The 115,343-nt window shown below is 38.0% G+C and carries 100 protein-coding genes (1 of these 100 running past the window's edge); 59 read left to right on the top strand and 41 right to left on the bottom strand.

Annotation, left to right across the window (positions count from 1 at the left end):
• Together HCG49_RS00500 and HCG49_RS00495 are read right to left on the bottom strand one after the other, a co-directional pair.
• Positions 1–93, bottom strand: the 5' end (the start) of a protein-coding gene (locus HCG49_RS00500; RefSeq protein WP_168467612.1) for a DNA topoisomerase IV. Its footprint begins 288 nt before the window's first position; 93 of the gene's 381 nt are visible here — the first part of the coding sequence; it begins with the start codon at positions 91–93; its stop codon lies off the left edge, out of view.
• 66 nt (positions 94–159) lie between these two features.
• Complete coding sequence (locus HCG49_RS00495) at positions 160–552, bottom strand: helix-turn-helix domain-containing protein (RefSeq protein WP_168467611.1); 393 nt, start codon at positions 550–552, stop codon at positions 160–162.
• Positions 553–849: 297 nt separating this feature from the next.
• On the opposite strand from HCG49_RS00495, the gene HCG49_RS00490 reads away from it, so the two are divergent.
• The 3 genes from HCG49_RS00490 (at position 850) to HCG49_RS00480 (ending at position 3,136) form a co-directional block, all read left to right on the top strand.
• A complete protein-coding gene (locus HCG49_RS00490; protein WP_168467610.1) occupies positions 850–1,953 on the top strand; it encodes a M14 metallopeptidase family protein in 1,104 nt (367 codons plus the stop codon).
• Between the two features lie 111 nt (positions 1,954–2,064).
• Positions 2,065–2,544: an Lrp/AsnC family transcriptional regulator gene (locus tag HCG49_RS00485; RefSeq protein ID WP_072763445.1), complete on the top strand. Its 480-nt coding sequence runs from the start codon at positions 2,065–2,067 to the stop codon at positions 2,542–2,544.
• Between the two features lie 70 nt (positions 2,545–2,614).
• Complete coding sequence (locus HCG49_RS00480) at positions 2,615–3,136, top strand: DinB family protein (RefSeq protein ID WP_168467609.1); 522 nt, start codon at positions 2,615–2,617, stop codon at positions 3,134–3,136.
• Between the two features lie 389 nt (positions 3,137–3,525).
• On the opposite strand, the gene aroB is transcribed toward HCG49_RS00480, so the two are convergent.
• A complete protein-coding gene (gene aroB, locus HCG49_RS00475) occupies positions 3,526–4,587 on the bottom strand; it encodes a 3-dehydroquinate synthase (protein ID WP_168467608.1) in 1,062 nt (353 codons plus the stop codon).
• A 95-nt stretch (positions 4,588–4,682) separates the two neighbouring features.
• On the opposite strand from aroB, the gene HCG49_RS00470 reads away from it, so the two are divergent.
• On the top strand, positions 4,683–5,849 hold the full coding sequence (locus HCG49_RS00470) for a proline dehydrogenase family protein (RefSeq protein ID WP_168467607.1): 1,167 nt from the start codon (positions 4,683–4,685) through the stop codon (positions 5,847–5,849).
• A 120-nt stretch (positions 5,850–5,969) separates the two neighbouring features.
• On the opposite strand, the gene HCG49_RS00465 is transcribed toward HCG49_RS00470, so the two are convergent.
• From HCG49_RS00465 to HCG49_RS00420, 10 genes are all read right to left on the bottom strand, one after another.
• Positions 5,970–6,353 (bottom strand): DUF4258 domain-containing protein, encoded by a 384-nt coding sequence (locus tag HCG49_RS00465; RefSeq protein WP_168467606.1) that lies wholly within the window; start codon positions 6,351–6,353, stop codon positions 5,970–5,972.
• Positions 6,354–6,356: 3 nt separating this feature from the next.
• Positions 6,357–7,556 carry an alanine dehydrogenase gene (locus tag HCG49_RS00460; protein ID WP_168467605.1) on the bottom strand — a complete coding sequence of 400 codons (1,200 nt, stop codon included), beginning with the start codon at positions 7,554–7,556 and terminating at the stop codon, positions 6,357–6,359.
• Between the two features lie 73 nt (positions 7,557–7,629).
• The gene (locus tag HCG49_RS00455; protein ID WP_168467604.1) at positions 7,630–8,157 is read right to left on the bottom strand and encodes a hypothetical protein; all 528 of its coding nucleotides are present in this window, start codon (positions 8,155–8,157) and stop codon (positions 7,630–7,632) included.
• Positions 8,158–8,255: 98 nt separating this feature from the next.
• Positions 8,256–8,483 carry a hypothetical protein gene (locus HCG49_RS00450; protein ID WP_168467603.1) on the bottom strand — a complete coding sequence of 76 codons (228 nt, stop codon included), beginning with the start codon at positions 8,481–8,483 and terminating at the stop codon, positions 8,256–8,258.
• Positions 8,484–8,541: 58 nt separating this feature from the next.
• Positions 8,542–8,769: a hypothetical protein gene (locus HCG49_RS00445; RefSeq protein WP_168467602.1), complete on the bottom strand. Its 228-nt coding sequence runs from the start codon at positions 8,767–8,769 to the stop codon at positions 8,542–8,544.
• 58 nt (positions 8,770–8,827) lie between these two features.
• On the bottom strand, positions 8,828–9,055 hold the full coding sequence (locus HCG49_RS00440) for a hypothetical protein (RefSeq protein WP_168467601.1): 228 nt from the start codon (positions 9,053–9,055) through the stop codon (positions 8,828–8,830).
• Between the two features lie 58 nt (positions 9,056–9,113).
• Positions 9,114–9,341: a hypothetical protein gene (locus HCG49_RS00435; RefSeq protein ID WP_168467600.1), complete on the bottom strand. Its 228-nt coding sequence runs from the start codon at positions 9,339–9,341 to the stop codon at positions 9,114–9,116.
• Positions 9,342–9,395: 54 nt separating this feature from the next.
• Positions 9,396–9,590 carry a hypothetical protein gene (locus HCG49_RS00430; RefSeq protein ID WP_168467599.1) on the bottom strand — a complete coding sequence of 65 codons (195 nt, stop codon included), beginning with the start codon at positions 9,588–9,590 and terminating at the stop codon, positions 9,396–9,398.
• A gap of 224 nt (positions 9,591–9,814) precedes the next feature.
• A complete protein-coding gene (gene tsaE / locus HCG49_RS00425; RefSeq protein ID WP_168467598.1) occupies positions 9,815–10,225 on the bottom strand; it encodes a tRNA (adenosine(37)-N6)-threonylcarbamoyltransferase complex ATPase subunit type 1 TsaE in 411 nt (136 codons plus the stop codon).
• A gap of 11 nt (positions 10,226–10,236) precedes the next feature.
• Positions 10,237–11,781, bottom strand: a complete 1,545-nt coding sequence (locus HCG49_RS00420; RefSeq protein WP_168467597.1) for a bifunctional response regulator/alkaline phosphatase family protein — start codon at positions 11,779–11,781, stop codon at positions 10,237–10,239.
• A 36-nt stretch (positions 11,782–11,817) separates the two neighbouring features.
• Here HCG49_RS00420 and HCG49_RS00415 point away from each other — a divergent pair, with 36 nt between their 5' ends.
• The 18 genes from HCG49_RS00415 (at position 11,818) to hisIE (ending at position 30,549) form a co-directional block, all read left to right on the top strand.
• The gene (locus HCG49_RS00415) at positions 11,818–13,047 is read left to right on the top strand and encodes an HD domain-containing protein (protein WP_168467596.1); all 1,230 of its coding nucleotides are present in this window, start codon (positions 11,818–11,820) and stop codon (positions 13,045–13,047) included.
• 23 nt (positions 13,048–13,070) lie between these two features.
• The gene (lpxD, locus tag HCG49_RS00410) at positions 13,071–14,096 is read left to right on the top strand and encodes a UDP-3-O-(3-hydroxymyristoyl)glucosamine N-acyltransferase (protein WP_168467595.1); all 1,026 of its coding nucleotides are present in this window, start codon (positions 13,071–13,073) and stop codon (positions 14,094–14,096) included.
• Positions 14,086–15,492, top strand: coding sequence for a bifunctional UDP-3-O-[3-hydroxymyristoyl] N-acetylglucosamine deacetylase/3-hydroxyacyl-ACP dehydratase (locus HCG49_RS00405; protein ID WP_168467594.1), 1,407 nt, complete (start codon positions 14,086–14,088; stop codon positions 15,490–15,492). The genes lpxD and HCG49_RS00405 overlap by 11 nt, the downstream gene beginning before the upstream one ends.
• Before the next feature lies 1 nt (position 15,493).
• Positions 15,494–16,279 carry an acyl-ACP--UDP-N-acetylglucosamine O-acyltransferase gene (lpxA, locus tag HCG49_RS00400; protein ID WP_168467593.1) on the top strand — a complete coding sequence of 262 codons (786 nt, stop codon included), beginning with the start codon at positions 15,494–15,496 and terminating at the stop codon, positions 16,277–16,279.
• Positions 16,280–16,285: 6 nt separating this feature from the next.
• Positions 16,286–16,852, top strand: coding sequence for an elongation factor P (gene efp / locus HCG49_RS00395; RefSeq protein WP_168467592.1), 567 nt, complete (start codon positions 16,286–16,288; stop codon positions 16,850–16,852).
• A gap of 96 nt (positions 16,853–16,948) precedes the next feature.
• Positions 16,949–17,881 (top strand): UDP-3-O-(3-hydroxymyristoyl)glucosamine N-acyltransferase, encoded by a 933-nt coding sequence (locus HCG49_RS00390; protein ID WP_168467591.1) that lies wholly within the window; start codon positions 16,949–16,951, stop codon positions 17,879–17,881.
• Positions 17,882–17,950: 69 nt separating this feature from the next.
• On the top strand, positions 17,951–18,823 hold the full coding sequence (gene sucD, locus HCG49_RS00385) for a succinate--CoA ligase subunit alpha (protein ID WP_168467590.1): 873 nt from the start codon (positions 17,951–17,953) through the stop codon (positions 18,821–18,823).
• 185 nt (positions 18,824–19,008) lie between these two features.
• Positions 19,009–19,758 carry a 3-oxoacyl-[acyl-carrier-protein] reductase gene (gene fabG / locus HCG49_RS00380; protein ID WP_168467589.1) on the top strand — a complete coding sequence of 250 codons (750 nt, stop codon included), beginning with the start codon at positions 19,009–19,011 and terminating at the stop codon, positions 19,756–19,758.
• A gap of 76 nt (positions 19,759–19,834) precedes the next feature.
• Positions 19,835–21,868, top strand: a complete 2,034-nt coding sequence (locus HCG49_RS00375) for a VWA domain-containing protein (protein WP_168467588.1) — start codon at positions 19,835–19,837, stop codon at positions 21,866–21,868.
• A 27-nt stretch (positions 21,869–21,895) separates the two neighbouring features.
• On the top strand, positions 21,896–22,711 hold the full coding sequence (locus tag HCG49_RS00370) for a prohibitin family protein (RefSeq protein ID WP_168467587.1): 816 nt from the start codon (positions 21,896–21,898) through the stop codon (positions 22,709–22,711).
• A gap of 241 nt (positions 22,712–22,952) precedes the next feature.
• Complete coding sequence (gene hisG / locus HCG49_RS00365) at positions 22,953–23,810, top strand: ATP phosphoribosyltransferase (RefSeq protein ID WP_168467586.1); 858 nt, start codon at positions 22,953–22,955, stop codon at positions 23,808–23,810.
• A gap of 116 nt (positions 23,811–23,926) precedes the next feature.
• On the top strand, positions 23,927–25,210 hold the full coding sequence (hisD, locus tag HCG49_RS00360) for a histidinol dehydrogenase (protein WP_168467585.1): 1,284 nt from the start codon (positions 23,927–23,929) through the stop codon (positions 25,208–25,210).
• Between the two features lie 56 nt (positions 25,211–25,266).
• Complete coding sequence (hisC, locus tag HCG49_RS00355; RefSeq protein ID WP_168467802.1) at positions 25,267–26,316, top strand: histidinol-phosphate transaminase; 1,050 nt, start codon at positions 25,267–25,269, stop codon at positions 26,314–26,316.
• 50 nt (positions 26,317–26,366) lie between these two features.
• Positions 26,367–27,500, top strand: coding sequence for a bifunctional histidinol-phosphatase/imidazoleglycerol-phosphate dehydratase HisB (gene hisB / locus HCG49_RS00350; protein WP_168467584.1), 1,134 nt, complete (start codon positions 26,367–26,369; stop codon positions 27,498–27,500).
• Positions 27,501–27,574: 74 nt separating this feature from the next.
• Positions 27,575–28,159, top strand: a complete 585-nt coding sequence (hisH, locus tag HCG49_RS00345) for an imidazole glycerol phosphate synthase subunit HisH (RefSeq protein WP_168467583.1) — start codon at positions 27,575–27,577, stop codon at positions 28,157–28,159.
• A 131-nt stretch (positions 28,160–28,290) separates the two neighbouring features.
• Positions 28,291–29,028 carry a 1-(5-phosphoribosyl)-5-[(5-phosphoribosylamino)methylideneamino]imidazole-4-carboxamide isomerase gene (gene hisA, locus HCG49_RS00340; RefSeq protein WP_168467582.1) on the top strand — a complete coding sequence of 246 codons (738 nt, stop codon included), beginning with the start codon at positions 28,291–28,293 and terminating at the stop codon, positions 29,026–29,028.
• Positions 29,029–29,089: 61 nt separating this feature from the next.
• Positions 29,090–29,845, top strand: coding sequence for an imidazole glycerol phosphate synthase subunit HisF (hisF, locus tag HCG49_RS00335; protein ID WP_168467581.1), 756 nt, complete (start codon positions 29,090–29,092; stop codon positions 29,843–29,845).
• Between the two features lie 62 nt (positions 29,846–29,907).
• Entirely contained in the window at positions 29,908–30,549 is a 642-nt protein-coding gene (gene hisIE, locus HCG49_RS00330; protein ID WP_262888030.1) for a bifunctional phosphoribosyl-AMP cyclohydrolase/phosphoribosyl-ATP diphosphatase HisIE, read from the top strand.
• Between the two features lie 11 nt (positions 30,550–30,560).
• On the opposite strand, the gene HCG49_RS00325 is transcribed toward hisIE, so the two are convergent.
• Positions 30,561–30,947, bottom strand: a complete 387-nt coding sequence (locus tag HCG49_RS00325) for a hypothetical protein (RefSeq protein WP_168467580.1) — start codon at positions 30,945–30,947, stop codon at positions 30,561–30,563.
• Positions 30,948–31,075: 128 nt separating this feature from the next.
• On the bottom strand, positions 31,076–31,891 hold the full coding sequence (locus HCG49_RS00320; RefSeq protein ID WP_168467579.1) for a DUF1853 family protein: 816 nt from the start codon (positions 31,889–31,891) through the stop codon (positions 31,076–31,078).
• Between the two features lie 78 nt (positions 31,892–31,969).
• Here HCG49_RS00320 and HCG49_RS00315 point away from each other — a divergent pair, with 78 nt between their 5' ends.
• Both HCG49_RS00315 and HCG49_RS00310 read left to right on the top strand, forming a co-directional pair.
• Entirely contained in the window at positions 31,970–33,112 is a 1,143-nt protein-coding gene (locus tag HCG49_RS00315; protein ID WP_168467578.1) for a vWA domain-containing protein, read from the top strand.
• A gap of 49 nt (positions 33,113–33,161) precedes the next feature.
• Positions 33,162–34,631: a magnesium chelatase gene (locus HCG49_RS00310; protein WP_168467577.1), complete on the top strand. Its 1,470-nt coding sequence runs from the start codon at positions 33,162–33,164 to the stop codon at positions 34,629–34,631.
• Positions 34,632–34,665: 34 nt separating this feature from the next.
• Here the strand turns inward: HCG49_RS00310 and HCG49_RS00305 are convergent, their stop codons facing one another.
• The gene (locus tag HCG49_RS00305) at positions 34,666–34,938 is read right to left on the bottom strand and encodes a hypothetical protein (protein ID WP_168467576.1); all 273 of its coding nucleotides are present in this window, start codon (positions 34,936–34,938) and stop codon (positions 34,666–34,668) included.
• A gap of 2,017 nt (positions 34,939–36,955) precedes the next feature.
• Between HCG49_RS00305 and HCG49_RS00300 the strand changes: the two genes are divergently transcribed.
• The 4 genes from HCG49_RS00300 to HCG49_RS00285 all read left to right on the top strand — a co-directional run bounded on the left by HCG49_RS00300 (position 36,956) and on the right by HCG49_RS00285 (position 39,933).
• Entirely contained in the window at positions 36,956–37,642 is a 687-nt protein-coding gene (locus HCG49_RS00300) for a tRNA pseudouridine(38-40) synthase TruA (protein WP_317167441.1), read from the top strand.
• 146 nt (positions 37,643–37,788) lie between these two features.
• Entirely contained in the window at positions 37,789–38,895 is a 1,107-nt protein-coding gene (corA, locus tag HCG49_RS00295; protein ID WP_168467574.1) for a magnesium/cobalt transporter CorA, read from the top strand.
• Between the two features lie 214 nt (positions 38,896–39,109).
• Positions 39,110–39,613 (top strand): Dps family protein, encoded by a 504-nt coding sequence (locus tag HCG49_RS00290; protein ID WP_168467573.1) that lies wholly within the window; start codon positions 39,110–39,112, stop codon positions 39,611–39,613.
• Between the two features lie 134 nt (positions 39,614–39,747).
• Positions 39,748–39,933, top strand: coding sequence for a hypothetical protein (locus HCG49_RS00285; protein ID WP_168467572.1), 186 nt, complete (start codon positions 39,748–39,750; stop codon positions 39,931–39,933).
• Positions 39,934–40,039: 106 nt separating this feature from the next.
• Here the strand turns inward: HCG49_RS00285 and cysM are convergent, their stop codons facing one another.
• Positions 40,040–40,924, bottom strand: a complete 885-nt coding sequence (gene cysM / locus HCG49_RS00280; RefSeq protein ID WP_168467571.1) for a cysteine synthase CysM — start codon at positions 40,922–40,924, stop codon at positions 40,040–40,042.
• A complete protein-coding gene (gene epsC, locus HCG49_RS00275) occupies positions 40,914–41,708 on the bottom strand; it encodes a serine O-acetyltransferase EpsC (RefSeq protein WP_168467570.1) in 795 nt (264 codons plus the stop codon). Before epsC ends, cysM begins: the two co-directional genes overlap by 11 nt.
• A 98-nt stretch (positions 41,709–41,806) precedes the next feature.
• On the opposite strand from epsC, the gene HCG49_RS00270 reads away from it, so the two are divergent.
• Entirely contained in the window at positions 41,807–42,487 is a 681-nt protein-coding gene (locus HCG49_RS00270; RefSeq protein WP_168467569.1) for a DUF2461 domain-containing protein, read from the top strand.
• Here the strand turns inward: HCG49_RS00270 and HCG49_RS00265 are convergent.
• Positions 42,479–42,886, bottom strand: a complete 408-nt coding sequence (locus tag HCG49_RS00265; protein ID WP_168467568.1) for a glyoxalase — start codon at positions 42,884–42,886, stop codon at positions 42,479–42,481. The two genes, HCG49_RS00270 and HCG49_RS00265, sit on opposite strands and share 9 nt — an antisense overlap.
• Before the next feature lie 288 nt (positions 42,887–43,174).
• On the opposite strand from HCG49_RS00265, the gene HCG49_RS00260 reads away from it, so the two are divergent.
• Positions 43,175–43,570 (top strand): acyl-CoA thioesterase, encoded by a 396-nt coding sequence (locus tag HCG49_RS00260; RefSeq protein ID WP_168467567.1) that lies wholly within the window; start codon positions 43,175–43,177, stop codon positions 43,568–43,570.
• 6 nt (positions 43,571–43,576) lie between these two features.
• Here the strand turns inward: HCG49_RS00260 and HCG49_RS00255 are convergent, their stop codons facing one another.
• On the bottom strand, positions 43,577–44,797 hold the full coding sequence (locus HCG49_RS00255) for a dipeptidase (RefSeq protein ID WP_168467566.1): 1,221 nt from the start codon (positions 44,795–44,797) through the stop codon (positions 43,577–43,579).
• Positions 44,798–45,228: 431 nt separating this feature from the next.
• On the opposite strand from HCG49_RS00255, the gene HCG49_RS00250 reads away from it, so the two are divergent.
• Both HCG49_RS00250 and HCG49_RS00245 read left to right on the top strand, forming a co-directional pair.
• A complete protein-coding gene (locus HCG49_RS00250) occupies positions 45,229–45,720 on the top strand; it encodes a hypothetical protein (RefSeq protein ID WP_168467565.1) in 492 nt (163 codons plus the stop codon).
• 250 nt (positions 45,721–45,970) lie between these two features.
• A complete protein-coding gene (locus HCG49_RS00245; protein WP_168467522.1) occupies positions 45,971–46,138 on the top strand; it encodes a hypothetical protein in 168 nt (55 codons plus the stop codon).
• A gap of 48 nt (positions 46,139–46,186) precedes the next feature.
• Here the strand turns inward: HCG49_RS00245 and HCG49_RS00240 are convergent, their stop codons facing one another.
• The gene (locus HCG49_RS00240; protein WP_168467564.1) at positions 46,187–47,050 is read right to left on the bottom strand and encodes an RNA polymerase sigma factor RpoD/SigA; all 864 of its coding nucleotides are present in this window, start codon (positions 47,048–47,050) and stop codon (positions 46,187–46,189) included.
• 210 nt (positions 47,051–47,260) lie between these two features.
• Between HCG49_RS00240 and HCG49_RS00235 the strand changes: the two genes are divergently transcribed.
• The 11 genes from HCG49_RS00235 to HCG49_RS00185 all read left to right on the top strand — a co-directional run bounded on the left by HCG49_RS00235 (position 47,261) and on the right by HCG49_RS00185 (position 65,964).
• On the top strand, positions 47,261–47,770 hold the full coding sequence (locus HCG49_RS00235; RefSeq protein WP_168467563.1) for a DUF6155 family protein: 510 nt from the start codon (positions 47,261–47,263) through the stop codon (positions 47,768–47,770).
• A gap of 2 nt (positions 47,771–47,772) precedes the next feature.
• On the top strand, positions 47,773–48,702 hold the full coding sequence (locus tag HCG49_RS00230; RefSeq protein WP_168467562.1) for a 2-hydroxyacid dehydrogenase: 930 nt from the start codon (positions 47,773–47,775) through the stop codon (positions 48,700–48,702).
• 96 nt (positions 48,703–48,798) lie between these two features.
• A complete protein-coding gene (locus HCG49_RS00225; RefSeq protein ID WP_168467561.1) occupies positions 48,799–50,313 on the top strand; it encodes a DEAD/DEAH box helicase in 1,515 nt (504 codons plus the stop codon).
• A 13-nt stretch (positions 50,314–50,326) separates the two neighbouring features.
• Positions 50,327–51,568 carry a glycosyltransferase gene (locus tag HCG49_RS00220; protein WP_168467560.1) on the top strand — a complete coding sequence of 414 codons (1,242 nt, stop codon included), beginning with the start codon at positions 50,327–50,329 and terminating at the stop codon, positions 51,566–51,568.
• A 66-nt stretch (positions 51,569–51,634) separates the two neighbouring features.
• Positions 51,635–52,480: a 1,4-dihydroxy-2-naphthoyl-CoA synthase gene (locus tag HCG49_RS00215; RefSeq protein ID WP_072764152.1), complete on the top strand. Its 846-nt coding sequence runs from the start codon at positions 51,635–51,637 to the stop codon at positions 52,478–52,480.
• 486 nt (positions 52,481–52,966) lie between these two features.
• A complete protein-coding gene (locus tag HCG49_RS00210) occupies positions 52,967–53,578 on the top strand; it encodes a DEAD/DEAH box helicase (RefSeq protein WP_072764151.1) in 612 nt (203 codons plus the stop codon).
• Between the two features lie 449 nt (positions 53,579–54,027).
• Complete coding sequence (locus HCG49_RS00205) at positions 54,028–57,747, top strand: two-component regulator propeller domain-containing protein (protein ID WP_168467559.1); 3,720 nt, start codon at positions 54,028–54,030, stop codon at positions 57,745–57,747.
• 175 nt (positions 57,748–57,922) lie between these two features.
• On the top strand, positions 57,923–60,988 hold the full coding sequence (locus HCG49_RS00200) for a SusC/RagA family TonB-linked outer membrane protein (protein ID WP_168467558.1): 3,066 nt from the start codon (positions 57,923–57,925) through the stop codon (positions 60,986–60,988).
• A gap of 21 nt (positions 60,989–61,009) precedes the next feature.
• On the top strand, positions 61,010–62,596 hold the full coding sequence (locus HCG49_RS00195) for a RagB/SusD family nutrient uptake outer membrane protein (protein ID WP_168467557.1): 1,587 nt from the start codon (positions 61,010–61,012) through the stop codon (positions 62,594–62,596).
• A gap of 68 nt (positions 62,597–62,664) precedes the next feature.
• Entirely contained in the window at positions 62,665–64,467 is a 1,803-nt protein-coding gene (locus HCG49_RS00190; RefSeq protein ID WP_205764316.1) for an alkaline phosphatase, read from the top strand.
• A gap of 6 nt (positions 64,468–64,473) precedes the next feature.
• Complete coding sequence (locus HCG49_RS00185) at positions 64,474–65,964, top strand: calcineurin-like phosphoesterase C-terminal domain-containing protein (RefSeq protein ID WP_168467556.1); 1,491 nt, start codon at positions 64,474–64,476, stop codon at positions 65,962–65,964.
• A gap of 96 nt (positions 65,965–66,060) precedes the next feature.
• Here the strand turns inward: HCG49_RS00185 and HCG49_RS00180 are convergent, their stop codons facing one another.
• Together HCG49_RS00180 and HCG49_RS00175 are read right to left on the bottom strand one after the other, a co-directional pair.
• The gene (locus HCG49_RS00180; RefSeq protein ID WP_168467555.1) at positions 66,061–66,888 is read right to left on the bottom strand and encodes a flagellar motor protein MotB; all 828 of its coding nucleotides are present in this window, start codon (positions 66,886–66,888) and stop codon (positions 66,061–66,063) included.
• Between the two features lie 156 nt (positions 66,889–67,044).
• Positions 67,045–68,142 carry a vWA domain-containing protein gene (locus HCG49_RS00175; RefSeq protein ID WP_168467554.1) on the bottom strand — a complete coding sequence of 366 codons (1,098 nt, stop codon included), beginning with the start codon at positions 68,140–68,142 and terminating at the stop codon, positions 67,045–67,047.
• A 305-nt stretch (positions 68,143–68,447) separates the two neighbouring features.
• Between HCG49_RS00175 and HCG49_RS00170 the strand changes: the two genes are divergently transcribed.
• From HCG49_RS00170 to HCG49_RS18495, 11 genes are all read left to right on the top strand, one after another.
• Positions 68,448–68,909, top strand: coding sequence for a (2Fe-2S)-binding protein (locus tag HCG49_RS00170; RefSeq protein WP_317167440.1), 462 nt, complete (start codon positions 68,448–68,450; stop codon positions 68,907–68,909).
• A 92-nt stretch (positions 68,910–69,001) separates the two neighbouring features.
• Positions 69,002–71,236 carry a xanthine dehydrogenase family protein molybdopterin-binding subunit gene (locus HCG49_RS00165; RefSeq protein ID WP_168467553.1) on the top strand — a complete coding sequence of 745 codons (2,235 nt, stop codon included), beginning with the start codon at positions 69,002–69,004 and terminating at the stop codon, positions 71,234–71,236.
• Between the two features lies 1 nt (position 71,237).
• Positions 71,238–71,492: a MoaD/ThiS family protein gene (locus tag HCG49_RS00160; protein ID WP_168467552.1), complete on the top strand. Its 255-nt coding sequence runs from the start codon at positions 71,238–71,240 to the stop codon at positions 71,490–71,492.
• Between the two features lie 11 nt (positions 71,493–71,503).
• The gene (gene moaA, locus HCG49_RS00155) at positions 71,504–72,487 is read left to right on the top strand and encodes a GTP 3',8-cyclase MoaA (RefSeq protein WP_168467551.1); all 984 of its coding nucleotides are present in this window, start codon (positions 71,504–71,506) and stop codon (positions 72,485–72,487) included.
• 117 nt (positions 72,488–72,604) lie between these two features.
• Complete coding sequence (locus HCG49_RS00150; protein WP_168467550.1) at positions 72,605–73,201, top strand: NTP transferase domain-containing protein; 597 nt, start codon at positions 72,605–72,607, stop codon at positions 73,199–73,201.
• 132 nt (positions 73,202–73,333) lie between these two features.
• Entirely contained in the window at positions 73,334–74,404 is a 1,071-nt protein-coding gene (locus tag HCG49_RS00145; protein ID WP_168467549.1) for a HesA/MoeB/ThiF family protein, read from the top strand.
• A gap of 66 nt (positions 74,405–74,470) precedes the next feature.
• The gene (locus HCG49_RS00140) at positions 74,471–75,670 is read left to right on the top strand and encodes a molybdopterin molybdotransferase MoeA (RefSeq protein WP_168467548.1); all 1,200 of its coding nucleotides are present in this window, start codon (positions 74,471–74,473) and stop codon (positions 75,668–75,670) included.
• Between the two features lie 2 nt (positions 75,671–75,672).
• Positions 75,673–76,683, top strand: coding sequence for an XdhC family protein (locus tag HCG49_RS00135; protein ID WP_168467547.1), 1,011 nt, complete (start codon positions 75,673–75,675; stop codon positions 76,681–76,683).
• A gap of 6 nt (positions 76,684–76,689) precedes the next feature.
• On the top strand, positions 76,690–77,301 hold the full coding sequence (locus HCG49_RS00130; protein ID WP_168467546.1) for an NTP transferase domain-containing protein: 612 nt from the start codon (positions 76,690–76,692) through the stop codon (positions 77,299–77,301).
• A 464-nt stretch (positions 77,302–77,765) separates the two neighbouring features.
• Entirely contained in the window at positions 77,766–79,997 is a 2,232-nt protein-coding gene (locus HCG49_RS00125; RefSeq protein ID WP_168467545.1) for a TonB-dependent receptor, read from the top strand.
• 1,645 nt (positions 79,998–81,642) lie between these two features.
• Positions 81,643–81,795, top strand: coding sequence for a hypothetical protein (locus HCG49_RS18495; protein ID WP_240938598.1), 153 nt, complete (start codon positions 81,643–81,645; stop codon positions 81,793–81,795).
• Positions 81,796–84,009: 2,214 nt separating this feature from the next.
• Here the strand turns inward: HCG49_RS18495 and recQ are convergent.
• Positions 84,010–86,133 (bottom strand): DNA helicase RecQ, encoded by a 2,124-nt coding sequence (gene recQ / locus HCG49_RS00115; protein WP_168467544.1) that lies wholly within the window; start codon positions 86,131–86,133, stop codon positions 84,010–84,012.
• Positions 86,134–86,362: 229 nt separating this feature from the next.
• Here recQ and HCG49_RS00110 point away from each other — a divergent pair, with 229 nt between their 5' ends.
• From HCG49_RS00110 to HCG49_RS00100, 3 genes are all read left to right on the top strand, one after another.
• Complete coding sequence (locus HCG49_RS00110) at positions 86,363–87,442, top strand: metallophosphoesterase (protein WP_205764315.1); 1,080 nt, start codon at positions 86,363–86,365, stop codon at positions 87,440–87,442.
• Positions 87,443–87,646: 204 nt separating this feature from the next.
• Complete coding sequence (locus tag HCG49_RS00105; RefSeq protein ID WP_168467543.1) at positions 87,647–88,426, top strand: hypothetical protein; 780 nt, start codon at positions 87,647–87,649, stop codon at positions 88,424–88,426.
• A 648-nt stretch (positions 88,427–89,074) separates the two neighbouring features.
• The gene (locus tag HCG49_RS00100) at positions 89,075–89,413 is read left to right on the top strand and encodes a hypothetical protein (protein ID WP_168467542.1); all 339 of its coding nucleotides are present in this window, start codon (positions 89,075–89,077) and stop codon (positions 89,411–89,413) included.
• Positions 89,414–89,703: 290 nt separating this feature from the next.
• On the opposite strand, the gene HCG49_RS00095 is transcribed toward HCG49_RS00100, so the two are convergent.
• The 4 genes from HCG49_RS00095 to rpsU all read right to left on the bottom strand — a co-directional run bounded on the left by HCG49_RS00095 (position 89,704) and on the right by rpsU (position 95,143).
• Entirely contained in the window at positions 89,704–90,303 is a 600-nt protein-coding gene (locus HCG49_RS00095; protein ID WP_168467541.1) for a DUF6642 family protein, read from the bottom strand.
• A 531-nt stretch (positions 90,304–90,834) separates the two neighbouring features.
• Positions 90,835–92,619, bottom strand: a complete 1,785-nt coding sequence (locus HCG49_RS00090) for an aminopeptidase P family protein (RefSeq protein WP_168467540.1) — start codon at positions 92,617–92,619, stop codon at positions 90,835–90,837.
• A 399-nt stretch (positions 92,620–93,018) separates the two neighbouring features.
• Positions 93,019–94,128, bottom strand: a complete 1,110-nt coding sequence (locus HCG49_RS00085; RefSeq protein ID WP_168467539.1) for an alkene reductase — start codon at positions 94,126–94,128, stop codon at positions 93,019–93,021.
• An 814-nt stretch (positions 94,129–94,942) separates the two neighbouring features.
• On the bottom strand, positions 94,943–95,143 hold the full coding sequence (gene rpsU / locus HCG49_RS00080) for a 30S ribosomal protein S21 (protein WP_168467538.1): 201 nt from the start codon (positions 95,141–95,143) through the stop codon (positions 94,943–94,945).
• A gap of 1,073 nt (positions 95,144–96,216) precedes the next feature.
• Between rpsU and HCG49_RS00075 the strand changes: the two genes are divergently transcribed.
• Together HCG49_RS00075 and HCG49_RS00070 are read left to right on the top strand one after the other, a co-directional pair.
• Complete coding sequence (locus HCG49_RS00075; RefSeq protein WP_168467537.1) at positions 96,217–96,537, top strand: hypothetical protein; 321 nt, start codon at positions 96,217–96,219, stop codon at positions 96,535–96,537.
• A 937-nt stretch (positions 96,538–97,474) separates the two neighbouring features.
• Positions 97,475–99,313, top strand: a complete 1,839-nt coding sequence (locus HCG49_RS00070) for an SLC13 family permease (protein ID WP_168467536.1) — start codon at positions 97,475–97,477, stop codon at positions 99,311–99,313.
• Between the two features lie 380 nt (positions 99,314–99,693).
• On the opposite strand, the gene HCG49_RS00065 is transcribed toward HCG49_RS00070, so the two are convergent.
• The 13 genes from HCG49_RS00065 to HCG49_RS00005 form a co-directional block, all read right to left on the bottom strand.
• A complete protein-coding gene (locus HCG49_RS00065; RefSeq protein WP_168467535.1) occupies positions 99,694–100,707 on the bottom strand; it encodes a zinc-binding alcohol dehydrogenase family protein in 1,014 nt (337 codons plus the stop codon).
• A gap of 330 nt (positions 100,708–101,037) precedes the next feature.
• Positions 101,038–102,252 carry a glycosyltransferase family 4 protein gene (locus HCG49_RS00060; RefSeq protein ID WP_168467534.1) on the bottom strand — a complete coding sequence of 405 codons (1,215 nt, stop codon included), beginning with the start codon at positions 102,250–102,252 and terminating at the stop codon, positions 101,038–101,040.
• Positions 102,253–102,271: 19 nt separating this feature from the next.
• The gene (locus HCG49_RS00055) at positions 102,272–103,009 is read right to left on the bottom strand and encodes a galactosyltransferase-related protein (RefSeq protein ID WP_168467533.1); all 738 of its coding nucleotides are present in this window, start codon (positions 103,007–103,009) and stop codon (positions 102,272–102,274) included.
• Between the two features lie 2 nt (positions 103,010–103,011).
• Positions 103,012–103,962 carry a hypothetical protein gene (locus HCG49_RS00050; protein WP_205764314.1) on the bottom strand — a complete coding sequence of 317 codons (951 nt, stop codon included), beginning with the start codon at positions 103,960–103,962 and terminating at the stop codon, positions 103,012–103,014.
• 168 nt (positions 103,963–104,130) lie between these two features.
• The gene (locus HCG49_RS00045) at positions 104,131–104,811 is read right to left on the bottom strand and encodes a cytidylyltransferase domain-containing protein (protein ID WP_168467531.1); all 681 of its coding nucleotides are present in this window, start codon (positions 104,809–104,811) and stop codon (positions 104,131–104,133) included.
• Between the two features lie 69 nt (positions 104,812–104,880).
• On the bottom strand, positions 104,881–106,299 hold the full coding sequence (locus HCG49_RS00040; protein ID WP_168467530.1) for a hypothetical protein: 1,419 nt from the start codon (positions 106,297–106,299) through the stop codon (positions 104,881–104,883).
• 280 nt (positions 106,300–106,579) lie between these two features.
• Positions 106,580–107,881: an HlyD family secretion protein gene (locus HCG49_RS00035; RefSeq protein WP_168467529.1), complete on the bottom strand. Its 1,302-nt coding sequence runs from the start codon at positions 107,879–107,881 to the stop codon at positions 106,580–106,582.
• 1 nt (position 107,882) lies between these two features.
• Positions 107,883–110,078 (bottom strand): peptidase domain-containing ABC transporter, encoded by a 2,196-nt coding sequence (locus tag HCG49_RS00030; RefSeq protein ID WP_168467528.1) that lies wholly within the window; start codon positions 110,076–110,078, stop codon positions 107,883–107,885.
• Between the two features lie 6 nt (positions 110,079–110,084).
• On the bottom strand, positions 110,085–111,638 hold the full coding sequence (locus HCG49_RS00025; RefSeq protein WP_205764313.1) for a TlpA family protein disulfide reductase: 1,554 nt from the start codon (positions 111,636–111,638) through the stop codon (positions 110,085–110,087).
• A gap of 50 nt (positions 111,639–111,688) precedes the next feature.
• Positions 111,689–111,886: a hypothetical protein gene (locus tag HCG49_RS00020; RefSeq protein ID WP_168467526.1), complete on the bottom strand. Its 198-nt coding sequence runs from the start codon at positions 111,884–111,886 to the stop codon at positions 111,689–111,691.
• Between the two features lie 116 nt (positions 111,887–112,002).
• Positions 112,003–113,586, bottom strand: coding sequence for a vitamin K epoxide reductase family protein (locus HCG49_RS00015; RefSeq protein ID WP_168467525.1), 1,584 nt, complete (start codon positions 113,584–113,586; stop codon positions 112,003–112,005).
• A 261-nt stretch (positions 113,587–113,847) separates the two neighbouring features.
• Complete coding sequence (locus HCG49_RS00010) at positions 113,848–114,927, bottom strand: TlpA disulfide reductase family protein (protein WP_168467524.1); 1,080 nt, start codon at positions 114,925–114,927, stop codon at positions 113,848–113,850.
• 78 nt (positions 114,928–115,005) lie between these two features.
• Positions 115,006–115,197: a TIGR04149 family rSAM-modified RiPP gene (locus tag HCG49_RS00005; protein ID WP_168467523.1), complete on the bottom strand. Its 192-nt coding sequence runs from the start codon at positions 115,195–115,197 to the stop codon at positions 115,006–115,008.
• Positions 115,198–115,343: the final 146 nt, after the last annotated feature.

Genomic DNA, 115,343 nt, shown 5'->3' with positions numbered 1-115,343 from the left:
GTTTTGAAATTTTTTACAATTTCGCTCTGGTTGGTAGCAAGAGCTAGCGCCAAAAAGTAGCACAACTAAACCTAAAAACATCTTATTTATCATGCCTGCAAAATAAAGAATTTAAGGATGATTATCTAGTCGGAATGTGGGAAAAAAGAAAATATTTATTTAACCATTTTCATTGTATGCTTTAAAGCTTCCGTCTGTATAAAAGATGATAATCTTTTCAATTGTCTTGTGTTTTTCTGAAGGATCAACATTTTGCTGAATTGGTTTTTTAGGCTGAATTTCTGGAGCGGCAACGGTTTTCTTTTCAGTGTCATTTGTTTTCGATCGGCTAGGAAAGGAGCCTTTTCCGTTTAAGAGCCAATACAGGTCTACGTCGGGAAAAGCCGAAATTACCTTCAATACAAACTCTAGGCTAGGCTTGTTTCTGCCCGATAAGAGATGGGAGATACTAGAGCGCTGCACGCCAATTTTATCCGCGAAAACAGAGGCTGAAAGATCGTAAAACCCCAGCACCTTATTTAGTCTTTCAATGAATTCCGAAGTGTTTACCATTGTAATTGAATATAGTCAAAAATAGGTAATTTACAATTATAAAACCAATTTAAATTATCCCAAATCACAATTAATGATTAATTATAAACTTTATATAAATACATATAATGCACTGAAATAGAACTAATTAAGTTGTATGTTTAATCGAGTCTATTTTTGCTTATACAAATGTAACATTTTACAAAAATCAACATGTCCGCATGACGGCTATAAGTTTACAAAAGTAAATCATAGGTGTTACAGATGTAATTAAATTTGATCTTACCTTTGTGGCTAGCTAATAAATTTACGGTTGTAATGAGTCAGAAGAAGTATAGTGCTATAAAGGAGGAATCAATAAAAGGAAGGTATGTTGTGGGTAGTGATATCGATGGGTATTTAGGAAAACTGCCAGGAGATTTTAAGGTAGAAACCATAGGTAGGTCTGTTCAGGATCGAGAAATTAAAATGGTAACTTTAGGTGATGGTGGGACTAAAATCTTAATGTGGTCTCAAATGCACGGAAATGAATCTACCACTACGAAAGCTGTTTTAGATCTTCTGAATTTTTTGAAGACCGACGAACAAAAAGCATTGTCAATTCTTAAAAACTGTACGATTAAAATAATCCCTATTTTAAATCCGGATGGGGCTGCAGCTTATACTAGGGTAAATGCAAATCAAGTTGATTTGAACAGAGATGCGCAGCAAAGAACTCAGCCCGAAAGTGTCGTACTGAGAAATGTGTACGAAGGGTTTAATCCCGATTTTTGTTTTAACCTTCATGATCAGCGTACTATTTTTAACGTAGGAGAAACACCGATGCCTGCAACGGTTTCTTTTTTGGCCCCGGCTCAAGATGAAGAACGAAGTATTTCTCAGACAAGAGGAATGAGTATGAAATTAATTGTGGCTATGAATCAGGAGTTGCAGAAAATTATTCCTGGTCAGGTGGGTAGATATGATGATGGGTTTAATAGCAATTGTATAGGGGATACTTTCCAAATGTTGAATACCCCTACAATTTTATTTGAAGCAGGGCATTATAAAAATGATTATCAAAGAGAGGAAACTAGACGGTTTATTTACATAGCACTAGAAAAGGCCTTGGATGTTATTGCTAAAAATGAAGTAAACAATTATAATATTAAGGAGTATGCTCAAATCCCCAACAATAATAAATTGTATTATGACGTATTGATTAATAACATTCATCTTTTTAATCCTAAATATAAAAAAGGGGAGAGCGCAGGGGTTCTATTTAAAGAAACCTTGATAAACGGGGAGGTTGTTTTTAAAGAAAGTTTGGAAGATGTAGGTATCTTAGAAGGTGTGTATGGGCATAAAACATTTAACTGTTTAAATGACAGTGACATACAGGAGTTGGAGAAGTATGGAGAGGTCTGTTTGTTGTTAAAATAAATTGGAATACTTTTTTAAAATCCTAATTCTGTTACATTTTTCATAAAAAAAACATTGTTTTATTGAATTTAATTTGTTTTTGTTTTATTTTTGCAATTAAACTAAACACTAATGAGTAAAGTAAAATTAGACGAAATAGACCACCAAATCCTAGATATGTTAATAGATAACACTAGGACACCGTTTACAGATATAGCAAAAAAACTTTTGATTTCTGCCGGTACTGTGCATGTTCGTGTTAAGAAAATGGAAGAGGCCGGGATAATAAGAGGGTCTTCCTTGACTTTAGATTATGTAAAGCTTGGGTATGCATTTATTGCCTACGTTGGTATTTTCTTAGAAAAAACCCACCAGACAAAATTTGTTTTGGAAAGATTGAATTTGATACCAAATGTAACTGTTGCTCATATTACCACGGGTAAGTTTAATATTTTCTGCAAGATTCGTGCAAAAGATACCAATCACGCTAAAAATATTATCTTTAAAATCGATGATATCGATGGAATCAGCAGAACGGAAACGATGATTTCTCTAGAAGAAAGCATCAATGACAAAAAACGATTGATGCATACTATTTTTAACGAAATGTAATTATAGGTGAATAATAACTTAAAATCCCATTCAAATTATTTGTTTGGGATTTTTTTAATTTAGGGCATGTATGAACAAGTTTAATTTATCTGATGAGGTATATAATGAGTTTTATGGCTCTTATGTGTCCTTGTTGAATGACGACCAATTGATGGATTTATTTAAGGATGGTAGGGATGAATTTATTTCCTTTATAGAAAATATTCCTGGTGATCTATTTTTTTCGTCTTACAGTAAAGGGAAGTGGACAATTGCCGAAGTGCTCGTGCATGTTATAGATGCCGAACGTGTTTTTCAATATAGGGCCCTGCGGTTTTTGCGGAATGACAAAACTTCTTTGCCCGGATTTGATCAAGATGATTTTGTTCTGCATTGTAATGCTAATAGTAGGAGTAAAAAGAGTATAATAGAAGAATATAGAACCGTTAGGGCTGCTACTATTTCCTTGTTTTCTGGTTTAGATGATGATATGTTAAGACGTGAAGGAACGGCAAGCAATATAAAGTGGAGTGTTGCTGTTTTAGGCTTTGTGATCTGTGGGCATCAAAAACACCATCAATTGATTTTGGAACAAAAATATATGCCTGCCTAATATAAGGATTAGATTTCTTGGTGGTGATTGTGTAGTTAATAAAATCGATTTTCGAAATCTTATGGGATTCCCTATGGAATAAAGAGAGCGGCCTGGAGAACTGTATTAGAAGGAGTTTGTTAGCAATCTCTATATCACTAGATATTCGGTGTTTTGGACTCTAAACACGGCTTTTGGTATGTATTTTCTTTTGAGTTTTAAGAAAACAGTCGGAGTGATTTTATTGGTGCCCAGTCATTTTTAATGAAGCTAAATGCTTGTTTGAAAATAGTTATACTGGAGATTATTTGTCTTTGGTGACTAGCTTAGATATCTGGTTCCTATTGTTTTATCGGAACCAGATATCCCAGTAGTGTGGGGTCTATCCACGTCTCTTGAAAGTGTTGTATTTATTCTGCATAATATTCAAAGGCCTCCTTTAGTAAGTCTTCGGGAACCTTGATATCTATTGCGCATTCTCCTATGTTTTTTAGCAATACAAAATTCACGTTGCCGTGAGAATTTTTCTTGTCAAACTTCAATAAAGTCAGAATAGTGTCTATGTCTGTTTTGGTGAAGGTGGTTTTCTGGTATCTGGCTAAAAAAGTAGTTTTAATGTCATTTAATTCTGATGCTGGAAGGCCGGTCAATTTAAAGGAAAGGTATCCTTCTAGAATCATCCCAATAGCGATAGCTTCTCCATGTAATAATAAATCATGCTTTGGGCTTTCCAAGAAATACGATTCTATTGCGTGTCCTAAAGTGTGTCCGTAGTTTAGTATTTTACGAAGATTTTGTTCGGTAGGGTCCTGTAAAACGACTTCGTTTTTAATGGTAACCGAAGTGTAAATAAAATCAGCTATATTTTCAAAGTCCAAAACAGTTTTTAAGTTTTCCCAATAAGCCGCATCTCTAATAAGTCCGTGTTTAAGCATTTCTGCAAAACCACTTTGCAATTGACGTTCATTAAGTGTTTTTAAAAACTCTGGGACGATCAACACCATTTGTGGCTGATTAATAACGCCAATTTGATTTTTTAAAGGGCCTAGGTCGACTCCGGTTTTTCCGCCCACGGATGCGTCTACCATAGATAATAGGGTGGTAGGGACGTTGATAAAGTCTATACCTCTTTTAAAGCAAGAAGCCACAAAGCCCCCTAAGTCTGTAACGACTCCTCCGCCAAGGTTTATCATGGCGCTTTTTCGGTCTGCGTCCAATTCTGAGAGAACCTCCCAAACCTGGGTACAGGTATGTATATTCTTATTTACTTCTCCTTCTTCAATTTCTACAATTTCAAAATCATAATCCCCGTTAATATGAGCCATAAAAGTTGGCAAACAGTAATTATGGGTGTTTTCATCTACTAGAATAAAAATCTTTGAGTATTTGGACTGTGACAGATGTTTATTTAATTCCGCATAAGCAATTTGGTTAAAATGTACGGCGTAAGACGGTGTTGTTATAGAGTTCATTTGAAATAAAATTTGAAACACAAAATAAACACTATTTTGTGTGATAAGAATACAAATACTGTACTTATATTTGGCCCGTTATAAAATTCGTATAAATGAAGGATATTTTTGAGGATACCGCAACGGCTTTTGCTCTTAAAACGGACTCAGAACTAGAAAGAGCCTATTTCTTATTTAAGTTAATAGCAAATGAACCATTAGTTAAAATAGGTACAGCGGTTACTAATTTTGCAATTAAGGCTAAACTGCCTGTTGAACGTCTCATACGGGTGACGGTATTTGATCATTTTTGTGGAGGAGTTAATGAGGAAGATTGCTTGTCGGTAACCGAGAAGTTATATCAAAAAGGCGTTTCTACGATTTTAGATTACTCTGTGGAAGGGCAGGAAGAAGAAGGTCAGTTAGTGGCTTGCTTTGAGAAAACCCTAAAAATATTGGATTTTGTCAAGGAACAAGAGGCTATCCCTTTTGCTGTGTTTAAGCCGACCGGATTTGGTAGGTTTGGGCTATATGAAAAGGTAAGTGCAGGAAAAAGCTTGACTGAGGCCGAGACTAAGGAGTGGGAGCGGGTCGTAGATAGGTTTGATCGTGTTTGTAAAAAAGCTCAGGACTTAGATATTTCCCTGTTGATAGATGGGGAAGAAAGTTGGATGCAAGACGCGGCAGATAGGCTTATTGAAGACATGATGCGGAAATACAACAAAGAGAAGGCTGTTGTATATAATACGCTACAGACCTATCGTTGGGATCGGTTAGCATATTTGAAAAAACTTCATGAAGATGCAAAGAAGCACAATTATATTATTGGAATGAAGGTGGTTCGTGGCGCTTATATGGAAAAGGAGAACTTAAGAGCGGAAGAAAAAGGTTATCCTACCCCAATTTGCGCATCAAAAATGGCTACAGATGAAAATTTTGACAGTGTGATAAGTTATATGTTAGACAATATAGAGACGATGTCCTTGTTTGCCGGTACCCATAACGAAGTCAGTTGTTATAAATTGATGGAGCAATTAAAAGAGCGCGATATAAAGGTCGATGACGATAGGGTTTGGTTCGGTCAATTGTACGGAATGAGCGATCATATATCTTTTAATTTGGCCGACAGAGGGTATAAGGTAGCCAAGTACTTGCCTTTTGGGCCTGTTCGAGATGTGATGCCTTATCTTATCAGAAGAGCAGAAGAAAACACTTCGGTGGCTGGCCAAACCAGTAGAGAGCTTTCCTTGTTGCAAAAAGAACGCAGTCGTCGTAAACTGTAAGTTTCTATAGAATATAAAAAGGTTTTTGTGGAATAAGTAAATTGCCGAAAATCGATATAACGAAAAAGCGATCCTGTTATGTTTTTAACGGGATCGCTTTTTTAATAGAAATTGATGTGTTTATTGGGGATCAATACGTTCTATGGTAGCCTTTTTAGCGCAGTTTTTTACGGTAAGGACAGCTTCTTTTTCTCGTAGGGTTCCTTCTATTATATAGGTTTTGCAAGGAGTGGTCTTGGTTTGGCTTCTTTTAAAATTGACATCTCCATTTTGTAAAAAATTATCGATATCGGTGCTGTCCAATTGTTTTTCTTGGATGAGTTGGTTTATTGCGTCGGAATACGATATGTCTTTGGATCTAATATCTTTAAGAGCTCTGCAATTGGGGAAATAACAAAATTCCGAACCGGTTTCTTCGGACTTTTTCTTCAGAAATACGGTTAAAAATATTAAACCAATGGATAGCCCGAAAATGAAGAAGCCTAAACGTTTTAAAAATGCCATAAATTAAAAAATAAGAAAATTAATGTCGCTATAGGAAAGGTCGAACCATTCGCCTACAGATTTGTTAGTTAATATACCGTGGTAAAGATACAAACCGTTTCTTAGACCTTTGTCAAATCGGAGGGCATTTTCAAACCCACCATCCTCGCCGATTTTCAATAAATAGGGAGTAAAGATGTTACTTATAGAAATGGAGGCGGTCTTGGGGTATCTTGAAGGGATGTTAGGCACTCCATAATGCAATACGCCGTATTTTGATATTATAGGTTTTGCATGAGTGGTAACCTCGCTAGATTCAAAGCAGCCTCCCATATCAATACTAACATCTATGATAACGGCTCCTTTTTTCATTTGCTCTACCATGGTATTGGTAACGACTACCGGAGAGCGATCTTTTCCTCTCATCGCTCCTATGGCTACATCGCACCGTTTTAGGGCTTTTAGTAAGTTTTTAGGCTGTAAAGTAGAGGTGTATACGGTTTGTTTTAAATTGGTCTGTATACAGCGCAGTTTAGAGATTGAATTGTCAAATATTTTAATATTAGCACCAAGACCTATGGCAGATCTGGCAGCGAATTCACCTACGGTACCAGCACCTATGATGACTACTTCTACTGGCGGAACGCCGCTAATATTGCCGAACATTAAGCCATTTCCCTTATTGGTGGCAGACATGATCTCGGAGGCGATTAAAACAGAGGAGATTCCGGCGATTTCACTTAGCGATCTTACGGCAGGATATTTACCGTCTTCGTCTCTGATGTATTCAAAAGCAATGGCGGTTACCCTTTTTTTAGCGAGTTCTTCAAAATATTTTTTGTTCTGGGTCTTTATTTGTAAAGCAGAAATAATGGTGCTCTGTGGATTCATCAATTGAATCTCGTGAAGGGTAGGAGGTTCTACTTTTAAAAGGATAGGGCAGGAGAATACTTTTTTGGTGTCTCTGGTGATTTCTGCTCCGGCATCGGTATAGTCCATGTCGGAATAATTGGAGCCTTCACCAGCTCCGGACTCAATTAAAATTCGATGTCCGTTAGCAGTAATCGCGTTAACGGCATCTGGGGTGAGGCAAATCCGTTTTTCCTGATATTGATTCTCCTTGGGAATCCCAATAAACAGTTCTCCTTTCTGCCTAAGTGTTTCTAAAGTTTCTTCTTGAGGCAGTAACTGTTGTCTGCTAAAAGGTGAGGAATGTTGGATCATACGCTGTAATTCAGTCTTTAGTATTCCGATAAATACCGGAACCTCCCAAATTCAAAATTACGATATTTTTTCTTTAGCCGTTTTTTTCTTTTTCTAAACGCTCCTTTTCCTTGTAAGCGTTTAATTCCTGGTCCATGGCATCTAGGTCAATACCCAGAACATGTTTGTCGAATAACTTTAAACGTATAAAATAAACAAATGGAATTATTATGGTCATTATAGGTAATAACCAGTATAGCTCTACTTCGTCTAAATATCGGTCTTCATAAATTAGGGAAACAATTTGAAAAGAAAACATTGCAATAGGAATCAGCAATACATGGTACCACCAATGTTTGCATGTGAAAAACCAAATCAGCATTAATAGCAATGGAATGGATTTTACCATAAAAAACCACATGACCAAGGAAATACTTTCTTGGTATTTGCTTTCGTAGGTGAAAAAGTAAAAATCCAAGGTGCTGCCAGTGGGAGCTGACTTGTAAAGGTAGAATAAGTATGGGGTCATAGCGATAACAAAAGCTACGATACTCCCTATAAGAATACTTCTTGATTTCGTTTTTTTGGGAGAACTATCAAGGTTTTTGTACGATTTCAACATGCTTTATTTTATGCGGTATGTTTTCAAAGTACATATATAGTAAAAAAATAAGGTTTCTGATGAATCTAGAAACCTTATTTTAATAAATAGTATAAGAATTATCCATTCGAAGGAAGTTTTTTGATTTTAGTTCGGTCAATGCCGTTGCTTGGAAGCTTTTTTATTTTAGTTCTGTCAATACCGTTTGAAGGAAGTTTTTTGATTTCCGTACGATCTATGCTTTGCTTGTATAGAGCATCCTCTTCAGCAGAATCGTGAGTGTTACATGAAAAAGTAAACAACAACAAGGAGGCAGCGATTCCGGATAAAAATTTCTTAGTGTTCATAGGTTTTGATTTTATGGGGTGTGATTGGTTGGTAGGGTTTTAATAAAGGTTGTCAATACTATCCGTTGCTTGGAAGTTTTTTGATTTTAGTTCGGTCAATACCATTGCTTGGAAGCTTTTTTATTTTAGTTCTGTCAATACCGTTTGAAGGAAGTTTTTTGATTTCCGTACGATCTATACTTTGCTTGTATAGAGCATCCTCTTCAGCAGAATCGTGAGTGTTACATGAAAAAGTAAACAACAACATGGAGGCAGCGATTCCGGATAAAAATTTCTTAGTGTTCATAGGTTTTGGTTTTATGGGTTTTGATTGGTTGCTGGGGTTTTAATAAAGGTTATCAGTACTATCCGTTGCTTGGAAGTTTTTTGATTTTAGTTCGGTCAATACCGTTGCTTGGAAGCTTTTTTATTTTAGTTCTGTCAATACCGTTTGAAGGAAGTTTTTTGATTTCCGTACGATCTATACTTTGCTTGTATAGAGCATCCTCTTCAGTAGAATCGTTAGTGTTGCAGGAAAAAGTAAACAACAACATGGAGGCAGCGATTCCGGATAAAAATTTCTTAGTGTTCATAGTTTTTGGTTTTATGGGTTTTGATTGGTTGCTGGGGTTTTAATAAAGGTTATCAGTACTATCCGTTACTTGGAAGTTTTTTGATTTTAGTTCGGTCAATACCGTTGCTTGGAAGCTTTTTTATTTTAGTTCTGTCAATACCGTTTGAAGGAAGTTTTTTGATTTCCGTACGATCTATACTTTGCTTGTATAGAGCATCCTCTTCAGTAGAATCGTGAGTGTTACATGAAAAAGTAAACAACAACAAGGAGGCAGCGATTCCGGATAAAAATTTCTTAATGTTCATAGGTTTTGGTGTTATGGGTTTTGATTGGTTGGGTTTTAATGAATTGGATCAATACTATCCGTTACTTGGAAGCTTTTTTATTTTAGTTCTGTCAATGCCGTTTGAAGGAAGTTTTTTGATTTCCGTACGGTCTATACTTTGTTTGTATACAGCATCCTCTTCAGCGGAATCGTGAGTGTTGCAAGAGAAAGCAAGTAACAGCAACAGTGTTGAGGCGGCGATTCCGGATAAAAACTTCTTAGTATTCATGGGGTTTAATTTTATAGGTTTTGATTTGTTGACATGACAAATATATAAAAAAAGACTACATGGTCTGTAATAATTTTAAAAAAAAATGCATAAGATTTTTCAAAAACACTCTGTAGGTCTGTTAATGCAGTGTTTTACAGGGTTTTTTGTATAGATAAAAAGCAAAAACCCCAGGTTATTTAAAAATAACCTGGGGTTTTATATGTTTGTAGGTAAGGAAGAGGTTACGAAATCGTAAGAGATCTGGTTTTTTCATCGATGATGCTTATGTTGATATTGCAGCAATCGTCCGGAAGTAGGGAGTTAATTTTTTCTGGCCACTCTATAAACACCCAAGTATTGGCGTATAGATAATCTTCTAGACCCATATCCAAGGCTTCGGTTTCATCGTTTAGGCGGTAAAAATCAAAATGGTAGGCCAGTAATTCTTCGTTGGAATTGTGGTATTCATTAACAATTCCAAAAGTAGGGCTATTGGTGGTTCCTGAGCCGTCAAGGGCTGAGACTATAGCTTTTATCAGAGTGGTCTTTCCTGCTCCCATTTGGCCGTAAAAGCACAGGGTTTTGTTGGGGGTATTGGCTATGATTTGCTGTGCTACTGTTGATAGTTGTTCCTGTGAATAGGTAATAGTCATTGTTATAGTTCTTATTTGGGTTCTAATACTGTAAAAGGTATGATCATTTCTTGGAGAGAAACTCCTCCGTGCTGATACGTGTTCCTATAATAATTTACATAATGGTTAAAATTGTTAGGGTAAGCGAAGAATAAATCATTTTTTGCAAAAATATAAGAACTGCTAACATTAATGTTTGGTAAATATATGTTTTTTGGGTCCTTGGCTACTAGAACATCTTTTTCTTCATAAGATAAGCTGCGCCCGGTCTTATAGCGTAGGTTTAGGCTGGTTTCTTTGTCTCCTACCACCTTGCTGGGTTGTTTTACATTTATGGTGCCGTGGTCTGTGGTAATAATAAGTTTTAGCCCTAAGCCTTGGGCTTGCTGTATAATTTGTAATAGCGGAGAGTTTTTAAACCAGCTTAACGCAAGTGAACGATAGGCTTTGTCGTCAGAAGCTAGTTCTTTAACGACTTCCATTTCTGTTTTGGAATGAGATAGCATGTCTACGAAATTATAAACAATTACGGTTAGGTCATTGTCTTTTTGGGATCTAAAATTCTGTGCTAATTGCTTTCCTTGTTTAAGACTGCTGATTTTGTGGTAGCTCCATTTTAAATTCAGTCCTAGCCGCTGGAGTTGCGAGTCTAAAAATTCTTCTTCAAAGAGGTTTTTACCCCCTTCCTCAGTGTCGTTTTTCCACCATTTCGGATACTTCTTCTCCATATCTAAAGGAGTAAGTCCAGAAAAAATAGCATTTCGCGCATATTGGGTAGCAGTTGGCAGAAGGCTAAAGTAGGGGACTTCTTTTCTTTTTCGGTAGTAAGAGGTAAGGGGGTCTTCAAAGGACAGCCATTGATCGTACCTTAAATTGTCAATAACGACCAACAGTGTTTTGCTGTTCTTTAATTCAGGTTTGATTAATTGGTTAAATACGGTGTGGGACATTACGGGGCCGTTTTGGTCATTGAACCAAGAGGTGTAATTTTTATCGATAAATTTCCCAAATTGATTGTTGGCTTCCGTTTTTTGCGATTCTAGTATTTCAATCATGCCTGAATCGTCTATTTCTTCTAGGCGTAATTCCCAGTATAGTAATTTTTTGTACAGTTCGGCCCATTCTTCATAGGTGTTGACCGTAATAAGATCCATGGCAATTTTCCTGAATTCCTGTTGGTAATTTGCAGTTGTTTTCTCGGATACAAGTCTAGAGTGGTCCAGGTTTTTTTTGAGGGATAGTAATATTTGGTTTGGATTAACGGGTTTTATTAAATAATCCGCGATTTTAGCACCTATGGCTTCTTCCATGATGAGTTCTTCTTCGCTTTTGGTGATCATTACCACAGGAATAGAGCTGTAAGCGGCCTTTATTTCGTTTAGGGTTTCTAGACCAGAAATCCCTGGCATATTTTCATCAAGAAAGACAATGTCAATATGGTTGTTTTTAAGTTCTTCCAAGGCTTCTTGGCCGCTTAAGCAGCTGATAACCTTGTAGTCTTTTTGTTCTAAAAAAAGTATATGAGGTTTTAGTAAATATATTTCATCATCTACCCAAAGTATTGTTATCTTGTTCATTTAGTGCTTATATTTGTCCGTATAAAGAAAATTATATTGATAAAATCAAATAAACTCAAAATTTTCAATGATCCAATTTACGGATTTATTAGTATACCAAACCTACTAATTTTTAATCTGATTGCGGAGCCTTGCTTTCAGCGTTTAAGACGGATTTCTCAAATGGGCATGACTTACCTGGTATACCCAGGAGCACATCATACTAGATTTCATCACGCCTTAGGGAGTATGCATCTAATGCAGCACGCTATTCAGGTGTTGCGTCTTAAATCTATTCAAATCAGTGAAGAAGAAGAAGAGGGGTTATTGTGCGCTATATTGTTGCATGATATCGGACATGGGCCATTTTCGCATGCCATGGAACACAGTATAGTAGATGAGGTGAGTCATGAACAAATCTCCTTGTTGTTTATGGAGCAGCTAAATGAAAAGTATAAGGGCAGGTTGGCTACTGCTATCTCAATTTTTAAAGGATTGCATCCTAGGAGATTCTTAAATCAATTAGTATCGAGTCAGTTAGATATGGATAGGATGGACTATTTGAAAAGGGATAGTTTCTATACCGGAGTGGCTGAAGGGAATATTAATTCCGAACGCTTACTGACCATGCTAAATGTTCTTAATGATAATTTAGTGGTGGAGGAGAAGGCTATTTACTCGGTCGAAAAATTCTTGATGGCAAGGCGTTTTATGTATTGGCAGGTGTATTTGCACAAGACGGGCTTGGTGGCTGAGCAACTATTGATTAAAATACTTAAAAGAGCTAAGGAACTTATAGGTCTTGGGCAGCAGTTGCCCTGTAGCAATGCCTTGCGGTTTTTTATGGAAAATAAAATCAATAAAGATAATTTTGGAAATGACACCTTGGATTTGTTTGCCAGGTTAGATGATGTTGATATATTGTCTGCTATAAAATCATGGCAAGACCATGATGATTTTGTATTGTCCCATTTGTGTGCCATGGTTATTAATAGGAGGCTGTTACATATAAAGCTAAAAAATAATCCGATCAGTGAAATGAAATTCAATAAACATTTTACGGCCTTTAAAAACCAATATAATTTAAGTGATAAGGAGGCGTCTTATTTTGTGTTTTCGGGCGAGATTATGAATAGAGCTTATAATACGGAGTGTCAGAATATCAATATTTTAAGATCTAATGCTAAGGTTGTGGATGTGGCGAAAGCTTCCGATCAATTAAATCTAAAGGCGCTTTCAAAAACAGTGACCAAGTATTATATATGTTATCCTAAAGCTTCTATTTAACAATTTTTCTTACTTTTGTGGCCATGAAATTTACAGCTAGTCAAATCGCGGGGATTTTAGAAGGGGAAGTTGTGGGAGATCCAGAAATTGCTGTCCATAAACTCGCGAAGATAGAAGAGGGGGTAAAAGGAGCGCTTACTTTTTTGGCAAATCCTAAATATACTCCCTATATATATAAGACCAAGGCTTCCGTAACTATAGTCAATAAAGACTTCGTAGCGGAACATCCTTTGGAGACTACTTTGATTAAAGTAGAGAATGCTTATCAGTCCTTTTCAAAACTGTTGGCTTATTACAATGAAGTAAAGAATAATAAGGTAGGGATTGAGAGTCCTGTTTTTAAATCGGATTCCGCCTCGTTTGGGGAAAATCTTTATCTTGGTGCCTTTGCTTATATTGGAAACAATGTAAAGATTGGTGATAATGTTAAGATATATCCTAATGTTTATATAGGTGACAATGTTACTATCGGAGACGATGTAACGGTTTTTGCCGGTGCTAAGATTTATTCGGAAACTATTATAGGTAAAAACTGCATTATCCATAGCGGAGTTGTGCTAGGAGCAGACGGTTTTGGGTTTGCTCCCGATGAAAATGGAGAATATCAAAGAGTTCCACAGATTGGAAACGTGGTTCTTGAAGACGATATTGACATTGGGGCTGGGACAACTATTGACAGGGCTACGCTAGGCTCTACGATATTAAGAAAAGGCGTTAAACTTGATAATCAAATAATGATCGCTCACAATGTAGAAATTGGCGAGCATACGGTAATTGCGGCTCAAACTGGAGTGGCAGGATCTACTAAGATTGGTAAACACTGTATGATTGGCGGGCAGGTTGGCATCGTTGGACATATAACTATCGGTGATAGGGTGAGGATACAAGCCCAATCCGGTATCGGTAGGAATGTAAAGGACGACGAGGTCCTACAGGGCTCACCGGCTATTAGTTATAGTGATTTTAATAAGTCTTATGTGCATTTTAAAAATTTACCTAAAGTCATTAATAGGTTAGAAAAAATAGAAAAACAAATTGATGGTAAGTAACACAGCAACAAAACAACGGACAATTGCAAAGGAGATAACCTTAAAAGGTGTTGGTTTGCATACAGGGGAGAACGTAACAATGAAATTTGTTCCGGCACCTGAGAATTTTGGATATGCTTTTAAGCGTGTAGATTTAGAAGGAGAACCAATAATAGAAGCTGATGCTAATTATGTGGTCAATACCCAAAGAGGCACCAATCTAGAGAAAAGAGGCGTTAAAATACAGACTTCCGAGCACGTTCTTGCAGCCTTGGTAGGTCTAGAAATAGACAATGTCCTTATAGAGCTAAATGCATCCGAACCACCGATTATGGATGGTTCTTCAAAGTTTTTTGTCGAAGCTTTGGAAGAAGCTGGTATTGTAGAGCAGACAGCTTTTAGGCAAGAATACGTTGTTAAAGAGGTTATTTCCTATAAAGATGAGGCTACTGGTAGTGAGATCACTATTATTCCTTCCGATACTTACCAAATAACGACTATGGTCGATTTTGGTACAAAAATTCTTGGAACACAGAATGCTACTCTAGAAAACCTAGCCGATTTTAAGACTCAATTTGCTGATTCTAGAACCTTTAGCTTTTTACATGAGCTAGAAGCTTTATTAGAGAACGGTCTGATAAAAGGAGGAGATCTTAACAACGCAATCGTATACGTAGACAAGGAAATTTCCGAAGCTACCATGAAGAAGCTTGAAAAGGCTTTTGATAAGAAAAAGCTTTCGGTGAAACCAAACGGAATTTTAGATAATTTAACCTTGCATCACCCGAACGAGGCGGCTAGGCATAAATTGCTAGACGTTGTAGGCGACTTGGCCCTGATAGGGATAAGGGTGAGAGGTAAAGTGATCGCTAACAAACCTGGTCATTTTGTAAATACCCAATTTGCTAAAAAACTATCCAAACTCATAAAAGCGGAGAAAAGAAATTTTGTTCCTTCTTATGATCTGAATCAACCACCATTAATGGATATTCATCAAATTATGGATATGTTGCCTCACAGGCCTCCATTCTTGTTAATTGATAGAATATTGGAATTGTCAGAGCAGCATGTGGTAGGGATGAAAAACGTGACCATGAACGAGCCGTTTTTTGTGGGGCATTTCCCAGGGGCTCCAGTGATGCCAGGAGTATTGCAAGTAGAGGCGATGGCGCAAACCGGGGGGATCTTAGTTTTGAGTACGGTTCCCGACCCTGAGAATTACTTGACTCTTTTTATGAAAATAGACAATGTCAAGTTTAAACAAAAGGTTTTGCCTGGTGATACGCTTATTTTTCACTGTAGCTTAATTACACCAATAAGAAGAGGTATTTGTCATATGCAAGCCTATGCTTATGCTAATGGAAAATTAGTATGTGAAGCAGAAATGATGGCGCAAATAGTTAAAAAGAAACAATAGGATGAATCAACCATTGGCATATATTCACCCTGGTGCTAAAATTGCAAAAAATGTAGTAGTAGATCCTTTTACTACCATTCATAATAATGTTATCATCGGAGAAGGTACTTGGATAGGATCCAACGTTACCATAATGGAAGGGGCAAGAATAGGAAAGAATTGTAATATTTTTCCTGGTGCCGTTATTTCGGCGCCTCCTCAAGACTTAAAGTACGATGATGAAGAAACTACTGTTGTAATAGGTAATAACACCACTATTAGGGAGTGTGCGACTATTCATAAGGGTACTTCGGACAGAATGAAAACCGTGATTGGGGAAAATTGTCTTATTATGGCGTATTGCCATATTGCCCATGATTGTATTGTAGGGGATAATTGTATTTTTTCTAACAACTCAACCTTGGCCGGTCATGTAACTATCGGTAGTAATGTAATTTTGGCTGGTTTTGTAGCAGTTCATCAATTTGTCTCAATCGGTAGTTATTCGTTTGTAACCGGTGGGTCTTTGGTAAGAAAAGATGTTCCCCCATTTGTAAAGGCTGCAAGGGAGCCGCTTTCTTATGTAGGAATAAATTCCGTAGGATTGAGAAGAAGAGGTTTTGAGTCTGATAAAATCAGGGAAATTCAAAACATCTATAGGATTTTATATCAAAAAAATTATAACAATACTCAGGCTGTTCAGATTATTGAAGCAGAAATGGAAGCAACTCCTGAAAGGGACGAGATATTGCAATTTATAAGAGATTCCCAAAGAGGAATCATGAAAGGTTATTTTAGCACAAATTAAATTTATATGGCATCAACATCAGATATTAGAAAAGGATTATGTATTCGTTTTAACAACGATATATATAAAATTATTGAGTTTCTTCATGTGAAGCCAGGGAAAGGCCCTGCTTTTGTTAGAACCAAGCTTAGAAGTGTTAGTACAGGAAGGATATTGGAGAACACTTTTTCGGCAGGTCATAAATTGGAAGATGTACGAGTAGAAACTCGTTCATATCAATTTTTGTACCCAGAAGGCGATACGTATCATTTTATGAATACGGACGACTATAATCAAATTACATTGCCAGAAAGCTCTTTGGATGCTCCGAAATTACTGAAGGAGGGAGAGGTAGTTACTGTATTGTTTAACACAGAGGACAGTATGCCTTTATCGGTTGATATGCCTGCAAGTGTTATTTTAGAAGTGACTTATACAGAACCAGGTGTTAAAGGAAATACAGCTACAAATGCGACCAAGCCGGCAACGGTAGAAACAGGCGCAACTGTGAATGTGCCGCTTTTTATCAACGAAGGTGATAAAATAAAAATAGACACCGAAAAAGGCGCTTATATGGAGCGTGTAAAAGCTTAAAACTATAGAGGATACCTGTGATTGTTCGCTAAGTCAATAGACTGTTTTATTGAGAATTCCACAGGTAGCCCAATTATCTAACTCTATACACTTGTTATGAAGTTTCCAGTTCCGTATACTTTAAAGCAGATTGCTACTATTATTAATTCAGAGTATATTGGAGAAGACGATTTTCCTGTTCTCGGAATGAACGAAATTCACGTAGTCGAAAAAGGGGATATCGTTTTTGTAGATCATCCTAAATATTATGATAAGGCTTTGAATAGCAAAGCCTCTATTGTATTGATCAACAAGGAAGTGGAGTGTCCTAAGGGAAAGGCATTATTAGTGTCTGACGATCCTTTTAGGGATTTTAATACCTTAACAAGTTTCTTTAAGCCTTTTGTGCAAGCTACTAGCGCTATTGCTTCTAGTAGTGTTATTGGTAAAGGGACTGTCGTGCAACCTAATTGTTTTATAGGGAACAATGTTACTATAGGGGATAATTGCCTTATTCACTCCAATGTGTCTATTTATGACAATTGTGTGATTGGTAACAATGTGACGATACATGCCGGTACAGTACTAGGTTCTGATGCTTTTTATTATAAAAATAGGCCAGAAGGTTTTGATAAATTACTTTCCGGGGGACGGGTGGTTATAGAGGATAATGTAGATATTGGTGCGTTGTGTACTATAGATAACGGCGTTACTGGTGACACTACTATTAAAAAAGGAACCAAAATAGATAACCAGGTACAGGTAGGACACGATACTATTATTGGGGAGCGATGTCTTATAGCCTCGCAAACTGGTATAGCTGGTTGTGTGGTCATAGAGGACGAGGTTACCTTATGGGGGCAGGTAGGCGTAAGGAGTGGTATTACTATTGGTAAAAAAGCTGTAGTATTAGCGCAAACCGGGGTTGCTAAATCTTTAGAAGGAGGAAAGAGTTTCTTTGGAAGCCCGGCAGAGGAGTCTAGAGAAAAAATGAAGCAATTAGCCATGGCTAAACAAATGCCCTCTATTTTAAAAAGAATAGTTAAATAAGCAAAAGAATACTTTAGAAATCATTTCCAATGCCATATTTTTACGGCAATTAAATAAACCAAAAATATAATGAGCGTTTTAGTTAATAAAGATTCCAAAATTATTGTTCAAGGTTTTACTGGTAGCGAAGGTACCTTCCATGCTCAACAAATGATTGAATATGGCACTAACGTAGTAGGGGGTGTAACGCCTGGAAAAGGTGGTCAGTTGCATTTGGATAGGCCTGTTTTTAACACCGTTGAAGAAGCGGTACAAAAAGCAGGAGCGGATACTAGTATCATTTTTGTTCCACCAGCTTTTGCGGCAGACGCAATAATGGAGGCAGCTAGCGCGGGCATCAAAGTTATTATAACCATTACTGAAGGTATTCCGGTAGCGGATATGGTGAAGGCGTATGACTACATCAAACACATGGATTGTCGTTTGATTGGGCCTAACTGCCCTGGGGTAATTACCCCGGGAGAAGCAAAAGTAGGGATTATGCCAGGCTTTGTTTTCAAAAAAGGTACAGTAGGGATCGTTTCTAAATCAGGGACCTTAACCTATGAGGCTGCCGATCAGGTAGTTCGTCAAGGATTGGGGATTACAACAGCTATCGGTATTGGTGGTGATCCAATCATTGGAACATCAACTAAAGAAGCTGTAGAGTTGTTGATCAATGATCCGGAAACGGAATGTGTAGTAATGATTGGCGAAATTGGAGGTCAATTGGAGGCTGATGCTGCTCATTGGTACAAGGCTAGTGGTAGCAAAAAACCAATCGTTGGTTTTATAGCAGGGGAAACTGCACCAGCAGGTAGAACCATGGGGCATGCCGGAGCTATCGTTGGTGGTAGTGACGATACTGCACAGGCTAAAAAACGCATTATGAGAGAAAGTGGTATCCACGTAGTAGATTCTCCAGCGGAAATTGGACTAAAAGTAAAAGAAGTATTAGGGTAAGCCCTTTTTCTTGATATAATTTCCCGTTTATTCTAAGCCGACTACAATCGGATTTATTTTAGAATATAACGGGATTTTTTTCGCCTTTTAACAAGGTGAAATTGTTTCTAAGCATTTTAGGAAAAAAGTATATTAAAAGAGGATATATCTTATATTTGATTAATATTTAAGAAAATTATTTAAAAATGAAGTTACTAGAAGGTAAAAATGCAATAATAACAGGTGCCAGTAGAGGTATTGGTATGGGGATAGCCAAAGTTTTTGCAGAACATGGCGCAAATGTCGCTTTTACATATAGTTCCAGTGAAGCCCCGGCGATAGCCTTGGAAAAAGAACTTACCGCTATGGGGGTGAAAGCTAAGGCTTATAAAAGCAACGCAGCAAGTTTTGACGATGCCGAGAAATTGGTGGCCCAAGTATTGGAAGATTTTGATGGGGTAATAGATGTTCTTATTAATAACGCAGGAATTACCAAAGATAATCTATTGATGAGAATGGGAGAGGCTGATTTTGATGCTGTTATCGAAATCAACTTAAAATCGGTATTCAATATGACAAAGGCCGTACAACGAACCATGCTTAAACAAAGAAAAGGGGCTATCATTAATATGAGTAGTGTTGTAGGTGTTAAGGGGAATGCTGGTCAATCAAATTATGCGGCTTCTAAGGCAGGTATGATTGGGTTTACAAAATCTATAGCGCTAGAATTAGGGTCAAGAAACATTAGATGTAATGCCATTGCTCCAGGATTTATCGAAACAGAGATGACCGATAAGTTAGATGACAAGGTAGTACAAGGATGGAGAGACGGAATTCCGTTAAAAAGAGGAGGAGCTCCAGAAGATGTAGCAAACGCTTGTTTGTTCCTTGCTTCGGACTTATCTGCATACATCACAGGACAAGTATTAAATGTTGATGGAGGGATGTTAACTTAAGCTGCGATGAGCTGTGCCTAAGGTTGGTTTTATTTAGCTAAAAATCAAATAGGTGTCGTAGTAAACAATCTAAATAATGCATATAGAAACAGTTTTTTATATTTTGCTTTCCGGTTTGGCGGCTTTGGCGATAACGCTGTTTCAATATTTTTATAATACAAAAAAGGGAGGAAGGCTTTATGGCTTTCTTTCCTTTTTTAGGTTTATAGCTATTTTCGGGGTGTTCCTTTTATTAGTGAATCCAAAATTTTATAGCAATAACTATAGCTTAGAAAAGGCTAACTTAATAGTTTTGGTAGATAACTCAACCTCTATCGTTCATGGCGATTCAGTAAAGGCCGTAGAGGGGATTAATACGGTAAAAAATGCTATAAAGGAATTAGAAGATAAGTTTAAAGTAAAAACATATAGTTTTGGTGCTCATTTAAAGGATTCTGTTCCGCTACGCTTTCAGGAGAAAAATACTAATATTTCTAAGGCATTGGCTTCAGTAAATGAAATATATGCTAACACCAATACCGCTGTTGTGTTATTGTCAGACGGTAATCAGACCGTTGGTGAGGATTATGAGTTTTACGGAAAAAGACAGAATTTCCCTGTCTATCCTCTGGTGTTGGGAGACAGTACTTCTTATGAGGATGTTCGTATTAGTCAATTAAATGCCAATAAATATGCTTTTATAAAGAATAAATTCCCCTTGGAAATTCATCTTTCCTATGATGGGTATGGGGCTGTTTCTTCCCATTTACAGGTTTTTAGTAACGGAAAGCAAATTCATAGGGAAGTAGTTGCCATGTCTAGGATTTCTAATGCTAAAATTATTTCGGTGAATATTGATGCCGATAAGGTTGGGTTGCAGCAAATAAAGGTTGTTGCCGGTAGTTTTCCTAATGAAAAAAACACGGACAATAATCAAAAGGCCCTAACTGTAGAGGTGTTGGATGAAAAAATAGATGTGGCTATAATTTCAGATATTTTACATCCTGATATCGGTGTTTTAAAAAAGGCCATAGCCTCCAATGAGCAACGTTCCGTAAGTTTGTTTTCATCAAGCGCAGCTATAAGCAGTTTAGAGGATATGGAATTGTTTGTGTTTTATCAGCCTACCAGTGCTTTTGACAATGTTTATAGTTTTGTAAAACAGAAACAAGCAAATATTTTCACTGTTTTAGGAACTCATTCGGATTTAGGTTTTTTGAATAAGATGCAAAACAACTATCTGTTTGAAACCGGATATCCTGTACAGGAAATATTTGCAGTCTCTGATCCTTCTTTTTCTAAATTCGATATCTCGGATTTTTATTTTGAGAATTTACCGCCTTTAGAGAGCAATGTAGGATTTTTTAGCCCCATGGGTATTCAAGATGTTTTGTTGGAAATGTATATCAGGGGTGAGCGACAAGAAAGTCCGTTATTGGCGGTAACGGAAGATAATAATAGGATGCATATGCTATTGGTGGGAGAAAATATTTGGAAATGGAGACTTCAGTCCTTTCAAAGAGATTTGAATTTTAAAAATTTTGATGACTTTATAGGGAAGCTGATATTATATCTTTCCAGCTCCAAAAATAAAAGTAGGCTTATGGTGGAGTATGAGTCGATGTACGAAAGTGGTAATACAGCAAAAATAAAGGCCAGCTTTTTTGATGAAACGTATTCCTTTGACTCAAACGCAGATCTTCAACTAAATATTTCCCAGGAAAGCAGCGCAACGCAACAAGAGTTGCCAATGCTCTTACAGGAAGGGTATTACGAGGCAGACCTCAGTGATTTAGCAGCGGGAACCTATAGTTTTTCGGTTTCTGAAAAAAATAATGGTATAAGTAGAGCGGGGAGTTTTACAATCCTGGACTTTGATCTGGAGAAGCAGTTTTTATCGAGTAATTATAAAAAACTGCAACGACTAGCAAGCAATAGTAAAGGGGCATTGTTTTTTCCCGAGGATATTACGGTTTTGATAGAGACTTTACGGACAGATCAAAGCTACAGCCCTATTCAGAAAAGCAAACAAATTGTTGTACCTTTGATAGATATTAAAATAACATTGCTAGTCATAGTCCTTGCTATGGCTATAGAATGGATGTTGAGAAAATATAACGGTTTAACGTAGAATTAATTATATAAATACAAATAGTAAATGGACAAATTACCAAAAATTGCATTACCAGTAATAATCGGTTTTATTTTAGTGATCATCTTAATTTCGAAATCTGCCATCACCATAAACTCGGGAGAGGCCGGGGTGTTGTATAAAACTTTTGGCGGGGGAGTAGTAACCGATGAAGCGCCCTTAGGAGAAGGTTTTCAAATTGTTGCCCCGTGGAACAAAGTATTTATCTATGAAGTAAGACAACAAGAAGTTTTTGAGAAAATGAATGTATTGTCTTCGAACGGATTGGATATCAAGTTAGATGCTTCTATTTGGTTTGAGCCTAAACGCGAGTTTTTAGGAAAACTACATCAAGAGAAAGGAGAGCAATATGCACAACGAGTGTTGTTGCCTGCGATTAGATCGGCCGCTAGAAGTGTTGTAGGGCGTTACACGCCTGAACAACTGTATTCTAGTAAAAGAGATGCTATACAACACGAGATATTTGAAGAGTCTAAAAAGATAGTAGAAGATCAATATATTCAGTTAAACGATATATTGGTAAGAGACGTTACGTTGCCTTCGACTATAAAAGAAGCTATTGAGCGTAAACTAAAGCAAGAACAAGAGTCTTTGGAATACGAGTTTAGACTTGTTACTGCCCAAAAAGAAGCAGAAAAAGTACGTATAGAGGCTCAAGGAAAGGCAGATGCTAACCAGATTTTAAGCGCTTCCTTAACCGATAAGATTTTGCAGGATAAAGGTATCGATGCTACTATAAAACTATCGGAATCTCCAAACTCTAAGGTAATCGTTATAGGGAGTGGAGACTCTGGTATGCCAATCATTTTGGGGAATCAATAATAATTTAACAAACTGTCATGAAAATGTGTAGTATAAAAATTTGAAAGTTATACGCTTATATACTACTTTTACAGCATCATGAAAAATAAAAACACACATCATCATCATTTCCATACTGGCCATCAAGCGAGATAGAAATGTATTGTTGTAATTAAAATATAATCTAACCCGTTTGAGCAATCAAACGGGTTTTGTTTTTTCTGCCTGTTTGTTTCGCTCAGGCAAAATCTAAAAATTGAAAATGAAAAAAATTAGAATTGCAATTCAAAAAAGTGGACGTCTTAATGAGGATTCACTGCAGATTTTAAAAGATTGTGGTATATCCATAGACAATGGAAAGGACCAACTTAAAGCATGTTCAAGGAATTTTCCTTTGGAAGTGTTTTATCTAAGAAATGGCGATATCCCACAATATTTAAGGGATGGAGTAGTAGATATTGCGATTATTGGAGAAAACGTTCTTATAGAAAAAGGTGGTGATATTTCTATAGCGGAAAAATTAGGCTTTTCTAAATGTAAAGTTTCTTTAGCGGTCCCTAAATCAATAAAATATAAAGATGTTACAGATTTTGAAGGGAAGCGTATAGCTACTTCCTACCCCAATACCGTCGTAAACTATTTGGAAAGTAAAGGGGTGAAATCTGATATTCACATTATTAATGGTTCTGTAGAAATTGCTCCTAATATTGGGTTGGCAGATGCTATTTGTGATATAGTCTCTAGTGGGAGTACGCTGTTTAAAAACAATCTAAAAGAGGTAGAAGTCATGCTGACCAGTGAAGCCGTATTGGCGGTATCTCCCTTGATTGATGCTGAAAGGCAGCTGTTGCTCGAAAAGCTGCAGTTTAGAATCCAATCCGTCCTCAGAGCCAGACAATCCAAGTATGTGTTGTTAAACGCTCCTAATGATAAGCTGGAAGAGGTAATTGCACTCCTGCCAGGAATGCGAAGCCCTACCGTTTTACCGTTGGCAGAAGAAGGGTGGAGTTCTATACACACTGTTATCAATAAAGATAAATTTTGGGAGGTCATAGACGAACTTAAAAAGGCTGGTGCCGAAGGTATTTTGGTTTGTCCGATCGAAAAAATGGTGTTGTAAGGATTGTATTCCTTTTAATAATACCTGAGAGAAAGGAGTTTTATTGAAGAATTATACAGCTGTTTTTGAGTAATCTTAATTGGATAAGAGGCTTAAAAACCTAAAAGGAGCATAGGATGAATAAAATTTATAATCCGATCAGAGATGATTGGAAAACGGTTTTGAAAAGACCCACGCAAACGGTAGCTGACATAGAAGATGTTGTCAAGAACGTTTTTAAGGAAATAAAAAGCGGAGGGGATGCTATTGTTAAAAAATATACCGAAAAATTTGACGGTGCCAAAATGGATACCAATTTGGTGTCTGTTTCAGAGATTGAAGCAGCAAAGGAATTGGTGTCTACAGAGCTTAAAGAGGCTATTCAACAAGCAAAGGGCAATATAGAGCGCTTTCATATAGCTCAAAAGACCGAAAAAGTTAGTGTAGAAACTGCGAATGGGGTGCTTTGCTGGCAAGAAAAACGACCTGTCCAAAAAGTAGGTTTATACATCCCGGGCGGAACAGCTCCCTTGTTTTCTACAATTCTTATGTTGGTGGTGCCTGCAACGATAGCTGGTTGCCAGGAGATTGTACTGTGTACGCCTCCTAGTAAGGAAGGCAAAGTAAATCCGGCAATTTTATATGCAGCCGATCTTTGCGGGGTTACAAAAATATTTAAAGTAGGAGGTATACAGGCTATTGCGGGGATGACCTTTGGAACTGAAACTATTCCGCAAGTGTATAAGATTTTTGGGCCAGGAAACCAGTTTGTTACCGTAGCAAAGCAATTAGCGACCCAATTTGGGGTAGCTATAGATATGCCTGCCGGTCCTAGTGAACTCTTGGTGATGGCCGACGATACGGCCAATGCGGCCTTTGTAGCCTCTGATTTATTGAGTCAGGCCGAACACGGTGCCGATAGTCAGGTTATTTTAGTGTCTACCTCAAAAAACTTTATCGATGCGGTAGAAATAGAGGTTGCATTGCAACTTCAAGACCTGCCGCGAAAAGCTATAGCAGAAAAATCGATAGGGAATAGTAAACTGATTTATGTAGAAGACGATCAGACCGCCGTAGATCTTATCAACGAATACGGACCGGAGCACTATATTTTATGTGTAGAAAATGAAAGCTTCTTTTTAGAGAATGCCTACAATGCGGGCTCGGTTTTTATCGGGAACTACACTCCTGAAAGCGCCGGGGATTATGCCTCCGGAACGAATCATACTTTGCCTACCAATGGGTACGCCAAACAATATAGTGGGGTAAACCTAGATAGTTTTATGAAAAGTATGACCTTTCAGAAAATATCCAAGGAAGGTATTTCTGAAATTGGAAAGACTATAGAGGTTATGGCTGAAGCCGAAGGCTTGCATGCTCATAAAAATGCGGTGACCCTAAGGCTGAAAAGTCTAAAATAAATTCGGAATAAAAAGAACATATTACAGGCTATTAAATTGGTAGCGATATATTGAAGATGGTAGAAAATTTTAACATAGACAAATTGGTCCGAGACAATGTCAAAGGACTAAGCCCGTATTCTTCGGCACGTGACGAATACGTTTCGGATGGCTCTAAAATGATTTTTTTAGACGCCAATGAGAATCCTTTTGACAACGGAGTTAATAGGTACCCCGATCCGCAACAAAGAAGCCTAAAAGCAGTGTTGGCGACACAGAAAAAAGTTGCTCCAGAACAAATACTCCTGGGGAATGGTAGTGATGAGGTGTTAGATTTGCTTTTTAGGGCTTTTTGTGAACCTAAAACAGATAATATTATAAGCCTTCCGCCAACTTATGGGATGTATAAAGTGCTTTCGGGTATCAATAACATCGAGAACAGAGAGGTGTTGTTAACCGAAAACTTTGAGCCTAACGTAGCTGAGATTATTCGTAGAAGCGATCAGAACAGTAAATTGCTTTTCCTGTGCTCTCCCAACAATCCTACCGGAAATAGCTTTTCAAAAGCGGTAGTAAAGGAATTGTTGCAAAGCTTTAATGGACTGGTGGTAGTTGATGAAGCTTATATTGACTTCTCTCCAGAGGACAGTTGGATCCAGGGGCTAAAAGAGTATCCTAACTTGGTCGTAACCCAGACCTTGTCTAAAGCCTATGGTTTGGCAGGAATTCGACTTGGTATTTGCTATGCATCGACAGAAATTATTGCCGTTTTAAATAAGATTAAGCCACCGTATAACGTCAATGAGCTTAGTCAGCAAAGAGCCTATGAGCGCTTGAAGGACCAAGAAGCGATAGATCGGGAAATAAGGGCTATTTTAGAACAGCGCGATTGCTTGTCCAAGGCATTGTTGGAATTGCCTTATGTTGAAAGAATTTTTCCTTCAGATGCTAATTTTATTTTGGCAAAAGTAGACGACGCCAATAACCGCTATGAGAAATTATTGGCAAAAGGAGTAGTGATCAGAAATAGAACCACACAGCCATTATGTGAAAACACCTTGCGGTTTACGGTAGGTACACCGGTAGAGAATGAACAATTGATAAAAGCTTTAAAAGAAATACAATAACCAAATATATACCACAACCCTTATTATTTAAGAGTTGGGTGATCATAGCTATGAAAAAAGTACTATTTATAGATAGAGACGGTACCATTATTAAAGAAACCGTGGATGAGCAGATTGATGCTTTTGAAAAAATGACCTTTTACCCTAAAGCCTTTACTTTTTTAGGGAAAATTGCCAAAGAACTAGATTATGAATTGGTGATGATAACCAATCAGGATGGGTTGGGAACCGACTCCTTTCCGGAAGATACTTTTTGGCCAGTGCACAACTTTATCTTAAACTCCTTTGAAAATGAAGGGGTAGTTTTCGATAAAGTATTTTTAGACAAAACCTTTCCGCATGAAAATGCCAATACTAGGAAGCCTGGAACTGGACTGCTGACGGAATATTTCTCGGACGAATATGATTTAGCCAATTCCTTTGTTATTGGCGATAGGCTTACAGATATTGAATTGGCTAAAAACCTAGGCTCTAAAGGAATCTTCATCAATGATGATACTCATTTAGGTACTGGGGAAATCACCGTTCAAAAAGACGAGTTGTCCTCGTATATTGCCTTGGAAACCAATGATTGGGAGCAGATTTATGAGTTTTTAAAACTGCAGGACCGTGTTTCCGAAATACAACGTACTACCCATGAGACCGATATTTTTATAAAACTGAATCTTGATGGTACAGGGAAGAGTAATATTAGTACTGGCCTAGACTTTTTTGACCATATGTTAGATCAATTGGCACGTCATGGCCAAATGGATCTGGATATTAAAGTGAAAGGAGACTTAGAGGTCGACGAACATCACACCATAGAAGATACTGCCATTGCCTTAGGGGAGGTATTTGCCAAAGCCCTAGGGAATAAGTTAGGAATAGAACGCTATGGTTTTTGTTTGCCAATGGACGATTGTTTAGCTCAGGTAGCGATAGATTTCGGCGGTCGTAACTGGTTGGTATGGGAAACAGAATTTAAACGCGAAATGATCGGTAAAATGCCAACCGAAATGTTTTATCATTTCTTTAAGTCCTTTACTGATGGAGCAAAGGCTAATTTGAATATTAAGGCAGAAGGAACCAATGAGCACCATAAAATAGAAGCTATTTTTAAGGCTTTTGCTAAGGCCATCAAAATGTCGGTTAAACGCGATGTCGAAAAAATGGTATTGCCTAGTACCAAGGGAGTGCTTTAATCCTTGGGAGGGTGTGAAAAAATATTTGAAAACTAAATTCCCCCTCCTTTTGGAGGGGATATAGATCAAAAGAAATGAAAATTGTAATTATCAATTACGGCGCAGGCAACATACAGAGTATTAAATTCGCCATTCAGCGCTTAGGGTACGAGGCGGTTCTGAGTAGTGATAAGGAAGAAATCCTGGCAGCCGATAAGGTTATATTTCCCGGTGTAGGGGAGGCCGGAAGCGCTATGGGAAAATTAAAAGACAGTGGCCTACATCTTCTAATTCCTCAATTAAAACAACCGGTATTAGGGATTTGCTTGGGGATGCAGTTGATGTGTAAGGCAACGGAAGAAGGGAATACTTCGGGATTGGGGATTTTTGAGGTAAATGCCGTGAAGTTTTCTAACAAGGTGAAAGTGCCTCAGATAGGGTGGAACCAAATAGCTAAGTTCGATTCCGTTTTGTTTAATGGAGTATCGGAAAACGAATATATCTATATGGTACATAGTTTTTATGTTCCGATCTGTAAAGATACCATCGCAGTAACCAATTACGACCTAGATTATAGTGCAGCCTTACAGAAAAATAATTTTTACGGTACTCAGTTTCATCCAGAAAAAAGTAGCCTCGTAGGAGAGCGTATACTAAGGAACTTCTTAGAGGTTGTTTAATAAGCATATAAAGGTTTATGGCATTGAATATTAGGTCGGTATTTTGCTTTAAATAAAGTGCTTAAATAAGAATTACAAATTTAAAAAGACCCTGTTTAAGTTTTGATGTTTTTAAAACTTAGGGAAATTATATGAGAATAATACCAGCAATAGATATTATAGAAGGAAAGTGCGTAAGACTCTCTAAAGGAGACTATGACACTAAAAAGATTTATAACGAAAACCCTTTGGAGGTGGCCTTAGAATTTGAAGCCCACGGCATAGAATACCTTCATTTGGTTGATCTGGACGGTGCCAAGTCGCACCATATTGTCAATCATAAGGTATTGGAGCAAATAGCTTCTAAAACCAATTTGAAAATCGATTTTGGAGGAGGGTTAAAATCCGATGATGATCTGCGTATTGCCTTCGATAGTGGCGCAAGTCAAATAACGGGAGGTAGTATTGCGGTAAAAGATAGAGCTGTATTTACAAAATGGATCAGTACCTACGGAGCCGATAAAATAATCTTGGGCGCCGATGCCAAGGATGAAAAAGTTGCAGTTTCTGGATGGCTCGAAGAGTCCAAAGAAGAATTGATACCTTTTATTCAGTCCTACCAAAAAGAAGGGATTAGCTATGTTATTTGTACCGATATTAGTAAGGATGGCATGTTAGAAGGGCCTTCTTTTGATTTGTACGAAAAAATCTTATTAGCAGCGAAAAATGAAGCAACTAAGATAAAACTAATAGCCAGTGGGGGGATATCATGCTTTGAGGAGCTTCCTAAATTGGCCGAATTGGGCTGTGAAGGTACTATTATAGGCAAGGCGATTTATGAGAATAGAATTAGCCTTAAACAGTTAGAAAACTTTATCCTAGGAAAATAGAAAGGTGTTTAACCACTGAATATAGTGAAGCTGATTAGTTTCAGCGTGATTAGAAAAAGATATGTTGACGAAAAGAATTATACCGTGTTTGGATATTAAAAACGGACGTACCGTTAAAGGAATCAATTTTGTTGATTTAAGAGATGCCGGCGATCCTGTGGAACTGGCAGAAATCTATGCACAAACCGGGGCAGATGAATTGGTTTTTTTAGATATCTCGGCTACCGAAGAAGGACGTAGAACCATGGCCGATATGGTCTTGAGAGTAGCAGAGAAAGTGAATATTCCCTTTACGGTAGGAGGGGGAATCTCATCGGTTGAAGATGTCGATATCTTACTGCACAACGGTGCGGACAAGGTTTCTATAAATTCATCGGCCGTAAAAAATCCACAGTTAATTAATGACCTAGTGGCTAAATTTGGCTCTCAATGTATTGTAGTAGCTATAGATGCCAAACAAATTGACGGACAATGGGTTGTTCATCTGGTAGGGGGGAAAGTGCCGACAAAATTAAACCTGTTCGATTGGGCCAAGGAAGTAGAGCAGCGTGGAGCCGGGGAAATACTGTTTACCTCTATGGATCACGATGGTACTAAAGACGGGTTTGCAAACGAGGCCTTGGCTAAATTATCGACAGAATTGAATATTCCGATTATTGCATCGGGAGGTGCAGGGAAAATACAGCATTTTACCGATACCTTTTTAAAAGGGAAAGCCGATGCCGCTTTAGCAGCCAGTGTTTTTCATTTTAAAGAAATAGAGATCAAAGACCTAAAAGAAGAATTAAAACGGAACAATATTCCAGTAAGAATATAAATAAAACAAGAGGGCTAAAAGAGCCGGGAAAATGAATCATCCCGCTAAATGTTCTTTCCTTCATGACCAATGTAACAATGATGACAATAGACTTTAATAAGAACAACGACGGATTGGTACCAGCGATCATTCAAGATGCAACGACCCAAAAAGTACTGATGCTGGGGTATATGAATCAGGACGCTTTTGAGAAAACCCAAAAAACCCAAAAGGTTACTTTTTTTAGCAGAACCAAACAGCGTTTATGGACCAAAGGCGAAGAAAGCGGTAATTTTCTTCATCTAGTTGATATTAAATTAGATTGTGACCAAGATGCTTTATTAGTTAAAGTAAATCCCGTTGGTCCAACATGCCACAAGGGTACCGATACCTGTTGGGAAGAAGAAAATAACGATTCTTACGGGTTTTTAAGTAAACTCGAGGCCATTATCCAAAATAGAAAAGACCAAGCAGAAGGCAAGGTAGCCCAGGAAGAAGGCGCGAAGCCAAGTTATGTTTCGTCCCTCTTTAAAAGCGGCATCAATAAGGTTGCCCAAAAGGTTGGAGAAGAAGCTGTGGAAGTGGTTATAGAGGCAAAAGATAATGATGACAAACTATTTAAGGACGAAAGTGCCGATTTGTTGTTCCATTATCTAATATTACTCCAAGCAAAAGGCTTTTCGTTAAAAGATATTGTCGCGGTGTTGGAGGCACGCCATTCTTAAAAAATTTAAGATTATTTGCTGGCTTCTGGTTCAGTACTAAAACACTCGTCCATTAGCCCAATAAGGTCTTGGGTGCTATTGTAGACTTTCTTGCTATAATAGCGCCCTCTGTCCCAATCGATCGGATCAGAGGCCTTTTTCGCATCTTCAATATTTTCTGCAACCCTGTCGGAGAGGTTATCGCATTTACAATCTGTTAGGTATTCGGCAATTTTTTCATAAGAGACCAAAGCTTTGGAAGAAGCATACTTTTGATGGTCAAAATTATTAGCCTTTAAGGCTTTTTTTGCATGCATTAAGGCGTAGGTAGCCGTGGAATAAGCGAGTTCACAGTTGCTTTTCTCAGGAAGGGTATACGTATATATAAAAGCGAATAAAAAACAGTATATTTTAATCATCGTCAAAAAAGCTTAAGATTGGTTCTTAGAAGAACGAATTATATATGCTTTTATTGTTTTTTTCGGCATTCGGAAAACCAGTTTCTACGTCTTCTAGATAATATCCCATGTTTTTTGCTTTAAAAATATCACCACCAAACGATAAAATGCTTTTCTATGGGCTGCAACGGCTTTTTGATCCATATCAAAAGCGACTGCTCATTTTTTATATAATTCCTTACCGTTGGTAAAATATTAAAATGAGAGCTCCAGATGACATCTTTATGTGGGTGTGTGGGCCATTCCTTTTTGGAAGGAATATAGTATTCGAATTCTCGAAAATTTTCGGATTCAAAGATTTGTAAAGAAAACCAATACCCTATGATGCATTTTGGATTGAAGGAGGGTAATGTTGTTTTTTTATTGGTAAAGGGTATAAACAATTGTGCTTTAAAGCATACGTGATGCTGTAATTCTCCCTGGGCTATCCCTAGGTCGCTTAAAGCTAATGCTCCCTCGGGAGAATATAGTAAGGGGATTTGGTGGTTTATAATTTTTTCCTTTTTTCTAAAAAATGAATCCCTTCGGTTAGGGCCTATCAATTGCTGTTGTTCTTCTGGAATATTGGTATCTACTAAATAAAACTTATAGGTAAGCTCTATGTGTATAAGAAGGTTTTCGGTTAAATTTTCTACAATAAAATCTATTTCACCTAAACTGATCTTGTTTTTTCTAACTGGAGTGTTATGTGCTAGGATACGGTAGGAGGGAGCACTATTGATTAGCTGAAAGAAAACCTGCTCTAATTGATGCCCTAATCTTAGATTCGTAGGTAATGGTTGAGGGTTAAAATCTTTAAAATCTATCTCGGGAAAATCAAATTGTTGTAAACCATTTAATTGACCGATCCATAATGGCGGTGTTTCATAAAATCCAATAAACCTTGACAAGTTCTTGTCTTCCATAGCTGTTCGGTACGCTTTGATCCGTTAAGTTTTGTTTAAAAAGCGCAAGATATAAACCAAATGTATTAAATTTATAGTATGGGCAATAATAAAAGAAAAGGGTTTCGCTTTTCCAATTACGAAGCACCTGAACTGACTCCATTCGATAAACTTTTTGATATTTTCAAAGAATTAATCACACATACTTCGGGCGATGTAGAGGAGGCTTTGGATTGGCTAAGGGAGTTAGATAAGGAATACGAGCTTACCGACGAGAATTATACCATTGACGACTTTATAGAAGACCTTAAAAATAAAGGATTCCTTAGGGAAGAGCATAAAGGAGGTAAGGATGATGGTGTGGGCGCCGGAAAGAGCGATATGGCCATCACGGCTAAAATGGAGCGCATTATTCGTCAGGCGGCCTTAAATCAAATATTTGGAAAAATTAAACGCAGTGGTAACGGCAACCATAAGACCGGTACCTCGGGCAGGGGAGATGAGCATATGGGCGAATTGCGAGAATATCGTTTCGGCGATAGCCTAGAGCGTATTTCCATGACAGAAAGTTTGAAAAACGCCCAGATTAACCATGGAATGGGGAACTTTTATCTCAGTGAAGAAGATTTAGTGGTAGAGGATACCCAATATAAAGCCCAAATGAGTACCGTGCTGATGATCGATATCAGCCATAGTATGATTCTTTATGGGGAAGATAGGATTACCCCGGCCAAAAAAGTAGCCATGGCTTTGGCAGAACTCATTACTACCCGATATCCAAAGGACACTTTGGAAGTGCTGGTATTTGGAAATGATGCCTGGCCCATTCCTATAAAGGATCTGCCTTATCTAAAAGTAGGTCCCTACCATACCAATACGGTTGCGGGAATATCACTGGCCATGGATATGCTGAGAAGGAAAAAGAATACGAATAAACAGATATTTATGATTACCGACGGAAAACCAAGTTGTCTTAGGTTGCCCGATGGTACATATTATAAAAACAGTGTTGGCCTAGATGATTATATCGTGGAGAAGTGTTATAACATTGCTAGGCAGGCAAGGAAATTACATATCCCCATAACTACCTTTATGATTGCAAAAGACCCTTATTTAACGCAGTTCGTAAGGCAATTTACTGCAGCGAATAACGGGAAAGCTTTTTTTACCGGATTAAAAGGTCTTGGAGAAATGATTTTCGAGGACTATGAGCAAAATAGAAGAAAAAGATTAAAGGGATAAGCAATAACAATAAGAATCCTGCGACAATAGGGATTTAGAATATAGAAATATGTATGTAAACTATAAAGAAATTACCAACCTAGAACAGCTTAAAGCATCGGGCTACCAACCTAAGAAAATTAAAGACGAACTTAGGAATAACCTTATTCTCAAAATTAAAAACAAGGAAAATAGCTTTCCAGGGGTATGGGGGTATGAAAACTCCGTAATCCCCGAATTGGAAAGGGCAATCCTATCGCGACACAATATTAACCTGCTTGGCCTAAGAGGGCAGGCAAAAACTAGGTTAGCGCGCTTAATGGTAAATCTATTGGACCTATACATACCTATTGTTGCCGGTTCGGAAATAAACGATGACCCATTAAATCCCATTTCTAGATACGCTAAAGAATTGATAAAGGAAAAAGGAGGCGAAACTCCAATTTCTTGGTTGCATAGAGATGAACGGTTTTATGAAAAATTAGCTACTCCAGATGTTACTGTGGCCGACTTAATAGGGGATGTAGACCCCATTAAAGCGGCAAATTTAAAACTTTCATATGCCGATGACCGAGTAATCCATTTTGGAATGATCCCTCGTGCCAACCGCTGTATATTCGTGATCAACGAACTGCCCGATTTACAAGCAAGAATACAAGTGTCCTTATTTAATATCTTGCAAGAAGGCGACATCCAGATAAGAGGATTTAAATTGCGACTACCCCTCGATTTACAGTTTGTGTTTACGGCAAACCCCGAGGATTATACTAATAGAGGTAGTATTGTAACGCCTTTGAAAGATAGGATAGGGTCTCAGATATTAACCCACTATCCCGAAGATATTGCTACGGCTCGGAAAATCACCCAACAAGAATCTAAACTCGATAAGCGTCAGAAAGATGCGGTTTATGTGCCAGATTTAGCCAAGGATTTATTAGAGCAAATCAGTATCGAAGCAAGAAAAAGTGAATATGTAGATGCTAAGAGTGGAATCAGTGCCCGAATGAGTATAACAGCCTTTGAAAACTTGTTGAGTACCGCAGAAAGGCGGATTCTGAAAAGCAAAAAGGACAATACGGTGGTGAGATTGTTAGACTTTATGGGGGTCATACCTTCTATAACCGGAAAAATAGAACTGGTCTATGAAGGCGAACAGGAAGGTGCCGATGGTGTTGCTCAAATTTTAATTGAAGATGCCGTAAAATCGATTTTTGCCGAATATTTCCCGAAAATAGAAAAGCTAGAACGCAAGGATGTCGAAGGGCCATATGATGAGTTGATCAGTTGGTTCTTTAACGGAGAAGGGGTCGTTGTTTTAGACGATGCTACAGATGAAGAATACAAGAAGCAACTAGACAATATACCGCCACTTAATGCCTTAATGGAAAAATACAATCCAAACATTATAAAAGAAGACGTTTACTTCTTTAAGGAATTATTGCTCTGGGGGTTGGCCGCGTACAATAAACTTAGTAAACAGCGATTTACAGAAGGGTATGAATTTAAAGATTTATACGGGAATTATATTAAAGGGCTGTAAATAATGAGGAAACGTGGAGGTGTTATTCAATGTATTATTCCAGGTCCTTGTTTAAATAATCATGATTGTATTTCCCTACAAGGAGTTTGCGTTTAACAAACAAAAAAATGGTTAATAGTAGCAGTAACACCTTTAAACATATCATCAGTGTGGCCATGGGGATAAATGCTGACGGAATAATTCGGTCATGGAATTGTCCCAGAGACACAGCAGTGATCAGGGTTTCGATAATTTGAAACAGGTAAACCAAGCATATAAAATACATGGTATACTCAATGTTACGCATCACTGTGTCTGGGTATTCCATATTGGTAGTTTTAAACCATAAAATGTATAGGTACAGGAGATGAATGATGGCTAAAATTGGGAAAATGTAATTTTTGAGTTTGAAAAAATTAAAACGGTTGGAATATAGGCCGTAAAAACTTAAAACTACAATAATAAGAATCACCAAAAGCGATGAGAAGATGAAAATCTTCAGCATTTTTATGTTGGGGGAAGTATCCATATGCCTCGGTGTAAATAGAAATTCTTATACATAGATATTATTTTAAGCGGTAACTTATAAATAAAGTCGTTATGTTGTTGCCTATCGAAGCTTAACAAAAAATGCAATCAATGTATTTAGTTGTTGTTTGTTGATTTGGGCGTTCCCTCCTTCGTCGGGCGGGCACTTGGCTGTATCCCTTGCTCCGCTGCGGGGATGCCGCCGCGGTCCCTAACGCATAAGACCTGGATGATAATATCTCCTAAATAGTCAACACTATCTCCCCTGCTAAATGACGGGACTTTCGGTCAATAAAATTTATGTCACAATAATTGATGCTGCTTCTCTGAAATTGTTAAAATTAAAAATATTCGCCTATTTTAATTTTCCTGAGACCCGCACGAAAAATGCAGCGATTTGCATTTGGAGAGAAGGGACGAGCTGGCGCGTTGGCCTTGGATGAATAGGTATCCTCAATAAAAAAAAATCCAATGGAAAAAATAATAGATAACTACCAAAATATCTGGACAGTTATAGTTTAGTTATGAGATAATAAACCACTTCCTAAGGTCGCGCAATAAGTTTTCCTTTAAAAATAATAGGAGCTTTATAAAAAAGTACCGGTTTCTTATATAGACGTATAACAGAATCGCTTTTAAGTACTTAAAGTGGTGTTTATTGGTGCTTGTTTAATATTAAAAAGTGGTAATGGCCTAGTATTCGTTGTCTATGTCTAAAAGTTATAAGGCTCAGCAGCGCTAAGAAAAAATACATCAAGGATATCGAAATTACCGTGAAATGAAATGCTTCCGATTGCAGGGAGCTTTCGAACTTGCTATAAGAGAAGAGATTTATTAAAGCTTCAGCACCTCTATACATGTAAATTAAAAATGCAGGATATAAACCATATTCCAAATTTAGCACTGTGGAATCTATAGAGGTAGATCTTTTAATCCGATTGTTTAAAACATAAAGATATATAAGGTGAACAACGGCTAAAACTGGAAAAATATAATTATCGACCTTATTAAAGTAGAATTTATTGGAATAAAGACCATAAAAGTTTAATACAACTAGAAAAACCAGTGTGATCACTGATAGAAGAAGGCAAACTTTAAAGGAAAAAAAACGTAAAATGAATTTCATTCTGGGATTGTTCACTATTTTTTTCAAAACACAAAGATGGTGCTGAATTATTAAAACAATCAAATTAATCGATAAAAGGTATAAGTTGCTAGAGGAAATACCGTTTATCGGGAACACATTGTGTTTGATGAGGTATTTAATTAATAATTAAATTTAGACAGATATAATTACACAATGTGTTTAAGGTAATAAAGGGGGGCTAAACTAGGTGAAAAATGGCTTTTTTAAAAAAATAAAACACCGAAAAAAGACAATAATTTTATGTTGGTTTTTGATGTTGCTAGCTCCAGAAAAGCCTGTTATATCGGTTGTTTTTTAGAAATCCCATCTTTTCATGCTGTCTTTTCTTTACGAAAATTTCGAACTCCTAAAAAAACAGAAATGGAAACACAGGTTTTAGTTTAGCTTAAAAAGCAAACATCACTTGTGTTATAGTAGATAAAATGGTTTTATCCGCTGTTTTTGGAGTATAATTGATGGGTTTAGAGTATTATTGTTACCGATATATTAAAATATAATAAACTATATAGTCTTTTTGTTATCAAGAATAAATTTTAACAGAAAAAAACAAAACATTACAATTAACAAAAGCATGCAACGACAACGGTTTTATTACTTAATTCATGTGCAATTTTTAGGATTTCGGTATAGTGGTTGGCAAAAACAACCACAGCATAAAACAATAGAAGGCATGTTGGTTAAAACCTTAAAGTACATATTGCCCGAGAAGAAATTTAAAATTTTAGGAGCCGGACGGACCGACGCCAAGGTGTCTGCACTTAATACTGCCTTTGAATTGTTTTTAGATGACGAGCCCATAACGAGCCCTACTGATTTTTTAGAAGAATTCAATGCCAACCTTCCCCCAGATATCCGCGTAACCAGCATGGATACGGTCGATGAAAACTTTAATATCATCAAAGAAAGTAAATGCAAGGAATATGTGTATCTTTTTTCTTATGGGCAAAAGAACCACCCCTTTGCGGCTCCTTTTTTAGCCAATATTATAGAAGAATTAGATTTGGAATTAATGAAAAAAGGGGCGGCCCTGTTTGTAGGAACACATAATTTTTCTTCCTATACAGCTAGGTTGCAGCCCAATACCAAAGTGAACCGCACAGTTGATTCCTGCGAAATAAAGCGTAATGAAATATTACAGGCCAATTTTTTTCCCGAATACAGCTATGCCTTGCATATAAAAGGAGCGGGTTTTATGCGGTATCAAATAAGAATGATTATGGGAGCACTAATTCAACTTGGGAAAGGAATACTAACCCTCGAGGATATAATTATATCCCTGGAAGAAGTAGATTCCCCTACCTTAACTTTTGTAGCTCCTGGCTCTGGATTATTGCTGAATAGCCTAGAGTTTAATTAATACGATTTCCGATTCTTAAAAAATTCATTTACCAGATCCTTCTTCTTGTTTATTGTCGGAATTAAATTTATGTAGGAAGTCAATAAATACTAAATTAGTAGATAACTGTTTACGACTAGATTAGAAAAACCACAATAATAGAACCCATGGCCAAAAAGAAACCCAACAAAAATATACCTCCAAAAAAACACTCCAAAAGACATCAGAAAATGGGGAAAGCTCCAGGAACTGTTATTTACATGGGGAATAGGGACGGGGGGAGTACTTCGGTCAATGTATTGGAATATGATGAAAACTCTATCCTTGAGCGGACGATTGACCCAGATACCCCTGATGGGCTTACATTTATTGACGAGTTGACGGCTTCACCTACAACCACTTGGATAGATGTAATTGGGCTAAGCGACGAGTTTTTTGTAGAAAAACTAGGTAAAACACTTGGATTAAATCCATTATCCATTGAAGACGCCGTAAACACCAATCAGCGAGCAAAAATAGATGAATACGATAATTATATTTTTGGGGTTTTTAAAATGCTTTATTTAGACGCCGAAAATGAATTGGTGGCCGAGCATGTTGCATTGGTCTTGTCCAAGAATACCGTTGTGGTTTTTCAAGAGCTCAAAGACGATGTGTTTAATGGCTTAAGGGATCGTATTACAAACAAGACAGGGCGTATTAGGACCAGGTCTGCAGATTATTTGTTCTTTGCCCTTTTAGATGCTATCATAGATCATTATTACGTAGTACTTGAAAACGTAAACCTGAAAATTGAACTTTTAGAGGAGGAAGTATACGAAAATCCTAAATCACGAACCGCACATAAAATCCAGGAATTAAAGAAAGAAGTCCTTAGAATCAGAAGATATGTGTATCCTGTTAAGGAGCTTGTAAATAAATTAATAGATTCTGAGCATGAGCTCATTTCTAAGGATACCAAGCTTTTCTTGAGAGATGCTATGGATCACAGTACAGAAATAAATGAAAGCCTGCAGATATATAGGGAGATGTCTATGAGTTTAATGGAGATGTACATGAGCAATATCAGCAATAAAATGAACGAGGTGATGAAAGTGCTGACCATTATGGCTTCAATTTTTATTCCATTGACGTTTATTGTAGGGGTTTATGGGATGAACTTTGAAAATATACCTGAGTTAAAAATGCCGAATGGTTATTTTTACGTTTGGGGACTCATGTTAATAATCTTTATAGGCTTGTTAATATACTTCAAAAAAAAGAGGTGGCTTTAATTTTTGTTAAGTTAATTCTTCTTAATCTTCGTTAAAGGACGTTAAAAATGTGAGAAACACCCTTAAGGTTGTTATCTTGAGGGTGTTGGGAGACAAGGCCGATGCCTATCCAAATGGTTGTATTCCACCTGCTATTTTCTAGAATAGCCTTTCTTGTCAATATTCTTCCCAACTTAAAACATATTGTTCAATCACTAAAATTTATTTCATATTTATGACCTATCTAAATATTAAAGAAGAAAAATTGTTACCTGTAGTCGTAGAATTAAATACACTTTTGGCCGATTACCACATGTATTATCAAAAGTTAAGAAATTTTCATTGGAATATCCTTGGGAAAAATTTTTTCGAATTGCATCAAAAGTTCGAAGAACTATACGGAGATGCCAGGATAAAAATTGATGAGATTGCCGAACGGGTACTGACTTTGAGATATCATCCATTGAGTAATTATAGCGATTACCTCAAAACTTCGGCTATAGAAGAAAGTGAAAGTTTTTTAAACGATCGAGAAATGGTTTCCGAGATTTTAGGATCTCATAAAATTCTATTGAGCCAAATGAGTAAGGTTATACAGGCAGCCAATACGATAGAAGATGAGGGTACGGTAGATCTAATAGGAGCATATATACGCGATCTAGAGAAAACGAGCTGGATGTTGGATGCTTGGCTAAAAGACTCTTCCGATCATTTAAAAAGCGTTGCACAGGGCTCATAAAGTCTTTTTAAGAAGAAAAAAAAGTCAATTTTAAGCATTAAGGACTATGAATGTATCATTTTAACTGAAAATTGTATTATCTTGTTATTGAAATTGTTAGATGTCATATAATATAAACTTTTAAAATTCAAAAAATGAAAAAAGTAATTTTAAGTATGATTATGTTGTTTGCCTTTTCAGCCATTACGATTGGTTGCAGGGAAACAAAATCAACAGAAGAAAAAATTGAAGACGGAATTGAAAAAGTAGGCGATGATCTCGAAGAAGGTGTAGAGGAGATTGAGGATGAGATTGATGATGCCACCGATGATTCCCAATAAAAAAACAGGGAATTTACAGTAAAAAGAGCACCTCAGGTGCTCTTTTGTTATATACAATAATTCGTTTAAACTTCTTTCGAAGTAAGATTTTACAGTCTCTAGGAGGTTAATCGAATAAATCGGAGGACAGATAGCGATCGCCCCGATCACAAATTATAGTAACGATAACGCCTTTGTCTATACTTTGAGCAAGTTTTACAGCGGCCGCCACAGCACCGCCACTACTCATTCCTGCAAAAATCCCTTCTTCTTTTGCAAGTCGTTTAGCCATTTCGGCAGCCTCTTTTTGGCTAACCTCCATGACCGAATCTACCTTTTTAGGGTCAAATATCTTGGGAAGGTATTCTTCTGGCCATTTTCGTATTCCCGGAATTTTAGATTCATCGGTGGGCTGTACACCTACAACCTGTATCTTGGGGTTTTGTTCTTTTAAAAAAGTTGAGGTACCCATAATGGTTCCTGTTGTACCCATAGAAGACACAAAATGTGTTATTTTTTCTTTGGTATCCTTCCAGATTTCCGGGCCTGTGGTTTTATAGTGTGCTTTCCAATTGTCGTCGTTAGAAAATTGGTTGATCATAACAAAGCCTTCTTCCTTGACTTTTGCTTCGGCGTAATCCCTGGCGCCTTCAATACCAACATCTGCAGGTGTTAGGGTAACCTTTGCCCCGTAGGCTCGCATGGTCTGCACCCTTTCTTTGGTAGAGTTCTCGGGCATGACCAGTTCTATGTTTAATCCGTAGATACCGGCAATCATCGCTAAGGCTATTCCGGTATTACCACTGGTAGCTTCTATTAATTTAGAGTCCCTTGTATAATCGCCCCGATCTAATCCGCCTTTTATCATGTTTAAAGCAGCTCGGTCTTTCACGCTTCCTCCCGGATTATGGCCTTCGAGTTTAAAAAAAAGTTGAACGTTTGGGTTGGAATTTAGGGTAGTGGACAATACTAAAGGTGTATTTCCAATAATATCTAAAATACTATAAGGCATGTGAAATGGGTTTTATTTTAATTTCTGGGGAATGAAAAACGGTTGAGTTAGCAGGTACAGAAGCTGTTATCCATGCGTTTCCGCCAATTACGGAGTTTTTTCCAATAATGGTTTCACCCCCTAAAATAGTGGCATTGGCGTAAATGGTAACATTGTCCTCAATGGTGGGGTGTCGTTTTGTTTTTTGTAGGTTTTTGGCAACGTACAATGCCCCAAGGGTTACTCCTTGATATATTTTTACATTATCCTTAATGATGGCGGTCTCTCCAATAACAACACCAGTAGCATGATCGATAAAAAAAGATTCCCCTATTTGTGCTCCAGGGTTTATATCTACCCCAGTTTTGCTATGGGCGTATTCTGTCATTAAACGAGGAACTAAAGGAAATCCGTCCTTGCATAATTCATGGGCAAGCCTGTAAATAGCAATGGCATAAAATCCGGGATAGGCCAAATACACTTCTTCAATCGAGAGAGAAGCCGGGTCGCAGTCTACGATGGCCTCGGCATCCTTGTTTAGTTTTTCTAGTATTTTAGGTAATCTAACAACATAGTTGTCCCATACTTTTTTACAAGGTTTGTCTACCTTCCAGCAAGCTAAATCTACCAAGTGCTGAAATTCTTTCTCTAATAAATCCAAATTTTCGGCAACTGGAGTGTCAATATCAAAAAGCGTATAGAACAAGCGGTCTATAAAAAGTTCTGTCTTCTCTTTAAGTTCAAATCTTAAGTTAGGCTGTTTTTTATGCGCCTTTATGTTTTTTATTATTTCTGATTTATCCATGAATTCTATTCCTTATCAGTCAAAATTAACCATTAATTCAAAATCACCTCAATCTTATTTGGTTAACTTTGATACAAAGTTACAATCAAATGAGTCGTATGGCACAGCAAGTAATTACGAAAGAGGCATTCCTTTTTCTGCAAAAATTAGAGAAAAACAATAATAGAGAGTGGTTTACAGATAGCAAAAAGGAATTTAAAATTATTGAAACCGAGGTGAAAGGTTTTTTTACGGCATTAAAGGAGCGGCTTCAAGAACACGATGAGATAGACCAACAAAAAATGTTTAGGATTTATAGGGATGTGCGATTTTCCAAAAACAAAACACCCTATAAAACCCATTTCGCCGGGTCGTTTTCCCGGGCCGGAGCCCAGCTAAGAGGAGGGTATTATATACAAATAAAACCAAAAGGGTCTTTTATTGCGGCCGGATTTTGGGGCCCTAACAAAGAAGATCTGTTTAGAATTAGAAAGGAATTTGAAACGGATGCCTCAGAAATAAGAAACATAATCAATACCCCTTCCTTTCATGAAATATGGGGCGAATTAAAAGGAGAGGCTCTTAAGACCGCTCCCTCTGGGTTCCATAGAGAACATCCAGATATTGACCTTATCCGTCAAAAGCAATTTATTTTTGTGAAAGAGTATAGTGACGAGGAAGTGTTGTCCCCAGATTTTATAACTAAGGTAAACGATTCTTTCCGTGCCATACGCCCATATTTTGACCTTATGAGCGATATTTTAACTACAGATTTAAATGGCGCCTCCTTGCTAGAGTAAAACCGACGTTTCAAAATACTGTAATTGGTCCTTAATACGCTCTGTTACCATTTGCATCATTCGTTTATTTAAGGCCGAAGAACTTTTTGTATACAGGGCGTATTCTTCAGTTGTAAATTGACCGATGATAATTCCTTTTAGAGAATTTCTGAACTTTATATCCTTCTGTATGGCATTTTCAATATATAACATACGTTTGCTAAGGTTAAGTTCGTAGTAACGGTTCTTGTGTTTTTCTATGTAATTCTTAAAAACAACCAGCAGTAAGGAGTTTTGCATTTTAAGGACCGGGCGTAAAGTTTTGTTCTGAAACTGTTCTTCAATGCTCATGTTTTCGGAAACCTTGGCAGAAGGAATTAGCGGTCGTATTTCTAGGATACGAAGGGATCTGTCGCTCATTTTTATGGGGTTTTTATAAAGATATGAATTAGGGGCTCTTAAATAAAAAAATATTGGACAGTTTTTACGCAATTTATACGACCGACTTATTACCCCTTACGGCTTAAAGGTCGCCTTCTTTAGGGAAAAGTTGATTTGTCAATATGAAATATATTAAGGCTTCTAATTGGGAAATTAAGGAAATGGGGAGGGAGTATTTTTCAAATCGAAAAAACCAATCCAATTAGGAGCGATTAATGGTTTTTACGCTACAAACTTTTCTAACTTTAGTAAATAAAAGTATACGTTATGAGATTTCACACCAGAAAATGGGTTAAACCAGAAGATTTAAACGCCAATGGCACCTTGTTCGGAGGCCGATTATTAGCCTGGATAGATGAGGAGGCCGCACTGTACAGTATAATTCAGTTAGAAAACAAGAAGGTCGTTACCAAATATATGTCTGAAATAAATTTTATGAGTAGCGCTGTAGAGGGCGATATAGTTGAAATAGGGATAGAGGCGTTAAAATTCGGAGCAACATCTCTTATCTTAAGTTGTGAAGTTCGCAATAAGATGACTCGCGAAACTATTGTTACCGTAGATCAAATTGTAATGGTCAACTTAGGAAAGGATGGCCAACCGCTCCCTCACAACAAAACTAAAGTAGAATTTGTCAAAGATCGATTGGCCAATAAATCCTAGGCTTTACTAAAGGGTGTTCGCTACTTCTTGTACCTTGTCAAGAACGCGCAACAAGTTGCCTCCCCAAAGCTTTTCTATGTCTTCTTCGGAGTAGTTTCTTTTTACTAGTTCTAGGGTGACATTAAAGGTTTCGGAGGCATCTTGCCATCCTTCTATACCACCACCGCCATCGAAATCGGAGCTGATCCCTACATGGTCTACTCCGATTAAATTGACCATATAATCAATATGATCAACGAAATCTGAAACTGCTACACCTAGTACAGCATCTTCTCTTTTTGCAGCGAGTTCCTTGGCGATTTTTCTTATCTCCTTGTGGTTTTCTAATCCTAAGGAGTCTGCTACTTCATCATAGAGTTTTCGCATATAAGCCGCTCTAGCCTCGCTTTTTTCGGTGTTCAGGTAAGACGCAAAGGCCACGGTTTGAACCACACCACCGTTTTCCTTCATCAATAGCAATTGTTCGTCATCCAAATTCCGGCTGTGGTTGCACAAAGCTCGGGCCGAACTGTGAGAAGCGATTATAGGAGCCTTGGACAGGGCTATCATTTGTTTCATGGATTCTTTTGATGGATGCGATACATCGATCATAATACCAAGCCTATTCATTTCAGCAACGGCTTTCTTTCCTAATTCACTTAAGCCGTTATGGAGCCATTTTCCGTCTTCCTCTCCGGTGTTGGAATCGCAAAACTGACTATGTCCGTTATGGGATAAAGAAATATATCTGGCTCCTAAATTATAGTAATTTTCAAATTCCGATAAATCCTCTCCCATAGGGTAGGCATTTTCTACCCCTATCATGGCTACCTTTTTTCCAGATTTGGTAATCCTTCGTACGTCTTCAGAAGTTAAGGCAAGTTCTATCTGGTCTGGAGCATAGTCTTCACAGAGCCTGTGAATAGCGTCAAATTTCGCCATCGCATTCTCTTTTGCTTTCGCGTACCCCTCTTTGTTTAACTCTCCCTGTCCCGTATATACGATTAACCAAGAAACATCTAATCCGCCGAGATCCATTTTAGGAAGGTTTAGTTGATTGTCCAATTTTTGAGTGTAGTTAATACTATCCGTAAAATTAGCTACGGTAAAATCGTCGTGAGTGTCAATGGTGATCACGCTGTTGTGAATTCTCATAGCTTTATCCTCGAGCGATTCGGGGATTTTTTCTGTTTTTTCCTTACACGAGAAAAAGGTAAGCGTGCATAATAGTCCAACTAAATGTTTCATGGTATAATTTTTTATGACTTACAAATAAAACCAATTAACCACAGAAAATGAAGGTTATTAAACTTATTCTTGCCTAAAACAAGCTAAGAATAGTGATTTGTTTTTAATATTGGGCAAAAGAAAACACGGCATTATTTTATGAAAATGTGTAATAGTAGTTTGGCCCTAAAATCATGGGTAATAACCCATAATATTTAATTGTTGAAATCTACATTCTTATCGGCATAATTAATCGGCTTAAAGAAAATACTTTCTTTTTTGAATTTTTAAATATATGTTCGTGCCGAATTATCCTTCAATGGAGGTTTTAAAAAAAAACAAAGGGGGCGAAATCAATGGGCTTTCTTAATCAATTAAAATCAGCGAAAAAAGTAAGCTGAAGCCGGTTTTTTAACCACAGCGTGACTTCTGTTAATAAAATAGTACTTGTAATGATCAAAAATGGAAAGAATAACAGTGGGGAAGATGAGGTCGAAAACTTTAAAAATAAAAATACTCAGGGGAAACCCGTGATCCCTATAGGAAAAACAGTCTCCCCGAAAAATGTTCTTGCTCCATATTCGGATGGTGAAAATAGCCTGGAAATTGATCCTAAAATCAGACATCAAATGAGGGTGCTTTTGAAAAAGTATATGCAACAAAACAAAGAGGATATTCAATTTAAGGCCGTCCGAAATACCATTCCCTTAACAGGCTTGCCAATTCCACCTGTCACTGCATATAGTCTAGAAGATAGGAATAGAATAAAAACCATCTATGCTATTTATGAGACTGCTGACTTTTGCAATGTGGCGGTTTTAAGACAATTGGAGGACTTGCTTAAGGAGGAGAAAAACGAATCGATAGGCTGCTTAATCAGGGATGTAATTAGTAAATTCTATTCGGAAGATGACCAATTGATCAAAGAAAGTCGTTATTTATAATCTTTTGAAATATCTGAAAGACCTAAAAAAAGTATTTATAGTGGGTTGCTGGTTAAACTCTTTGCTTTCACAACAAAAAAAGTTGTATACACCACAAATTGTTGGTTTACCCAAAAGGAATAAATAAATTTATGATATAGTTATGGAGCCCAATCTGTAATTTTAAAACCAGATCTTATCATGTTGTACGAAACCTACGGAGAAGAATACTTGTTGTTTTTACAAAACTTAAATAAAATATTAAGTTTCAATGAGTTGTCAAAAATCGACTATATCTAAAGGTATAGTTTTAAGAACCTTTAACAACCAAACTATTATGGCCAAAGAAAATCAAGAAAACCTAGCGTACTTAAATTTCCTGGAAGATTTAAACGATATTTTAGCAAAGTTCAATATCAAAAAACTCAGTCATCTTTAAAAATTACAATCATAAAAAAAAGTCCCGTAAAGGGACTTTTTTTTATGATTAACCTAAATATGTTTTTAGAAGCTTGCTTCTTGAATGATGCCTTAGCTTTCTAATAGCCTTTTCTCTTATCTGTCGGACTCTTTCCCGAGTAAGGTCGAAGGTTTGTCCAATTTCTGCCAATGTCATCGCCTGATGGTCTCCTATGCCGTAATAAAGCTTTACAACATCTGCCTCTCTTGGGGAAAGGGTGTCTAAGGCTCTGATTATTTCCGTATTCAAGGATTGTTGCATTAAGGAATTATCTGGTCTTGGCGATTGTTCAAAATTTAGAACATCGTAAAGATTGGAGTTTTCTCCTTCGGTCAAGGGCGCATCCATAGAGACATGTCTTCCTGCATTTTTCATGGATTGTTTTACTTCTGAAACACTCATGTCTAATTCCTTGGCTATTTCTTCGGGAGAAGGGGGGCGCTCATGGGACTGTTCCAAATAGGAAAATGCTTTATTGATCTTGTTGATCGATCCAATTTTGTTTAAAGGCAAGCGTACAACTCTAGATTGTTCGGCCAATGCCTGTAATATTGCTTGTCGAATCCACCAAACGGCATAAGAAATAAACTTAAAACCTCGGGTTTCATCAAAACGTTTTGCTGCTTTTACTAATCCCACATTACCTTCATTGATTAAATCTGGTAATTTTAAACCTTGATTTTGATATTGTTTGGCTACAGAGACCACAAATCTTAAATTTGCAGTGGTTAATTTGTTTAAAGCGTGCTGATCGCCTTCCCTAATTTTTTGTGCCAATTCAACCTCTTCGTTCGCAGTAATCAAATCAATTTTACTGATATCCTGCAGGTATTTGTCCAAAGACTTTGACTCCCTATTGGTAACCTGCTTGATAATCTTTAATTGCCTCATTTATAAATGTTTTTGGGATTAATACTGATAATCTAACATAATACGCCTTTTTTATTGTTTTTCCAAGGAAATAGGGTTTGGAGTATGTAATTTGTGAGAATTTTAAGATAAATTGTCTTTATCCTTAAAATTTAAGTCTTATTTTATGATCTTGCACCAATTTTTAATAAACATTGAATTTTAATTTTTTGAGCAGGAGAACCTTATAGAATGAGTAAAAGAGCATTGACCAAATACTTGGCAGAATTAAAAAAGAAGGATTTAGAGGCCCAGCTCCTGGATTTGTATGTTAGATTTCCAGCGGTCAAGGAATACTACGATTTTGTTTTCAATCCTAAGGAAGATAAAATGGTACAAGAGGCCAAATTAAAAATCTCCAATGAGTATTTTCCTTTAAAGAGAAAAAAGCCAAAGGCCAGAAGATCTGTGGCGCAAAAATTTATCAAACATTTTATAAGCTTGGGAGTTGCGCCCCATCTCATTGTTGATGTGATGCTCTATAATTTGGAGATTGCACAATCTTATTCCGAGAACAGGAATGTGCCCGATGCTTTTTATAAGAGTATGGAGAATTCATTTAAAGAGGCGGTTCAGTTGGTTTCTGTCAATGGGTTGCTTCCGGATTTTAAGGATCGGATTTTGAAAATTTATCTTTTTACTACAGAACATAAATGGCCTAATGTTGAGGCTTTTTCACGAATTTTAGATATAATAGATTAGTTATGAGTATTGTAATTATAAGACAAGATGGGAAAATTAATGAATGGATAGCTTCTCTAAAGAAGAACAACACGGATATAGAGGTGTATAGTTATTTGGAAGCGCATCCTAAAGACAAAATTACCATGGCGATCGTTTGGAAACATCCCAGCGGCAGTTTGTTGGAGTATCCAAATTTAAAATGTGTTGCCTCTTTCGGAGCTGGCGTTGATTTTATTTTTGACGATCCGGGTTTCCCAAGTGGCGTAGCCGTTACAAGAGTTGTAGATCCTATTTTAGCCAGTGATATGTCCGAATTTATTATCGCTAATATTTTTAATTTTTTAAAAAACCTAACCGATTACAAAGCAGCCCAAATAAGCGAAGATTGGAACCGCAAAACATATAAGAGAATTGCCGATGTAAGCGTTGGGATTATGGGAATGGGGGCATTAGGTAGTTTGGCCGCTATAAACTTAAAGCAGTATGGATTTAGGGTGCATGGATGGGCCAATTCCCCAAAACCACATCATGAGGTAAGAACTTATGTAGGTCAAACAGAACTCCAGCCGTTTTTATCCGCTACCGATATCTTGGTGTGTTTGCTTCCGTTGACCGAAGATACAAACGGAATTCTCAATAAAGAATTGTTTAAAGATCTACCGCAAGGAGCCTATGTTATCAATGTTGCCAGAGGAGGGCATTTGGTAGATGAAGATTTACTGGAAATGTTGGACAATGATCATTTGGCCGGTGCCAGTTTAGATGTTTTTCACCAAGAGCCGTTGCCGAAGGACCACCCGTTTTGGAGACACCCTAAAATACTTGTGACTCCCCATACGGCGAGCGTATCTGATATGGATTCTGTAGTTCCGCAATTGCTGGAAAATTATAATAGATTGCAAAAAGGAGCGTTTTTAAACAACATTGTATCCGAAGAAAAAGGCTATTAATTCCATGTTTTTACGGTATTAATTTTTAACAAGCACAAAAAACTGTTAATTTTGTAAGGTTTGAATGTTGCATTTTTTTTAAAACTACCTACCAATTTGAAGTTACCTGTACAGCGCATAGAAAAAAAACTTTACGACTATCAGGAGAAGGATCTAAAAACTATTTTTAAGTTTTTAGAGGATTCTTCCTCTGATGCAAACCTCCTGTATCAATTACCTACGGGAGGAGGAAAAACGGTAGTTTTCTCTGAAATTGCAAAAAGATATATCCGAAAAACACAAAAAAAGGTTGTGGTGCTTACGCATAGGATAGAGTTAAGCAGTCAGACCTCACAGATGTTAACTGGATTTGGAGTTAAGAATAAAATTATAAATAGTGACATAAAGGAGCTTAACGATCAAGACGAGTACATGTGTTTTGTAGCCATGGTAGAAACCCTTAAAAACAGGCTACAAGACGATAAGCTAACCCTACACAACATTGGCTTGGTCATCATTGATGAAGCACATTACAATTCCTTTAGAAAGCTTTTTAAGTATTTTCAACAATCAACCATACTTGGTGTTACAGCGACCCCATTAAGCTCTAACATAAAACTCCCTATGAAAGATAACTACCAAAAACTTATCGTGGGAGAATCTATTTCATCCCTTATCGAGAAAAAGTTTTTGGCAAAGGCAAATATGTATAATTACGATGTAAGCCTAAAAAGTCTGAAATTGGGAATCAACGGTGATTATACGGTAAAATCTTCTGACGAGTTTTATGGGAATCAGAATATGTTGGCCAAATTATTAAGCGCGTATGAGGAAATTGGGAAAGGAAAGAAGACACTGATTTTTAACAATGGTATTAGCACTTCTATTTACGTAAGGGATATTTTTAAAAAGGCTGGGTATAATATTCGCCACCTAGACAATAAAAACAGTGCTTCTGAACGTAGGGATATCTTAAATTGGTTTTCAGAAACACCAGATGCTATCCTAACCTCGGTAAGTATCTTAACGACAGGTTTTGATGAGCCAACGGTAGAAACGATTATACTAAATAGGGCAACACGATCTTTAACCCTGTATTTTCAGATGATTGGAAGAGGGTCTCGAATTTTACCTGATAAAGACGAGTTTACCGTAGTAGATCTAGGGAATAATGTCGCAAGATTTGGGATGTGGCACGCACCGATAGATTGGCAAGAAATCTTTCATTTTCCTGATTTCTATTTGGAAAACATAAAGAATGACGAGGAAATAGAAAAAGATTTTGTGTATGAAATGCCTGCCGATTTAAAAGCCTTGTTTGTCAAATCCGAGAACATCGAATTTGATATCAAGGCCGAGTACAAAAAGGTGTTTGCTCAGGGCCTTAAATCTAAAACGGTGCTAGAACGCAGTATAGAGCAACATGCTCAGATATGTGTGGAGAACAGTGATGATGTCTTTGATGCTCGGATTTTGGCCAAAAAACTAAAGGAAGAAATAGCCTTTAGGGTACGTCAATATTCCTATTGCATCATGAACAATACAAAAAACTATAAAGAGTGGCTGCAAGAAGACTATGAACGCAAATTGCGTTCTAGTATTTCTGGGAAATTTGCTGCTCGAATGAAATAAGTTCCCAAAGAAAATGCAAAAGAAACTATTGATTATAGGCTATGTATGGCCAGAACCAAATACTACAGCTGCGGGAGGGCGAATGTTACAGTTGTTGCATTTTTTTATAAAACACCAATATCAAATAAGCTTTGCCAGCACGGCTTCCGAGAGCAATTACTCCTTTGATTTGGGGTCCTTGGGAGTTGCTAAGGTAGCAATCAAGCTCAACCATTCGAGTTTTGACGAGCTGCTTCAGGATTTTGACCCCGACATTGTCCTTTTTGATCGTTTTATGGCCGAAGAGCAATTTGGATGGAGAGTGGCTCAATATGCGCCCAGGGCAGTACGGATTTTAGATACAGAAGACCTGCATTCCCTGCGAATGGCAAGGCATGAGTCATATAAAAAAAACACTCCTTTTTCTTCCGATCAATGGTTGGCTACAGATTTGGCCAAAAGAGAAATCGCCAGTATTTACCGATGCGATTTTAGTCTGATTATTTCTTTCTTTGAAATAGAACTGCTGAAAGAAGTCTTAAAGATCCCGGATCAATTAATATTACATTTACCTATAATGGTCAATGGGATTACAGCTAAGGATCAGCAGGATTGGCTCGGTTATCATGAAAAACAAGACTTTGTTTGCATAGGAAACGGCAAACACGCTCCAAATATCGACGCGGTTGTACGTTTAAAAAAAGAAATATGGCCGCTGATAAGACAGCAATTGCCCGAGGCGAATTTAAGGGTCTACGGGGCTTATTTACCAGAGCATATTCTACAGATGAGCAAGCCTAAGGAAGGTTTTTGTGTTTTGGGGCATGCTAAAGAGGCCAAGGAGGTCATTGGTAGGGCTAGGGTAAACTTAGCACCTCTTAATTTTGGCGCTGGCATTAAAGGTAAACTAATAGATGGGATGCGTTTTGGTACCCCAAGCGTCACGACCACAATAGGAGCAGAAGGCATGCATCCGGGCTTAGATTGGAATGGCGTTATTGCCGATGATGCTCTGAGTTTTGCGAATGCAGCAGTAGCATTGTATAAGGAGGAGGCTATTTGGGAAAATGCACGGAAAAATGGGGTGACAATAGTGAATCAATTATACAACATCGACATTTTAGAGGATAGGTTTTATTCCAAAATTGAGGAGGTGAAGCATCGTTTGTCCGACTTTAGGGCCAAAAATTTTATAGGTGAAATGCTAAGGCATCACACTATGGCGGGTACAAAATACATGTCCAAATGGATAGAAGCTAAGAATAAAGTCTCATAGTTTAACCGGAGAAATATAGGTTTTAGTAAAGAATACTATCTTTGACCAAGTAAATAATATTTAGAAATGCAAAAAGAGATCAACTGGAAAGTCGTCAGAGAGTTTGAGGACATTACATATAAAAAATGTGACGGAGTAGCCCGTATCGCTTTTAACAGGCCAAACGTGCGAAACGCCTTTAGGCCAAAAACCACAAGTGAATTGTATCAGGCCTTTTATGATGCGCAGGAGGATACTTCTATAGGGGTTGTATTGCTGTCGGCAGAGGGGCCGTCTACCAAGGACGGGGTATATTCCTTTTGTAGCGGGGGCGATCAAAAAGCCAGAGGCCATAAAGGCTATGTTGGGGAGGATGGCATGCATCGTTTAAATATTTTGGAAGTACAAAGGCTTATAAGGTTTATGCCAAAGGTCGTTATTGCAGTGGTTCCTGGATGGGCCGTTGGTGGCGGACATAGTCTGCACGTGGTGTGCGATTTGACCTTAGCCAGTAAGGAGCATGCTATCTTTAAACAAACGGATGCCGATGTCACTAGTTTTGACGGCGGATATGGCTCTGCTTATTTGGCAAAAATGGTAGGGCAGAAAAAAGCGCGGGAAATCTTTTTTCTAGGGCGTAATTACTCTGCCCAAGAAGCTATGGATATGGGAATGGTAAATGCCGTAATACCTCATGAAGAATTAGAGGATACTGCCTATCAGTGGGCTCAGGAAATACTGGAAAAATCTCCAACCTCTATTAAAATGCTGAAGTTTGCCATGAACCTTACCGATGATGGGATGGTTGGCCAGCAAGTTTTTGCAGGAGAAGCCACTAGATTGGCCTATATGACCGAGGAAGCCAAAGAAGGAAGAAACGCCTTCTTAGAAAAAAGAAAACCGGTTTTTGGAAAAGATAATTGGATTCCATAGACTAGAAGAATCAACTCGGGCCGTTTTAAATAGAACTGCCCGAAAAGGATTTGTGTAAATGGAACATAAATATAGGGGCCTAAACAGTTATAAATAGGTGCTTTTTAAAATTGCAATTTACAAAGCAACAAATGGACGTGAACGTTAGGAATCCCGTTTTTTTCGATGCATTCTAGCAGAGAGGAGTAGTAAACGTTCCCATGTAAAGGTGTTTCTTATATAGTATCGGGAAGCGATGGAGGTCTAGTAACTCCTTAGGTAAAAACTATAACAAAAAAGAGCCTTATCTTATGGGATAAAGCTCTTTTCCGAGAACACTATATGAAAATGAAAAAATTATTACGACTTATTACACTTCTAAAGTAATGAGGAAGTTCTCATTTCAAAAGAAATTGTTGTGAAAGCGTAAGAACTTGTGGTGAAGTGCAGGAAAACTGTCATTAATGATCATAGCAAGGACTAATTAATAAAAATCAATCAAAAAATATGTCATTTAAAAAATTACAGCCAGAATTGCTGGAAGCTTTAGATCGGTTAAAAATTACAGAGCCCTTACCGTTTCAAAAAAAGGTGCTTTCCAAAATTAAGGGAGGAGCCAGTGTTTTTGGAATCGCCCCCGAAGGCTCTGGAAAAACTACTTCAATTGTTATCAGTACCATTCAGAAACTAGAATGTGCGGCATTTGAGGATGCGCCACGAGCTTTAATTTTTGTAAAGGACAAAGAGGCTGCCTTAGCTTTGGAACAAGAGTTTAAGCGCTTCACCTATAGAATGGACTTGCGAGTGTATTGTGCTTATGAAGAATATGATTTTGAAGCTCAAAAAAATGACATTTACGATGGTGTTGATATTGTAATTGCGACTCCAAAAAGACTCAATAAAATTTTCTTTTTAAATGGGATTAATTTAGGGAAGTTAAAACTGTTCTTTGTGGAGGATGCTGAGTTTTTGGTAAAATCAAGTATGTTCGCCGATGTTATCCGTACTCCCGAGAGTCTAGAACGATGTCAGTATGTTGTGTTTTCCACTGTTTTTGATCATAGGATGACTCGTATGCAAGAACTATTTATGGCCAATGCACAGATTGTAAAAATGTGATAATGTGTTTTAAACAATAAACGAAGGAACAGGTATAAAACTATTGTGATAACGGAATAATAGAACCCATGTAGGCAATTTGTATGCATGGGTTTTTTGTGCAAATAGGTTTTTAATAGGATTCCGGGGATTTTAATCCAAGACTATATTATTCCGCGTTAGGGACCGCAGCGGCATCCCCGCAGCATGGCAAGGGATATAGCGAAGTGCCCGCCCGACGAAGGAGGGAACGCCCAAATTATTATACGACATACAACTGATGTTATGGGAGTGTTATTTCTACTTTAAAAATCGTATCCATGGTCGCTGTGAGGAGGAAAACCATGGGGAATTATGTTTATTTTGCCGCTATTTGAAAGCAATACCTAGGAAGATTTTAGACTTCTCAGACCATTTTTTTCCGATAATGCCTATATTATGGGGCGTTTTTAACCTAAATCTCTGCAATATTGAAACAATTATATCTTCTGTTTATCATTTTCCCCTCTCTTTTTTTTGGACAACAGATTAAGTTTAACACCCTGACCACCGAAGACGGTTTATCTAATAATTCGATTTTAGGGATTACAAGTGATAAGAATGGGGTGCTATGGATTGGGACTTGGGACGGTTTGAATTCTTATGACGGGCATTCGTTTAAGATTTATAAGCATATAAAAGACAGCGCTAATTCCTTGGCCGGAAACGTAGTGCGAGAATTGGTTAGGGATGCGAATATGGATATATGGGCCTTGACGGACAATAAGTCGGTGAGCAAATATATAGGGGGAAATAGTTTTCAAAATTATAGGTTTGAAAAGGAGGTTGGGGCCTTGCGTTTATCTAGAGAAGGAAACCCTTTAGTTTCGCTCGATGGCTCTAATGAACACTATGAGTTTGACGGGGATACGTTTGTAAGGGTTGAGCCCAAAAACTTAGACAATGAGAACGATGCTGCCTTACACCGAATTTTGCATAAGTATAATCCTGAACTGGTAATTAACCAGGTCATGAAAGACAGAAAGGGGAACGTTTGGTTTGCTACTAAATACAATGGCGTTTATGTCCTTCCCAACAAGAGTTCTAATGTACATAGTGAGCACATAGAGCATTATCGATATGATCCTTATTCCAAGTACAGCTTTAACAGTAATGAGGTAGAGAAATTATATGAGGACGATTTTGGCAACATATGGCTAGGGCACAAAGACGGAGGCTTGAGTATGGCTTATAGGGAGTCCGAAAAAATAAGCTTGGTAGCCCCACATCCGATACATTTTCCGAATCTCCCCAATGAGACCATTCGCGCTATTACCAAAGACCAGAAGGGCGACCTTTGGTTGGGGTATTACAATCAAGGGTTGTTTAAGTACGACCAAAAATTACAAACCTATGTGGCCTTCGAAATCCCCGAGGCAAGATTAAACAAAGAATGGAATCGGATCCGGAGTTTGTTTACTTCTTCAGACGGATCTGTTTGGGTTGGGACTTATGGCGGAGTGCTCCGGATTAGCAACAATACGATCCATACCTATACCGCCGAAAAGAACAATTTATTACCAAACAATAGGAATTATTCCTTCTTTGAAGATGACCACCATGCTATTTGGACGGCTTGCTGGGGCGGCCTGGCAAAGTTTTCACTGAAAAATAATCGTTTTGAGAGTTTTAAAGGACAGGACGCGCTACAGCAGTTACAAATAAGGAAGGTGAAAGTGCAGGAGCAAGAAGTATTGCTCGCTACTGAAAATTCTGGATTGGTGATCTTAGACCTTCTTACTGGTAATATAAAGGGTATTGCCAAGGCCGATGGTGCTCTTGGTAATAGTATATACGATGTTTATAAGGATCCGAGGACTAATTATTATTGGATTGCCAGTTTAGGAGGAATTACAGTTTATGACCTTAATACGGGAGTGGTCAAAAATATTACGGAAAAGGAAGGATTGCCAAGCCATATGGTGTATAGTCTTCTCCCCAACAAGGATGATATTTGGATAAGTACTACCAAAGGAATTGCTGCTGTAAACCGAAGTAGTTATGCTGTGTTGAGCATGAATCCGGAGGAGGGGTGGCAGGCTGCTGAATTTTCGGAAGGCGCCTATTATCAAGATGTCAAGGGAGGGCTGTATTTTGCAGGGGTGTACGGCATGAACTATTTTTCTCCCAACAATATTAATTTTTTTAAAGAGCTTCCCAAGCTTCAAGTAAGGGTAGATCAAAAGAGTTTCATGGGGACCCGTATTGAAAAAAGTTATGGAGAGAACAATCTTTCCGTGGCCATCACTCCAGTGTCATTTCATAAAGACCCCAATAATCAGGTGGTATACAAATTAGAGGGCTTTGACCATGCCTGGGAAGTGTTTGAATCCAATCCAATACGTTATAGCGATTTGCCATATGGAGATTACAGATTGTTAGTTAAAAACACCTTGGATGAATCTAGTGCCAATACTGTCATAATACCGATGTCTATAACGAAACCTTTTTATTTAAGTTTTTGGTTTTTAGGAACAATGTCGGGCTTTTTATTGGTAATTCTAGGAATTATAATCCTTCAAAGGAATAAAAAAGCGTTGCGATATAGGAGAGAGCTAGAGCGTAAAATCCAAGAAAGAACCCAAACAATAAACAGTCAAAAAGAAGAACTGATTACTGCAAATAAAATCCTTGATGAAAAGCATAAGGAAATTTCAGATCAAAAAAACCAGCTTTTAAATACGCATCTCCATTTGAAAAAACAGGAGTTTGAAATAGAGAGCTTCAAGACTTTTGTCCTGTCCGAATTTAAGGAGCCGATTGCCAAAATCCTGGACCTGTCTGGAAAACTAAAGGAAGAGGATGCAATAAAAAACGCCCTTTTGATGCAGTCGGGGAAATTGACCAATCTTTTAATGGAATGGGATTTTCTTAATCATGTGAAGGATATCGGAACATCTAAAAAGTCTGCTGTAAAATTAGGGCCTATATTAAATCAACTGTTAGATCAGCTAAATCACAATGCGATTACTTCTAACATCCATTTACATTGCACTGTTAAGCTACAAGATAATTGGATCGCCATAGATGTGTTACGATTTAAGTTACTGATGAAGTACTTGTTTTTTGAGGTGATAAAATATGGTGCCGAAGAAAGTAATTTAACAGTAGATGTTAGTATGGAGCATGATAGGTTTGTTATGAAGATTCTTTCTGATAGTGACATTTTAACCAAAAATGCCCATAGTATTCAGCAATACAGTCCTTATTTTAGAGCGGTCAACACCTTGATCCAAACTCTTGAAGGGGCCTTGGTTTTTAATGATAAAACGAATCAACAGGAAATACGGGTAAGTCTACCGGCACTAGTAGTGGCTAAAGATGCTGTTGTGCAGGAAGAAATACAATGGAGGCATTTAAAACTGGAAGAGAAAATGCTATCCGATAAGAATAATATTGTAGTGTTCTGTGAAGAAAGCGATTATTTGAGTTGCCGACAATTGCTACTGAAGGAAGGTCACAATTTGCTTTTTGAAAGTTCTGTAGGCGCTGTTTCCTCCTTAATTAAAAAGGTAAGTGTACACGGAATGGTTATTTATAACTCCCCAATTACCGAGGAACTCATGGCACTGTTGCAACAAGCCAAGGATAAAACACAGCTAATAAACTTACCAGTTTTATACATCTCAGAACAAATAGACTATTCTTTGCAAGAACAGACGATGGAGCTAGGGATAGATGCCTTTATACAACTGCCTGCGCGAGATTCCTTTATTCATAAAAGACTACAGGGCCTTATAGCAACAAGAAAGGAGTATCTTAAAGATCAGTCTAAATACCAATTGTTTGGTGTTGCAAAAGATGAAAGCCAGCACCTGAGTCCTAATGAGAAACTACTGAACAAGGCCTTGGAAATCATTAAGAACAATCTGGAAAGCAGCTCTTTTAACGTTCAGGAATTAAATGAACAGCTTCAAATTTCTAAAATTAAAAGCTATCGTATATTTAAGGAAGTTCTTAGTAAATCTCCATCAGAAGTTATAACCGAATTGCGAATGCAAAAGGCCGAGTATCTTCTTCAAAGCAAAACCTTAAACATAGCAGAAATAAGTTTTGCCTGTGGTTTTAACGATCCAAAGTATTTTAGTCGGATTTTTAAGAAACATTTTGGGTGTTCACCCAAGGTGTATAAGTTGAAAAAAACAGCATAATCAGTATTAGCGTTAGATTTACAAGAGGTTAGCTTAATGTTAATGAAACAATAGTGCTCCTAATCTGTTCGTTTTGTCCTCTTTATTGTTTAAATGATGCCCCTATAGGATACTATTATCAACCTGTTCGGAAGGGGCTTCCTGTAATTTTATAAGGAACTAAAACTTCTTATAAATGAAACAGTATTTATTCTTATTATTGACCATGGGGCTATTTTCTAGCGTCATGGCCCAAACCACCCTTTCTGGAACGGTGGTTTCAAAGACCGACGGGATGCCTATTCCCGGAGCAAGTATTATCCCCAATAATAGTACCCAAGATGGTGTAGCCACTGATTTCGACGGTAATTTTACGTTAACCGTAGATGCCACGGATGGCGTTCTTCTAGTTTCTTCTATGGGATATGCGGCTACAGAAGTCGCTTATTCGGGGAGTCAAAACTTTACCATAGCCCTGGAAGATCAATCTACAGGTTTAGATGAGGTGGTATTAATAGGGTACGGAACATCTGTAAAAAAGAATATAACCTCGGCCATTGCAACGGTGAGCAATGTAGAATCGATAGCCAGTAGACCAGTAGGTACGCTCAATGACTTCTTGCAGGGGAATGTGGCAGGGGTAACGGTATTGCAACAGGGGGGCGATCCTTCGGAAACAGGAAAAATTGTCATCCGTGGACTCGGTTCCATTTCCAATGAGAATCCATTGATGGTCGTTGATGGGGTGCCCTATTATGGTCCTTCGATCAATCCAAACGACATCGCTTCGGTTTCTATTTTAAAGGATGCTTCCGCGGCGGCCATATATGGAGCTCAGGCAGCCTCTGGGGTGATTGTGATCCAGACTAAAAAAGGTAAGCAAGGTAAGCCTAGAATTGGTGTGGACATGTATTCGGGAATGCAGAGCGCCACGGATTTACCCACTCCCTTAAACGCGATAGAACAAGCTAGTGTGTATAACATGGCTGCCGATAATGGCGGCACTCCTAGGCAATCTGCACATGATGCTGCTCAAAACCCATGGGGACAGACGACAAGAACCCAATGGATGGACGCTATTTTTCGTACAGCGCTTTTGTATAACGCCAATATTAATGTTAGTGGAGCCGGAGAACACAGTAATTATATGAGTTCCTTTGGTTACAACAAAAAGGAAGGGGTGTTGCAAGGAACCAGTTCCGAACGATACTCATTTAGGTTAAAATCGGAGATAGACCTATCTGATAGGTTGACTCTTGGCGAAAATGTATATTTCTCACATACAGAGAGTGTGGGCACCAATACTTCTAGTGGGTATTCTGGTACTATTTTGAATGCTATTTATATGCCCTCGGCGGCGCCTATTTATGATGATCAGGGTGCTTTTCATGGGGTAGCTCCATATAACCTGTCGCAATTTGCAGGAGCCTATGGGGATGTTTACAACCCTATGTCCCTTTTGTTAAGACCTACCACGACAAGTCCAACCCGATTTTTAAATGCAAATGTGTTTTTGGACTATAAAATATTAAATGGACTAAAGTTTAAAACTAGCTACGCCTATAGTACTTCACAAAACAACTATAAAAGCTTTGATCCTAGAAGACCTGAACTGGGAAGAACAAATTTGGTTAATTCCCTTACTCAAAGTTATGCGACCACTAACAGATGGGTTTGGGATAATCAGTTAACCTATAACAAAGCTTTTGGAGACCATAATTTGGATCTTACTGCGGTTTATTCTTCTCAGTTTACCGATTATGAGTTTTATTCCCAAAGAGGGGAAGGTTTTGGGAATGAGAACAAAAACAATCAATATATGTCCAACGCAGCGGATATAAAAAATCCCATTACCGATGTTTATGAGGACGCGCTAACCTCGGCAATTGGTAGGGCTATGTATAACTATGACAACAAGTACTTTGTTAGTGCCAGTATCCGTAGGGATGAAACCTCTAGATTGGCCGCTGCGAATCAGGCAGATTATTTCCCCTCTGCGTCCATGGGCTGGAGGATTTCCGATGAAAACTTCTTTAAGGTTCCAGCAGTGAATGATTTGAAGTTCCGTGCCTCTTGGGGACAAATAGGAAATATTAATTCTGTTGGCTATTATTCCTTTGATGTTCCGCTAAGTACACAAACGGTAATTATTGGAGAGAACGGCTTGGAAAACGATAAGGGAGTGTATGCCGGAAAACAATCCAATCCCAATTTAACCTGGGAAACTTCGGAATCCATCAACTTAGGTTTAGATGCTACCTTGTTTGATAACAGGTTAAACGTCACCTTTGATTATTTTGAAAAGGAGACCAAGGGAATGATTTTACCTGGCTTAGAAGACAAGCATCAGGGAACGGCTGCAGCCGATGTAAACGGCGGGGAAGTAAAAAACCACGGTCTCGAACTTTCTGCCATCTTTAACAATAGTGTTGGGGACTTAAACTACACCTTAAGTGCCAATGCTTCCATGATCAACAATGAATTGATCAATTTAGACGGATATAATAAAAGTGGAATTGATTTTATCACCCATAGCGGCGAAAATGTAAGAAGCACCTTAGAGCCCTTCAGGTCAGAAGTGGGAAGGGAATTGTATTCTAATTATTTGGTGCCTTATTTGGGGATTTTTCAATCCCAAGAAGAGATTGATGGGTATGTCCTTGGTGGGAATCCTATACAGCCCGATGCTCAGCCTGGCGATTTTAAATTTAAGGATAGCAACAACGATGGAAAGATAGATAATAATGACAAAGTGTTTATGGGCAGCTATCAGCCAGACCTTACGTTTAACGTTAACTTGAAATTGGACTATAAAGGATTTGATCTTGGATTGATTTTCCAAGGAGTCTCAGGGGTTAAAGCATTTAATGGATATAAGTACAGCGCCTATAATGCCGCCTTACAGGGGTATAATTTGGATAACAGGGTATTGGGGTCGTGGACACCTAGCAATACCAATACCAATCTGCCTAGGCTTTCTACCAAGGATAATAATAAAAACTTTGAAACAACCTCTAGCTGGTATTTGGAAGATGCTTCTTACCTAAGGTTAAAAAACATTACCCTTGGATATAGTGTGTCCGATTCAATAATGGATTCGATGATGAAGGGGGCTTCCTTAAGGGTTTACATCTCCGGGGAAAATCTGTTCACCTTTACCGATTATTCAGGTTTGGATCCCGAAGTAGGAGGTAATGGATTGGATGTGGGCAAATACCCATTGTCCAGGATGTTTACTGCAGGTCTTTCATTAAAGTTATAACAACCACTAAAAGAAAAATAGATGAAATTTAGAAATATAAAATTAATTGCGGTAGTGCTAAGCACTAGTGTATTGGGGATGTTTTCCTGTTCGGATGATTTTACCAACTTAGAGCCTTTGGGCAGTACCTCTTACGGGAATTTTTGGAAAACGGAACAGGATGCCACCGAGGCGGTAAACAGCATGTATTATTATATGAAGGATGAGGATATGTTTGCTAGGGGTTTCTTTTGGTATATCAATGCCTCGGATGACATGGTTACCGGTCGTATTAAGTCTGATGCAGACAATGCTAAGAATTTTAACCTTACAGGAGATGAAAGTTCCTTAAAATGGATGTATTCTCAAAGCTATAAAATAATTCGTAGGGCCAATGATGTTTTAGCGAATGTTCCAAATATGGAAATCAATGAAAATATAAAGAACAGGCTCTTAGGAGAAGCGTATTTTATGCGGGCCTTTCATTATTATTGGATAGCCAGTACCTATGGTGATAACAGTGAAAATGGTGGCGTTCCTATTGTCTTGGTCGAAAACATGAACGATGCTGCTGGAGGTTATAACAGACCTGCATCTGTTATAGATAATTACAGTCAAATAATTGACGATCTTACTTTGGCGGCCGATTTACTGCCTTTAGTTACAGAGATGAATCCAGAAGATTACGGAAGGGCTCATAAAGACGCAGCGCTGGCCTATATTGCCAAAACCTACTTATACTGGGCGCAATACGATAGCTCAAAATATGAGGAGGTGATCTCGTATTGTGATGCTGTTACCAATTCCGGTTCTGGCAGAGCTTTAATCAATACAGGGAACCCCTCACAAGATTATCGTTTGTTGCACAGTTTTGAAAACAACTGGACCAGTGAATATATTTGGTCTGTTGATTCTGGGATAGAAGGCGGTAGTAAACTTCCTGGGGTAATGTTAGAAAACAAAGGCTGGGGAACCTATAACGGTTGGGGATATTATCAGCCTACCGAAGAACTGTATCAAGCCTTTGAAGAAAATGATGTCAGACGTGAGGTTACCATTTTAAAATTTGGAGATGAGTTTCAATTTTTTGGGGAGACCAAAAAATACCAATCAGAAAACTCTTTATCTGGATTCCAGTTCAATAAATACATGTATGAGTACCAATTTGAAAACCCTATTGGTGTCTATGTGAATCCTAATGGAAACGACCCGACTACCCTTTATAACGTGCCCGTGCTTCGTTATGCAGAAGTGCTTTTAATGAAATCGGAAGCTTTGATTATGCAGGGTAAAAACGGCGATGCACCTTTAAATATGGTAAGAGAAAGGGCAGGGTTAGCGCCACTAGTGAACGCTTCTATAGATGCTTTAAAGCAAGAAAGAAGAGTTGAATTTGCTGGGGAGTTTGCTAATCGTCATTTTGATTTGGTAAGATGGGGCGATGCCAAAGAAGTGTATGCGAAACCTTTGCATGGACGCATTCACAGCGATCGTTCAAATCCAGATTCGCCTTATACTGTCCAGGAAATTTGGCCTGCTAGAAATTTTGATCCAACGATTATGCACGTGTGGCCTATCCCAAATGAAACTGTAAGTTCGTCAGGGATCCCTCAAAATAAAGGTTGGTAGTTTTATAAATTAATCATTAAAGAAGGATGTTGATCAAATCAACATCCTTCTTTTTAACCCCATTTCCAATGTATTATACGATTAAATTAATAGTTCTTTTTTTATTCATAAGTCTAAAGCCTATAGTAGCCCAAGAAAATAAGGCCTTTAAGATCCATTCCCACAACGATTACCTTCAAAGCGCCCCTTTCTGGAATGCTTATTCAAACGGGGCTAGTTCTATTGAGGTGGATATCTTTTATAAAAACAACATCTTGTACGCCACTCATAGCGAAGCCGATATCATAAAAGGGCAAACCATAGAGAATCTGTACTTGCAGCCCTTAGAAAAAGCGTATTCACTCAGGTTGGGGGCGAATCAAGAATTACAGTTAGTGATAGATATTAAGTCCGAGCCTTATAGTTCTTTAAAGAAAATTATTTCTGTTCTTAAAAAATATCCTAAAATCATCAAAAATCCGGCGATACAGATAGTGATATCAGGAAACAGGCCCAAAGTGGAAGATTATACAAAGTATCCGGATTATATAAAATTCGACTATCAATCTTTAGATCAGAAACCCACAGCTGAAATATGGGATAAGGTAGCTATGGTAAGCCTTAGTTTTAAAAGTTTATCACCATGGAACGGAAAAGGTCGCCTGACCAGGGAAGATTTAGAAAGTGTAAAAAACACCATAGAAAAGGCACACAGCTTTGGAAAGCCCTTTCGATTTTGGGGTGCACCGGATTCTAAAACTGCTTGGAAAGCATTTTTAGACCTGGGAGTAGATTACATCAACACGGATAAACCCGAGCTCGCGTCCATCTATTTTAATTCCTTAGAGGATAGGGTGTTTGTAAATACACTACATTCTAAGGTGTATACGCCAACCTATGAATCTGACCAAAAAGAAACCCCTGTTAAAAATATAATCTTAATGATTGGTGACGGCAATGGACTTAGCCATATTTCGGCTTCGGTTTTGGCGAATGGAGGCGAAACCTCCCTAACCCAGTTAAAGAGCATAGGTTTTCTTAAAACCAGTGCTTCGGACGATTTTACCACGGATTCTGCCGCAGCCGGCACAGCGCTTGCTACAGGCCAAAAAACCTATAATAGGGCTATTGGGATGGGAGACGATCGCAAACCCATAATGAATATGACCGAATTTTTGGATCGGCAACAGTTCTTGTCTGGGTGTATTACCACCGATGAAATTGTCGGGGCTACGCCAGCAGCGTTTTATGCACATCAGTTAGATAGAGATCATACCCAAGGTATTGCTAAAGACTTGCTAAAAAGTAAGCTGTCGCTTTTTATAGGTGGAGGTGGTGCTTATTTTGATCAAAATTTAGAGACTAATGGTTTTTCTATTGTCAATTCATTGGAAGAAATAGGAGGAAGTGAAAAAGATAAAATAGGGATGTTTTTTTCTGAAAGAGGTGTGCCGAGTTATTTAAACGGAAGAGGAAATAAGTTAGCAGAGGCCACAAGAAACGGGCTTCGGTTTTTAAGCAGCAAGGAAAAACCATTTTTTTTAATGGTGGAGTCGGCTCAAATAGATTCTTATGCGCATGCTAATAAGGTAGCGGGTATTGTTACGGAAGGGATAGATTTTGATACAGCGGTTTCGGAAGCCATTGCTTTTGCCGATCGTAGTGGAAATACCTTGGTAATCGTTACTGCCGATCATGAAACGGGAGGATTTACAATTCCGCAAGGGAATATAGAAAACGGTATGATTGAGGGCGATTTTACCACTTATGACCATACAGGAGCCATGGTGCCTGTCTTTGCTTATGGACCATACTCTCATGAGTTTCAAGGTGTGTATGAAAATAGCGAGGTCTATCATAAGATTTTAAAGGTGTTAAATTTAAATCAGTAAAAAAATATGCGACAGTATGTGATAATTTTAGTTTTCCTGGTCTTTCAGGGGCTTATTGGGCAAAACACTCTAAAAGGTGTAGTTTTCGAAGATGAAAATGCCAACGGTGTTCTTGATGGCCATGAAACTAGGCTTTCTGATGTCTTGGTAAGTAACGGGAAGGATATTGTAGCTACCGATAATAAAGGTAATTATAGCATTAAGACTATAGATGACAATCCGATATTTATCGTAAAACCTTCTGGGTATATTTCTAATTTAGATGGGGATAATAAATTAAAATTTTACAGGGAACAAGGAGATAACAGCAAGTCTTTTAATTTCCCGTTGTATAAAAACAAAGAGCAAAAGGACTTCACAATAGCTTTGTTGGGCGACCTACAGGTAGATGTTATGGACGATGTTCACCATGTCGGAAAATTGGTAACTGAAGAATTGGCTCGGAATAAACCCGATTTTATTGTGCCGCTGGGAGATCTTACATTTGATAATCATGATATTTTTAACCCCTTGTCAAAAACCTTAGGGCTTATTGGGGCTCCAATATTCTATGTTATAGGAAACCACGATATCAATTTTGGGGAGGCTAGCCTGGAAAACCGGGATAGAAGTTATGAAGAAATCTTTGGACCGTCCTATTATGCATTCGAATATGGGGAGCAGTTATTTGTGGTCCTGAATAATAACTTCCCGTTAAAGGAAACAACATACGAGGGTAGAATTGATAAAAATCAACTAGAATTCATTAAGAACCTTGTTGGCTTAAAAAGCAAGGAATACTCTGCTGTAAAGTTATTTATGCACATCCCCTTGGAAGAAACAGTTAATAAGGAAGAGTTGTTAAGTGTTCTTAAACCTTTTTCGGAGGTATTTTTTGCAACGGGGCATACGCATACCCAATATCATAATTATCACCCTAGAGAAGGGCGTCCTGAAGTACATGAGTTAATCGCAGGTGCCGTTTGCGGGGCGTGGTGGCAAGGATCTCATGACATAAGAGGGGTTCCTTTTGCATTAATGTACGATGGCACTCCCAAAGGCTATTGGTTGATGGACGTAGCGGCAGAAAGCTACACCTTAAATTATAAGGTTTCCGGATCGGGTAAGGACCATCAAATGAATATTTGGGTGCCAGAGAAAAACGAATGGGATACCGAACTTAATTTTTTAAACGAACCTTTTATTTATGCGAATGTATTTGCTGCGGATACGCGTACAGAAGTTTTTGTAAACTTTGGAAACGATCAGTGGCTGCCCATGGAAAAACATGAAGGTATTGCTCCAGAACTCATTCGATTTAATGCCTTACAAGAATTGGGACGCTATGAAGGACAAAAAATTTCTTATACTCCCAAAGCAACTCATAACAGCAAACACCTGTGGAGAGTAAAAATACCTAAAGACCTTTCTTCTGGGACTTACCTAATTCAGGTGAAGGCAGAAAATGAGAAATTGAACTTAAGTGCTTTTGGCAATAGAGTACTATGGATAGAGTAGGAGACTGTAATTAACGAAAACAAAAAAACGATGGCATCCTAAGATACCATCGTTTTTTTGTTTTGAAATAATTTTGTTGTGTCAAAGTCCTGAAGACTAGAGGCTATCTGAATCTAAAAGCGCAAAGAATTTATCCAAATTAGGGATGATTACAATTCTGGTACGTCTGTTAATAGCTCTATTGGCTTTAGTATCATTTTCTACCAAGGGTAAATAGCTACTTCTTCCAGAGGCAATTAAATTAGCAGGATTGACTTTGTATTTGTTTTGTAGAATTCTAACAACAGAAGTTGCTCTTTTTACACTTAAATCCCAGTTGTCTTGAAACATGGCAGTGTTAATGGTTCTAGAATCGGTATGTCCTTCTACCATTACTTCCATACTAGGCTCTGAATTGATTACCTCTGCAATTTTTCCTAAAATCTTATCAGCTTTAGAGCTCACTCTGTAACTCCCTGAGTTAAATAATAATTTATCAGAAATATTGATCATTACAACTGTTTTGTTGATATCTACAATAACGTCGTCGTCCTCATCGGAAATCGATTTTTTAAGATTGTAAGAAATAGCAAGGTTAATGGAGTCTTCTATCGTTTTAGCTTTCGCTAATTCGCTTGGATCTACCTTACTCAAGGTACGTCTCATTTTTTCCTTGGTGTTATTGCTCATTACAGCAATATCGCCAATAGCGGTAAACTGGCTATCGTTAATTTCTTTTAAGGAATTTATTTTTTCGTTGTACTCGGTAACTCTTGCTTCTATTTTGGCCATTTTGGACTCTAGGTCTTCTTTTTCGACCTGGGTTTTCATCAACACACTTTTAGTGTTCGATAAATCGCTTTCCAAGGCTACATACTTCTTTTTAGATACACAGGAAGTAAGTACTGCCATTCCCAATAAACCAACTAACGTTACTTTTTTCATTCGTTTTAATTAAAATTTTACAAATAGTTTTCTGTTAGTTTATACGTAGGTATTTGTGAAATAGTTGTTGAGGTATGGAAAAATACTGACAAAAAAAATAGGGCATCAAGTCTGTTTGATGCCCTATTTTCTGATAATCAGTCTGTTTGATGCTTTTTATTTACAGCCTCCTGTAAAGCCTTTTGCATTAAATTTTGTTTGCACTGCACCTTGTTTACCATCTTTTTTCACCTGAATGGCCAAGTTGCTTTCACCGCTGCCATCTCGTTTAGGGCTACAATATTCAAATAAATAGAAGCTATTGGCAAGTTCAGAAACTCTTCTAGAGATTTCTTTAAAGTTGTTTTCAAGCTCCGCTTTATTGCTTGCGAATACACTATAAGTTTTTCCTATTTTAGATAAAATATCGGGGTCTATTTCCGCTCCTAAACCAATACTGAAAAAAGAGATGTTCTTGTTGGCATCTTTTACTTTTTGCAAAGCCACTTTTTCCGTATAACGTGAAGCCTGATCGGTACCGTCGGTAAATACAACCACGGAAGCTGCTCCAATACGGTCATCGGTAGTGCTTTTGTTTAATAGGGTAGTCGCAATATCGGTAGCCTTAATCACTGCACCGTATAGATCAGTTGAAGGGTCGTTACTGATATCTTTGTCGATACCTTGGATAGCGGTGATTAAATTTTGTTTCACATGGGTCAAGTCGTTAAGTGAGTGTAATTTGTCCTCCCCATCGAACCAATAAATAGCCATTTTAAATGATTCGGTATCCGAAGCTGGCATTACATTATTTATAAAGCTAATAGAGGCCGATTTTAATTCATCTAAACTACTGCTCAGTACACTATTACTTAAATCGAGTACAAGAATAGTATTGTTGTTAAAAATTTGAGAGTTTGGCGAAATACGCGCAAAGGATTCGGAAGTAGATATGGTTTTAAAACAATCATCGTTTCTTCCCTGTTCATATATTGTAAATTGGTTTGCCTGAAGTCCAGAAACCGGATTACCATTAATGTCAGACACCTTAAAGAATATAGACACTTTTCCTGGCAAGGTGGTAAATTGATCTTGAATGGACAACACTAGGTCGTTATCGCCAAGATTTAAACAATTGTCTACTGGTTTTCCCATTCCTAGTTCCCCATCGGTTCCGGTATTGACACCATAGCGTACATCGTCATCGGCATTACCACAAGAGAATATCATTGTGACGGCAAAACAAATGGCTGCAATTTTAGAGTATATTTTCATATTAATTTAATTTTTAGTGTTCATCTAGCACAACGTGCAAATCTATTTAAAATTATGGTAAGGGTTTATATGGCGTGTTAATATTTGTTAAGGAAATAAGGGGGTAGTCGTTATGGGTGTTTTTAGTCATGTTCTTGTTTTTGGTTGATTTTGGTAAGAAATCAATATTCATGCCGTTTTTGAATTTTTATTAGTTTCCGGTTTTCTAGTTTTTTGGTGGAAAAAGGTGCTAAAAACAATAAAATTATCTTGATTTTTGGTACCTTGTAGTTTATTTCATAAAAAACAACTTAAAACTGTCGGCTATGCCTTTGTATTCTATCACTGTAAACGGGAAATTAAAAAATGTTGAGGTGTCCAGTGACACTCCTTTGTTATGGGTGTTACGCGATCATCTAGAATTGGTCGGCACTAAGTTTGGTTGTGGCATTGCCCAATGCGGGGCCTGTACGGTTCATTTAGAAGGCAATGCTGTAAGAAGTTGTTCCTTGACAATGGATGCTGTTGATGGCAAGTCTATAACTACCATAGAGGGGCTTTCGGAAAATGGCACCCATCCTGTTCAAGAAGCATGGAAGGAGCTTGATGTTCCACAGTGCGGTTATTGTCAGGCAGGGCAAATTATGACGGCTTCGGCATTTCTCGATAAGAACCCCAAGCCCAGTGAATCAGAAATAAAAGCAGCCATGCACGGCAACATTTGTCGATGTGCGGCCTATACTCGAATTTTTAAAGCTGTAGAGCTTGCTGCTACCAAAATCAGCTAGAACTATAGCGTGAGTTCGGAAGACTATCTTCCATTGTTAAGAAATACAATTCGGAAATCTATAGAAACCTTTAATAGAAAAAACAAAAAATCATGTCCACTCCATCGATCACATTTAGCAGAAGGTCCTTTATCCGGACTTCATCACTGGCCAGTGGTGGACTGCTTATAGGCTTTAATCTATTCACGGCTTGTAAGCCTAAGGTTACTCCTCCTGTAGATATCTCACAGCTGAACTTTAATGATTTTAATGCCTTTATTAAGATCGCCGATAATGGGGCGGTAACCATATTTGCTCCTAATCCCGAGATAGGGCAAGGTGTAAAGACATCAATGCCTATGTTGATTGCCGAAGAATTGGATGTTGCATGGGACAATGTGTATGTACAGCAAGGAGATTTGGATACCAATAACTATACCCGTCAGTTAGCAGGAGGGAGCCAGTCTATTCGTTTTGGATGGGAACCCTTACGGCAAACAGGGGCTACGGCCCGACAAATGCTAGTGAATGCGGCGGCCATAAAATGGGGAGTAGATCCATCGGAATGTACCACTTCTGAAGGGGTAATTACCAATGCCTCTGGAGATACTTTAGGGTATGGCGATGTAGTGAAAGAAGCCGCTCTTTTGGAGGTTCCTGAAAATGTAACTTTAAAAGCGTCCAAGGACTTTAAAATAATCGGGAGCGATGCTAAAAATGTCGACCTAGAGAAAATAATAACAGGCAAGCCATTGTTTGGTTTAGACTATAAGGTAGATGGTATGGTATATGCCGCTGTGCTCAGGCCTCCAGCTTTTGGAAAAGTATTGGAGTCCTATGACGCTACAGAAGCCAAAGCAATGCCGGGAGTTATCGATGTTATAAAAATCGGGGAAAAGGCAAAAGAACTGACCAAGGAAGAAAATAGCAACTGGACCGTAGCGATGAGTACCAGCGACAAGGTCGTTGTTATTGCAAAAACTACCTGGGAAGCTTTAAAGGCGAAAGAAGCGATAAAGGCTAATTGGGTAACAGAGACCCCATTGGAAAGCACTCAAGATCAAGATCAAAAACTTTTAGCCTTATTAGACGGCAACAAATTTAACACCTTAAGAAAAGACGGGGATATTAAAAAAGCCTTTGCGCAAGCCGAGATGGTGCTGGAGCGCACCTACGAATCACCGTTCCTGCCACATAATTGTATGGAACCGATGAATTTTTTCGCAAATATTACGGATGAAAAAATTCATTTGGTAGGGCCAGTACAAACTCCGGAATTTGCGGCAAATGCTGTAGCAGGAATGCTAGGCAGAGATGTAAATGAAGTGCATTTAGAAATGACCCGTATGGGTGGCGGTTTTGGAAGAAGACTATATGGGGATTTTGTTTATGAGGTGGCGGAAATTGCCAATGTTATTAGAAAACCTGTTAAGGTAATATTTTCTCGAGAAGATGATATGACGGCGGGCACGTATAGGCCTGCTATAAAATATAGAATAAAAGCTGCAGTTAAAGACGGGCAGGTGACGGCTTATCATTTAAAGGAAGCAGCTGCTAATGGGAACATGTATGGGTTAATCCCTAATTTCTTTCCTGCCGGAGCCGTAGAGAACTATCAAGTAGATGTAGCCAATTATAATAGTAGTATTACTACGGGAGCTTGGAGGGCTCCATACACCAATTTCCTAGCCTTTGCCGAACAGAGTTTTTTCGATGAATTGGCAGAAACTATGAAAGTAGATCGTATACAGTTGCGGTTAGATTTATTGCAAAAAGTAAAAGGCACTACCGATAAACGTATTGAATACTCTCCAGAGCGAATGGAAAACATCATCAAGGTGGCTGTAGAAAAATCGGGATGGGGTAAAAAAGAATCTGGAATATATCAGGGTTTTGCCGCTTATTACTGCCATAATACCCATGTGGCTGAGGTAGCCGATGTAATTATAGAAAACGGGATGCCGGTTGTTAAAAAAGTTACCTGTGTGGTCGACTGTGGTATCGTGGTAAACCCCTTGGGGGCAAAAAATCAGATAGAAGGTGGTATCATCGATGGAATAGGTCATGCTATGTACGGCGATCTGGTTTTTGAAGACGGGGCGCCCCAATCTCAGAATTATAACAACTATCGCTTAATAAGAATGATGGAAGTTCCAGAGATTGAGACCCACCTAATCCAAAACGAACTGTCTCCTACCGGTCTTGGTGAGCCAACCTTACCACCAGCAGGGGCAGCAGTGGCAAACGCATTAAAAGCTGCTACGGGAAATAGGTTTACCCAACAACCGTTTTCAAAATTCCCGGAAATGATGCAGACAAAGTCTGCTCCAAAAACAATCATAGGTTAATATGACAATTTTATTATTTGGTATCACCAAGGATATTATAGGTAGTGATACCCTAGCCATCTCGGATGCCACATTAAATGGCACAGGAAAAATACAGACTGTTAGAGAACTTAAGACACATTTGATAAAAATGTATCCTGACTTAAAATCACTATCTACATTAGCAGTTGCTGTGAATAATTCTTACGCAAAAGATGACAAAATAATCAATAATTTTGATGAAATTGCGCTGATTCCACCGGTAAGTGGCGGATAAAAGAAAGATACATGTTAGTAGATAATCATAATAGAAAAATTAATTACTTGCGTCTAGCGGTAACAGATCGCTGTAACCTTCGATGTAATTATTGCATGCCTTCGGAAGGGATACAGTTTGCCGAAAGCAAGAAGCTTTTTTCTATAGAAGAGTTGTGTAAGCTTAGTGAGATCATGGTAGGGCAAGGAATCGATAAAATCCGAATTACGGGAGGCGAGCCTTTTGTAAGGAAGGATATTATGGTGCTCTTGCATAAGCTATCTGCCTTAGAAGGATTAGAAGATATTTCTATTACTACCAATGCTACATTGATTGGCCCTTATATCGAGGAATTAAAATCCTTGGGAATAAGAAATATAAACGTGAGCTTAGACGCCATACACAAAGAGACTTTTGAAAAGATTACACGCAGAGATCAATATGACATTGTGTATAATAATCTTATTCGGTTGATTACGGAAGGTTTTAATGTTCGAATTAATTTTATCGCCCTAGAAAATCAAAATATCCAGGATATTATTCCTATTCTAGAGTTGATGAAGCATTATCCGGTCTCCGTACGCTTCTTAGAAGAAATGCCTTTTAACGGGGGGAGCAAGAAGTTTGAAAGCATAACATGGAACTATAAAAAGATACTAAATCATATAATATCAGAATTTCCAGAGGTTACCTTATTGCCATCTCCAAAGACTTCGACTTCAGTAAACTATCAAATAAAAGGACATAAGGGTACTTTTGGATTAATACCTTCCTTTAGTCGTACTTTTTGTGGTAGTTGTAATCGATTACGGATTTCTGCCACTGGTGATGTCATCACTTGTTTGTACGGAAAGCCAAGAGCGAATCTTTTAGATGTAATGCGAAGCGAAAATGCAGAACAAAACATAACTGCACATATTCTTCAAGCAATAGGGACACGCTCTAAAACGGGCTTTGAAGAGCAGGAAAGATATAAAGGAGTATTCGAAAACTCCATGACTTCTATAGGAGGGTAAACAAAGAAGAAAAGTTTGCGCTAGAATTTTTCTTGTAGATAAATAAATAAAATAATAGCATCTTTTGACAGAACTCACCTTCCGTTAAAAAGAGAGCAGTATTGAAATTAATAGACAATGAATTCCAATAAAGTATACGGTCTTGTACTCTCTGGAGGAAAGAGCACTAGAATGGGAGCCGATAAAGGTACCATTAGTTATCATGGACAACCACAAAGAGAATATCTTTATGGGTTATTAGAACAAGTGTGCGACACTACTTTTATGAGTATCCGTAAAGAACAAGAAACTGGACTATCCACGGAGTATAATACTATAATAGATCAGGATTTGTACAGAGGCCCTTATAACGGCTTGCTAAGCGCCTATAATCACGATCCAAAAGCTTCTTGGTTGGTTTTGGCCTGTGATCTTCCGCTTATAAATTTAAAAGCTTTAGAGCAGTTACTCCAAGAGCGAAATCCAAATAAAGTTGCGACCGCCTTTGCGCTGAAAGAACATAACTTGCCAGAGCCTCTTTGCGCTATATGGGAGGCAGAAGGCTTACAGAAGTCTATTGACTATCTCGCAGAAGGTAATGGCTCTTGTCCCCGAAAATTCTTGATCAATGCCGATATAAAAATAGTGCATCCAGAGAATGATGAGGTGCTGTTAAATGCCAATTTTCAGGAGGATTACGAACAGGTCATGACAAAACTGAAGCTTTTAAAATAAATAGATAAGGAATAGATATAATTTTTCACAACTGGTTTTAAGTGTAAAGATATGCTTATATCGATAGGGTTTAGTGTCTTGAAAAACAGTTTGTTGAGGTTTATATAAACACAAAAAAGCAAGTGCAGAAAAATGCAAAACAATAGATACGAACGTCAAACAAGGCTAAAGGAATTTGGTCCTGAAGCGCAAGAAAAACTTTCCAAAGCCAGCGTCTTGGTAGTTGGGGCAGGCGGCTTGGGGATTCCGATTTTACTCTATCTCAATGCTATGGGAGTGGGGACATTAGGAATTATAGAGAGTGATACTGTAGAAATCACCAATTTGCAACGGCAGGTACTCTATACTGAAAAAGATCTTGGAAGACCTAAACTAGAAGTGGTTTCGGAACGATTACAGGCCCAAAACAGTCAAACATCCTTTAAACTATTCGATACCTTTTTAACCAGGGATAATGCCTTGGAGATAATTTCCGAGTTTGATGTTGTTATAGATGGTTCCGATAATTTCCCCACACGGTATTTAATCAATGATGCCTGCGTTTTATTAAAAAAGCCTTTTGTATCCGGAGCTATCCAAGGCTTCGAGGGACAGCTTAGCGTGTTTAATTATAATAATGGACCAACATATCGTTGTTTGTTTCCGAGTATTCCATCACCAGAGGAAATTCCGAACTGTAATGAAAATGGAGTATTGGGAGTGGTGCCGGGTATTATAGGGAACCTACAGGCCTTAGAGGCTGTTAAGGTAATTACGGGGATTGGGGCGCCACTCTCCGGAACTTTACTGTTATTCGATGGCTTGCAGAACAGATATCAAAAGATAAACTTCAGCCTTCAGCCCGAAAATCTGAATATTAAAACCCTTCAAAGTTCCTATGGCGGGCAATACTGTGATCTTGGGACTACGAAAAGCGTGGAAGAATTACAGCTACTGCTAGAAAAAGGAAAGGGTATTCAATTAATAGATGTGAGAACAGAGGCCGAATTTGAAGAATTTAGCCTTCCTACGGCATTCAATATTCCATTGAATGAATTAGAAACTAGGATGGCTGAAATCGATTTTAAAAAACCAATATATCTTATCTGTCAATCAGGTATTCGCAGTGAAAAGGCCTTGCTGCGATTGCAAGAAGAAAACAAGGAAGCTATACTGTATAACGTATTAGGCGGGGTCAATAAATTCTTGTCGAGTTGCCTGTAATAGCTCCATGATTTTCAATTGAAATAAGCTCACAATAAATATAATTAACCATATTAATCTTTACTCATGATTCCTTTTCCAGACGCCTACCAAAAAGTAATGGCTCATATTCAAAACTATGGAGAGGAGATAGTAGCCCTGCAAGATGCTATAGGAAGAGTATTGGCAGAAGATATATTTGCCGATAGAAATTTTCCTCCTTTCAATAGGGCTACAAAAGATGGGATAGCTATAAACTTCGAAGCTTATAGGGAAGGACAAACCGCTTTTAAGATAGAAGGAGTTTTGGCAGCCGGTATGCCGCCAACACCATTAAGCAACGCTGCTAATTGTATAGAGATAATGACCGGTGCTATGGTTCCTATCAATATCGATACCGTTGTTATGTACGAGCATCTGGAGATCGAAAACGATATAGCCACGATTGTTAAACCTCCCCAAGAAGGACAGGACATTCATATTGAAGGCAGTGATCAAAAAAAGGGAGACCTCATACTGTCAAAATCAATTAAAATAACAGCTGCAGAAATCGGGATTTTAGCTACGGTAGGTCGTAGTGAGGTTTTGGTAAAAAGACTTCCTAAAATCACCATTATCTCTACAGGAAACGAATTGGTTGATGTAACAGAAACCCCATTGCCGCATCAAATACGAAAATCGAATATTTACACCTTGGATGCCGCCTTGTCAGAAGTAAGAATACAACCCCAGCATATGCATTTATTGGATGAAAGGGGTGTTATTAAAAAGAAACTTGAACAGGCGCTGCTCCACAACGACGTCTTATTGCTCAGCGGCGGAGTATCTATGGGGAAATACGATTATATTCCCGAGGTCTTAGAAGAATTAGGGGTGCAAAAAATATTTCATAAAGTGCTTCAACGCCCAGGAAAACCCTTTTGGTTTGGACAGCAAAAAGAAACGCAAACCGTTATTTTTTCCTTTCCAGGAAACCCAGCTTCCACCTTTGCCAATTACCATGTGTATTTTAAAGATTGGCTAAAAATGTCTTTAGGAATTCCGGTTTCAAAATTCAATGTAATTTTAAAGGATCCCATAGGAACTAAGGGTGATTTAACCCTTCTCATAAGGGTAAGGCTATCCTTGGACAATGGTACCATGCTAGCTTCCTTGGTAAAAGAGAACGGCTCTGGAGATTTGACTAGTTTATCCCTAACAGATGGTTTTGTAATTCTTTCCCCGAAAGAATCGGGCTATAATAAAGGCGATTTGGTACCTTTTGTGCCTACAAGAAATATCATATAACTATGACCCACGAATTTAAAAAGATTGTTCGCGATTATCTTGATGCCAAAGCAAAAGGATTAAAGACGGTGCTGGCAACCGTTGTGGCCCTGGAAGGGTCTTCTTATCGTCGACCTGGGGTGCGTATGCTTATTTTGGAAGACGGCAGTGTTAGTGGTGCCGTAAGTGGCGGATGTGTAGAGAAAGAAATAATAAGACAAGCAGAAAGTGTTTTTAAAGACAACACCTCCAAAATAATAACCTATGATGGGCGATTTCGTTTAGGTTGTGAGGGGATTTTATATATTTTATTAGAACCATTTCGTCCTAAAGATGAGGTTGTACATAGCATTGGAAAAGCACTGAAGGCCCGTCAGGAATTTACAATCCAATCGTATTTTGAAAAAAAGGAAGGAACACAGCAAGATTATGGTTCTGTGATACGTCTTGGTAGTATGGTCCTAAGCTTTTTTGAAGACAGAAAAACAGGTCCTGAGTTAGCCGTTTTTGAACAACAAATGCCCCCTTGTTTTAAGCTTATTATTATCGGGGCAGAACACGATGCTGTACAATTATGCTCTTTTGCTGCTATGGCAGGGTGGGAAGTGGTCATCATAGCCGATCCTAAAGAAGAGAAGAACATATTGGATTTTAAAGGAGCCGATGAATTCCTCAGTGTGACACCTGAAAATTTCCCGTTAGAGGAGGTAGACCAACAGACGGCTGTAATGCTCATGAACCATAGTTACGCCAAGGACTTAAATTTTTTAATGATTTTACAGCATATTCAGTGTGCTTATTTTGGGCTTTTAGGGCCTCTTAAAAGAAGGGAAAAGCTTTTTGAGGCACTCATGGAGCACTCTCCAGAGCTTTCCTATGATTTTATAGACCATATTCATGGTCCCGCCGGGCTGAATATAGGGGCAGAAACCCCACAGGAGATCGCTATAGCCATCATGGCCGAAATACTTTCGGTAATACGCAATAAGGAGCCCATGCGCCTGAAGAATAAAAAAACAGGAATTCACGATTAAAATAAAATGGATCAAAAGAACTCCAAAATAGCAGTACTGATTATGGCTGCGGGGGAATCTTCGCGGATGCCAACCATAAAGCAGTTGTTGCCTTGGGGAAAGACTACTTTGCTAGGCAATGCCGTGGATAATGCCAAAAAATCTAAGGCACAGGAGGTTTTTGTCGTTTTGGGAGCTTTCGCAGACGAAATTCAGTCTAAGACAAACACAAATGGAGCGACTTTTTTAATCAATAAGGAATGGAAATTGGGGTTGGGAAATTCTATTGCTTTTGCCGTGAAACATATAATGAATACAGCAATTCCCTTTGAAGGAGTTTTATTGATGCTGGCAGACCAGCCTTTGATTGATAGGGCTTATTTGGATGAATTAATTGAAACCTTTAAAAATAGAACAAAGAATATTGTAGCTACAAGATACGCTAAGCGCGAAGGGGTTCCTGCGGTGTTTGGGGTTGAATATTTTCAGGGTTTAGCTGGGCTAAAAGGCGATTTCGGTGCTAAAGATATTATAGATAATCATCAGGACACTGTCATCAGTGTTTCGCCACATGGTAAGGAAATTGATGTAGACACCCAAGAGAACTACAACGCGCTAAAAGATGCTTTTAGTAAGTAAAGAACGAAGCAGTTTTTCTAATTACACGCCCGTAGAAGGGTGATAATTGGAGATGCGCGAGACTCTTAAATCTCTATTAAAAATGCAACAAAATTGGCGGTACCCCACTGTTATAATTTTATTGTCAAAACCAAACCCCTACTCATTTAATTTCGTAAGTAAGGGCAAAATAGGTTTCGGTGTCGAAAAAAGAAAGAGAAGACTATAGGTTCTGGTTGTTTAAATTTTCTACTCTTATTATAAGCGTATGTTATCTTATGGGTGCTTTATAGAGTTCTTTAGAAGGTCAGTAGACACGTAGCGTAATCATAGTTCCGAACAAATTTATGTTTCAAGGATTACAAGTGCTATTGGCTAAATTCTTTACATTTTAATTTAACAACATTCTAAAGCTTAGTATCTTAGGTGTATATGGTTGTTGTCTTAACATTGAATACAGTATAATTATTTTAATATTAAAACGAATGATAAAAAATATAATCAGCTTAATGGCCATCTTTCTTTTTGGCTCTTTAAGCGCACATACGATAAGGGGAGTCGTTATTAATGAAGACCACGAACCGCTGAGCGGAGTAGGGGTTTATAATAAAAATACTGGAGGGTATACCTATTCCAATAATTCTGGAGGTTTTGTTTTGCCTAATGTCTCGGTAGCCGATGAAGTTTATTTTTATAGCCTTGGATTTAAAAACAAGGAAATAATCGTCTCTCAAGATCAACTTAATACAAGTCTTAGGGTGGTACTAACAGAGTCCGCTGTCTCCTTAGATCAGGTGGTCCTGGTTTCTAAGGTCAACGCTTTGAGCAGTTTTGTAAATGTAGATGTAAAATCTGATCCCGTAAAATCGTCCCAAGAAATCCTTAGAAAGGTGCCTGGCCTGTTCATTGGTCAGCATGCTGGAGGGGGAAAGGCAGAGCAGATTTTTCTGAGAGGTTTCGATATAGACCATGGAACGGATGTTGCCATTAATGTAGATGGTTTACCCGTAAATATGGTGTCACATGCACACGGCCAGGGATATGCCGATATGCATTTTATAATTCCAGAAACTATAGATAATATAGATTTCGGAAAAGGCCCGTACTATGCGGATAAGGGGAATTTAAATACGGCAGGTTATGTAGGGTTTACAACTAAAAAGGCCTTAGATAACAATTTGATCTCTATGGAAGTAGGGCAGAACAACTTATTGCGTGGATTGAGTATGCTTAAGTTGTTGGAAAGTAGTAATGACAACGCTTATATCGCTAGTGAGTATATGATCTCTGACGGAGTTTTTCAATCGCCACAAAATTTTAATAGAATAAATGTAATGGGCCGTTATAACCATAGAAATGGAGAAGGGAACGAGATAAATGTGACGGCTTCGCATTTCCAAAGTAAATGGGATGCGTCGGGGCAGGTTCCGCAGCGCGCAGTAGATAATGGCAGTATTGGTAGGTTTGGTGCTATCGATGATACCGAAGGGGGAAATACTAGCAGATCTAATATTCTGGTAAATCATGAAAGACTTTTTGATGGCCATTCTAAAATAGCAACGAAAGTTTTTCTTACCAAATATGATTTTGAATTGTATTCTAATTTTACTTTTTTCCAAGAGGATCCGGTGAATGGAGATCAGATTAGGCAAAAGGAAGACAGGACTATGATTGGTGCAGAAAGTGTGTATGACAAAACCTTTCATATAGATCGTAATAACTCTCAGTTTCAATTCAATACCGGCCTTGGTTTTAGATATGACGATATCAACGAGGTAGAGCTGTCACATACCCTAAACAGGCAAACGATCCTAGGTCGATTGGCCTTCGGAAATATAGACGAATTAAATGTATATGGGTTTATGAACGCTAATTATAAGGTAAATAACTGGACCATTAATCCCGGGGTGCGTATAGATTATTTTAAGTTCGATTACGAAAACCTACTTTCTCCTGTCTATGATAATAAAAGTGAGAACAAGGTTCTAGTGAGTCCTAAATTAAACACTGTTTACAAGATGTCTCCTAGCTTGCAATTGTTTGCTAAAACCGGAATTGGTTTTCATTCTAATGATACCAGGGTTGTTGTAGCCAATAAAGGCGAAAAAATATTGCCATTGGCTATTGGGGCAGATATAGGGGCTATTTATAAGCCTATGAATAGGTTGGTTTTGAATATGGCCTTATGGAATCTTTACCTACAGCAAGAGTTTGTGTATGTTGGAGATGAGGCAATTGTGGAGCCTAGCGGAAAATCTAAACGTTACGGAGTAGACTTTGGAGCGCGTTACCAGATTACCGATTGGTTGTATGCTTATGCAGATGTGAATTATACCTATGCCAGAAGTTCGGAAGAACCCAAAGGCGAAGATTACATTCCTTTGGCGCCAGACCTTACCTCTTCGGGAGGGTTGACTTTTAAAGGGGTAAAGAATTTTTCTGGAGGTATTAACTATCGTTTTATAAAGGACAGACCAGCTAACGAAGATAACTCTATAGTAGCTCAAGGGTATTTCGTGTCAGATGTTAACCTGAACTATACACTTAAAAATTGGAGTTTTGGCTTGATTATCGATAACGTTTTTGATACTAAATGGAAGGAAGCTCAGTTTGCCTCGAGTAGTAGGTTGCAAAATGAAGCAACTCCTGTCGAAGAAATTCATTTTACACCTGGGTCACCTTTTTTTGCCCGTGCAAAAGTATCTGTTCGATTTTAAGAAGATACTACGTTAACCATTAAAACCCGGCATTTTAAATTGTCGGGTTTTTTGATCGCGCTATTTTTTAAAATCAGTAAACCATCCCGGATCTATGTTTTTCCAAGGAGTATAAAACCGTTAGTAAATTCTATTTTACATAATGTGTTGGCCGGTCAAAAAATAGAGCCCACCAGGGGAGAGGTGGTTTATGGATTAGGTGGAAAATAAAAGATCCTAAAATTTTACAGATGCTGATAAATCGCGTATTTCAAAATTTTTGAGCTGCAGTACGGAATATGAAAGTTTTGAAAAACCTTGTATTGGAAGATACCATGGTGGAAACTTGCTTTTATAAAAATGGAGCTCAAAAGAGCAAATGATGTTTTAAAACAAGAAGAGTAGCTTTTTTACTTATATTTCTTTTGGGCCTTAAATGTATACTATTTTGGGCGTTCCCTCCTTCGTCGGGCGGGCCCTTGTCTATATCCCTTGCGCTGCTGCGGGGATGCCGCCGCGGTCCCTAACGCAAAGCTGCTTAGCCTTAATACAATTGGATTGTCGAGTCCAAAATATGGAAAACACAATAGGTTTACATAGAACTGTATTTTGTGTTCTGTTTTACATAATGTAAATGCGGAATGCAAAGGCACCCAGTAGGGAAGGAGGTTTTTATGGGAGAGAAAAAATTCAAAACGGCTATAAATAAGAGTTCCTCATAAATCGCGTATTTCAAAATTTCTTGCCAATGATACGGAATATGAAAGTTATGGAAAACGATGATTTTTTAGAAAAGCACCGTAATTTGACCTTTGTTATTTTTTACCTGGAGCTAATAAGATCCTTAGTAAGATGCTAGCTGAATAAAACGGCCAACGATCTCCTAGAAAAGGATTTCTTGACTACAGGGTTTGACTTAATAGTAGATCACCCATTCTACAACTTTTTCTATTTTACATAATGTTAAGGGCGTTTCAAAAATCACCCCAGTAGGGAAGAGGGTGGTCTAAGGGCAAGGTGAAACCCTAAATAATAGCCTTCTCATAAATCGCGTATTCCAAAATTTATAGGCAAGAATACCAAATACTAAAATGAGTTTTCTTTCAATTTTCAGTCTTTTAGGATGCTATCAAAGCAAGATTTGCAGCGCCAACCTGTATTATTGTTTATACCAAGATAACAAACTGATACCATAATTTCAGTGATAAAATCTATTGATAAAAATAAGCAGCATACCCCAAGAAGTTAATCTGGGAGGAAACAATATTTGTATATTTAAGTGATAATCACCGGGAATTTGATTGGAAAAACCAAGCATTAAATTTTTTGAAGTGAAACAAATATTTAAACCTAAGTATTTATATCTAAGAGCTGTAAATGGAGTAAAACGACCTAAGCCTATTTAAGTGTGGGATATAAAAACCGGTTTATGAAGATAAGATATAAAAAACGGTATCAGAATGGTAATCTGATTTTTGGTCTAGTATGGCTTGTTTGATTTTTTCTTTTTAACCATTCTATAGAAGGGAAGAATTGGGCCGATTATGGATGGCTAGTTATTTCCTTTATGTATTTATCAGTTTACTTTTATCAAAGACAACACAAATATCTGACAATAGAAAAGGGAATATTAAAAGCAAATAGTCCCTTTGGAAAGGAAATTTATTTGACTGATATTAATCAAACTAGGAAGTTTTCGGGAGATTACATCTTAAAAACGGAGAAAAAAGAATTGACCATCAATACTCAAATTATTGATCCTATTTCTCTTGCCAAATTAACTTATGAGTTAGAGAAATTAGATGTAGAATGGAAGTAAACTCGGAGAAATCCTTCAATCTCTTTCTGTTTTACATAATGTTAAGGGCGTTTCAAAAATCATTCCCAGTAGGGAAGAGAGTGGTTTAAGGGCAAGGTGAAACCCTCAAATAATAGCCTTCTCATAAATCGCGTATTCCAAAATTTCCTAGCAATGATACGGGATATTAAAAATATGAATCCTAATGAACACTTTGGAAAAGCTTAATAGCTCCAGAATAAAATGAAGGTTTTCTAACTCTTGGAGCAGTCGTTTAAATAACCTCTTTAATCAGGGAATTTCAAATTTATAAGAATTAGAATTCTATGGTTCAATCCAAGAACTTCTATTCCCACTATCGTTATAACCCAAGTCTTCTCATAAATCGCGTATTTGAAAATTTGCGGACAATGATACGGAATATGAAAGTTATGGAAAACGATGATTTTTTAGAAAAGCACCCTAATTTGACCTTTGTTATTTTTTACCTGGAGCTAATGAGATCCGAAGTAAGATGCTAATTGAAAGCATAGGACCAACGATTCCCTAAAAAAGAATTTCCAGACTACAGGGTTTGACTTAATTGCCGATCCCCCATTCTACAATTTTTTTCTATTTTACATAATGGTAAGGGCGTTTCAGAAATCACACCCAATAGGGAAGTGGGTGTTTTAAGGGCAAGGTGAAACCCCAAAAAGGAGCTTTTTCATAAATCGCGTATTCCAAAATTTCCTAGCAATGATACGGGATATTAAAAATATGAATCCTATAAAAAGCTTAAAAGCTCCAGTATAAAATGAAGATTTTCTAATTTTGGGACCTGGTATCTAAACGATATCTATAACAGGGAATCTAAAATTTATAAGAATTAGAATTCTTTGGTTTAATCCAAGAATTCTATTCCCTCTATCACTATGAATCATGCCTTCTCATAAATCGCGTATTTCAGAATTTCTGACTATCTGTAAGGAATAGCAAAGTTATAAGAAACATGGCTAGGGATTAATGTAGGGCGTCTACATTCCATTTCGGCTTCCGGCAAGATATTTTTCCAGAGCTGTTCGTGACCGAACGAGATTTTCTTACAGGGAAAAGCCGAATCCTGAGAAAGTTTTTTTTTATGATGCACCTACATATTACAGAGCTTTTAGTTTAGCTAATAAGTATGAATTCCTTTTTCAACAACCTTATAATTACCATAGATTCGTTTGAAATCTGGTCCCCCCTAGGGATACATAATCTATAAGACCGGTAATGATAATTATATAAGGTCTTCAATTTAAAAAGTAATAAAAAAGGTTTAGAGTGAAATATTACTTATAGGGTGCATATTAGAGAATAAGAAATTTTTAAGTAAAAAACATTCTTTATTCTATTTTACATAATGTAAATGGCGTTCAAATTTTCCGCCCCAAGAGGGGAGCGTCCTATAAGCTTTAGGTTAAAGGCATAAAATTTCATACTAGACATAGTATCTTATAGTTCTCGTATTTAAAATTAACCAACTACTTGTTCGGAATATGAAAAACATCAAGTAGCTGATTTTGGGCGAAATGTTATAATTATGAGCACCTTATAGGTTAGCACTACTTACGCATTGCTACCAACAAGCTTTCTTTGTCCGGTTCTTAAGCGAATATTAAAATAGGCTCGAATTTCCTTGATATGAAATAAAATTAAAGCACTACTCTATTAGGAAATAAAGAATAAAAAAGCATTATAGTCCCTACTCTTAGAAGCGATACAGTTTAATAGGTATTCTATTTTACATAATGTATAGCGCTTTTCAAAATCCATTCCTAATAGGGTAGAAGCCATCTAAGACAAAGGTCGAATCACTTAATAAACGAACATAAGGACTAATATTATCGGTTTAAAAGTGTTTTGATTAACATACTTAAGGCGCATGCAGAATGTAGATGTTTCGAAAAACAACTATAAAGATGTGGTTCAAAAATTCTCCATCAATAAACAAAGGTTTCAAAGGCTACAGAAGACCAGTGTTTACATAGGGTATGTTTTTATGATCATACTAATTCCGGTTACTTCTAAGCTTATGAACGGAGAAGATATTTTTAGCCAACCATTTAAGCCATTCTGGTATTGGTTTTTGCCTCTTGCCTTTATTTTTTATTATCTGTTTAGTAAAAAGGTGTTAAAATGCTATACTTCCAACATAAACCGGGCAAATAGACTATTAAATGATCTGGAACGATAGTAGCTCCAATATATGCACTACAAATTTTCTTTTTCAATAACACTAAGGGCTAGTCTTATCGTAGAATACTCCATTTTTTCTTCAAAATACTCAAAATAGGGCTTTAGGGTTTCCGGACTTTTTAAAGCCTTTTTGGCCTTCACCACCTGAGATACAGATTTTTTATCGACATATTTGTAGATATCAATATCTTTGCCATCGACATATAATTTAGCCAAATGGGAAAATATAGTCGTTGGTTTTAGCTTTCTTATTTTGGCTATTTCCTCAATACTATTTCCTTTTTTGTAGAGCTCATAAGTGTCGTTAAAGGTATGGGAACCACGCTTTTTCTTTGCCTTTTTTTCATCTTGGAAAGCTTTTATTTCCTGAATAAACAAATCCCCGTACACTTCCATCTTGCGTTGCCCAACGCCACTTATCTGGATAAATTCTTCTTCGCTGCTCGGCCTTTCTGCTTCCAGTTCTTTAAGGGTAGCATCGTTAAATACTAGATAAGCAGGTATGTTTTCATCCATCGATATCTGGTACCTCAATTTTCGCAGTCGTTCAAACAAAGAATTCTCACCAATAGGTTTTGCTTTGCGTTCTTTTTCTACTACAATCTTTTCTTCATTTTTCAACGGTTTGCTCATTAGAACTTTAGTATTTCCAAATAAGACTTCTTTGGAAAAAGCGGTGAGCCTCAAAACGTTGTTTTTATGAAATGCAATTTCACAATATCCTTGGTTTATAAGTTGAATGACATAATGCTGCCAATCGTTCCAAGAAATATCCTTTCCAATGCCGAAGGTTTTTATCGTTTGATGATAGTTCTTTTCCAGTACCCCGGCATTGTGGGCGCCTCTTAAGACATCGATAATGACTCCTATAGGTTCTACTTCTTTTATTCTTACAATAGTGGATAAGATTTTTTGTGCTATAACAGTTCCGTCAAAAAACTGCGGTGGATTTTTGCATACATCGCAGTTTCCGCAGTCTTTCTTTAAAAACTCCCCGAAGTAGCTCAACAATATCTTTCTTCTGCAGGTAGGGGCTTCCGAAAATTGCTTCATACGGTCTAGCTTGGCTATTTGCACTTCTTCATTGGCCGAACCTTCTGCGAATTTACGCAGCTGCATTACATCGCCATAACTATGGAAAAGTAAGGCCCTGGCCTTGAGTCCATCTCTTCCTGCCCGCCCAATTTCCTGGTAATAACCTTCTATATTCTTAGGCATATTATAATGTATGACCCAGCGAACATTAGACTTGTCTATTCCCATTCCAAAGGCTACGGTAGCGCATACAATTTGTGTTTTGTCAAAAATGAAATCTTCCTGCACCTTAGTTCTACTCTCAAAATCGAGTCCAGCATGATAAGCCGTCGCCTTAATCCCTTTAAGGCGCAGTTTATCTACTAGGTTTTCGGTAGATTTCCGACTTAAACAGTAGATAATGCCGGACTCATTGGGCCTGCGGGCAATAAATTTTAAGATTTGTCCCACCCTGTCATGGGCTGGACGTACTTCTAAGGAAATATTCTTTCTATCGAAGGAGGTTAAAAATTGCTTGGCATTTGGAATTTGTAATTGATTTACAATATCTTGTCTAGTAGCCTTGTCCGCAGTTGCGGTCAACGCTATAATAGGAGTGCTTGGCAGTGTTTTCTTTATAAACCCAAGTTGTTGATACGAGGGCCTAAAATCGTGTCCCCATGATGAAATACAATGAGCTTCATCAACCGCGATACAACTCACATACTGTTCTTTTAATACATTGGTCAATCCTGCCAAACTTTCAGGTGCTACATACAATAGTTTTAACGAACCTTTTACGGTTTGATCTATAATATACTCTTGCTCCTCTCCAGACTGGCTACTATTAAAATAGGCAGCCGGAATACCGTTCGCCTTTAAGCCGTCAACCTGGTCCTTCATAAGAGCAATAAGGGGCGAAAGCACTATGGTAACCCCATCAAAAAGAAGGGCAGGTAATTGAAAACAGATCGATTTTCCGCCGCCGGTAGGCATAATTACTAAATTGTCTTGCTTATCAAGAACCGATGTAATAATGGCTTCTTGTTGATTTCTGAAACTATCGTATCCAAAATATTTCTTAAGTACGGGAAGCAATTTACTGGTAGAATCGGTCAATGACATTTTTATTTGTTTAGAAATCGGAAAGCTGCAAAATTAAAGATTTAAATCCCTTAAAGGAACATTCCTGCTGGTATTTTACTATAAATATGAGGGTACAATGCAATAATTTCTCTTCTTGGTTTTTCTGTTAAAAAACATTTAAGAGTTGCCATCTTTAAAGATATGGAGCGTATTAAAAATAGTATTTTAGTAGGACAATATGGTATAGAATTAATTTAAAAATATTAAAATGAGAATAAACCTGCGAAATATAATATCTTTTGTCACACTGCTGTTTCTTCTACAAACCATCACTGGGCAAGAAATCTATGATCCACCAAAACTATCCCATCCAGATTCTTGGTCCGTAATTTTGATTCCTGACACCCAAACATATGCCAAATTTAAGAGAAATCAAGGTATTTTGGAATTAATGACAGGCTGGGTTCGTGAAAATATAGAGCCTCTAAATATTAAAATGGTCTTATGTACCGGGGATTTAGTAGAGCAAAATGAATTGTTGGTGCCCGATCACATTAATGGCAATGAGCCTAGTAGGAATCAATGGCAGGCCGTATCTAGAGCCTTTGAAAAATTAGATGGCCATGTGCCTTATATTTTAGCCGCTGGAAACCACGATTTTGGTTATAAAAACATAGAAAACAGGTCCTCTAATTATAATGACTATTTTCCGGCACATCGGAATATATTGAATCAAAATGGACTACGCGCTGCGGCCTATAACGTACATGGGAAACCCACTCTTGAGAATGCTACTATTGAACTTACATCGCCACAGCAAAGAAAGTTTTTATTCATGAACCTTGAATTTGCCCCACGGGATACTATTTTGGACTGGGCAATAAATGAGGTTGATAAAAATCGTTACAAAGATCATACGGTAGTAGTTCTTACACATTCCTATTTAAATGCAAAAAACGAGCATATTACATCAGAGAACTATCCTATTACGGACGGTAATTACGGAAAGGCTATTTGGGATAAATTGGTAGCTCCTTCTAAAAACATTCAAATGGTGATCTCTGGCCATATTGGTGCTCCAGATAATTTTAAAGCACATACGGCATTTAAAACAGATATAAATACGGGTGGTAAAAAAGTAAGTCAGCTTACCTTTAATGCACAGGCAATGGGTGGAGGATGGCATGGGAATGGCGGTGACGGATGGCTGCGGATATTGGAGTTTTTACCGGATGAAAAAACAGTTAGGGTTATTACTTTTTCTCCTTATTTTGCCCTATCACCCGTAATTAATAACATGGCTTATAAACGGGAACCCTATCAGGATTTTAGTTTTGTATTAGATTGAAAGACTTAAATAAGAGATCTTATTGACTAATTTAAAGCTGTTTTAAATCGTATTCAGGAAGATTTTTGATAAAAAAACCGCCATATACGTAGGAATAATATTGTAAAATCACGTGTTTGGTCGAATTTCTGTCGTTATTTTAGTTGCAATTGAAATACATATCTAAATTTGCACGTTTCTATAACATTCTAAAGTAGAATAATTATGAGGAATTATAAGGTGTTATTTTTAATTTTTGGGATCATTTTATTTGTCGGATGTAGCCAGGATGCATTAAATCAATTAAATGAAAACAGTTTAAGCAAGGATCAAGTAAAGGCTCAAATGGAGATCAATAATGCCTTTGAAGGCTTCGATGAGCTCTTACCACAATTAATGCCAGATAAAACAGGATCAACTAATAAAAACATTCATGATTGCGCTATTTTTGGTTATTCCGAAGAAAATATTTCCATTACTTATGACCAATGCGAGGTAAAAGGCAATCTACTGGACGGCACCCTTATTTTTTCAGGATACAACGGTGATATGGCGGGGGATAAGGGAGTCCTCACCATCACTTTTAGCTCATTTGCTTTCAATGGGTATTTATTGGAAGGCACAAAAGACATTACATTTGATTCTTCTATAGAGAACGAACTAGTGTATAATATCAGTACCGATGTGACGATGACACATCCTAACAACGCAAAAACGATCCATACAGGCACTAAGGAACTAACCTGGCATTTGGGCAATTTTAATGGAGAGGGGCCAGATTTTTCTTGTACAGGGACATGGGACATTGTATTAAAGGATACTACCTTTAATTTCGAAATAAAATCACCTCTCTCAGGAAAAATAGGATGTCCTTATATCACTTCTGGGGTTCTTTCCTTAGAGATGAATGGCTTAACCGCTAAGCTCGACTTTGGTGATGGGGCTTGCGATCAAAAGGGAATGGTAATTTTTCCGAACGGAAAAAGCGAGGAATATTCTTGGTAAAACAATTCTTACGATACTATTATTTAAAATCCCTTGACAGCACGTCAGGGGATTTTTTTTTGTGATTAGACGTTATAAATACCACCGATACTCAAAGCGTTCGCATTCAGCTTTTATATATATATCTATCATAAGTAAAACATTGGTATTTAAATAACAACATCTAGTAATACCCCCCACAATAATCTCTTGCTTTTATAGTTGTAGTGCTTCAATTTTGTGATTAATGGATAAATATTCCAGATACTGTTCTTTTATCGATTTTTCTGGACTACTGCTAGAATTATTTAACAGACAGCGTTAATATTGTTTAAATTAAGATTCTGTACCACCAATAAATAATCATTAAGAAATACTTTTTTCTTGTTTAAGGCCAGTTATAGGATGTAAGGCATTAAACTATTATAATTGCTATAAGTAGTCGTAAACTTACTAAAATACAGTTATTTACAGTATAAGGATCTAAAAATAAACCTTAATACTCTCAAAAAAGGAGGGCAGGAGAAGTAAATAAAAAGCAGTTGATTCGTATGAAAAATAATTTTTAAGAAATTGTTACCCTTTATTGTATGTAAGATTTTTCGAGGATAATGTGCTATCTTTAGCTAAAATTCCCCGTTAGTTAATTTATGTTAAAACTTATTCAGTATGGAATTAACCTATAGAAATTTTTGGAAAACAAACGGTGTAATACCCAGTAGCATGGAATGCTTAATCAAACTCCGGCGAAATTATACCGACTTACTTCAAATAGAACAAAAAATCTGCTCTTATACGTTTGAACCCAATACTTACGTAATGTTTTTAAAATCCGAGTCTATTAAAAAAAGAGTAAGACTACTGATCAAAAATAATCAGGACTTAGTGGAATTAATTAAAGGTGAGGGAGAATTAGAAGAATATTTGACTTCAAAAGTAACTAAGCAACTCGAGGCACTCTTAGATATGCATCAAACTCTTTCTGAGTATGAATCCCATGTAAAATAGGTAAAAAACAGGTTTAAACTATTCCTATTTTACATAATATAAATTATAGAACATATGCATGATGTGCAGTTTCCGTATAGTTGTGCTATTAATGGTTTTCCTTTTGTTAACTATAATCCGATTATTCAAAATATCCCGAAACATTTTATTATTGAAGCGAATTATGACCCGCTAATAAACAATTTTCTTAGCGGCGTCTGGGGACCATGTTTTAATTAGTATTTTTAATTAGCCGCTTGCCATGTTAAAGGTAAAAACTAAGCTTTTAAAATGGCAGTCGCAATATGGGTTTAATAATACAACCTAAAATCAAGTAATTTGCAGACATTGTAATGTCTTTGATGCAATTCTTCTACAACATCTAGCATATTATCGTCTTCTTTAAATAAGTTAAAGAATGCTCTATCAAGATTTGAGCTGCTGATTCCATTAAACTCATTTCCATAGCCAGAAACACCTTTTGCGCCAGTGATATCTAAAAAATATTGTGCTTCTTCTTCGTCTAAATCCAGAATTTTTGCATTTGAAAAATGTAAAATCTTCCCTTTTAACTTTCCTTCAAAAATTTCTGCAATTTCTTGTAAACTATAGTAATAGTCATTTAAACAAATACTATTTGCTTCCCCTGGTATAACCAAGTAGATAATTTCATAGTCTTTAAAATTATGATCATCCAATACCAGTGCATTTAAACTATCTTCTAGTCCTTCAATGGTATCGCATGTTTTATAGATACTGGCTATTCCATAATTCAAGGCCAATTGTTGCAAGTTTTCTTGTGCTTCGGTAACCGTATCCGTTTCTATTTCAGGAACCGCTTCTAAACAATAAATGAAATAATCTGCATCTATAAATTGTTCTTGGGGTAATTGTTGTCTTTTCTCTAACAAGTTTCTGAATTTAAATAAAGTATATTAATTACAAAATTAATATAACTCTGCTATTCTTTTCAGCGTTTTTATATAAAATACCATTCCACATACATTTATTCATGCCTTGTCATTCATTAATAATATGAATTAAAAGAGTACTGTGCTATTTGATATAACAACGAACAGGCTACGGTAGAACTCTTGAGTATTTTTACACTTCTCTACAAAAAAGTCGGGGGTCGAAAGTTTTAGACGTTACTATGGTAGCTAGTCCCTAAAAATCATACTTCCCATAAGTTCAATATTCCGCCCTAAGGGCCATAAATTTTCAAATACGCGATTCTCAGGAAGCCAGTTGTAAACGAAATTTTAAACTTTTCTGCGGGCCTATAGACATGCCCTCTACCCTGTGCGCTATTTTTTTTAACGCCATGAACATTATGTAAAATAGAGGCAGATTGGGAGTTTTAAGACTTAAAAAGTAAACCTCAATATTTATTAAATATATATTGAGGTTTAAAATCATATAAAGTTGTTATTACTAACTATTTATAATTTTTGACACATTTTTCTGAGCCATTCTATTTCATCATTGTCCAACCTAGGGGATAATTGTTCGAAAACCATTTTATGATACCCATTAAACCATTTTTTCTCCGAAGCTGTCAATAGCGAATCCTTTATCAGCTGTCTATCTATCGGAAAGAGGGTAATGGGAGTAAAGCCTATAAACTCTCCAAATGCCGTGGTTTCTTTCAGTGACGAGAGGACTATATTTTCAATACGTATTCCAAAAGCATCCTTTTTATAACAACCAGGTTCTATTGTTGTTAATTGATTTGGAGCATGTTCTGTACTTCCGGTACTGGTTGCAATATTCGTTGTAAAACCTTGCCCAGGTTCATGTACCATTCCAAAACTCCCAATACCGTGTCCTGTACCATGAGGGTAGTCTAGGCCTAGTTTCCATAAATGTAAGCGTGCAAAGGCATCTATTTGCATGCCTACGGTCCCTTTAGGGAATTGCAATTGTTCCAGCGCTATATATCCCTTTAATACAGCAGTATAGGTCGTTTTTATTTCATCGGATGGTGTGCCTCCTAACCAAACTGTACGGGTAATATCGGTAGTGCCATCCTTATATTGTGCACCACTATCAATTAACAGAATATCTTCATTTTGTACCATGGCAGCACCTTTTTCAGAGGCGGTATAGTGAATGATTGCTCCATTGCCCTTGTAGCCAACAATAGCAGCAAAAGATTCGCCCATATAGAATTCTTGTTGTTGTCTAAAACTTTCTAATTTTTTACCAATCTCATATTCTGAAATAGATCTTTTGTTAAGTTCATTCTCTAGCCATATAAAAAACTTAGTAAGCGCAACACCATCCTTTAACATGCAGTTCTTGGCACCAGCTATCTCCGTGTCGTTTTTAACAGCTTTTAATTCTTTAACTATTGAATTCTGAAATATAAATGTACTCGTAACGGCGTTGTATACAGCATAGTTTAAGGAAGATACATCTGTAATGATCTTTTTAGTAGAGGCTATTTTTTCTAATTCAACAATGGCTTCATCATAATCGATTACTTCAATATTCAATTTTGAAAATGTAGCCAGGGCCGATGAAGAAAATCTTTTCTTATTACAAAACAAGCGGGTATTTTCTAGTCCAACTAGAGCATAGGCAGTTACCAAGGGTGTAAAGTCCACATCTTGAGAACGGATATTAAACAACCATGCTATTTCGTCAAATCGGGAAAACAAATAGTAATCGGCTTTCCCAGTTGTAATTTTATGTTGAACTTTTTGAATTTTAGAGCGTGTTGTTTCACCGCTAAATTCTAACGGATGTATATCTATTGGAAAATCAGGTAGACTAGGTCTGTCTGTCCAGATTTCACCCACCAGTTCCGTTATATTTTTAAGTTCAATATTTTTTGATTTCGATAGTTCCTTGATATGGTCCATTTGGGCCTTAGAAAACTGTAAAAAATCTACTCCAACAACCGCATTTTCTTCTAAACTATCGCATAACCATTGAACGTGTTCGGGGGCATACGGAATCGATTGTTTATATAGGGTAATTTCATAAGCCTTGCATTCTTCTTCAAATTGTAAAAAATAACGTGAATCTGTCCATAGTGCCGTTTCATCAGGCTTTACAACCAATACTCCAGCTGATCCGGTAAATCCTGAAAAATATTCTCTTACTTTCCAATGTTTTGCAACATATTCGGATTGATGGGGATCTGTAGATGGAATAATAACTGCGTCTAAATTATATTTAGACAACTGTTGACGAAGCTTTTCTAGCCTTTTATTTATCATTTGTAGTATAAATTTTCTATTTAAATCTAAAGGAGTTCAATATAAGGATTAGTAAATCCAATTTCTTCAAATACCGCTGAAATTATGCTGATCCTATATCAGGATTTGAATATAAATACCATATTCTATAATTCTTATATTCTGGATCAAGGGTCGGAAATATTTAAATACGCGATTTATGACAAATCACCAATCAGGGGTAGTTTTACCTCTTTTCTCTTGCGAATAAACGACCTCTTCCCTATTAGGTGATACTTTTTTAACGCCATTAACATTATGTAAAACAGAAATTAGAAAGAAGTTATACAATATGTAAAATACCCTCAAAATTAAGAAGTTTGCCAATTTTGAGGGTAGCAGTTCTTAAAAACAAACCTGATCCTACACAATAGATATCGTTTATACCTTTTGTCTATCGGAGACCTTTGTGTAATCCAAATAGCCCTCAATACCAGGAGTGTAGAAGGTTTCTTCATCCCAGTCCGACAAGGCTATATTGTTATTAAAGCGCTCTACTAAATCGGGATTAGAAATAAATGGCTTACCATAGGCCACCAAATCGGCTTCTCCTGATTCTATGACAGCATTCCCTGACTCTAGGTCAAATCCGGCATTAATCATCAATGTTCCATTGTAAAGAGGCCTAAAGTGTTTTGCTACTTCAGTGACGGCATGGGGAACGGTTGAAACATCATTAAAAGGCTCTGAAAGATGTACATACGCCAAATCATAGTTATTAAGCCTTTTAATAATATATTCAAAAGTTGGTATGGTTTCTTCATCCATGGTCATCCCAAATAGTCCATGCAGAGATGGATTAAATCTTGCTCCTATTTTTTGTGTAGGCATCACTTCTTTCATCGCATCTAACACTTCAAAAAAGAATCGGGCTCTATTTTCAATGCTACCACCATAATCATCAGTTCTTGTATTAGAAGATCTATTAAAAAATTGATGAAATAAATAGCCGTTAGAAGAATGTATTTCAACGCCGTCAAACCCGGCTTGCATAGCATTTTTTGCAGCCTTCTTAAAATCTTCAATGGTAGTTTTAATATCATCAATACTCATTTCCTTGGGAGTAACCGTGTCCTTAAAACCATTTGGGGTGTAGGATTGTGTTCTCGGGTTTATTGCTGAAGGTGCCAATGGCAATTCCCCATTATGAAAATCTGGGTGCGATATTCGGCCTACATGCCAAAGTTGAATAAATATTGTACCTCCTTGATCATGAACCATTTGCGTGACTTTTTTCCAGCCTTCCACCTGTGCTTGGGAGTATATCCCAGGTGTATTTATATACCCTACGGCCTTCTCGGAAACCTGGGACCCCTCTGAAATGATGAGTCCGGCCGAGGCTCGTTGTTGATAATAAGTACCTTGCAGTGCTGCTGTAGGTTTATTTTCTTCATTAGACGCCCTGCTACGGGTCATTGGAGCCATAACCACTCGGTTTTTTAGGTTTAAATTATTGGCCTTATAGGGGTGTAACAAAAATTGTTTGCTCATGAAAATATCTTTATAATTAATAATCAATGATTTAATATCAAATGTACAAAAGAGTAGGGTGAATTAAATTGGTCTATGATAAAATGAATTACGGTAATAACACCATTATTACCCTTCTCATAGTTTACGTATTCTGGATAATAGGTCAGAAATATTCAAATACGCGATTTATGACGAACTACTAATCAATGGTAGTTTCATCTCTTTTCTATTGCTAATAATCCACCTCTTCCCTATTAGGTGATTTTTTTTAAACGCCACAAACATTATGTAAAATATAAACTGTCATGAAGTTGTACATTATGTAAAATACCCTCGAATTTAAAAAGTTTGCCAATTATGAGGGTTGCAGTTTTTAAAAACAAACCTAATCCTACACAATATATCAATTATGCCTTTTGTCTATCGGAGAGCTATTAGGAAGGAGAGGGAGCTATCTAATTGGGGCATGGGGAGAAGAACTAGCTATCTAGATTGAAGTTATACCATTAATGACCTCTGTTTTATTATTAACATAATGGACACTAATCTTACAAGCTAGTTCGAACAGATCCTTATTAGCGGAAAAATAAAAGTAGGACTCTCAATAATGGTCGAAATAGAAACATCCTTTTAGGAAGACCAAAAGGCTCAAAAATTCGAAGTTCTCGCTATTGGTACTGCACAAACTGACTGCTCGTGATTGTTATAAAAAACCTCTTCTTGGAATTAGGATAACAACTAATCTTACATATATAAAAACATGAATATCAATTAATTTTAATTTATACCGCAAATTTTGTCCTGTTTTTGAAAGAGGGCCTAGAGCATCTTTTTAAATTAATTCTTCCTTTTCAAGGTAGTATTTTTGCCGGTACTTCGCTTTCTGTAAAGCGTGCCGTCGTTCATTCGATGGTTTGAGATAGTGTTGGTTTTTCTTGATATTCTCAAGCACTTTTGTCCGTCGATATTTTCTTTTGTAACGTTTTAAGGCTCTTTCGATATGTTCCCCTTCTTTTATTTCAATTATTAACATAGATCTTTTTTTTTAGTATTACGAATATGTCCTCAAAACCTTATTGCAGACCTGTTCCAACGACACTCATTGAAGTTTTCCCCCAGATTCCGTAGTAAAGCTTTATTGACTACATCATTTTCTCTTGCTGAAAGCGCCATGACCTGAATCTTGGATATCGCCCTTGTCGGGTTTTTATATTTCTTTCGATTTCACTAAGTTGTCTAGCGCCGAAAATGCTCCCTTCTTCAAGGGTGTTTATAACAACAGCGGTCTTCCTAAGTTTTCATAGCACTCTTAAATTGGACGACGCTTACATGAAGTTCCTTTACTTTTGCGCCATCAGCTGGCGCATATAAACCTGTTTAGTTCAGTATTTCATATAAAATCTATCAATTTTTAGCAGAAATCCAAATAAAACCAGGGTTTTCTAAGTTCTTTCCTTTTATATTCTTGTTGCCCTTAAATATTAGCCCTGTCTGTATTTTAGGCTGGGTAGCTGTCATCACAGGCTATTTATGGGGAACAATAGAATTTATCCGCTATTCTCCTTAAAAGGATTAAGTAGATATATTAAAACCAGGGCGAGCTCTATAAATCCCAATCGATTATCGGATTAACTAGGACTCGTTGCGTACTCGAAGAGGATCATATGTCGGCGTTCATAGAAAGTAGAAGCATAATCTTTATATTAAAAGCCCCATAAACCATGAAGGCCATGGGTAGTAATCCTTGATTTGTGAATAAAATGCACAAAAGAGAAGGGTGAATGACCTTCATCTATAACAAGATGAATTACGATAAAAGCGCTGTTTTTATCCTTCTCATAGTTTTCATATTCCATACCAAAGGTCAATTATTTTCAAATACGCGAATTATGAGAGGCTTCATATTTTGGTGATTTTGAGATCTCACCTTGAACTTAAACCTCCCCTTCCCTACTGAAGGCAATTTTCAACCGCCCTGTACATTATGTAAAATAGAAATTATTGTAATTATTGATACTTCAAAGGGACGAAAAGAAACACTACAAAGAGTTGGTCAGGTATAGGCGCTATTAGAAGAAAACTCTTTATTTTAGATTTTAAAAAAAAATGATGACAATAGAAGATCTTTCCTTACCGGAATTTATTTTCGGAGAATTCCCTATAAAGAACGACAGCATTCACGACCAGCGCCAATTTATACTCCATAAGGGAATATCCCTAATTGAGGTAATACCGCAGGATGAATTAGAAAATATTGTTTTTGACGATAAAACGAGCAAGCACTATTCTTATTTTGGAGAAGATTTTACCTTATTCTATCAGACCAACAATACCGCTGCTTCTAGTCAAAACGAAATAGAGGTTTTGGACCGTGCCTGGGAATGGTACCGGGAATATTTAATATGGGAAGACACTCAAGAGGAATAAACCTTGACTGAGATCGAAATTAAAACAAACGATCCTAAAACAGCCACAGGACAACAATCTTTTTAGCTTTAACAGTTTTATCCCCGAGGCATTTCCTAACTGGATTAGGTGCAACTTCTATGAGTATCAAAAAGGAGAATTAGTGGCGCTTTTGAAAAATTCTCAGAAGGAAAAGAACGGACCTAGATCAAAGACCTAATAAAAAATGCGGAACTACTTTATAGTAATTCCGCATTTCGATATTAACATTGTGTTTGCCTTTTTCACTGTTTTCAAATAGCCCATTTTTTCAGGCAAGTTCTTTTTTCCGTTCACGGTGTAAGGAAGAGGCATTTTATTGCCATAACGACATTCTTTTTCAGGTTAAAAAAGAAAACCTTTTAAAACAGGTCCTATACTCTATAAATTTCCTGGATAACTCTAACAGCCTAGATCCATTTAGTTAATCCTAGCTAATACAAGGTTTTCCATAACTTTAATATTCCGTACCAAAGGTCATAAATTTTCAAATACGCAAGTTATGAGAAGGTTGGTTTTTTGCGAATTTTGGAGCTTGACCTTATCCTTAAACCACCCTCTTCCCTACTGAGTATAAAATCGTACCGCTCTTATCATTATGTAAAATAGAATTAAGGTTTAATATCCCTGGAATTTTGTGTAAGCTGAAGCAAAGAGCTCTACTAGTTGGATGTTTATTCGAGCTTATTTTTTTGGCTTTGACTCCTATGCATTTGGATATTTATTTTTAAAAAAAAATTACGCAGCCTGATTAGTAGCGTACTCGACAGTTTAGGTGTCACACGATTTTTACCAAATCAACCTTAAATTAGATGGTTATAGCATCATAATCTAGTCTTTTTATAAATAGTAAACGGCCAACCGTTTTCCTAACCCGATCCGTTGAACTATATTTATAATAGCCATATACATTAAGAAAATGACTGTAGAGATCGCTTTAATATTCTTAATTATAGCCACCATAGTGGTGCTGTTTGCTCTAGAAATATTCACTATGGACAAAATAGCCTTTTGTACCATAGGCTTTTTAGTGTTCTTTGGCCTTATTACTCCTGAAGAGGCTATTAGCGGATTTTCCAATACTGCTGTAATCACCATTTTATGTCTTATGATCATAGCCGTAGCCCTAGAGCAGAATGGTGTGATTTCATGGATGGCCAATGGCCTAAAAAAGTTTCGAAATTGGCCGGTTCTTTTTATTGTTCCGGCTTTTATGTTCATTACCGGCACTATTTCGGCATTTATAAGTTCTACAGCAGTGGTGATCGTATTCATTAAGATTGTCACCGAGTTATCTGATAAGTACGATATCTCCAAGAGTAAGTTATTATTGCCCATTTCCTTTGCCAGTATCCTTGGTGGCAGTTGCACCCTAATGGGAACGTCTACCAATCTTATTGTCAATGCAATTTATAAGGAGCGTTTAGGAAAAGAATTTATGTTTTTTGAATTTTCTTGGTATGGTGCCATTTTTTTATTGGTGTCCATTGTACTGGTTAGTTTTTTGGCCCAGCTACTTCCTAAGGATTCTAAAGACAAGTTACGAGAGCAGTACGATGTAGATAATTATATTACCACCTTAGAACTTGCCCCTAATTCTAGTCTTATCGGAAAGCTTTTAAAGGACACATTTTTGGGCGACTCCGATATTTCGGTGCTTAAATTTTATAGGTCAGGCTTGGACAGCCCTATCAACATGAACCGAATAAAACTTCAAAAAGGAGATCGCCTAATGCTTTCTTGTACTCTTGATCATCTGTTACGCCTAAAAAGTGATACCGAAGTTATTATTTCTCCCGGAGAAGACGGTCCTGGATTGTATGGACAATATGAATTTAAGGATAAGGAGCTAGCCGACAAGTCGATAAAGGATAGAGAAATACAAACTGTTTTGGTTGAAATGATGATGTTGCCCGGGGCACGTTTTTTGGGAAAATCGCTTAATGAGCTAAAAAATGTGATGATGCACGATGCGGTTCCGCTAGCCATAAAAAAAAGAAAAAACCTGCGCTATTCAAAAGACAGGATGTATACTACCGATACGCTAGATTTAACACGTTTAAAGGTGGGCGACCGAGTGCTGCTTGATATTGACCGCGACAAGATTAAGGGTTTTGACCTTTCTGATAATGTTGCTATTCTGCAACAATATGAAGCGCCCGAAATCTCTAAGTCTCCAAAAAGAAACTTGACCCTTCTTATTTTAATGGGGGTAATACTTTTAGCTGCGACAGGTGTTCTATCCATCTTAACGAGCACCCTATTGGGTGCCGTGGCCCTTCTGCTACTGAACCATGTTACTTTAGAGAGCGTTTACAAAAAGATTAATTGGCAAATATTGTTTTTATTGGCTGGAATGATTCCTCTTGGAATTGCCATGCACAATACTGGTGCTGATAATTGGTTGTCCGAAAAGCTATTAATTTTAATGCAAGGCAGGCCTTCAATATTTTCGATAGGAGCTCTCTTTTTAGTGACCATGTTTTTAAGCGCAGTTATATCTAACAATGCAACAGCCATTATTATGACTCCCATTGCAATTTCTGTGGCTACCGGAATGGACTTGGACGTGAAACCTTTTATATTGGCAGTGATGTTCGCATCGAATTTTAGTTTTTTCACTCCCGTTGGCTACCAGACCAATTCCTTGATCTATAGCATGGGGATTTATAAATTTAAACACTTTGCCATGATAGGAGGCATTATTTCCGTAGTGCTCCTGATATTAGGAACCTTACTCCTCAATGCAATGTTATAATACTCCATTTAGTCATATGATAGTACTTCCCATACAAAATTGCGCAGCGACCCGACCAATATGAGTTTATGCTAAATATTGAATAAGTACTTTTTTAACCACAGGGGAGAAAAATCACTAAATGTTTTCATTTTCAATGCAACCCATAGGTACATTTCCAATTGACCCATTGATTCATTTTTCATTGATTATTGCTAATGTTTATTGTTCCTGAAATGCCGCGTTAGGGACCGCGGCGGCATCCCCGCAGCAACGCAAGGGATATAGCCAAGGCCCCGCCCGACGAAGGAGGGAACGCCCAAATTATTCTGCTGAAACTCATTGAAAACTTCAAAGCATTTTTGCCAAACTATTTTTGACACCGATCTTATTGTGTAGGATTAAAACAAGATCACCGTTTTCCCGATGCTCTTTCCAGATTCTTGTAACTGATGTGCCTTTTTAAGGTTCTCTACCGTAAACCCCTCCAAAGTGGTGGTCAAAGTAGATTTCAGCATGCCGCCATCGAACAAACGCCCTATTTTATTGAGAATCTCATGTTGTTTTTCGATATCATCCGTAGTATACATAGACCGAGTGTACATGAATTCATAGGAAAGGGTAACGCTCTTGTTTTTTAGTACATTTAGATGTAATGGGTTGTTGCTACCAGTAATGGTAACAATATGTCCCTGAGGTTTAATAATTTCTGCAGCCATTTCCCAATACCCTTCTAAATCCACAAAATCCAAAATATAGTCCACTTCCCTATGCCCTATTTTCTCTAATTCTTCCTTTAGGCGATGGTGATTTACCACATAATCGGCTCCTAAAGCTTTACACCATTCTATAGATGCTGGCCTAGAAGCTGTGGCTAGTACGGTAAGTCCGCCCACTTTTTTTGCCAATTGGATGGCGATAGATCCTACCCCACCGGCCCCTGCTAAAATTAACACCGTCTTTCCCTTATCGACTTCCGGATTCACTTTAATACGGTCAAACAGCGATTCCCAGGCGGTTAATCCCGTTAATGGAATGGCGGCAGCTTCGGCAAGAGTCAGACTTTTCGGTTTATGGCCTACGATGCGTTCATCTACCAGTTGGTATTCAGCATTGCTACCGCTTCTGGTGATATCCCCTGCATAGTACACTTGATCGCCTACTTTAAATTTTGTTGTTTTATCCCCTACGGCCTCCACCGTACCTGCGGCATCCCATCCAATAATTTTAGGGGCATCCAACACCGTATCCTTGGCTGCATTTTGCCTGACTTTATAATCGACCGGATTTACGGAAACGGCCGCAATTTTCACCAAAAGATCATAGCCTTCTGGCGATGGCTTTTCTGTTTCGAACGCTATAAAACTCTCCTTTTCCGTGATGGGTAATGATTGTTTAAATCCTATTGCTTTCATTTTATATGGTTTTGTCCCAAAGAAGCCAATTCCATGATTTTGAACCCCATGGAATCCTTCGTTTTCTCCGCTAGTTTAATTGTATTAAGATACTGATTTTTTTAGCTGATGAAAATTAAAGTAGTGCTCAACAGGTGTTTTTTGTTCATTTTTCTTGGTTAGGCACCTCAACTTAAACAGAAAATGAGAATTGTAAAATTCGAGCCCCATAATAGGGGTATGAAGCCCATCGGTGCGAAAACGTACGCTAAGAACTCAAGTTCAAATTAAGTAAGAATTTGAAATAGACCCAGTGGAAGGGTAGCTGTCACCAGGGGCCATTTAGGACATCTATTGCTCCTTGGTAAATAGGTCTCCGTAGGTACCAATGAACATGTTTTCGGAGGAATAATTTTCTTTGAAAAGTTCAAATGCATTCTGAGCAACACGTTCCACCAATGATGGATCTAAAGCTAAGCGACTCATGTTTTTAACCAAACTATCCATATTGACCTTCTCGTCGACTAGTTCGGTCTTTAAACAAGAACTCCCATGCCTAAGCACTTCAAAGGCCGGGATATTTGTTACTATAAGGGGCACTTTATATTTCATGGCCTCCAACATTACATAACTACTTTGCTCATTTGAGGAGGGAAAAACTATGCCATTGGCCATTCCGTAATATTTATGGATTTCACCAGGTTCGACGTATCCTGTAAAGAATATACTGGCACCGCTTTTCTTTGCCATATCATCCAATGTTTTATGCAGGTACCCTTCGCCAACCACGATCAAGGTAAGGGGCACATCTACCGACAAGGATACCGAAATAAAGGCCTCAACTAATTCCTTTACCCCTTTTTGGTCATTTAATCGCCCTACGAAAAGGAACACGAATTCATTCGTTTGAGTTGCCATTTTTTGGGCGAGTACCGATATTCCTTTTTGGTCATCCTGAGCTTTACCGGCATCTATCCCATTTGGCACGACCTTTATTTTATGGTTCGTGACTTCATAGAAATCCTTAACATCTTGTGCCATGCTGTTGGTAAGGCAGATTACCGAGTCGGCAAGCATACAGTTTTTTTTCTCCGCCCTTATGTTCAATATGTTGGTTGATGTTTCATCAGGTTCTTTCCATAATGACAGGAACTTATTTTTGTCGTTTTTATAGAACACTTTCCATAACGATACGTGTATGGTATAAATAATCTTGGCACTTGTATTTTCTTTTATTTCCTTCAACAAAAAATACTGCATGTTGTTGTTGAAATGGAAAATATCGTTTTCCGAAAAATCGAACAGGTCGGCCATAATACAGAAAACGGCCAAAGAAAATTGTCTGGACAGTCCCTTGATAGTCTGTTCTCTCGCTACAAATGGCTTTGGGATATCCAAATATTGCATATTTCCTTCTGCTTTCATAATAGGGGCCTGCACTCCGGGCGCACCAATGGTAACCACGACCATTTCAAGAGCATTTTTTCTTTTTTGAGCTTCCGATACCATTTCGGAAATATACCTTCCAACCCCAAACCGATGTGATTCATCTGTCTGGTTGATCATAAATATCCGTTTCCTTGCTTTATCCATTTTGAAATAACTTCAAATATTCGTGTTCGTTCTTTATTTTCGTTTCCTTGTCAGCATGCCAGGAATTGGCCTTCCGGTCATGGTAGAGGTGGTATAGGGGCGTACTGCTCCGTTCGATTGCAAAACATTGTTTTTTCAGCCTATAGTACCGTTCTTTGTCATCGGGTCCCCAGCCATAAATGTCCACGTTATCCGGACCGGACTTCTCAAAATCTTTTCTCCGACCCCCGAAAATTCCTCCTGTGGAGTATCGGAACCAAAGATGAAATTTACCCTCCCTAGCTTTAAGAAAGCCATATTCTTCAGATTTAAAATATAATTTTCGTATGCTTTTCGGGATATTGTAAAAGCTACCATTATAAGGATAAACCAAGGTTTTATTTCTTATGTTCCTCAAATGTTCCACACATTGCCACAAGGCTTCGGGTGCTGCAATTACATCGGTATCGCAGATAAAAAAATAAGGTGTATTGCATTGGTGAACCATGGCGTTCCGATATTTTGTTGTATGTAATACGGGGTCGGTATCTTTTAGGAATCGATAAAGCAGATCTGTCGATTTCCTGATTTTTTGATCGATTTTGGGCACATCGTCGATTTCCCAAAGTAAAATGGAAGTATCGAAGTATTTTTGAATATGTCTAATTACCAAACTAAGGTTCGTTCGGCGGTCCTCGGAATCGATCCGGACATAAATCAAAAAGCTGGTATCTTTCAAATCTTGCTTCATCACTATTCTTGTATTAGTCTTCCAGTCGCAGTGGTAAGGAAAGCAAGGTCTTTTGGCACGGGCCATTGGAGAAGGGCAATAGCATACACAATTATTCTCCGCATGCTCAATGAAGAAGTAGCTGCCACGTTCTGATATAATTGTTCCATGTTTTGAGCGATTCGAATTTCTATGGATTCACGAAGGACATACCTATTTTCAGTAATATGATTTGCTCCTTCTGAAAAGCAAAGTGAAATCAAGAGCGCCAGATCCAAATCACCATTTGTTTTAGCCAATGTATATTGCTCAAGCACCATTTTATCATCCGAAATGATTTTATTATTATTTAATTTTTGCAATCCTTTTTGGGCCAGATGAGCCGTTTCCTTGTTCTTTATACCTTTTTGAAAAAGCAGCTTCATCCAAGATATCCATACCATATTATTTCCATTACAGACATCTGTGTGATGATTCAATTCAAAAAAAGTAATCAAGAGATGTTCTCGTATGGAGGGGTAATGTTCTGCTTTTTCATCTAAATGCTTCACCCTTTCCAAAAGATATGAGGCCATCATTAAAAGTTCTTGGATATTGTTAGCTGAAAACCTACCTCGGGACAGGCGTTCCACGTTATGGATTGCTATGGTGTCAAAAGGCATTAAAATTTCATCAATTTCGTCGGATTCAAAAAAATCATTTTCTAAAAAACGCATAAGGCTATAACCGATTTCAATAGCTTCTGAAGGAGAACGTTTAATATCGTTGGAAATTTGCGATAGATTTTCCTGTAATATTTCAAAAGCAAATTCAACATAGTGTTGTTTTTCATATCTGCTTCCATAAGAAAAACAGTAGTATATTAACGACATTTTATCTGCCATTCCTAATGTATCCACGACCTCTGAATTGAGTAGCAGAAAATGGCCTATGTGTTGGTGAAAAGTAATATTGAGGTTATCCGAATTTTTCATCTATTGGTTATCCATTACTAATAATCATTAAAAAAAACGCTCATATATATTGGGTTAATAAAAAGTTTTTCAATTTTTGATAATGAACTTCTTTGGTATTGTTAACACGGGAATCCTCCCCAATTTATCAAACACTTGTTTTGACCCCTATATAACAAGAGAAATATATTAACTTTCTATATGCTTTTGTAAAATTAACTCGGCAATATCCTTTTCCAATACTGTGTCAATATCTAAGTTTCTATACTTTTCGGGTATAACGTAGGGTATATTTATCTTCCCGAACAAGGTCCCTTCTCTCAAAAAGGAAGCAACCCTTATTAAATAAAGTATCCCCTTTTCTTCATAATAGTCCGTTAAGTCTTGACTACGCTGCTCGAATTTATAGTTGAAAGGCACGAACCTTCCATCAACAATACGGCCCATCTTTGATTTGCACTTGACTACGGTAAAAACACAGTCTGCTCTACTTTGTTTATATAGGTCTACCATATCGGCGACGAACAGATCTTCCCTTATAGGGTTGGTAGGTTGTAGGATAAGAAGTGCATCGGGCATTTTGTTTTTTAATAAATATTGGGTTTTTAAAAAATGGTTCACATACTCAGAACTATTCGAGGTTGGAGTACAGTACTTGTCGGGTCTCTCGAGATAGGGGATATTTCTTTCATTACATATGGCGATAACGTTTTTATCATTCGTGGTCACATAGTACTCATCGATCAAAGGGCAACATCGGGCAAAATCGGTTGAATGCACAAAAAGGGGTTTGCCAAAAAAGTCAACATAATTCTTTCCAGGAAACCGTTCGGAGTTGGATCGAGCTGGTATAAGGGCGGTAATTTTCATATTTAAAATTTATTTGTTAAATCCACTATTAAAATCAGTCATTATGATTTTTTCAATAATTTGTCAAGTTCATGTATTTCCCTTATTTATTTCCATAATGGCTCTAGTGGTTTGTTCAAGGGAAGCCTCACCATGGGAGGCATAATAATAACTACTGTTTTTAGAAATCCTTTCAGCAAACGCCTTTAAAAAAATCGGATTGCCCATAAGATTGGAAATTTGAATTTTTGCCTCCTTTAATGAACTTACCTCAATTCCCAATCCTTCTTTGGAAAGATTTGGACAATAGCTCTCCATTAAATTGGGGTTATAAATAAAAGGAATAGTGCCATATATCAACGCTTCCATCAAGGTGGAGGAGAATATTGAAATGGCAAGGACGCTATTAGAAAACACCTTGGATAAGGCGATGGAATCCGGAGGGACCAATTCTACATTTCGATAGTCCCCTAATCGGATATCATTACTTTTCAAGGGAAATTCAGGATGTTCACGGACATAAATAGGTCTATCCGGAAATTGTTCCGCACAGAAAACAACAAGTTCTAAAAGTTCGGAATAGGCCTGCCTATTGCTGACTAGAATTGGAGCCTGAAGGAAAAAAGTTATTCCGGTCCGATCCAATGCTTTTTCTATTTTGAAAGGATATCCTGTAGAAATGTAACTAGGGTTTGGGTTATTGGACCTAAAAATATCCGAAAATCCATCTCCCCAGCTTAAAAAATAGGTATACTGCATTTCTTTAAATTGGGTGGTAAGAATCCCTGGCCAACCTTGTTGAAGGCAAATGACCGGTACACCCTTATTTTTTCCGAGAATAGCAAGCATCTCAAATTGGTAGTGGTTACCTTCAACTACCAATAACGTAGATGGTTCCAAGAGAGTGATAAAAAGCTCAAGGTTATTGAACATGGCCAAAAAATCGGGAAATAACTTCTTCAAGCACTTATTTTGATATTGTTGAATCCATTGAAAGTCCAGCTCAATTATAAAAATATTATCACCATGCTCTAAATCATCTGGAACGGGGCTTTCACAAAGCACTACTATTTCATGAGGAATCCTCGACAGTACGGGAAGCATAAATGTCAAAAATCGCTCATGTAGGGCATAGTAGGTGATTTTTTGTCGATGCGGTTCGAGTAAGGGGGCATATGCATCGAACATTAAACTGTATAAATCCTTATGATGATTAGAGGGCCAATTCAAACGGGTAAATGTTAAATCACTTTCAAAGGCCACAAGAAAATTTTTTATGTCCAATTGCGACAGTACCTTTTCAGAAATTGAATTGTTCAATTCCTTGGATCTTTGATTTAAAGCAAGCCTTGAGAAAATATATTTTTTAAAAGGAACTTCGATGCAGTATGGACCAATCCTAAGGATATCTGCCCCTTCATCTTCTTTTATCTTCCCTACATATTCGTTTATAAATACTTCTAGAAGTTCCAAATAGTTATGAAATTTTCCTTTTATTTTAGACTGCATCTTTTGTATGTCTTAATAAGCTTTATCAAATCGGTGTTTATTGCCAGATGTATTTATGTTTTCATGATATATTAGGACCTATCAGAATTAAATTAATCTTGCCCTTCCATCCACCATAGAAAATCTATCATAGTTATCGCTTCTATCTTTAATTAGGTTGCCATTCAGTTAAATACGATTGATTTTTGCTTTTTTAAATGACTGGAAAGCACCTTTGAATATGTAAGCTTTCATGTATCCGAAAACCCGACGGATTATAATACTTTGTTAAACCATTTTATTAATTGTATTTAAAAATATCTTTGAATTTATAGAATATTCTCTCGGCCACACTAAGGTCTTCGGTAATGATCTCGGCATTGCCGATGAGTTCCTGGTCAAAGGGCAGTTCATTTTTATAGGATGTTTTTGTGCCCTCCGGTAAATGGATATATACAAAGTAGTTGCCCTCCTTGTCAGGGGAGACCGAGATGTTCTTTACTCTGCCGACCAACATTCCATATTGTTGATAGGGGTAGTTATCAAGTTTCACCAAGACCTTTTGGCCAATGGTAACCTTGCCAGCATTCTGCGACGGCAACACCAACTTCCCTACTAGGGTTTCCCTGTCCACTGGCAGTACGGTAAAAACTACTTCCCCCGAATTTACGAACTGGTTTTCCCCCCAAAATTCCTGAAAGCTTACCCGCCCGTTGATGGAAGAGGATAGTACATAAGTATATTCCCAATCGCGCAATGCCTTCTTCAGAACGTTATAGGACTGAAAAAGGTTGGCCAATAAACGGACATCCTCCTCTTGTTGGGTGATACGGGTTCCCCTCAGGGTCTGGTCGGCGGATGAGACGGCCTCCCGCATCTGGGAGATGGTAATGGCCATGGTGCTAGTATTCTTTTCCATGCGCAACAGTTCGGCCTGTTTCGCTTCGAATTCCTGTTGCGAGATGACTCCTTTTTCAAACAGTATCCTGTGGCGCTCAAAATCAATTTGCTCTAGCTTTAGCTCCTTTTCTAGCAATCGTTTTTGAACTATCTGATCCTTGATCCGAGTCTTTATCTCTTCCAAGGAGGTGCGGTCGCCTGCCAATCGGTTGGTGTAGGGATCCAGGTCTTTTAAGAGATGAAAGTCCAGGTAGCTTTTCTCGAAATTGATATATGCCGTCCCTATATCTCCTAGCATCGACTGGGAAACGGCCTCAACGGGAAATAAAAAACCATTGGGATTGTATTGTACCGTATCCAAGATATGTTTTAATCTGTATACATCATCGATGATGGCCGTGTTCCGGATGACCGCCAAGCGCTGGTCCGGTCCTACAGTGTCGCCATTTTCCACATAAAGCTTTTCCAATGCTCCGGATTGCCGTGCCACGATCCGTTCCGTGGGCCTCTCCGTGGTCACTAGGACCTTGGCGGTCACAAAATCGGGATAGCGTATTATAAAGGTGAGCATCAGGATTAAACAGGTGAACGCAAAGATCAGCGTAATGCCCCATCTAACGATCCAGACGGGAGGGTTGGAAAGAATTTCTTGAACTTCCTCGGAACGGAGTTCCAATTTATCGAATGATCGGTTTTCAGGCATTTTATATTCCCGTTATTTGTTCCAGGGCCAATTGATTCTTGACCAGATTAAAGTAGATGCCTTTTTCGGCAAGGAGTGTACTGTGATTGCCCCGTTCCTTTATCTGGCCTTCATCGATCACCAAAATTTGATCGGCGTTTTTTACGGTACTTAACCGATGGGCGATGACCACTACCGTCCTATTCTTAGAAAAAGTGTTAAGGTTGTCCATGATAATCCGCTCGTTTTTTGAATCCAAGGCCGATGTGGCCTCATCAAAAAACAACAGATCAGGATTTTTATAGACGGCCCTGGCAATAAAAATCCGCTGCTTTTGCCCTGCACTTACACCAATACCCTCATTACCGATCTTCGTGTTAAAGCCCAAGGGAAGCGATTGGATAAACTCGTAGATATTGGCTATTTTCACGGCTTTTAGCAGTCGCTGCTGATCGATCGTATCCTCCCCTATAGCAATGTTGTAGGCTATAGTGTCGTTAAATACGTAGCCTTCCTGCATTACCACTCCGCATTTGGCGCGCCATGCTTTATGGCTAAGGGCATCCAGGTTATCATCACCGTACATAATTTTCCCCGAAATCGGGTCGTAAAACTTCAATAATAGTTTCATCAAGGTAGTCTTGCCGCTGCCACTGGCACCTACGATGGCCGTTGTCCTGTTGGCGGGGATCTGGATATCGATACCTTTAAGAACGAATTCATCAGATCCACGGTACCTGAATTTTAGGTCCCTTACCAAGATATCCTTGTCCATTTTTATATTGGACAACAACCGCTTCCCCTTGGTTTCCTCGTCTTCCCGGTCATGGATCTCACCCAGACGTTCAAGGCTGATCTTGGCATCTTGTACCGATCGTATAAAATTGACCAATTGGGTAATGGGCCCATTTAACTGGCCGATAATGTATTGTATGGCCAACATCATCCCTAGGGTCAGCGAACCATCGATAACCAATAGGGCAGAGGTAATGGTGATAAAAATGTTCTTGCCCTCGTTTATCGCCGACGATCCCACGCTCTGCATTTGTTCGAGCCGTAGACTTTGTACGGAGACCCTAAAAAGGCGCGCCTGAACAAATTCCCATTTCCACCGTTTTTGTTTCTCGGCGTTGTGCATCTTTATTTCCTGCATCCCGTTGATCAGTTCGATCACCGTACTCTGCTCTTGGCTCAATTGGGAGAACCTTTTGTAATCGAGTTCCTTTCTTCTTTTTAGGAAAAAGACGATCCAGGCCACATAGAGTAAACTGCCCGCAGCGAATATCCAGAAAATGGTCAGATTATAATACACCAGCACTAGACTGAACACGATCAGGTTCGCCAGGGAAAACAAGGTACTTAGGGTAGACCCCGTCAACAGGCTCTCAATACGGCTATGGTCGTTTATGCGCTGCATAATGTCGCCCGTCATCCGGGTATCAAAATAGGCTATGGGCAAATCCATTAGTTTGATAAAAAAGTCGGATACCAAAGAAATATTGATCCGGGTGCTCAGGTGCAGCAGGATCCAACTTCTAAAGATCTCTACACTTGTCCGGCCCATAAAAAGCATCAATTGGGCCCATAAAATAACATAGATAAAGTTAATGTCCTGGTTTTGTATGCCCACGTCGACGATGCTTTGGGTCAAGAAGGGCACGATCAATTGCAGCAGGCTCCCCACCAACAGCCCTATGGCCAACTGTACCAAAAGGCTTTTGTACTTAAAAAGGTATTGATACAAAAACTTGAACGATTTTTTGTCGGTGTCCTCCCATTTTAATTTTCTGAATTTTGGGGTGGTCTCCAATAGGAGCGCGATACCTTCTTTGGTATCTTCCGTGGCGTTGTTACCGATCCAACTGGACAGGAATTCCGCTTTTGGATACGAAATCAGCCCGTAGGAGGGGTCGGAGATATGGACCATGTCGCCCTTTATTTTATAAATGACTACAAAGTGGTTTTTGTTCCAATGGGCGATCAAGGGTAACGGGGCTTCTTTAAGTTTATTAAAATCTACTTTTATACCCAACGACTTAAAACCAATGGCCTCGGCGGCATCGCTCAATTTCATCAGGTTACTGCCTACCCGGGTGGTCTCCGAAAGCTCTCTGATCTCGGACAAGGAAATGAGTTTGCCATAGTGTTTGGCGATGATACGAAGACAGGTAGGGCCACAGTCCTTGGCATCTGGCTGTTTATAGAAGGGGAAGTCCAAAGTTCGCTAAGGTTTAGATTTGGATAGTTCCTGCAGTCTGGCGATCAGTTTTCCCGTGCTTGGCCGGGGCAGGTTGCCATCTAATAGCCTCCCCTGTTCGTCAAAGAGCAGATAGCGCGGTATGGTTATTTCGCTATTTTCTCCCAATTGGGCCCTTAGGCTTGAATCAATCTTATCGCCTGCCAAGAAATGATTGCCTTTCAAACGGTACCTTCGTATGGCCTTTTCCCAATTCTTGCGTGCCCGCAGTCGGTCGAGCGAGACATACAACTCCTCGATGCCCAACTTGTCCAGTGCCGGTTTCACTTCGTCGATAAATCCGAATTCCTGTATGCAAGGGGCGCACCAGGTGGCCCACAGATCCACAAAAACCTTTCTGCCCGAGAACCGTCCTTGTATAAGTGAATCCAATGTGTTGTCCTTATATTCGGCAATCAGAGCAAGGCTATCGGCCCCTAGCGAAGCAAACGGATATACGGCGCGTTCCCTACGTTCATTATCGCAGTCAAGGCCATCAAAGTACCTGTCCTGGAACTCGGCAATATAGGCACTTTCGGGAAAGGTCTTTTTAAACTTGTGGAACCGTTTCAAATCCTCGCAAATGGGGTTTTCTTCATAATTTCTGCTCAGGTTGAGATGGCTAGCCATCATCTTTTCCTGTAGCTCGACGGGGGCATAGGCATAATGTGCGAATTTATCCGGCCAAATGCCTAGCTCCTCCCGGCTTCCGGGCAGCAGTCCACGGGCTATCAATCCACACTTTTTCTCGGCATTTGTTGTTCTGACGATCCCCAAATTGAAACGATAGCGTTCGGAAAACGGATCGAATTTCGTAAAGAAATGTACCAATATCGTGTCGATGGCCTCTTTTTTGAGGACCGAGGTTTTGGGGTATCGATAGGCATGTGACATATTATTGTGTACGGCGCTAAGTATCTTACCTTCCAGCTGGGTCTTCACCCGGTCATGGAAAGTAGGAGTAATGTGTCCCTTTTTCAATAAAGCATCGAAAGGGGAGAACAGGCTGTCGAGAACCCGCTCTGTTTTTTGTATCACAGTATGGGGCGAATCGGCGCCTTGTCCCAAGGTTCGATCGAGTACATTTACAAGGTCGATGACGCGCAAGAGGCTTGATTCGAAGATAAGGTCATGCCCTTTGGCATTCTTACCCGTAAAGGTAACATCAAAGTAGGGAACGGACCTTTTAATGGTCATACCTATTTCTCCGTCACCATCGCAAATCAGATGGATGCTGGGAATGGCCTCACTGCTTGCCAAAACGATAACACTAGTAGAATCTGGCGAGGCGAAGGCCTTTTTAAAATGGCCATTTAAGATGGGGACGCTGTCATAACCTCTAAAATGACTAGAGACATTTGTATCTAAAAATCTATGGAACGCAACATATGACGTATCATGAGCATTCAGAACAGTGCCGGTGATACGCACTTCTGGGGTTTGTTTGGTATTTTTGGAACACGATAAGGTTAAAACCCATGTACATAAACATATTACTATTAACAGACGATGGGTCATATAGTCTTTTATTTTTTTTAACATATAATATTGGATAAATGGCCCGGTATACGTACCGAGCCATATTGAACTTATCAATCGCAAAAGGTATCACAATTCCCAGACGAGTCACAACCTACGATAACTCCCCCATCAGAAGCTGTACAACTACACCTTGCATGACCTTCAGGGCAACCATCACCACCATACCCTCCAAAAACAGTCTTCAACTGTTCTCTTTGCAACAGGTTGTCCACTCCTAGATTCAAGTTCTTTAAACTCAATTTTTTCATGATATTAAAATTTTAAAATTAACTTTGCCTTGGACGTTTAGGGACACCCAAGGTTTGTGTCCATTCTTCTCGAGAGAATATCATCTATGGCCCAAAGCAAGCTTTGGGCTTTTTTATCATATAAGCACCTCTTTGAGGTCATCCACGCTGTATTCTTTGGGCAGTTCATGCCCGTTGATGAATATCGTGGGGGTATGGGTAATATTTTCAATATCGCACCATTGCCGCATGGCTTCGATCTTCACATTCTGCTTTTCCAGCTCCCCGTTCAAGGGGTATTTGTTGGCAAAACTCTCATAGTCCATTTTCCCTGCATTGTACCAGTCGTCTAGTGCTTCACGCATCCTGCCCTTATCACCCTGGGCATCCAAGGCCAAAAAGTGGCTTACCGGTTTTCGCCTCAGGTCATTTTCATCGGTATGTGCCGTAAATAAGATCTGCAAATTGATCTTTCCCTTGCTGACCAGTTCCTCCAGTTCAGGGTGTGCCTTGGCACAAGGGCCACAATAAGGGTTGCAAACTTTGACGACGTGGTATTTGGCATTATCGTTGTTCAATGAAATGCCAAGTCCTTCTGTACCTGTTGCGATTTTTCGAGTCTTGGCCAATAATCCCCGTAGCACGTCTGGATTGTTCTTTATTTTTTTGAGATTCCTTTTGTACAGGACGGTTTCCTTTTTGGTCTCCAACAAAGGTTTCAGCCTTTTCCATACGATGATCGGCAGCAGTAGAAGGGCCAAGAACAGCGGCAGCGTTTCCCATGACGTTCCTGTTTTATAAAACCCTCCAAAAAAAGCTGTCATCATTTCAAGAACCAATACGCCCTGGACAACAATGCAGAATTTGCACCATTGTTTGATCACCACCCCTTGGTAATAGCCGGAAAGCATTACCAGTGGTAAAGCGGCAGCACTTAATAGAGTCAATGACTGTAACGATCCAGAGGTAAAACTGGTAATCGCCAAATATGACAACGTCCCGAAGAAATAAGAAAACACCAACAAGTTCAAACTAATGTTACCAATAAATACTTTGGCATATTTAGAGCCTAGAACGGCATCACAATCGATTTTTTTTCCTCCAGAGCAAAAACTTTGCAAAGACGGGTTGTATTTGTCCACCTCGTACCACAATAACATAGCTCCCATTGCGAGGCCTACAAGTTTCAATAGCACATAGGCCCCCAAAAAGAAGCTATTGTAACCTGCTATCAAAGGAGATTTCGCCATCATTAATATGATTGTAATGAGCAATAATATTGCGGCACTCGATGTCAAAATAGACATTGTACGTTTTTCCCGCAATCTTTTTTCGATACCGGGCTCCCCAGAACTTTCATTTCTATCGGCCAATAGACATACCCCGGTCCACCGATCCAAGAACTCTTCTTTGGGCAATTTTATAGGTTTGCCACTGTCGTCTACATAGATCGCCTTGTCTCCTGAAAATCCGGTAAGGACGTGAAAAAGCCCTCCATGGTCGGATAGCTGTACAATACATGGTAGCGGCAGTTCGGAAAGTTTGGCCTCATCCACTTTTAAAGCAAGGTTCTCCACAACATATCTATCAAGGGTATCCGAGATACAGAGCAGACTGGGATGGTCCGGATGGGATAGGATGCAGTCCTCGATGAAATTTTCCGTGAATTTAATCTGCAGAAGGTTTAAAAGCGTCTTTATGGAAGTCGTACAGTTGTCCATTGTATTGTGAAGGATTTTACAATTTTCTGTTGAACTTATGCTTTTTAGTAGGAAAAAACAAGTTAAATTCGTAAAAAACGTTTGCAGGAGTAAGAATCGGCCTATTGAAAGGTGAGTTTTAAGACTGCTTTGGGGCAGTAGTGGCAAGTGCCCGATCCAATCAAGAAAATAATCAGAATAAATAGAATTGCAATACCATTGCAGATTCTTTCACAGCTAGGGGAACATGACCACCTTACGAGATAGCAGTGCTTCTGATAACTATGGAGCCAAATTATTTTCCAATAATCGTTCAAGGTCTTCCAATGGTAAGTTCTTTTCGATCACTATCCCTTTTTCATCCAGTAAAAAAGTAGTTGGATAGGAAACGATTTTGTTTTTTTCGGCAATTCCACCATTTTCATCCAAATATTGTGGCCAATTCAGTTCTCTTTCCACGATACGTTCTTGCCACTTGGGGATGTATTCTACCTTGTCCACCGATATACTTACGATTTCAAAGCCTCTATCACGGAATCGCCCATAAAGTTCCTTTATTTTTGGGAACGCTTCCAGACAAGGTTTGCATCTACTGAACCAGAAATCGACGAGCGTGTATTTTGCTTTGGGCAGAATCATCGTCATTAGATCCAAATCAACTGTTTTAAGGTCAAGTTCGGGAAATATTCTATCCTTCCTAATGGTTATCGAATTTAATGATTCGTGGGCCATCTGCCATAGCTTTTCTTTTTTCATTCTTGGTAAAAAAAGTTGCAGAGTTTCCTCATATTGTTCGTGGTGTCCCTCCATTTCCATCCTTTCAATTAAAAACCACAGGGCAACATAGGATTCCGGGTATTTCTTAACATACTTGGACAGAATAGTATCGAACTTACTACCTTTCCCCATAAAGCGGCAGTCCAGCAAACTATAATCACATTTATAGCCTTCATCAATAAAAAATGGGACAAACCTATTTTTATATTCCTGATGTGTGACCCCATCAACCTTGCTACTGTCCCCAACAGAATCTACCATTATGGATGTAGTTGAAGGGTCTATAAAGTACGTCCCATCTCTCTGGGGGTATATGTCTTTTTCACTTTTATAGCTTATCACGTACATATGGGGATAGGGGAGACCAGTTTCGAGTTTAAAAGTTCCGTTCTCTATTCTCGAGGATATTATGGGTTGTTCAAAATAGGACTGGTCGATAGCAAAGAAATTGGAGAAATAAATAGAATCGTTACTTTTCCGTTCATAGGATATTTTACCGTTGACGCTTATTGTCTTATCGCCATATTGGGCAAGGGCAATACTAAAGTTGAAGGTTAAAATAATTATAATTTTAAACATGTTCATTCATATATAACTTTAGGATAATCCAATATGTTTCGAAGAGGCTATTGTAGATAGCCTCTTCGAAACAATCTATAACTATTAAGCAGCAACGCAACAATAGTTGCACCTTCTTGGTTCGCCCTCCGAAACAAATGAGGAACAACCTGTAGAACACCCAGAATCGGCATTGCAACCGGATGAATACCCGCCACCCAATACAGTTTTTAACTGCTCTCTATTTAATAGGTCGTTGGTCTCTAATTTCAATTTAATTAATCTCAGTTTTTTCATGATACAATAATTTTAAGGTTTAAAAATTCATATTATTTTTAATTAGCCATCCCCCGTTTTTTTAATTGAGCATTAAATTGAGTTGCCCTATATTTTTTTCAGGTTCGGTATTTTGAATTTTCCATCTACTTTTTACCGGCATGAGT

It is taken from the genome of Arenibacter sp. 6A1 (assembly GCF_012272855.1).
Taxonomy (GTDB): domain Bacteria; phylum Bacteroidota; class Bacteroidia; order Flavobacteriales; family Flavobacteriaceae; genus Arenibacter.
This window is presented reverse-complemented; position numbering and strand designations above follow the sequence as displayed.

Bases quoted from the DNA above. Each gene is read 5' to 3' on its own strand.
- HCG49_RS00495 (WP_168467611.1), bottom strand. From the start codon at position 552: ATGGTAAACACTTCGGAATTCATTGAAAGACTAAATAAGGTGCTGGGG.
- HCG49_RS00490 (WP_168467610.1), top strand. From the start codon at position 850: ATGAGTCAGAAGAAGTATAGTGCTATAAAGGAGGAATCAATAAAAGGA.
- HCG49_RS00485 (WP_072763445.1), top strand. From the start codon at position 2,065: ATGAGTAAAGTAAAATTAGACGAAATAGACCACCAAATCCTAGATATG.
- HCG49_RS00480 (WP_168467609.1), top strand. From the start codon at position 2,615: ATGAACAAGTTTAATTTATCTGATGAGGTATATAATGAGTTTTATGGC.
- aroB (WP_168467608.1), bottom strand. From the start codon at position 4,587: ATGAACTCTATAACAACACCGTCTTACGCCGTACATTTTAACCAAATT.
- HCG49_RS00470 (WP_168467607.1), top strand. From the start codon at position 4,683: ATGAAGGATATTTTTGAGGATACCGCAACGGCTTTTGCTCTTAAAACG.
- HCG49_RS00465 (WP_168467606.1), bottom strand. From the start codon at position 6,353: ATGGCATTTTTAAAACGTTTAGGCTTCTTCATTTTCGGGCTATCCATT.
- HCG49_RS00460 (WP_168467605.1), bottom strand. From the start codon at position 7,556: ATGATCCAACATTCCTCACCTTTTAGCAGACAACAGTTACTGCCTCAA.
- HCG49_RS00455 (WP_168467604.1), bottom strand. From the start codon at position 8,157: ATGTTGAAATCGTACAAAAACCTTGATAGTTCTCCCAAAAAAACGAAA.
- HCG49_RS00450 (WP_168467603.1), bottom strand. From the start codon at position 8,483: ATGAACACTAAGAAATTTTTATCCGGAATCGCTGCCTCCTTGTTGTTG.
- HCG49_RS00445 (WP_168467602.1), bottom strand. From the start codon at position 8,769: ATGAACACTAAGAAATTTTTATCCGGAATCGCTGCCTCCATGTTGTTG.
- HCG49_RS00440 (WP_168467601.1), bottom strand. From the start codon at position 9,055: ATGAACACTAAGAAATTTTTATCCGGAATCGCTGCCTCCATGTTGTTG.
- HCG49_RS00435 (WP_168467600.1), bottom strand. From the start codon at position 9,341: ATGAACATTAAGAAATTTTTATCCGGAATCGCTGCCTCCTTGTTGTTG.
- HCG49_RS00430 (WP_168467599.1), bottom strand. From the start codon at position 9,590: ATGAATACTAAGAAGTTTTTATCCGGAATCGCCGCCTCAACACTGTTG.
- tsaE (WP_168467598.1), bottom strand. From the start codon at position 10,225: ATGACTATTACCTATTCACAGGAACAACTATCAACAGTAGCACAGCAA.
- HCG49_RS00420 (WP_168467597.1), bottom strand. From the start codon at position 11,781: ATGAACAAGATAACAATACTTTGGGTAGATGATGAAATATATTTACTA.
- lpxD (WP_168467595.1), top strand. From the start codon at position 13,071: ATGAAATTTACAGCTAGTCAAATCGCGGGGATTTTAGAAGGGGAAGTT.
- HCG49_RS00405 (WP_168467594.1), top strand. From the start codon at position 14,086: ATGGTAAGTAACACAGCAACAAAACAACGGACAATTGCAAAGGAGATA.
- lpxA (WP_168467593.1), top strand. From the start codon at position 15,494: ATGAATCAACCATTGGCATATATTCACCCTGGTGCTAAAATTGCAAAA.
- efp (WP_168467592.1), top strand. From the start codon at position 16,286: ATGGCATCAACATCAGATATTAGAAAAGGATTATGTATTCGTTTTAAC.
- HCG49_RS00390 (WP_168467591.1), top strand. From the start codon at position 16,949: ATGAAGTTTCCAGTTCCGTATACTTTAAAGCAGATTGCTACTATTATT.
- sucD (WP_168467590.1), top strand. From the start codon at position 17,951: ATGAGCGTTTTAGTTAATAAAGATTCCAAAATTATTGTTCAAGGTTTT.
- fabG (WP_168467589.1), top strand. From the start codon at position 19,009: ATGAAGTTACTAGAAGGTAAAAATGCAATAATAACAGGTGCCAGTAGA.
- HCG49_RS00375 (WP_168467588.1), top strand. From the start codon at position 19,835: ATGCATATAGAAACAGTTTTTTATATTTTGCTTTCCGGTTTGGCGGCT.
- HCG49_RS00370 (WP_168467587.1), top strand. From the start codon at position 21,896: ATGGACAAATTACCAAAAATTGCATTACCAGTAATAATCGGTTTTATT.
- hisG (WP_168467586.1), top strand. From the start codon at position 22,953: ATGAAAAAAATTAGAATTGCAATTCAAAAAAGTGGACGTCTTAATGAG.
- hisD (WP_168467585.1), top strand. From the start codon at position 23,927: ATGAATAAAATTTATAATCCGATCAGAGATGATTGGAAAACGGTTTTG.
- hisC (WP_168467802.1), top strand. From the start codon at position 25,267: ATGGTAGAAAATTTTAACATAGACAAATTGGTCCGAGACAATGTCAAA.
- hisB (WP_168467584.1), top strand. From the start codon at position 26,367: ATGAAAAAAGTACTATTTATAGATAGAGACGGTACCATTATTAAAGAA.
- hisH (WP_168467583.1), top strand. From the start codon at position 27,575: ATGAAAATTGTAATTATCAATTACGGCGCAGGCAACATACAGAGTATT.
- hisA (WP_168467582.1), top strand. From the start codon at position 28,291: ATGAGAATAATACCAGCAATAGATATTATAGAAGGAAAGTGCGTAAGA.
- hisF (WP_168467581.1), top strand. From the start codon at position 29,090: ATGTTGACGAAAAGAATTATACCGTGTTTGGATATTAAAAACGGACGT.
- hisIE (WP_262888030.1), top strand. From the start codon at position 29,908: ATGACCAATGTAACAATGATGACAATAGACTTTAATAAGAACAACGAC.
- HCG49_RS00325 (WP_168467580.1), bottom strand. From the start codon at position 30,947: ATGATTAAAATATACTGTTTTTTATTCGCTTTTATATATACGTATACC.
- HCG49_RS00320 (WP_168467579.1), bottom strand. From the start codon at position 31,891: ATGGAAGACAAGAACTTGTCAAGGTTTATTGGATTTTATGAAACACCG.
- HCG49_RS00315 (WP_168467578.1), top strand. From the start codon at position 31,970: ATGGGCAATAATAAAAGAAAAGGGTTTCGCTTTTCCAATTACGAAGCA.
- HCG49_RS00310 (WP_168467577.1), top strand. From the start codon at position 33,162: ATGTATGTAAACTATAAAGAAATTACCAACCTAGAACAGCTTAAAGCA.
- HCG49_RS00305 (WP_168467576.1), bottom strand. From the start codon at position 34,938: ATGGAATACCCAGACACAGTGATGCGTAACATTGAGTATACCATGTAT.
- HCG49_RS00300 (WP_317167441.1), top strand. From the start codon at position 36,956: ATGTTGGTTAAAACCTTAAAGTACATATTGCCCGAGAAGAAATTTAAA.
- corA (WP_168467574.1), top strand. From the start codon at position 37,789: ATGGCCAAAAAGAAACCCAACAAAAATATACCTCCAAAAAAACACTCC.
- HCG49_RS00290 (WP_168467573.1), top strand. From the start codon at position 39,110: ATGACCTATCTAAATATTAAAGAAGAAAAATTGTTACCTGTAGTCGTA.
- HCG49_RS00285 (WP_168467572.1), top strand. From the start codon at position 39,748: ATGAAAAAAGTAATTTTAAGTATGATTATGTTGTTTGCCTTTTCAGCC.
- cysM (WP_168467571.1), bottom strand. From the start codon at position 40,924: ATGCCTTATAGTATTTTAGATATTATTGGAAATACACCTTTAGTATTG.
- epsC (WP_168467570.1), bottom strand. From the start codon at position 41,708: ATGGATAAATCAGAAATAATAAAAAACATAAAGGCGCATAAAAAACAG.
- HCG49_RS00270 (WP_168467569.1), top strand. From the start codon at position 41,807: ATGGCACAGCAAGTAATTACGAAAGAGGCATTCCTTTTTCTGCAAAAA.
- HCG49_RS00265 (WP_168467568.1), bottom strand. From the start codon at position 42,886: ATGAGCGACAGATCCCTTCGTATCCTAGAAATACGACCGCTAATTCCT.
- HCG49_RS00260 (WP_168467567.1), top strand. From the start codon at position 43,175: ATGAGATTTCACACCAGAAAATGGGTTAAACCAGAAGATTTAAACGCC.
- HCG49_RS00255 (WP_168467566.1), bottom strand. From the start codon at position 44,797: ATGAAACATTTAGTTGGACTATTATGCACGCTTACCTTTTTCTCGTGT.
- HCG49_RS00250 (WP_168467565.1), top strand. From the start codon at position 45,229: ATGATCAAAAATGGAAAGAATAACAGTGGGGAAGATGAGGTCGAAAAC.
- HCG49_RS00245 (WP_168467522.1), top strand. From the start codon at position 45,971: ATGAGTTGTCAAAAATCGACTATATCTAAAGGTATAGTTTTAAGAACC.
- HCG49_RS00240 (WP_168467564.1), bottom strand. From the start codon at position 47,050: ATGAGGCAATTAAAGATTATCAAGCAGGTTACCAATAGGGAGTCAAAG.
- HCG49_RS00235 (WP_168467563.1), top strand. From the start codon at position 47,261: ATGAGTAAAAGAGCATTGACCAAATACTTGGCAGAATTAAAAAAGAAG.
- HCG49_RS00230 (WP_168467562.1), top strand. From the start codon at position 47,773: ATGAGTATTGTAATTATAAGACAAGATGGGAAAATTAATGAATGGATA.
- HCG49_RS00220 (WP_168467560.1), top strand. From the start codon at position 50,327: ATGCAAAAGAAACTATTGATTATAGGCTATGTATGGCCAGAACCAAAT.
- HCG49_RS00215 (WP_072764152.1), top strand. From the start codon at position 51,635: ATGCAAAAAGAGATCAACTGGAAAGTCGTCAGAGAGTTTGAGGACATT.
- HCG49_RS00210 (WP_072764151.1), top strand. From the start codon at position 52,967: ATGTCATTTAAAAAATTACAGCCAGAATTGCTGGAAGCTTTAGATCGG.
- HCG49_RS00200 (WP_168467558.1), top strand. From the start codon at position 57,923: ATGAAACAGTATTTATTCTTATTATTGACCATGGGGCTATTTTCTAGC.
- HCG49_RS00195 (WP_168467557.1), top strand. From the start codon at position 61,010: ATGAAATTTAGAAATATAAAATTAATTGCGGTAGTGCTAAGCACTAGT.
- HCG49_RS00190 (WP_205764316.1), top strand. From the start codon at position 62,665: ATGTATTATACGATTAAATTAATAGTTCTTTTTTTATTCATAAGTCTA.
- HCG49_RS00185 (WP_168467556.1), top strand. From the start codon at position 64,474: ATGCGACAGTATGTGATAATTTTAGTTTTCCTGGTCTTTCAGGGGCTT.
- HCG49_RS00180 (WP_168467555.1), bottom strand. From the start codon at position 66,888: ATGAAAAAAGTAACGTTAGTTGGTTTATTGGGAATGGCAGTACTTACT.
- HCG49_RS00175 (WP_168467554.1), bottom strand. From the start codon at position 68,142: ATGAAAATATACTCTAAAATTGCAGCCATTTGTTTTGCCGTCACAATG.
- HCG49_RS00170 (WP_317167440.1), top strand. From the start codon at position 68,448: ATGCCTTTGTATTCTATCACTGTAAACGGGAAATTAAAAAATGTTGAG.
- HCG49_RS00165 (WP_168467553.1), top strand. From the start codon at position 69,002: ATGTCCACTCCATCGATCACATTTAGCAGAAGGTCCTTTATCCGGACT.
- HCG49_RS00160 (WP_168467552.1), top strand. From the start codon at position 71,238: ATGACAATTTTATTATTTGGTATCACCAAGGATATTATAGGTAGTGAT.
- moaA (WP_168467551.1), top strand. From the start codon at position 71,504: ATGTTAGTAGATAATCATAATAGAAAAATTAATTACTTGCGTCTAGCG.
- HCG49_RS00150 (WP_168467550.1), top strand. From the start codon at position 72,605: ATGAATTCCAATAAAGTATACGGTCTTGTACTCTCTGGAGGAAAGAGC.
- HCG49_RS00145 (WP_168467549.1), top strand. From the start codon at position 73,334: ATGCAAAACAATAGATACGAACGTCAAACAAGGCTAAAGGAATTTGGT.
- HCG49_RS00140 (WP_168467548.1), top strand. From the start codon at position 74,471: ATGATTCCTTTTCCAGACGCCTACCAAAAAGTAATGGCTCATATTCAA.
- HCG49_RS00135 (WP_168467547.1), top strand. From the start codon at position 75,673: ATGACCCACGAATTTAAAAAGATTGTTCGCGATTATCTTGATGCCAAA.
- HCG49_RS00130 (WP_168467546.1), top strand. From the start codon at position 76,690: ATGGATCAAAAGAACTCCAAAATAGCAGTACTGATTATGGCTGCGGGG.
- HCG49_RS00125 (WP_168467545.1), top strand. From the start codon at position 77,766: ATGATAAAAAATATAATCAGCTTAATGGCCATCTTTCTTTTTGGCTCT.
- recQ (WP_168467544.1), bottom strand. From the start codon at position 86,133: ATGTCATTGACCGATTCTACCAGTAAATTGCTTCCCGTACTTAAGAAA.
- HCG49_RS00110 (WP_205764315.1), top strand. From the start codon at position 86,363: ATGAGAATAAACCTGCGAAATATAATATCTTTTGTCACACTGCTGTTT.
- HCG49_RS00105 (WP_168467543.1), top strand. From the start codon at position 87,647: ATGAGGAATTATAAGGTGTTATTTTTAATTTTTGGGATCATTTTATTT.
- HCG49_RS00100 (WP_168467542.1), top strand. From the start codon at position 89,075: ATGGAATTAACCTATAGAAATTTTTGGAAAACAAACGGTGTAATACCC.
- HCG49_RS00090 (WP_168467540.1), bottom strand. From the start codon at position 92,619: ATGATAAATAAAAGGCTAGAAAAGCTTCGTCAACAGTTGTCTAAATAT.
- HCG49_RS00085 (WP_168467539.1), bottom strand. From the start codon at position 94,128: ATGAGCAAACAATTTTTGTTACACCCCTATAAGGCCAATAATTTAAAC.
- rpsU (WP_168467538.1), bottom strand. From the start codon at position 95,143: ATGTTAATAATTGAAATAAAAGAAGGGGAACATATCGAAAGAGCCTTA.
- HCG49_RS00075 (WP_168467537.1), top strand. From the start codon at position 96,217: ATGATGACAATAGAAGATCTTTCCTTACCGGAATTTATTTTCGGAGAA.
- HCG49_RS00070 (WP_168467536.1), top strand. From the start codon at position 97,475: ATGACTGTAGAGATCGCTTTAATATTCTTAATTATAGCCACCATAGTG.
- HCG49_RS00065 (WP_168467535.1), bottom strand. From the start codon at position 100,707: ATGAAAGCAATAGGATTTAAACAATCATTACCCATCACGGAAAAGGAG.
- HCG49_RS00060 (WP_168467534.1), bottom strand. From the start codon at position 102,252: ATGATCAACCAGACAGATGAATCACATCGGTTTGGGGTTGGAAGGTAT.
- HCG49_RS00055 (WP_168467533.1), bottom strand. From the start codon at position 103,009: ATGAAGCAAGATTTGAAAGATACCAGCTTTTTGATTTATGTCCGGATC.
- HCG49_RS00050 (WP_205764314.1), bottom strand. From the start codon at position 103,962: ATGAAAAATTCGGATAACCTCAATATTACTTTTCACCAACACATAGGC.
- HCG49_RS00045 (WP_168467531.1), bottom strand. From the start codon at position 104,811: ATGAAAATTACCGCCCTTATACCAGCTCGATCCAACTCCGAACGGTTT.
- HCG49_RS00040 (WP_168467530.1), bottom strand. From the start codon at position 106,299: ATGCAGTCTAAAATAAAAGGAAAATTTCATAACTATTTGGAACTTCTA.
- HCG49_RS00035 (WP_168467529.1), bottom strand. From the start codon at position 107,881: ATGCCTGAAAACCGATCATTCGATAAATTGGAACTCCGTTCCGAGGAA.
- HCG49_RS00025 (WP_205764313.1), bottom strand. From the start codon at position 111,638: ATGTTAAAAAAAATAAAAGACTATATGACCCATCGTCTGTTAATAGTA.
- HCG49_RS00020 (WP_168467526.1), bottom strand. From the start codon at position 111,886: ATGAAAAAATTGAGTTTAAAGAACTTGAATCTAGGAGTGGACAACCTG.
- HCG49_RS00015 (WP_168467525.1), bottom strand. From the start codon at position 113,586: ATGGACAACTGTACGACTTCCATAAAGACGCTTTTAAACCTTCTGCAG.
- HCG49_RS00010 (WP_168467524.1), bottom strand. From the start codon at position 114,927: ATGAACATGTTTAAAATTATAATTATTTTAACCTTCAACTTTAGTATT.
- HCG49_RS00005 (WP_168467523.1), bottom strand. From the start codon at position 115,197: ATGAAAAAACTGAGATTAATTAAATTGAAATTAGAGACCAACGACCTA.